105 protein-coding genes (2 of these 105 running past the window's edge) are annotated in these 113,149 nt (G+C 63.0%); 55 read left to right on the top strand and 50 right to left on the bottom strand.

What is annotated here, in order from left to right:
• The 5 genes from ftsY to BLR77_RS17215 form a co-directional block, all read left to right on the top strand.
• Positions 1-399, top strand: the final stretch of a protein-coding gene (ftsY, locus tag BLR77_RS17235) for a signal recognition particle-docking protein FtsY (RefSeq protein ID WP_074680006.1). It extends 936 nt beyond the left edge of the window; 399 of the gene's 1,335 nt are visible here — the last part of the coding sequence; the start codon falls outside the window, past its left edge; it ends in the stop codon at positions 397-399.
• Positions 396-1,064 carry a cell division ATP-binding protein FtsE gene (gene ftsE, locus BLR77_RS17230; protein WP_017675858.1) on the top strand — a complete coding sequence of 223 codons (669 nt, stop codon included), beginning with the start codon at positions 396-398 and terminating at the stop codon, positions 1,062-1,064. Before ftsY ends, ftsE begins: the two co-directional genes overlap by 4 nt.
• A complete protein-coding gene (gene ftsX, locus BLR77_RS17225; RefSeq protein WP_074680004.1) occupies positions 1,064-2,080 on the top strand; it encodes a permease-like cell division protein FtsX in 1,017 nt (338 codons plus the stop codon). Before ftsE ends, ftsX begins: the two co-directional genes overlap by 1 nt.
• A 143-nt stretch (positions 2,081-2,223) precedes the next feature.
• Positions 2,224-3,078, top strand: a complete 855-nt coding sequence (rpoH, locus tag BLR77_RS17220; RefSeq protein WP_072424901.1) for an RNA polymerase sigma factor RpoH — start codon at positions 2,224-2,226, stop codon at positions 3,076-3,078.
• A gap of 62 nt (positions 3,079-3,140) precedes the next feature.
• The gene (locus BLR77_RS17215) at positions 3,141-3,752 is read left to right on the top strand and encodes a hypothetical protein (protein ID WP_074680001.1); all 612 of its coding nucleotides are present in this window, start codon (positions 3,141-3,143) and stop codon (positions 3,750-3,752) included.
• A 1-nt stretch (position 3,753) separates the two neighbouring features.
• Here BLR77_RS17215 and mtgA read toward each other — a convergent pair whose 3' ends face one another.
• On the bottom strand, positions 3,754-4,482 hold the full coding sequence (mtgA, locus tag BLR77_RS17210) for a monofunctional biosynthetic peptidoglycan transglycosylase (protein ID WP_074679998.1): 729 nt from the start codon (positions 4,480-4,482) through the stop codon (positions 3,754-3,756).
• A gap of 302 nt (positions 4,483-4,784) precedes the next feature.
• Between mtgA and BLR77_RS17205 the strand changes: the two genes are divergently transcribed.
• The 5 genes from BLR77_RS17205 (at position 4,785) to BLR77_RS17185 (ending at position 8,731) form a co-directional block, all read left to right on the top strand.
• On the top strand, positions 4,785-5,156 hold the full coding sequence (locus BLR77_RS17205; protein WP_074679995.1) for a DUF423 domain-containing protein: 372 nt from the start codon (positions 4,785-4,787) through the stop codon (positions 5,154-5,156).
• A 102-nt stretch (positions 5,157-5,258) separates the two neighbouring features.
• Positions 5,259-5,459: a sulfur carrier protein ThiS gene (thiS, locus tag BLR77_RS17200; protein ID WP_061240208.1), complete on the top strand. Its 201-nt coding sequence runs from the start codon at positions 5,259-5,261 to the stop codon at positions 5,457-5,459.
• A gap of 18 nt (positions 5,460-5,477) precedes the next feature.
• Positions 5,478-6,272, top strand: coding sequence for a thiazole synthase (locus tag BLR77_RS17195; RefSeq protein WP_017363115.1), 795 nt, complete (start codon positions 5,478-5,480; stop codon positions 6,270-6,272).
• 68 nt (positions 6,273-6,340) lie between these two features.
• Entirely contained in the window at positions 6,341-7,057 is a 717-nt protein-coding gene (gene trmB, locus BLR77_RS17190) for a tRNA (guanosine(46)-N7)-methyltransferase TrmB (RefSeq protein WP_074679993.1), read from the top strand.
• A 330-nt stretch (positions 7,058-7,387) separates the two neighbouring features.
• On the top strand, positions 7,388-8,731 hold the full coding sequence (locus tag BLR77_RS17185) for a DUF1329 domain-containing protein (protein ID WP_074679990.1): 1,344 nt from the start codon (positions 7,388-7,390) through the stop codon (positions 8,729-8,731).
• A 7-nt stretch (positions 8,732-8,738) separates the two neighbouring features.
• On the opposite strand, the gene BLR77_RS17180 is transcribed toward BLR77_RS17185, so the two are convergent.
• The gene (locus BLR77_RS17180; RefSeq protein WP_074679988.1) at positions 8,739-9,200 is read right to left on the bottom strand and encodes an N-acetyltransferase; all 462 of its coding nucleotides are present in this window, start codon (positions 9,198-9,200) and stop codon (positions 8,739-8,741) included.
• On the opposite strand from BLR77_RS17180, the gene BLR77_RS17175 reads away from it, so the two are divergent.
• Complete coding sequence (locus BLR77_RS17175; protein ID WP_074679985.1) at positions 9,199-9,747, top strand: AAA family ATPase; 549 nt, start codon at positions 9,199-9,201, stop codon at positions 9,745-9,747. The two genes, BLR77_RS17180 and BLR77_RS17175, sit on opposite strands and share 2 nt — an antisense overlap.
• Before the next feature lie 300 nt (positions 9,748-10,047).
• Positions 10,048-11,946 carry a methyl-accepting chemotaxis protein gene (locus BLR77_RS17170; protein WP_074679982.1) on the top strand — a complete coding sequence of 633 codons (1,899 nt, stop codon included), beginning with the start codon at positions 10,048-10,050 and terminating at the stop codon, positions 11,944-11,946.
• 142 nt (positions 11,947-12,088) lie between these two features.
• On the opposite strand, the gene BLR77_RS17165 is transcribed toward BLR77_RS17170, so the two are convergent.
• From BLR77_RS17165 to BLR77_RS17090, 16 genes are all read right to left on the bottom strand, one after another.
• Positions 12,089-12,412: a DUF3392 domain-containing protein gene (locus BLR77_RS17165; protein ID WP_074679979.1), complete on the bottom strand. Its 324-nt coding sequence runs from the start codon at positions 12,410-12,412 to the stop codon at positions 12,089-12,091.
• A 241-nt stretch (positions 12,413-12,653) separates the two neighbouring features.
• A complete protein-coding gene (locus BLR77_RS17160) occupies positions 12,654-13,187 on the bottom strand; it encodes a type II secretion system protein N (RefSeq protein ID WP_074679975.1) in 534 nt (177 codons plus the stop codon).
• Positions 13,188-13,239: 52 nt separating this feature from the next.
• The gene (gene mep72 / locus BLR77_RS17155; RefSeq protein WP_074679961.1) at positions 13,240-15,030 is read right to left on the bottom strand and encodes a biofilm-associated metzincin protease Mep72; all 1,791 of its coding nucleotides are present in this window, start codon (positions 15,028-15,030) and stop codon (positions 13,240-13,242) included.
• Between the two features lie 38 nt (positions 15,031-15,068).
• Entirely contained in the window at positions 15,069-15,737 is a 669-nt protein-coding gene (bamI, locus tag BLR77_RS17150) for a biofilm-associated metzincin protease inhibitor BamI (RefSeq protein WP_074679959.1), read from the bottom strand.
• 249 nt (positions 15,738-15,986) lie between these two features.
• Entirely contained in the window at positions 15,987-18,221 is a 2,235-nt protein-coding gene (gene gspD, locus BLR77_RS17145) for a type II secretion system secretin GspD (protein WP_083366082.1), read from the bottom strand.
• 264 nt (positions 18,222-18,485) lie between these two features.
• Positions 18,486-19,640, bottom strand: a complete 1,155-nt coding sequence (hemW, locus tag BLR77_RS17140; RefSeq protein WP_074679957.1) for a radical SAM family heme chaperone HemW — start codon at positions 19,638-19,640, stop codon at positions 18,486-18,488.
• A gap of 30 nt (positions 19,641-19,670) precedes the next feature.
• Positions 19,671-20,162, bottom strand: coding sequence for a DUF3916 domain-containing protein (locus tag BLR77_RS17135; protein ID WP_238380587.1), 492 nt, complete (start codon positions 20,160-20,162; stop codon positions 19,671-19,673).
• Positions 20,163-20,218: 56 nt separating this feature from the next.
• Positions 20,219-20,824, bottom strand: coding sequence for an RdgB/HAM1 family non-canonical purine NTP pyrophosphatase (rdgB, locus tag BLR77_RS17130; protein WP_074679955.1), 606 nt, complete (start codon positions 20,822-20,824; stop codon positions 20,219-20,221).
• Entirely contained in the window at positions 20,817-21,233 is a 417-nt protein-coding gene (locus BLR77_RS17125; protein WP_074679952.1) for a DUF4426 domain-containing protein, read from the bottom strand. Before BLR77_RS17125 ends, rdgB begins: the two co-directional genes overlap by 8 nt.
• A gap of 14 nt (positions 21,234-21,247) precedes the next feature.
• Positions 21,248-21,868, bottom strand: coding sequence for a methionine biosynthesis protein MetW (gene metW / locus BLR77_RS17120; protein ID WP_026088470.1), 621 nt, complete (start codon positions 21,866-21,868; stop codon positions 21,248-21,250).
• A 2-nt stretch (positions 21,869-21,870) separates the two neighbouring features.
• Positions 21,871-23,010 carry a homoserine O-succinyltransferase MetX gene (gene metX, locus BLR77_RS17115; RefSeq protein WP_074679949.1) on the bottom strand — a complete coding sequence of 380 codons (1,140 nt, stop codon included), beginning with the start codon at positions 23,008-23,010 and terminating at the stop codon, positions 21,871-21,873.
• 85 nt (positions 23,011-23,095) lie between these two features.
• Positions 23,096-25,072, bottom strand: a complete 1,977-nt coding sequence (locus BLR77_RS17110; RefSeq protein ID WP_074679946.1) for a dynamin-like GTPase family protein — start codon at positions 25,070-25,072, stop codon at positions 23,096-23,098.
• Between the two features lie 181 nt (positions 25,073-25,253).
• Positions 25,254-25,544 carry a DUF167 domain-containing protein gene (locus tag BLR77_RS17105; protein ID WP_074679943.1) on the bottom strand — a complete coding sequence of 97 codons (291 nt, stop codon included), beginning with the start codon at positions 25,542-25,544 and terminating at the stop codon, positions 25,254-25,256.
• A gap of 145 nt (positions 25,545-25,689) precedes the next feature.
• Complete coding sequence (locus BLR77_RS17100; protein WP_074679940.1) at positions 25,690-26,283, bottom strand: YggT family protein; 594 nt, start codon at positions 26,281-26,283, stop codon at positions 25,690-25,692.
• Between the two features lie 11 nt (positions 26,284-26,294).
• On the bottom strand, positions 26,295-27,113 hold the full coding sequence (proC, locus tag BLR77_RS17095) for a pyrroline-5-carboxylate reductase (protein WP_074679937.1): 819 nt from the start codon (positions 27,111-27,113) through the stop codon (positions 26,295-26,297).
• Between the two features lie 17 nt (positions 27,114-27,130).
• Complete coding sequence (locus BLR77_RS17090) at positions 27,131-27,823, bottom strand: YggS family pyridoxal phosphate-dependent enzyme (protein ID WP_074679934.1); 693 nt, start codon at positions 27,821-27,823, stop codon at positions 27,131-27,133.
• A gap of 216 nt (positions 27,824-28,039) precedes the next feature.
• On the opposite strand from BLR77_RS17090, the gene BLR77_RS17085 reads away from it, so the two are divergent.
• Both BLR77_RS17085 and BLR77_RS17080 read left to right on the top strand, forming a co-directional pair.
• Positions 28,040-29,074 (top strand): type IV pilus twitching motility protein PilT, encoded by a 1,035-nt coding sequence (locus BLR77_RS17085; protein ID WP_045735678.1) that lies wholly within the window; start codon positions 28,040-28,042, stop codon positions 29,072-29,074.
• 88 nt (positions 29,075-29,162) lie between these two features.
• Positions 29,163-30,308, top strand: a complete 1,146-nt coding sequence (locus tag BLR77_RS17080) for a PilT/PilU family type 4a pilus ATPase (RefSeq protein ID WP_074679932.1) — start codon at positions 29,163-29,165, stop codon at positions 30,306-30,308.
• On the opposite strand, the gene BLR77_RS17075 is transcribed toward BLR77_RS17080, so the two are convergent.
• On the bottom strand, positions 30,274-31,161 hold the full coding sequence (locus BLR77_RS17075) for a TIGR03915 family putative DNA repair protein (protein WP_074679930.1): 888 nt from the start codon (positions 31,159-31,161) through the stop codon (positions 30,274-30,276). The genes BLR77_RS17080 and BLR77_RS17075 overlap by 35 nt on opposite strands.
• Positions 31,161-32,372 carry a putative DNA modification/repair radical SAM protein gene (locus BLR77_RS17070; RefSeq protein WP_074679927.1) on the bottom strand — a complete coding sequence of 404 codons (1,212 nt, stop codon included), beginning with the start codon at positions 32,370-32,372 and terminating at the stop codon, positions 31,161-31,163. The genes BLR77_RS17075 and BLR77_RS17070 overlap by 1 nt, the downstream gene beginning before the upstream one ends.
• Before the next feature lie 147 nt (positions 32,373-32,519).
• On the opposite strand from BLR77_RS17070, the gene BLR77_RS17065 reads away from it, so the two are divergent.
• A complete protein-coding gene (locus tag BLR77_RS17065; RefSeq protein ID WP_074679924.1) occupies positions 32,520-32,918 on the top strand; it encodes an NINE protein in 399 nt (132 codons plus the stop codon).
• Positions 32,919-33,030: 112 nt separating this feature from the next.
• Here the strand turns inward: BLR77_RS17065 and ntrC are convergent, their stop codons facing one another.
• The 5 genes from ntrC to glnA all read right to left on the bottom strand — a co-directional run bounded on the left by ntrC (position 33,031) and on the right by glnA (position 38,702).
• Entirely contained in the window at positions 33,031-34,464 is a 1,434-nt protein-coding gene (ntrC, locus tag BLR77_RS17060; RefSeq protein WP_074679921.1) for a nitrogen regulation protein NR(I), read from the bottom strand.
• Positions 34,461-35,549 (bottom strand): nitrogen regulation protein NR(II), encoded by a 1,089-nt coding sequence (gene glnL, locus BLR77_RS17055; protein WP_017675830.1) that lies wholly within the window; start codon positions 35,547-35,549, stop codon positions 34,461-34,463. Before glnL ends, ntrC begins: the two co-directional genes overlap by 4 nt.
• Positions 35,550-35,812: 263 nt before the next feature.
• Positions 35,813-36,430: a DUF4124 domain-containing protein gene (locus tag BLR77_RS17050; protein WP_074679918.1), complete on the bottom strand. Its 618-nt coding sequence runs from the start codon at positions 36,428-36,430 to the stop codon at positions 35,813-35,815.
• A gap of 5 nt (positions 36,431-36,435) precedes the next feature.
• The gene (locus BLR77_RS17045; RefSeq protein ID WP_074679915.1) at positions 36,436-37,014 is read right to left on the bottom strand and encodes a DUF4124 domain-containing protein; all 579 of its coding nucleotides are present in this window, start codon (positions 37,012-37,014) and stop codon (positions 36,436-36,438) included.
• Positions 37,015-37,295: 281 nt separating this feature from the next.
• Positions 37,296-38,702 (bottom strand): glutamate--ammonia ligase, encoded by a 1,407-nt coding sequence (gene glnA / locus BLR77_RS17040; RefSeq protein ID WP_072424925.1) that lies wholly within the window; start codon positions 38,700-38,702, stop codon positions 37,296-37,298.
• A gap of 329 nt (positions 38,703-39,031) precedes the next feature.
• On the opposite strand from glnA, the gene thiI reads away from it, so the two are divergent.
• The 3 genes from thiI to BLR77_RS17025 all read left to right on the top strand — a co-directional run bounded on the left by thiI (position 39,032) and on the right by BLR77_RS17025 (position 43,397).
• Positions 39,032-40,486 (top strand): tRNA uracil 4-sulfurtransferase ThiI, encoded by a 1,455-nt coding sequence (thiI, locus tag BLR77_RS17035; RefSeq protein ID WP_074679912.1) that lies wholly within the window; start codon positions 39,032-39,034, stop codon positions 40,484-40,486.
• Positions 40,487-40,636: 150 nt separating this feature from the next.
• Complete coding sequence (gene typA, locus BLR77_RS17030) at positions 40,637-42,460, top strand: translational GTPase TypA (RefSeq protein WP_074679909.1); 1,824 nt, start codon at positions 40,637-40,639, stop codon at positions 42,458-42,460.
• Positions 42,461-42,641: 181 nt separating this feature from the next.
• A complete protein-coding gene (locus BLR77_RS17025; protein WP_074679907.1) occupies positions 42,642-43,397 on the top strand; it encodes a hypothetical protein in 756 nt (251 codons plus the stop codon).
• A gap of 159 nt (positions 43,398-43,556) precedes the next feature.
• Here the strand turns inward: BLR77_RS17025 and gbcA are convergent, their stop codons facing one another.
• Entirely contained in the window at positions 43,557-44,849 is a 1,293-nt protein-coding gene (gene gbcA, locus BLR77_RS17020) for a glycine-betaine demethylase subunit GbcA (RefSeq protein ID WP_074679904.1), read from the bottom strand.
• 313 nt (positions 44,850-45,162) lie between these two features.
• On the opposite strand from gbcA, the gene gbcB reads away from it, so the two are divergent.
• Complete coding sequence (gene gbcB / locus BLR77_RS17010; protein ID WP_074679901.1) at positions 45,163-46,266, top strand: glycine-betaine demethylase subunit GbcB; 1,104 nt, start codon at positions 45,163-45,165, stop codon at positions 46,264-46,266.
• A gap of 157 nt (positions 46,267-46,423) precedes the next feature.
• Here the strand turns inward: gbcB and BLR77_RS17005 are convergent, their stop codons facing one another.
• On the bottom strand, positions 46,424-47,464 hold the full coding sequence (locus BLR77_RS17005) for a threonine aldolase family protein (protein ID WP_074679898.1): 1,041 nt from the start codon (positions 47,462-47,464) through the stop codon (positions 46,424-46,426).
• Positions 47,465-47,703: 239 nt separating this feature from the next.
• Here BLR77_RS17005 and BLR77_RS17000 point away from each other — a divergent pair, with 239 nt between their 5' ends.
• The 8 genes from BLR77_RS17000 to fdhA all read left to right on the top strand — a co-directional run bounded on the left by BLR77_RS17000 (position 47,704) and on the right by fdhA (position 57,887).
• Positions 47,704-48,003, top strand: a complete 300-nt coding sequence (locus BLR77_RS17000; RefSeq protein ID WP_074679895.1) for a hypothetical protein — start codon at positions 47,704-47,706, stop codon at positions 48,001-48,003.
• A 694-nt stretch (positions 48,004-48,697) separates the two neighbouring features.
• Positions 48,698-49,951 (top strand): serine hydroxymethyltransferase, encoded by a 1,254-nt coding sequence (gene glyA / locus BLR77_RS16995; protein WP_074679892.1) that lies wholly within the window; start codon positions 48,698-48,700, stop codon positions 49,949-49,951.
• A 60-nt stretch (positions 49,952-50,011) separates the two neighbouring features.
• A complete protein-coding gene (locus BLR77_RS16990; RefSeq protein ID WP_074679889.1) occupies positions 50,012-51,262 on the top strand; it encodes a sarcosine oxidase subunit beta family protein in 1,251 nt (416 codons plus the stop codon).
• A gap of 194 nt (positions 51,263-51,456) precedes the next feature.
• Positions 51,457-51,783, top strand: coding sequence for a sarcosine oxidase subunit delta (locus BLR77_RS16985; RefSeq protein WP_072424933.1), 327 nt, complete (start codon positions 51,457-51,459; stop codon positions 51,781-51,783).
• Positions 51,780-54,803 (top strand): sarcosine oxidase subunit alpha, encoded by a 3,024-nt coding sequence (locus tag BLR77_RS16980; protein ID WP_074679886.1) that lies wholly within the window; start codon positions 51,780-51,782, stop codon positions 54,801-54,803. Before BLR77_RS16985 ends, BLR77_RS16980 begins: the two co-directional genes overlap by 4 nt.
• A complete protein-coding gene (locus tag BLR77_RS16975; RefSeq protein WP_074679883.1) occupies positions 54,796-55,425 on the top strand; it encodes a sarcosine oxidase subunit gamma in 630 nt (209 codons plus the stop codon). Before BLR77_RS16980 ends, BLR77_RS16975 begins: the two co-directional genes overlap by 8 nt.
• A gap of 127 nt (positions 55,426-55,552) precedes the next feature.
• Positions 55,553-56,416, top strand: coding sequence for a formyltetrahydrofolate deformylase (purU, locus tag BLR77_RS16970; RefSeq protein WP_074679880.1), 864 nt, complete (start codon positions 55,553-55,555; stop codon positions 56,414-56,416).
• Positions 56,417-56,687: 271 nt separating this feature from the next.
• Positions 56,688-57,887 (top strand): formaldehyde dehydrogenase, glutathione-independent, encoded by a 1,200-nt coding sequence (gene fdhA / locus BLR77_RS16965; protein ID WP_074679877.1) that lies wholly within the window; start codon positions 56,688-56,690, stop codon positions 57,885-57,887.
• 146 nt (positions 57,888-58,033) lie between these two features.
• Here the strand turns inward: fdhA and BLR77_RS16960 are convergent, their stop codons facing one another.
• Complete coding sequence (locus BLR77_RS16960; protein WP_074679875.1) at positions 58,034-58,924, bottom strand: acyltransferase; 891 nt, start codon at positions 58,922-58,924, stop codon at positions 58,034-58,036.
• A gap of 192 nt (positions 58,925-59,116) precedes the next feature.
• Here BLR77_RS16960 and BLR77_RS16955 point away from each other — a divergent pair, with 192 nt between their 5' ends.
• The 6 genes from BLR77_RS16955 to creC all read left to right on the top strand — a co-directional run bounded on the left by BLR77_RS16955 (position 59,117) and on the right by creC (position 66,017).
• Complete coding sequence (locus BLR77_RS16955; protein WP_074679872.1) at positions 59,117-60,358, top strand: HD-GYP domain-containing protein; 1,242 nt, start codon at positions 59,117-59,119, stop codon at positions 60,356-60,358.
• 81 nt (positions 60,359-60,439) lie between these two features.
• The gene (gene rloA2 / locus BLR77_RS16950; RefSeq protein ID WP_074679869.1) at positions 60,440-60,949 is read left to right on the top strand and encodes a retropepsin-like aspartic peptidase RloA2; all 510 of its coding nucleotides are present in this window, start codon (positions 60,440-60,442) and stop codon (positions 60,947-60,949) included.
• Positions 60,950-61,111: 162 nt separating this feature from the next.
• Positions 61,112-63,142 carry a methyl-accepting chemotaxis protein gene (locus BLR77_RS16945; RefSeq protein WP_074679866.1) on the top strand — a complete coding sequence of 677 codons (2,031 nt, stop codon included), beginning with the start codon at positions 61,112-61,114 and terminating at the stop codon, positions 63,140-63,142.
• Positions 63,143-63,200: 58 nt separating this feature from the next.
• Positions 63,201-63,641, top strand: a complete 441-nt coding sequence (locus BLR77_RS16940) for a CBS domain-containing protein (protein ID WP_074679863.1) — start codon at positions 63,201-63,203, stop codon at positions 63,639-63,641.
• A 270-nt stretch (positions 63,642-63,911) separates the two neighbouring features.
• Positions 63,912-64,592: a two-component system response regulator CreB gene (creB, locus tag BLR77_RS16935; protein WP_074679860.1), complete on the top strand. Its 681-nt coding sequence runs from the start codon at positions 63,912-63,914 to the stop codon at positions 64,590-64,592.
• Between the two features lie 3 nt (positions 64,593-64,595).
• On the top strand, positions 64,596-66,017 hold the full coding sequence (creC, locus tag BLR77_RS16930; protein ID WP_074679857.1) for a two-component system sensor histidine kinase CreC: 1,422 nt from the start codon (positions 64,596-64,598) through the stop codon (positions 66,015-66,017).
• Between the two features lie 287 nt (positions 66,018-66,304).
• On the opposite strand, the gene BLR77_RS16925 is transcribed toward creC, so the two are convergent.
• The 9 genes from BLR77_RS16925 to BLR77_RS16895 form a co-directional block, all read right to left on the bottom strand.
• Positions 66,305-66,658, bottom strand: coding sequence for an Imm1 family immunity protein (locus BLR77_RS16925; RefSeq protein ID WP_074679854.1), 354 nt, complete (start codon positions 66,656-66,658; stop codon positions 66,305-66,307).
• A gap of 101 nt (positions 66,659-66,759) precedes the next feature.
• Positions 66,760-67,332 (bottom strand): hypothetical protein, encoded by a 573-nt coding sequence (locus BLR77_RS25165; protein ID WP_139203018.1) that lies wholly within the window; start codon positions 67,330-67,332, stop codon positions 66,760-66,762.
• A gap of 84 nt (positions 67,333-67,416) precedes the next feature.
• Positions 67,417-67,974, bottom strand: a complete 558-nt coding sequence (locus tag BLR77_RS25160; RefSeq protein WP_074679851.1) for a hypothetical protein — start codon at positions 67,972-67,974, stop codon at positions 67,417-67,419.
• Between the two features lie 84 nt (positions 67,975-68,058).
• Entirely contained in the window at positions 68,059-68,595 is a 537-nt protein-coding gene (locus BLR77_RS25155; protein ID WP_139203015.1) for a hypothetical protein, read from the bottom strand.
• Positions 68,596-68,691: 96 nt separating this feature from the next.
• The gene (locus BLR77_RS16915; protein ID WP_074679848.1) at positions 68,692-69,138 is read right to left on the bottom strand and encodes an SMI1/KNR4 family protein; all 447 of its coding nucleotides are present in this window, start codon (positions 69,136-69,138) and stop codon (positions 68,692-68,694) included.
• Positions 69,139-69,614: 476 nt separating this feature from the next.
• Positions 69,615-70,076, bottom strand: coding sequence for a hypothetical protein (locus tag BLR77_RS25150; RefSeq protein ID WP_139203014.1), 462 nt, complete (start codon positions 70,074-70,076; stop codon positions 69,615-69,617).
• Between the two features lie 78 nt (positions 70,077-70,154).
• On the bottom strand, positions 70,155-70,628 hold the full coding sequence (locus BLR77_RS16905; RefSeq protein ID WP_074679844.1) for a hypothetical protein: 474 nt from the start codon (positions 70,626-70,628) through the stop codon (positions 70,155-70,157).
• 304 nt (positions 70,629-70,932) lie between these two features.
• Positions 70,933-73,233, bottom strand: coding sequence for an ATP-dependent DNA helicase (locus tag BLR77_RS16900; protein ID WP_074679841.1), 2,301 nt, complete (start codon positions 73,231-73,233; stop codon positions 70,933-70,935).
• On the bottom strand, positions 73,230-74,861 hold the full coding sequence (locus BLR77_RS16895; RefSeq protein WP_074679838.1) for a VRR-NUC domain-containing protein: 1,632 nt from the start codon (positions 74,859-74,861) through the stop codon (positions 73,230-73,232). Before BLR77_RS16895 ends, BLR77_RS16900 begins: the two co-directional genes overlap by 4 nt.
• Before the next feature lie 248 nt (positions 74,862-75,109).
• Here BLR77_RS16895 and BLR77_RS25700 point away from each other — a divergent pair, with 248 nt between their 5' ends.
• The 4 genes from BLR77_RS25700 (at position 75,110) to BLR77_RS16875 (ending at position 78,296) form a co-directional block, all read left to right on the top strand.
• On the top strand, positions 75,110-75,490 hold the full coding sequence (locus BLR77_RS25700; RefSeq protein ID WP_074679835.1) for a phage infection protein: 381 nt from the start codon (positions 75,110-75,112) through the stop codon (positions 75,488-75,490).
• 179 nt (positions 75,491-75,669) lie between these two features.
• Positions 75,670-77,013: a cell envelope integrity protein CreD gene (creD, locus tag BLR77_RS16885; RefSeq protein WP_074679832.1), complete on the top strand. Its 1,344-nt coding sequence runs from the start codon at positions 75,670-75,672 to the stop codon at positions 77,011-77,013.
• Between the two features lie 47 nt (positions 77,014-77,060).
• Positions 77,061-77,363 (top strand): hypothetical protein, encoded by a 303-nt coding sequence (locus tag BLR77_RS16880; RefSeq protein WP_074679829.1) that lies wholly within the window; start codon positions 77,061-77,063, stop codon positions 77,361-77,363.
• A 144-nt stretch (positions 77,364-77,507) separates the two neighbouring features.
• Positions 77,508-78,296, top strand: a complete 789-nt coding sequence (locus BLR77_RS16875; protein ID WP_074679827.1) for a PA3715 family protein — start codon at positions 77,508-77,510, stop codon at positions 78,294-78,296.
• A 114-nt stretch (positions 78,297-78,410) separates the two neighbouring features.
• On the opposite strand, the gene BLR77_RS16870 is transcribed toward BLR77_RS16875, so the two are convergent.
• Positions 78,411-80,543, bottom strand: coding sequence for a TonB-dependent siderophore receptor (locus BLR77_RS16870; protein ID WP_074679824.1), 2,133 nt, complete (start codon positions 80,541-80,543; stop codon positions 78,411-78,413).
• Between the two features lie 247 nt (positions 80,544-80,790).
• Between BLR77_RS16870 and BLR77_RS16865 the strand changes: the two genes are divergently transcribed.
• From BLR77_RS16865 to trhP, 4 genes are all read left to right on the top strand, one after another.
• Positions 80,791-81,051, top strand: a complete 261-nt coding sequence (locus BLR77_RS16865; RefSeq protein ID WP_074679822.1) for a DUF4212 domain-containing protein — start codon at positions 80,791-80,793, stop codon at positions 81,049-81,051.
• A gap of 6 nt (positions 81,052-81,057) precedes the next feature.
• Positions 81,058-82,827, top strand: a complete 1,770-nt coding sequence (locus tag BLR77_RS16860) for a sodium:solute symporter family protein (RefSeq protein WP_074679819.1) — start codon at positions 81,058-81,060, stop codon at positions 82,825-82,827.
• Between the two features lie 92 nt (positions 82,828-82,919).
• Complete coding sequence (locus BLR77_RS16855; protein WP_074679816.1) at positions 82,920-83,426, top strand: hypothetical protein; 507 nt, start codon at positions 82,920-82,922, stop codon at positions 83,424-83,426.
• Between the two features lie 224 nt (positions 83,427-83,650).
• Entirely contained in the window at positions 83,651-84,958 is a 1,308-nt protein-coding gene (gene trhP, locus BLR77_RS16850) for a prephenate-dependent tRNA uridine(34) hydroxylase TrhP (protein WP_074679813.1), read from the top strand.
• Between the two features lie 133 nt (positions 84,959-85,091).
• Here the strand turns inward: trhP and BLR77_RS16845 are convergent, their stop codons facing one another.
• From BLR77_RS16845 to BLR77_RS16835, 3 genes are all read right to left on the bottom strand, one after another.
• Positions 85,092-85,793, bottom strand: a complete 702-nt coding sequence (locus BLR77_RS16845) for a 3'-5' exonuclease (protein WP_074679811.1) — start codon at positions 85,791-85,793, stop codon at positions 85,092-85,094.
• Positions 85,790-87,721, bottom strand: a complete 1,932-nt coding sequence (locus BLR77_RS16840; protein ID WP_074679808.1) for a putative nucleotidyltransferase substrate binding domain-containing protein — start codon at positions 87,719-87,721, stop codon at positions 85,790-85,792. Before BLR77_RS16840 ends, BLR77_RS16845 begins: the two co-directional genes overlap by 4 nt.
• 201 nt (positions 87,722-87,922) lie before the next feature.
• Positions 87,923-90,100: a malate synthase G gene (locus tag BLR77_RS16835; RefSeq protein ID WP_074679805.1), complete on the bottom strand. Its 2,178-nt coding sequence runs from the start codon at positions 90,098-90,100 to the stop codon at positions 87,923-87,925.
• 303 nt (positions 90,101-90,403) lie between these two features.
• Here BLR77_RS16835 and BLR77_RS16830 point away from each other — a divergent pair, with 303 nt between their 5' ends.
• Positions 90,404-90,853: a GNAT family N-acetyltransferase gene (locus BLR77_RS16830; RefSeq protein ID WP_074679802.1), complete on the top strand. Its 450-nt coding sequence runs from the start codon at positions 90,404-90,406 to the stop codon at positions 90,851-90,853.
• Between the two features lie 33 nt (positions 90,854-90,886).
• Complete coding sequence (locus tag BLR77_RS16825) at positions 90,887-91,405, top strand: glycine cleavage system transcriptional repressor (RefSeq protein ID WP_074679799.1); 519 nt, start codon at positions 90,887-90,889, stop codon at positions 91,403-91,405.
• A 319-nt stretch (positions 91,406-91,724) separates the two neighbouring features.
• Here the strand turns inward: BLR77_RS16825 and rarD are convergent, their stop codons facing one another.
• From rarD to BLR77_RS16800, 5 genes are all read right to left on the bottom strand, one after another.
• Positions 91,725-92,618, bottom strand: coding sequence for an EamA family transporter RarD (gene rarD, locus BLR77_RS16820; RefSeq protein ID WP_074679796.1), 894 nt, complete (start codon positions 92,616-92,618; stop codon positions 91,725-91,727).
• 389 nt (positions 92,619-93,007) lie between these two features.
• The gene (locus BLR77_RS16815; protein WP_074679794.1) at positions 93,008-93,982 is read right to left on the bottom strand and encodes a serine/threonine protein kinase; all 975 of its coding nucleotides are present in this window, start codon (positions 93,980-93,982) and stop codon (positions 93,008-93,010) included.
• Positions 93,983-94,027: 45 nt separating this feature from the next.
• On the bottom strand, positions 94,028-94,792 hold the full coding sequence (locus tag BLR77_RS16810; RefSeq protein ID WP_074679792.1) for a TOBE domain-containing protein: 765 nt from the start codon (positions 94,790-94,792) through the stop codon (positions 94,028-94,030).
• A gap of 61 nt (positions 94,793-94,853) precedes the next feature.
• Entirely contained in the window at positions 94,854-95,594 is a 741-nt protein-coding gene (locus BLR77_RS16805) for a ComF family protein (RefSeq protein WP_074679789.1), read from the bottom strand.
• A 42-nt stretch (positions 95,595-95,636) separates the two neighbouring features.
• A complete protein-coding gene (locus BLR77_RS16800) occupies positions 95,637-95,930 on the bottom strand; it encodes a hypothetical protein (RefSeq protein ID WP_074679787.1) in 294 nt (97 codons plus the stop codon).
• A 195-nt stretch (positions 95,931-96,125) separates the two neighbouring features.
• Between BLR77_RS16800 and bioB the strand changes: the two genes are divergently transcribed.
• From bioB to ppk2, 11 genes are all read left to right on the top strand, one after another.
• The gene (bioB, locus tag BLR77_RS16795; RefSeq protein WP_074679785.1) at positions 96,126-97,184 is read left to right on the top strand and encodes a biotin synthase BioB; all 1,059 of its coding nucleotides are present in this window, start codon (positions 96,126-96,128) and stop codon (positions 97,182-97,184) included.
• 84 nt (positions 97,185-97,268) lie between these two features.
• The gene (gene bioF, locus BLR77_RS16790) at positions 97,269-98,438 is read left to right on the top strand and encodes an 8-amino-7-oxononanoate synthase (protein WP_074679783.1); all 1,170 of its coding nucleotides are present in this window, start codon (positions 97,269-97,271) and stop codon (positions 98,436-98,438) included.
• Positions 98,431-99,156 carry an alpha/beta fold hydrolase gene (locus BLR77_RS16785; RefSeq protein ID WP_074679781.1) on the top strand — a complete coding sequence of 242 codons (726 nt, stop codon included), beginning with the start codon at positions 98,431-98,433 and terminating at the stop codon, positions 99,154-99,156. The genes bioF and BLR77_RS16785 overlap by 8 nt, the downstream gene beginning before the upstream one ends.
• Before the next feature lie 171 nt (positions 99,157-99,327).
• A complete protein-coding gene (gene bioC / locus BLR77_RS16780) occupies positions 99,328-100,137 on the top strand; it encodes a malonyl-ACP O-methyltransferase BioC (protein WP_074679779.1) in 810 nt (269 codons plus the stop codon).
• Positions 100,138-100,202: 65 nt separating this feature from the next.
• Complete coding sequence (gene bioD, locus BLR77_RS16775) at positions 100,203-100,889, top strand: dethiobiotin synthase (protein ID WP_074679777.1); 687 nt, start codon at positions 100,203-100,205, stop codon at positions 100,887-100,889.
• A 99-nt stretch (positions 100,890-100,988) separates the two neighbouring features.
• Complete coding sequence (locus BLR77_RS16770; protein WP_074679775.1) at positions 100,989-101,288, top strand: hypothetical protein; 300 nt, start codon at positions 100,989-100,991, stop codon at positions 101,286-101,288.
• Between the two features lie 49 nt (positions 101,289-101,337).
• Complete coding sequence (locus BLR77_RS16765) at positions 101,338-102,072, top strand: putative metalloprotease CJM1_0395 family protein (protein ID WP_074679773.1); 735 nt, start codon at positions 101,338-101,340, stop codon at positions 102,070-102,072.
• Positions 102,073-102,241: 169 nt separating this feature from the next.
• On the top strand, positions 102,242-104,047 hold the full coding sequence (locus BLR77_RS16760) for a phenylacyl-CoA dehydrogenase (RefSeq protein WP_074679771.1): 1,806 nt from the start codon (positions 102,242-102,244) through the stop codon (positions 104,045-104,047).
• 115 nt (positions 104,048-104,162) lie between these two features.
• Positions 104,163-105,482, top strand: coding sequence for a GGDEF domain-containing protein (locus tag BLR77_RS16755; RefSeq protein ID WP_394328059.1), 1,320 nt, complete (start codon positions 104,163-104,165; stop codon positions 105,480-105,482).
• Between the two features lie 165 nt (positions 105,483-105,647).
• A complete protein-coding gene (locus tag BLR77_RS16750; RefSeq protein WP_074679767.1) occupies positions 105,648-107,426 on the top strand; it encodes an acyl-CoA dehydrogenase C-terminal domain-containing protein in 1,779 nt (592 codons plus the stop codon).
• A 287-nt stretch (positions 107,427-107,713) separates the two neighbouring features.
• Entirely contained in the window at positions 107,714-108,646 is a 933-nt protein-coding gene (gene ppk2, locus BLR77_RS16745) for a polyphosphate kinase 2 (protein WP_074679765.1), read from the top strand.
• Between the two features lie 70 nt (positions 108,647-108,716).
• On the opposite strand, the gene BLR77_RS16740 is transcribed toward ppk2, so the two are convergent.
• From BLR77_RS16740 to BLR77_RS16725, 4 genes are read right to left on the bottom strand one after another with little or no spacing between them, the layout of a single operon-like run.
• A complete protein-coding gene (locus BLR77_RS16740; protein ID WP_074679763.1) occupies positions 108,717-109,655 on the bottom strand; it encodes a PstS family phosphate ABC transporter substrate-binding protein in 939 nt (312 codons plus the stop codon).
• A gap of 4 nt (positions 109,656-109,659) precedes the next feature.
• Positions 109,660-109,887, bottom strand: coding sequence for a hypothetical protein (locus BLR77_RS16735; RefSeq protein WP_074679761.1), 228 nt, complete (start codon positions 109,885-109,887; stop codon positions 109,660-109,662).
• Positions 109,888-109,905: 18 nt separating this feature from the next.
• Positions 109,906-111,066: a Na/Pi symporter gene (locus BLR77_RS16730; RefSeq protein ID WP_074679759.1), complete on the bottom strand. Its 1,161-nt coding sequence runs from the start codon at positions 111,064-111,066 to the stop codon at positions 109,906-109,908.
• 49 nt (positions 111,067-111,115) lie between these two features.
• Positions 111,116-111,736, bottom strand: coding sequence for a HutD/Ves family protein (locus BLR77_RS16725; RefSeq protein WP_074679757.1), 621 nt, complete (start codon positions 111,734-111,736; stop codon positions 111,116-111,118).
• Between the two features lie 227 nt (positions 111,737-111,963).
• Between BLR77_RS16725 and hutI the strand changes: the two genes are divergently transcribed.
• On the top strand, positions 111,964-113,149 hold the 5' portion of the coding sequence (hutI, locus tag BLR77_RS16720; RefSeq protein WP_074679755.1) for an imidazolonepropionase. Its footprint extends 32 nt past the window's final position; only the first 1,186 of its 1,218 coding nucleotides appear in the window; it begins with the start codon at positions 111,964-111,966; the stop codon falls past the right edge of the window.

Raw genomic sequence — 113,149 nt, 5'->3', positions numbered from 1 at the left:
GTGCAGGCTGCCAAGTCGCGTGGTATCGACGTGCTGATCGCCGACACCGCCGGGCGCCTGCACACCAAAGACAACCTGATGGAAGAGCTGAAGAAGGTCCGTCGCGTGATCGGCAAGCTGGACGACACTGCGCCGCACGAAGTGCTGCTGGTACTCGATGCCGGCACCGGACAGAACGCCATCAACCAGGCCAAGCAGTTCAATCAGACCGTGAACCTCACCGGCCTGGCGCTGACCAAGCTCGACGGCACCGCCAAGGGCGGCGTCATCTTCGCCCTGGCCAAGCAGTTCGGCCTGCCGATTCGCTACATCGGCGTGGGTGAGGGCATCGATGACCTGCGCCCGTTCGAGGCGCAGGCCTTCGTCCAGGCACTCTTCGAGGAGCGTGAGCGCGGATGATCCGATTCGAGCAGGTCGCCAAGCGATACCCCAATGGCCATGTCGGGCTGCACGAACTGAGTTTCCGCGTTCGCCCCGGCGAATTCCTTTTCGTCACCGGTCACTCGGGCGCCGGCAAGAGCACACTGCTGCGTCTGCTGCTGGCGATGGAGCGGCCCACCAGCGGCAAATTGCTGCTGGCCGGGCAGGACCTGTCGACCATCACCAATGCGCAGATCCCCTTCCTGCGCCGGCAGATTGGTGTGGTGTTCCAGAACCATCAGCTGCTGTTTGACCGCACCGTATATGACAACGTCGCCCTGCCGCTGCAGATTCTCGGCCTGTCCAAGCCGGAAATCGGCAAACGCGTTGGTGCCGCACTGGAGCGCGTCAGCCTCAGCGACAAGGCGGCGCAGTCGCCTGGCGACCTGTCCACCGGTCAGCAACAGCGCGTCGGTATCGCCCGCGCCATCGTTCACCGGCCGGCCCTGCTGCTGGCGGACGAGCCCACCGGTAACCTCGACCCGCGCCTGGCCGCCGAGATCATGGGGGTGTTCGAAGACATCAACCAGCTGGGTACCACGGTGCTGATCGCCAGCCACGATCTGGCGCTGATCGCGCGCATGCGCCAGCGCATGCTGACCCTGCAACGCGGTCGCCTGATCGGTGATGGGGAGGCAGCCTGATGAGCGCTTCGAAGATGCCCACGCCGCAACCGGCCGAACGTGTCGGCGCGGCGCCGCGCAACAAGGTGGTCGACGGCCCGGCTGACGAACCGGATTTTCGTACCCTGCTCAACGCCTGGCTGGAAAGCCACCGCGCCAGCCTGGTCGACAGCCTGCGCCGCCTGGCACGTCAGCCCATTGGCAGCTTCTTCACCTGCCTGGTGATGGCCGTGGCGCTGAGCCTGCCCATGGGCCTGTCGCTGCTGCTGGACAACGTCGAGAAACTCGGCGGCTCCTGGCAGCGCGCGGCGCAGATTTCCCTGTTCCTCGACATGTCCGCTGGCGAACGTGACGGCCAGGCGCTGCGCGAGCATATCGCGGCGATGGATGACGTCTCCGACGCCGAGTGGATCAGCCGCGAGCAGGCGCTGGAAGAGTTCCAGCAGTTGTCTGGCCTGGGCCAGGCGCTGAAGGAACTGCCGGAGAATCCGCTGCCGGGCGTGGTCCTGGTGACGCCGAAGGAGGTCGACAAGTCCAAGCTCGAAGCTCTGCGCCAGCGCCTGGCAGAGTTGCCGAAAGTGGAGCAGGCGCAGCTCGATCTGGTCTGGGTCGAGCGCCTGACCGCGATCCTCAAGCTGGGCGATCGTTTCGTCTTCGGCCTCAGCCTGCTGCTGATCCTGGCGCTGCTGCTGGTGATCGGTAACACCATCCGCCTGCACATCGAGAACCGCCGCGCCGAGATCGAGGTGATCAAGCTGGTGGGGGGAACCGATGGCTACGTACGCCGTCCCTTCCTTTATATGGGTGCGTTGTACGGCTTCGGTGCGGGTATCTTCGCCTGGCTGCTGCTGGCCTTCGGGCTGGATTGGCTGAACGATGCTGTAGTACGTTTGGCCGGCCTTTACGGTAGCGATTTCGCGTTGGGTGGCGTACCTTCTTCCGACGGTTTTTCGCTGCTGCTCGGCGCCGTGCTGTTGGGCTATATTGGCGCCTGGCTGGCGGTGGCGCGTCACCTGAACGAACTTGCACCCCGCTAGGGCGCTGTTCGGCGAGGCTGAACGCAAGCTGACAAGTCATTGTTTTGGTTGATATTGACTATCTGACAGGGAACTTATCCACAGGCCCTGCATCAGATAGCGCAGTGCTACACTGCACGAGTTTCGTGAATCGGAGGATTCGAATGTCCACTTCCTTGCAACCTGTTCATGCTCTGGTTCCGGGCGCCAACCTGGAAGCGTACGTGCATGCGGTCAACAGCATTCCGCTGCTGACGCCCGAGCAGGAGCGTGAACTGGCCGAAAATCTCTACTACCAGCAGGATCTCGAGGCCGCCCGCCAGATGGTGCTGGCTCACCTGCGTTTCGTGGTGCATATCGCTCGCAGCTACTCCGGTTATGGTCTGGCCCAGGCCGACCTGATCCAGGAAGGCAACGTCGGTCTGATGAAGGCGGTCAAGCGCTTCAACCCGGAAATGGGTGTGCGTCTGGTGTCCTTCGCCGTGCACTGGATTCGTGCGGAAATCCACGAGTTCATCCTGAAGAACTGGCGCATCGTCAAAGTGGCTACTACCAAGGCGCAGCGCAAACTGTTCTTCAACCTGCGCAGCCAGAAGAAGCGTCTGGCCTGGCTGAACAACGATGAAGTCACCGCCGTGGCCGCAAGCCTGGGCGTTGAGCCGCACGAAGTGCGCGAGATGGAAAGTCGCCTGACCGGCCAGGACATGGCCTTCGATCCGGCAGCCGATGCCGACGACGACAGCGCCTTCCAGTCGCCGGCGCATTACCTGGAAGACCACCGCTACGACCCGGCTCGCCAGCTCGAAGATGCCGACTGGAGCGACAGTTCCAGCAGCAACCTGCACGAAGCGCTGGAAAGCCTGGACGAGCGCAGCCGCGATATTCTCTACCAGCGCTGGCTGGCCGAGGAAAAGGCGACGCTGCATGACCTGGCCGCCAAGTACAACGTGTCGGCCGAGCGTATTCGTCAGCTCGAGAAGAATGCGATGAACAAGCTCAAGGGCTGTATTGCCGCCTGAGCCTGCCGTTACCCCGAAAAGCCGCACCCTGGTGCGGCTTTTTGCTGTCTGGAGCAATTGCCTTGAACAAGATCCCTCTCAAAGCGCAGCACCTGCTGGTGTTCGTGGCCGTGGCCGTGCTGTTTTTCGCCTGGGGCGCCTGGCTGATGCGCAGTGGTGAGGTGCATCCGCTGGCCAATCTGCAGCAATGGCGCGATACGCTGTTGCAGCCGTTGGCCGAAGACGAGCTGACGCTGCGTGAGGTACAGGCGTTGGCGCCAGGCGAGCTGTGGCTGGCGCCGCGCCTGGACGGCGCACGGCTTTTCTATCGTGCGTCGCTCGACGGGGAAGAGGGCGGCTGGTTGCTCGAGGCGGAGCTGAGGTTGAGCCTTGAGCAGCGCGACGGTCTGATGGCGGCGCAGGGCCTCCAGGCCGGTGGTACCGAGTTGGCCCTTGGTCAATCACTGGTCGATCAGATGGCTGGCTTTTCCATCGTCAGCCTCAATCTGAGAGCCCCGCAAGCGCTGGTCAGCGACCGCCTGGCTGCGAGTCTCGGGCAGCCACGCTTGACGTTGGAGCTGGCCGAAGGCCAGGCCTGGGTCTATCCACAATGGGGGCTGACTGTGCATCTGCAGGGCGACGAGGTCCAGCTTTTGCACGCCGTTCCGCGCAAGGCTTTTCGCGCTACCCGCTAGCTTACAGCCAGCGCGGCCACCAATCGGGGCGCTGCGGCTTGAGTTGATTGAGGTAGTGACTGCCACCCAGCTGCGTCATCTGCTGACGAATCCAGGCGGCGCGGCGATTGACATAGGCGTCCGGCCGGCCGGCGCTCCAGCGCAGCGGGTTGGGTAGCACCGCAGCCAGCTGGCTGGCCTGCTGACGATTTAGATAGGGCGCGCCGACGCCAAAATGGTGTTGTGCGGCGGCTTCGGCGCCAAAGATGCCATCGCCCCATTCAACGCTGTTGAGATAGACCTCGAGGATGCGCTCCTTCGACCAGAGCAGCTCGATCAGTGCGGTGAACCAGGCTTCTAGCCCCTTGCGCAGCCAGCTGCGTCCGGACCAGAGAAACAGGTTCTTGGCCACCTGCTGGCTAAGGGTGCTAGCGCCCCTCAGCGAACCGCCGCTCTGGTTGTGCGCCAGCGCCGCCTGAATCGCGCCGACATCGAACCCCCAGTGCTCGGCGAATTTCTGGTCTTCAGCGGCGATCACCGCCATCTTCAGGTGATCCGGCAGCTCGTTCCACGGACGCCACTGACGCTTCAGTTCAATGGGCTGTTCGCTGCCCCAGGATTCGATCTTGCGCTCGATCATCAGCGCCGTGCCGGGTGGCGGCACCCAGCGCAGGGCAAGCACCAGCAGCGCGCTGGCCAGGATCAGCCAGAGCAGCAGTTTCAGCAGGCGGCGGGTAAGGGCTCGGAGCATGGGGTCTCGCATCGATCGGATGTGGCGCTATTAAAACAAAAAATCACCGAGAGCGATTTTTGACGTCAGCGCTGTAGTCGGCCCGCTAGGGTTGCCGCCAGGAATGGCTGGCAACAAAAAATTGCCGGGAGCAATTTTTGACGTCGCTTTGCGACGGCCCGAAGGGTTGCCGTCATGGATGGCAGGCAACAAAAAAGCGCTGAGGAAATTCCCGCCTGATACCTGGGTGTGACAATAACGCCCCATTCGCCTTCGGCCTCAATGGTTAAACTGCGTTCAGGTCCATCTCATCAGGAGTTTCCATGGCCCGTCTCTGGCTACTGTTGTCCGCGTTCGCCGGCTTCACCGGTGTTGCCCTGGGGGCTTTCGCCGCCCACGGCCTGAAGCAAAGGCTGACTCCCGAATATCTGGCGGTTTTCCAGACCGGTACCCATTACCAGTTGATTCATGCGCTGGCATTGTTCGGCGTCGGTCTGCTGGCGCTGCAGATGCCGGGACGGCTGGTGAACCTGGCAGGTGGCGCTTTCGCCCTGGGGATCCTGCTGTTTTCCGGCAGCCTCTACCTGCTGACCCTCAGCGGTATCGGCAAGCTGGGCATCATTACTCCGTTCGGTGGTGTCGCCTTCCTGATTGGTTGGCTGTGCCTGGGTTTGGCGGCCTGGAGACTGGCCTGACCCTGGCGTCAGAAATGAGGACGAATGGCGCCTTTTAGCCTTGGTCGTGGCCAGTTAACGGGCTAGAATGCCGGCCCTCTTCCCAGTTGTGACCGAGTCGTCATGCGTATCCAGTTGAATGGTGAACCCTTCGAACTGCCGGATAATCAGAGCGTCGCCGACCTGTTGGTTCGCCTCGATCTGACCGGGCGCCGTGTGGCGGTCGAACTCAATCAGGACATCGTTCCACGCAGCCAGCACGACAGCACCCAGCTCGCCGAAGGCGATCAGGTGGAAGTGGTGCACGCCATCGGCGGCGGTTGACCTCACGAGGAGTTTTCCATGAGCCAAGTTCGCAGCGACAAGCCCTTCACCCTGGCCGGTCGTACGTTCCAGTCGCGCCTGCTGGTCGGTACCGGCAAGTACAAGGATATGGACGAAACCCGTGACGCCATCGCCGCCTCCGGCGCCGAGATCGTCACCGTGGCGGTGCGCCGTACCAACATCGGCCAGAACCCCGGTGAGCCGAACCTGCTCGACGTGATCAGCCCGGACAAATACACCATTCTGCCCAACACTGCCGGTTGCTACGATGCGGTCGAGGCCGTGCGCACCTGCCGCCTGGCCCGCGAACTGCTCGATGGGCACAACCTGGTCAAGCTGGAAGTGCTGGCTGACCAGAAAACCCTGTTCCCCAACGTCATCGAGACCATCAAGGCCGCCGAAGTGCTGGTCAAGGACGGTTTCGACGTGATGGTTTACACCAGCGACGACCCGATCATCGCCCGTCAGCTGGCCGAGATCGGCTGCATCGCGGTGATGCCGCTGGCCGGCCTGATCGGCTCCGGCCTGGGCATCTGTAACCCCTACAACCTGCGCATCATCCTCGAAGAGTCGAAGGTGCCGGTGTTGGTTGATGCCGGCGTGGGCACTGCCTCCGACGCCACCATCGCCATGGAACTGGGCTGCGAGGCCGTGCTGATGAACAGCGCCATTGCCGAAGCGCAGAATCCGGTGCTCATGGCCCGTGCCATGCAGCATGCTGTCGAGGCCGGGCGCCTGGCCTACCTGGCCGGTCGCATGCCGAAGAAACTCTATGCCAGCGCCTCGTCGCCGCTGACTGGCCTGATCAATTAAGGATGACGATTTGCTGCGTGCCGGTCCGACGGCGAGCCAAGTCGTAACGCAATCTACAAGAGCCCAGCATGACCGATACCCAACAGCCCGAACTGACCGAAGACGGTCGCCAGCGCCGTACCATCAAGAGCTTCGTGATGCGCGCCGGACGCATGACCGAAGGCCAGCAGCGTGGCATCGACAAGGGCTGGCCGCTGTTCGGCCTGGAGCTGGAAGATGGCCTGCGCGACTTCGACCAGGTGTTCGGTCGCAGCGCGCCGCGTACCTTCGAGATCGGCTTCGGCATGGGCCATTCCACTCTGGAGATGGCTGCTGCAGCACCCGGGCAGGATTTCATCGGTGTCGAGGTGCACAAGCCTGGCGTCGGTGCGTTGTTGAGCGGCGCGATGGTGCAGAACCTGAGCAATATTCGCGTGTACAGCTGCGATGCGCTGGAAGTGCTGCGCGACTGCGTGGCCGATGCCAGCCTCGATCGCGTGCTGCTGTTCTTCCCCGATCCCTGGCACAAGTCGCGTCACCACAAGCGCCGTATCGTCCAGCCGGCTTTCGCCGAGCTGGTGCGCAGCAAGCTGAAGGTCGGCGGCGTTCTGCACATGGCCACCGACTGGGAAAATTACGCCGAGCACATGCTCGAGGTGATGAATGCAGCGCCGGGCTATCGCAACCTGGCGGCCGATGGCACCTACGTGCCGCGCCCCGAGGAGCGCCCGGTGACCAAGTTTGAGCGTCGTGGCGAGCGTCTCGGCCATGGCGTGTGGGATCTGAAGTTCCAGCGTCAGGAATGATTCACCCAGCGATCCCTGTCGTCAGGGATCGCAAGCGTTCCATCAGAACCGGCAGGATGCACGATTAGATCGGGATAACCCGACAGCCAGGACGGCGCCTCACCTCAGAACCTGCTCACGATCTGCTGCGCGTCGGCGCTACTGCGTTAAAAACAAGCTCGGAATGCTCATTTACCACTCGTAAACTCCGCTTCCTCGCTTGTTTTTGCCTTGTATCGCTCTAGCTCGCGAGATCGTGAGCAGGCTCTCAGAACACAACAAAGACAAGCGCACCTACAAGGGGCGCGGACAATAGCGGCACCGCTTGCAGGGCGCCGCGAGGAGAGCATTGTGTTGAGATCGGTTTCCCTTTTTCTGCTGACTGCCCTGGCGTTTCAGGCCCAGGCCAAGGTCGATGCCAGCCAGGCCGCGCGCCTGGGTCAGGACCTGACGCCGCTTGGCGGCGAGCGTGCCGGTAATGCCAGTGGCACTATCCCGGCCTGGACGGGCGGCCAGGCTACGCCGCCGGCCAACTACCAGCCGGGCATGCATCACCCTGATCCCTTCGCTGACGACAAACTGCTGTACCGGGTCGACAGTCAGAACCTGGCGCAGTACGAACAACAGCTGCCGGTCGGCCTCAAGACCCTGCTGCAGCAAAACCCCAGCTTCTATTTGCGCGTGTTCCCGACCCGTCGCAGTGCAGCCGCGCCGCAACGCATCTACGACGCGACGCGTTTCAACGCACTGAATGCCGAGCTGATTTCCGGTGGCAATGGCGTTCAGGGGGCAGCTTCCGGCGTACCCTTCCCGCTGCCGGCGAACGGCCAGGAGGCGATCTGGAACCACGTCATGCGTTACCGTGGCGACCAGATCAGCATGGTCACCAATCAGGCGGCGGTGCTCAGCAACGGTAGTTACAACCTGCTCAAGCTCGAGCGCGACATCTACTTCGTCTACGGTCGTGACGGCGTCGCCCCGCAGGATCTGGACAACACCCTGTTCCACTACAAGTACAAGGTCGTGGCCCCGGCCAAGCTGGCTGGCTCGGCGCTGGTGGTGCAGGAAACCCTCGATCAGGTGCTGGCGATCCGCAAGGCCTGGCGCTTCAACCGTGGTGAGCGCCGCGTCCGCCGTCTGCCGATGCTTGCCTACGACACCCTGCAGCCGGACACCAACGGCATGGCCACCGCCGACCAGGTGGACTCCTACAATGGCGCGCCGGATCGCTACGAGTGGCAGTTGTTGGGCAAGCGCGAGATGCTGGTGCCCTACAACAGCTATGCCGTGCACCAGCGCGGCATTCCCTATGCCGATATCCTGCAGGCCAAGCACATCAACCCGGAGTTGCTGCGTTACGAGCTGCACCGCGTCTGGGTGGTCGAGGCGGATCTGCGTACCGGCTTCAGCCATCCCTACGGCAAACGCCGCTTCTATCTGGACGAGGACAGCTGGCAGGTCCTCGCGGTCGACCTGTATGACCGCAGCGGCAACCTGATTGGCCTGCAGGAAGCCCACCCGATCAGCTACTACGACGTGCCGATGTTCGGCTCGACCCTGGAGACCATCTACGACCTCAAGGGCGGCCGCTACTTCGCTGACGGGCTGGATAACAACGAGAAGATGTATGACTTCAACGCCAGGCTGAGCCCGCGCGACTTCACCCCGCAGGCGCTGCGCCGCGAAGGCAACTGAGCCTTCCTTACTCGCGCGACCAGCGCATCGTCAGCTCCAGCTGGCCGGTGTGCGGGTCGCGTGTCTCGTCCACCGTCACGAACCCGCCTGCCCGGTAGAAGGCCACCGCCCGGGTGTTGGCGCGGTAGACGCCGAGCTCCAGGCTGTCACGTCTGCGTTTGGCCTCGTCCAGTAGCTGACGACCCAGGCCGCGGCCTTGGGCGTGCGGGCTGACGAACAATGCTGCCAGGCGCTGCTCATGCAGTGACACGAAGCCAAGTACCTGGTCGTTCTCCTCCAGCACCAGGGTTTCGGCCTGCGGCAGATAGTGGTCGCGCATGGCCGTTAGTTGTTCGCGCCAGAACGCCTGTGGCACGAAGTCGTGGGCCTGGAGGGAGGCCTCCAGCCAGAGGTCGAGTACGGCGTCGCTGTCTGTGCGATGGTAGGGGCGAATCATGATGAAGTCCTGTTCGAGGAGAGGTAAATCCATGGAGGTTCGGTTACATATCTTCGGTGCATCCGGCTCGGGCACCACCACCCTGGCCCGTACGCTGGCCGAGCGCTACGGCTGGCTGCATCTGGACACCGACGATTTCTACTGGCTGCCCAGCGAGCCACCTTACCAGCACAAGCGCGCGCCCGAGGACCGCGTCAGGCTGATCCGCGAGCGTGCAGCGCAGGCGCCGAACTGGGTGCTCAGCGGCTCGCTGTGTAGCTGGGGCGAGGCGTTGATCCCATCGTTCAGTCATGCCCTGTTCCTGCGCCTGGACGACCAGGAGCGCATGCACCGATTGCGTCAGCGTGAATCGCAGCGCTACGGTGAGCGCATCCAGCCGGGCGGCGATATGTACGCGCAGAGCCTGGCGTTCCTCGAATGGGCGGCCGGCTACGAACAGGGTGACCTGCACACGCGCAGCCTGCGCATGCACGAAACCTGGATGGCCCGCCATCTGGGCTGCCCGGTGCTGCGGCTGGACACCACCCGGCACACGCCCGAACAGCTGGCCGAGCGCGTGATGAGCTGGCTGATGCCCTGAGCTAGGCGCCCAGTATAGCCACGGCTGGACGTTATGAGCCGCTCTAGCTCAATGCTTTTCAACATTTTGCGGATTTTCGGCTTCACGTTCTCCGTCGTGCGGTCGCTTATTACCAGCGTGTGCCCACCCTGCCTACCTAGGTTCCCGGGCAACCCCTAACTGTTTCCAGATCCCGGTGATAGCGCTCTGCGCTGAAAGGCCCTCCCAGAGGCTTCTGCTCCTGCGCTGCGTCGCTTCGTCATGGTTCTGGCTTTCAACGACAGGTGTCGGCTCGAGCCTGCCATCGATGGAGTCCTTTGCATGAACATCAAGGATTGGCCGCTGCGCCTGAAAATCACCCTGACGGCTGCGGCGCTGTTATCGCTGGTCAGCATTGCGCTGATCTGGCAGAGCGTTTCGTCCCTGGATCGGACCGTCAATGACACCCTGCAGCGAGATATCGACGGCTTCGCTCAGTCGGTATCGGTCAACCTGGGCAACTGGATGCACGACCGCATCAATGCCGTGAAGACCACGGCGGGCAGCCTGGTGGAGCAGCCGCAGATCGCCCCGCACATCCTGCTGCAGCAGACCTGGGCAACCTTCGCCTTCAACATCACCTACATCGGCACGGTCGATGGGCAGATGCTGCAGAACGACCCGACGGTGATCCTGCAGAACTACGACCCGCGTCAGCGTGGCTGGTATCAGGGCGCCGAGAAGAACAACGATGTGTTCATCAGCGACCCTTACGTCTCGCTCACCGATGGTGCCTACGTGGTGACCATCGCCTACCCGGCACGCCGCAACGGCGGGCTGATCGGTGTGGTCGGCGCCAACCTGACGCTCGATACGCTGACCGAGACCATCGGCAAGCTGAGCATCCCCGGTGACGGCTATGCGTTGTTGATCGACCAGAGCGGGCAGATGATCGCGCACCCCGACAAGGAGTGGCGCACCAAGTCGGCCTCTGACTTTTCGCCAACGCTGGGTGGCGAGCAGCTCAAGGCCCTGGTGCAGCAGCGTCGTCTCACCCAGGCTGAGGTGGCGGGCACCGACAGCCTGCTGTTTGCCGTCGAGATCCCCAATACCCGGTGGACGTTCGTGATGGTCATGGATGAGGCAGAAGTACTCGCGCCGGTGCGCAAGCAGCTCGCCGTGCAGCTGATCATCGGCACCGGCATGCTGGCTGTCGCCATTCTGGTACTGGCCCTGCTGGGCCGTGTGCTGTTTCGTGATCTGGAGCAGATCCGTCACAATCTCAACGCCATCGCCGAGGGCAATGGCGACCTGACCCAGCGCCTGCCGGTCAACTCCAATGACGAGATTGGCCAGCTATCGAGCAGTTTCAACCGCTTCATCGAGCAGTTGCACGGCATCATTTCGCGGCTGCGCGAGGTCGCCGTGGCGCTGAGTAACGAGTCCGGACAGGTGGCGCAGGATGCTGACGCGCAGAACCAGCGCGTGCAGCAGCATCAGTCCGAACTGCACCTGGTGGCCACTGCGGTGACGCAGATGGCTTCCGCCACGCAGGAAATCTCGCACAATGCCGAGACCGCCTCCGGCCAGGCCGTGGATTCGGTCAGTCTGAGCGTGGAAGGGCGCCGCCAGGTGGAGCGCAGCCAGCAGTCCATCTCCCTGCTGGCTGAAGAAGTCGAAGGTGCCGGACGCATCATCGATGAATTGCAGCGCCACTCCAACGAGATCAGCTCGATTCTCTCCACCATCGCCAGCATCGCTGACCAGACCAACCTGCTGGCCCTCAATGCGGCCATCGAGGCGGCGCGTGCCGGCGAGCACGGTCGTGGGTTTTCGGTTGTGGCCGACGAGGTGCGCGTGCTGTCCAAGCGCACCCACGAGTCGACTCGCGAGATCGAGGCGATGATCCAGGTGCTGCAGGACGCCACCCGCCAGGCGGTCGGGGTGATGGACAACGCCGCTGCCAAGGCCTCGCAGAGCGTGACCGACGCTCAGGCGGCCAGTGACCTGTTGCAGCAGATCACCGAGGCGATCGGGCAGATCAACGACATGGCCGCGCAGATCGCCTCGGCAGCGGAAGAGCAGGCCTGCGTGACCGTGGAGGTCAACCGCAACACCGAGAACATCCGCGCCATGGGCGATCAGATGTCGCAGAGCAGCCATGCAGCCTCGGCAGCAGCCTCCAACCTGCAGGCGCTTGGCCGGCAGATTGGTAGCGAAGTGTCCAAGTTCGTGCTGTAGAAACAGTGGTTAGCCTGCTCGCCGTAGGAGCGGCTTCAGCCGCGAAAGCCACTGTTCTTGGCTGAGACCACTCCTACAAGGGAAATCTCATAGTCGGGTGGCGGTCTTCTTGCCGCGAATTCAATGGCGCTTCGTGGTCGCCCTAGTTCCTGTCGGCCAGTATGCCGATCACCGCGAAGATCAGGATCAGTACCGGCGCCAGGGTGTAGTTGTTGAAGTGCGCCAGACCCTTGGCCAGCCATGGCGTGAGGAAGACGATGGCCAGGCCGTAGCCGACCGCGCAGAACACCACGAACAGCAGGGTACGCAGGACGAAATTGAGGTTACCGATGGTGCGTTGAACCCAGGCGTTGATGGCCGGGCCGAACAACACCAGCAAAGTGGCCATGATGGCCAGGGAGATATCGCCGAGGTGGCTGCGGCTCCAGCGCGAGAGGGTGACGATCAGGTCCAGTAGCAAATCCATTGGGACTCCTTGTTGACGCGGCGCAGACCCCGCTGCGCAGCATGATGGCCGTGCTGCAAGAGGATCGGGGCGCTAATGCACGGGCACTCTCAGGGCAGTGGACCGATGCAGGGTAAGCGAGGGGGGCGGCGCGCTGTCGAGCGGGACCTCCACCTATGTCGTCGCAGATTCCGGCGCAATAGCCTACCGGATTCGCATCGCTCTGTGGGTTGCTTTGCAGGTCGGCACGGCGAGGTGAGTGTCAGCGGCCTGCCAGGGCTTTCATGGACTCCGGCTGCGGGGCGATCACCTGCCCCGGCGCGTCTGTGGCGTGTAGCAGTGGTTGGCGGTTCCTGTCGGGAAAATGCAGGCTTTCCCGACGACCCTGGCGGTCGAGGGTAATGTAGTGCTGGTCGACGCTGTGCAGTTTGATTCCGGGTGCAATGCTGGCACCTACCGCAACACGCTGCGCGGTTTGTCCGTGCTGGCGGATGATGGCGCTGGAGCGCTGCTGGTTGGGGTTCCTGAACACGGCCACCAAGGTCAGTTGCAGCGACGTGACCGGGGCGGAGCCGGCATGCTCGGGCGGGAGAGCGGGAAACAGCATGGCCAGTTGTTGCCGGTCCACCACGCGGGGCGGCACTGCTGGCGGTGCGTGAGCATGCTCGGCCGGTTCCTGCAGTAGCCGCCACAGCTGCGCTGCCTGGTAGCTCAGGCTGAGGCTGCAGGCCAGGAGTGCCAGCAGGCAGAGGCCTGCTGGCAGGTGGCGCACTGCGCCGGAGTTGGCTTGTGCCATGTGCGTTCCTCGTTAACGCACCCATGGCCGCTGGGGCCATGGGTGCGCTGGCTTACAGCCGGTTTACGCTGACATTGTCGATGAACAGCGACTGGCTGCGTTGCGTGCCAAGCAGCAACAGTTCGGCACGGCGCAGGGGGCCGGTGGGCAACTGCACTTCATGCTGCAGTCTGCTCCAGCTGCCACCGCGCGTGTTGCGCTGACCGAGCGGCAGATACTGCCCACGGCCGTTGCTGTCCTCGACATAGAGGTAGGCATAGGCGACGGCACTGACCGAGGTGCTGCGACCGATGCTCAGGTCCGCCTCGATGCGATAGCGCTTGCCGGCCTCCAGGTTGCCGAGCAGGCTGACGCTGGCGCCCGAGCCTTCATATTCGCGCTGGTAGGCCTCCAAAGCCTGGCGCCCGCTGCTGGCATAGGTGCTGACGCGCACGCCGCCGTGGTAGCCGGACCAGCCTCCGATGCCGTTCTCGAAGTTCCAGCCGAACTGGGCTGGTGCTGCTGGCGGCGTGTTGCTCTGGACCTCCTGCAGCTCCACCTCATCGATCAGCAGGCTGCTGCCGCTGTCGCTCCAGACTGCTACATAGAGGTTGCGCGCATTGGTCGGTGCCCGGTAGGTGAAGGTCTTTTCCAGACGGCTGAACTCGTTGCCGCTGACGGACAGGCTGGCCGCTTGCTCCGAGCTGTAGGTCAGGCGGCCGTCGGAACCCTCTTGCAGGATCGCCAGGCGTACGTTCTCGCGGCTGTTGCGAGCCTTGAGCATGCTCTTGGCCCTGAGCTGGTACTGCACGCCTTCGCGCAGCCCGCTGACCGGGGTGGCCAGGATGTCGAAGCCGCGTGCATCCATCTGCAGCGCGTTGTCGCGACAGTTCAGGGCGACGTTGACCAGGCTCAGGTCGGACTGGCCGAACAGCGCACGCCAGCCGTCGCTGGTGGTGAACTCGCCGTTCTGTACCAGCCCCTTGAGCGCCGGCTTGCTGCACCAGGATAGGTCAGCCGGTGGCGTGCCGGGATCGGATGTCCCCGGATTGCCGGTTACAGGTACCTTGGTCGCGCGGAACGCCGAGATCTGGCTGGCCATGGCGTTCAGGGCGCGCACCGCATCGGCATGCTCATGCTGACCGCAGGCCTGGTTGGCGCATTCGCTGTCGCTCAGGCGCGGGTTGGAGAATACCGGGGCCTGGCGGCGTGCGCCGAACACCTGTGGGTAGGCCATGATGGTGCTGAACTGGCCCTGTACGCCGTAGCCGCGGCTCCACTCATGGGTACCGTTGTGGCCGTTGGTGTTGTAGTAGCCTTCCTGCATGTCCTGCTCGTAGGAGTGGCGCAGGCCCATGTTGTGGCCGGCCTCGTGAGCGAAGGTGCTGAGGCTGCAGTCGACCCCGGTCAGGCCGTAGGCCATCTCCTTGGCGCCGCTGTTGAAGCGGTCGCTGTTCTTCGGCCCGGTGCCCATCCAGGCGATGCCGCAGACGCCGTAGCCCTGCCCCTGGGTGGTGCGGTTGATCAGTTGCACCAGATCCGCGCCGTACTCCTCGCGCAGACGCTGCACGCGGGTGTCGTAGGTGAACTTGTTGAGGTTGGCCGCGGACACGTCGTAGTAGTCGGCCCAGTCGAGCAACTGCTTGTGGACCAGGCGCAGACGCAGGTTGATTCCGCTCTTGGCGTAGGCGTTGTTGGTGTACTCGATGTAGCTGGCGATGCGTGCGTCGATGTCGCGGCCGTTGGGCAGCGCCTGGGCGTCCTTGGTGTAGAGCACCATGATATCGACGGTCTCGGGGTTGGCCTGGGCGTGGTGAGCGGCCAGCGCCAGTGCCAGGGCGGATAACCATTGCACGTTCTTCATGTCTGCAATCCTTGTGCTGGGGGTAAGAGAGAGGTGCATCAGCCCTGGGCGGGCGGCGGCAGCGGGGGCAGCTCTTTATGGTCGTAATGCAGGTGATCGTTGGGATCGGCGCGCATGACCAGCTGGTTTTCGTCGGTGATCACGGTCTTGCCGGTGGCGTTGTCGACGATGATCGACAGGCTGCCGTCCACGGTGGCCAGGGTGATGTGGGTTTCCAGCTTGCCGCGCACCAGGGTCATGCTTTCCATTGCATCGCCGTCGAGCAGGGCGCCATGCCAGACGGCGCTGCCGGCGGTATTACGGGTTTCGCTGAGGCTCGCGCGCACGGGGTGCTGTCGCCCCGGCAGGGCGAGGGACACGACCTGGCCGGTATGCAGGCTCGAGAGGTGTTGCGGGTCGAGATGGGTGAGATGGCGGATGATGCCGTCTGTTTCCTCTTCCTGCAGTGATCCGGCGTCCCACAGCGTCACTTGCGCCGCTGCCGGTTCGTTGGCAATGGGTTGCGCCTGCACCGTGCTGTCAGCGGCCTGCGGCGTGACGGGCGCAGCGGGGGCTGCGATGGCGGGGGCTGCGGGAGCAGCCGGCGAGCCGGCCGGTTTCTGCTGCGCCGTGTCGCCTTTCGGCTGCGCGGTCTCCGACAGTACGAATCCCAGGGTGCCACCCACTATTGCCGTGGCGACCATGGCGGTTATCCAGCGTTTTGACATGCCATTGCTCCTTCCTCTGGTAAGGCGAAAGGGGGCAGTCTAGGTACGCGGGTGCCATAAATTCGCTATGCACTTCACAGCCAGGCGGAGCGTCGCAAGACGGGCGCGCTAACTTGGACGCCAGTCTCATCTGTAGCGTGTATTACGTCTCGTTTGTATGTGGGGCGATGCGGCTTGGCACGGCAGTGGGGAGGCACCGCCCGGTTTGCACTCAGGCGGCGCTCCGTGCGTCTGCTGTGCACTCAGCGCTTATTCACGGACTGCGGCAGCCGCGCGGCTGGGCAGTTGCTCGGGCAGGTGGGCCAGTGCCTTGAGGGCCAGCTCGCGATTCGGATAACTGCCATAAAGCAGGGCGTAGCGAGTGCCGCTTTCATGCTGCTGCAGGCGCAGCGGCTGATCCGGATGACGGCCGAGCAGGGCCTGCATGAACGCCCGGCTTTCGCCTTCGATCAGGCGAATGGTATAGCGCTCGTGGGCGCGCGGCGCCGCGACTTCGCCGCCCTGACCATTGCCCAGGCTGGCCGGATCGACCGGTCTGGGCGTCTCGATCAGGCTGCGTTGTGGTTGTGGTTGTGGTTGCGCCGGCTGGGGCTGGCGCAGATCGGTGACGGGCGTGGCCACTTCCTGGCTGAACAGATCGCGGGCCTGCGGCGGCAGGTGGTGGTAGCCGCTGGCCTGGCCGAGCAGGCGCAGGTCGCGGTACTTGCCGAGGCTCAGGTTGGCCAGGCCCACGCCGTCGCGCGCCACGCTCGGACGCAGGAAGACCATCAGGTTGCGTTTCTGCCGCGCTTCGCGGGTCGAGCGGAACAGCCGACCGACGCCCGGGATGTCGCCCAGCAGGGGAACCTTGCTCGCGCTGGCCGAGGTGTCGTCCTGAATCAGGCCGCCGAGCACGATCACCTGGCCGTCATCGGCCAGCACGGTGCTCTTGATAGAGCGCTTGTTGGTGACCAGATCCACCGCCTGGGCATTGAGGCCGGTGCTGGGAGCGATGGAGGAGATTTCCTGCTCGATCACCAGACGCAGCGTGGCGCCGTCGTTGATATGCGGCGTGACCTTGAGGGTGACGCCGATGTCCTTGCGCTCGATGGTGGTGAAGGGATTGCCCGCGCCCGACGCGTCGGTGGTGTAGGAGCCGGTCTGGAACGGCACGTTCTGCCCGACCAGAATCTCCGCCGGTTGATTGTCCAGGGTCAGCAGGGTCGGCGTGGACAGCAGGTTGCTCTTGCCGGTGGCTGACAGGGCGGTGATCAGCATGCCGAAGTTGTCATTGCCCAGGCCGAAGATCGCCCCGTTGGGCAGCGTCTTGGCCAGCTCGGCGGACTCGTCGCGGGCGATGGCGCCGAGCAGGGTGCCGATGGACAGCCCGGTGTTGCTGAAATTGACCCCACCCAGGGCGTTGTGGCGGCCGTCGATGGCCCACTGCACGCCCAGCGCGTCGTTGATGTCGCCGGACATCTCGACGATGGCGGCTTCCACCAGTACCTGCGCGCGCGGCGCATCCAGCTGGCGCACCAGATCCTCGAACAGGCTGACCATGTCGGCTTCGGCCATGATGACGATGGCGTTGAGGCTCTGGTCGGCGCGGATCATCAGTTTCAGGGGCGTCGAGCTCTGGTTGCCCTGGCTCTGGCTCAGGTTGTCGCCGAAATCGCCCAGGGTCTCGGCCAGCTGCTTGGCGTCGGCATGGCGCAGGCGTATCACCCGCGTGTTGGCCGAGCGCGAACTGGGCGTGTCGAGGCTTTGCGCCAGCTTCAGCAGGCGCAGTCGCGCTTCGCGAGGGCCGAGCAGCAGCAGGCGGTTGCTGCGCGGGTCGGCGATGACCTGGGCGCCACTGGCCTGGGCGTTCTGCAGCGAGGCGCCGAGCAGGTTCGCCAGATCGCTGACCCAGGCGTGCTTGAGCTCGTAGACGCTGAAGTTGTCCTGGCTGCGGTCGTCCAGCTGGCGAATCAGGTCGCCGATGCGTTCGATATTGACGGGCGCGTCGCTGATGATCAGGCTGTTGGACGAGGGCACCGCGGCCAGATGGCCATGGTTGGCCACCAGCGGGCGGATCATCGGCAGCAGGTCATTGGCGGCGCCGTGCTGTACCTGCAGCACGCGGGTTTCCAGGTTGCCCTGGCTGCCGGCGCTGCTTCTGGCCTCGGCGTTGGGCATGATGCTGAGCTGGTCGCCTTGCGGCATGACGGCAAAGCCGTGGGTGGTCATCACCGAGAGAAACAGCTTGTACAGCTCGGCCAGGCCCATGGGCTCCTGGGCGATCACCGTGACCTGGCCCTTGACCCGCGGGTCGATGATGAAGGTCTGGCCGCTGATGCTGGAGATCTGCTCGATGAAGTCGCGGATGTCCGCGCCCTGCATGTTGACGGTCCAGCTCTCTTCGCTCTGGCCGGGCTGCACCGCTGTGGCATGGGCCTGGCCTGCGAGCACCAGCAACAGGGCGGCGCAGCACAGCGTCCTGAGTAGTCGGGAGGGGATCGGCATGGTGGTATGTCGGTTCCATGGCAAATGCGCAGCGGCTTCCGATGGAAGGCGGAAGCGCTACGGCTGGAGGGCGGTCGGCAAGGAGGGTGGTAGGCTAATCAAAAAGACGTCGCCGTGTTGCGGGCAGATGGCAATCTGCGATGACGGTCACAGGCGTTCTTGCGAGGCTGCGGCCGGGTGCGCGTTTCGGCCGGATCATCGCCGAATACGCGTGATGTTCCAGGCAAAAGGCGGATTTTGGCCACCCTCTGCTCAGGGCATGCCTCAGGGCAGGAATTGTTGCAGCAGGTCGTTGAGAAATAGCTGGCCTTCGGCGGTGGCGCATAACCGTTCGGGCTCGGCACGCAGCAGCTTGCGCGCCTGCGCCTCGGCGCGGGCAGCGTCCAGGCTGGCCAGCGGCAGGCCGGTGCGCTGGCTGAACAGCTCGGCCGGCGCGCCTTCGGTCAGGCGCAGCACGTTCATCAGGAACTCGAAGGGCAGCTCCTCGGCAGCCAGCAGGCGTTCGCCGGCCTGGAAGGCCTTGGCCGGGTCGAGGTAGTCCTTCGGCAGGCGGGTTTTCCAGGTGCGCTGAATGCGTCCTTCGGGCGTGCTCAACTTGGCGTGTGCGCCAGCGCCGATACCGAGAAAGTCGCCGAAGGTCCAGTAGTTGAGGTTATGCCGCGCCTGCTTGCCTGGCTGAGCGTAGGCCGACACCTCGTACTGCGCGTAGCCCTCGTCTGCGAGCAGTGCCTGGCCGGCTTCCTGGATATCCCACAGCAGATCGTCCTCAGGGAGGGTCGGCGGCTTACTCCAGAACACCGTGTTCGGCTCCATGGTCAGCTGGTACCAGGACAGGTGCGTCGGCGCCTGGGCGATGGCCGTGCGCAGGTCGAACAGGGCGTCCTCGATGCTCTGCTCCGGTAGTCCGTGCATCAGGTCGAGGTTGAAGTTGTCGAAGCCGGCAGCACGGGCCATGTCGGCGGCGCGGATGGCTTCGTCGCCGTTGTGGATGCGTCCCAGCGCCTTGAGCTTGGCCTCCTGGAAACTCTGTACGCCGATGGACAGGCGATTGATGCCCAACGCGCGGTAGCCTTTGAACTTGGCCTGCTCGAAGGTGCCGGGGTTGGCTTCCAGGGTGATTTCGATGTCCGGGGCGAAGGCGATGCGTCGCTCGACACCTTCCAGCAGGCGGCCCAGGGCGCGGTCGGAGAACAGACTGGGCGTGCCGCCACCGAAGAAAATCGAGCTCAGTGGCCGGCCATGGACGTGCTGCACGTCGATATCGAGATCGGCGAGCAGGGCGTCGACGTATTCCTCTTCAGGCAGCGTCGGCCCGGCTGCATGGGAGTTGAAGTCGCAGTAAGGGCATTTGCGCACGCACCACGGGATGTGGATATAGAGCGCGAGGGGCGGGAGCAGGAAGGGAGAGGCGTCGGGCACGGTAGGGCAACGAGAGGCGATAATGGGCGGCTATCGTGGCATGACTTCGCCGAAGTACCAACGCTGGGCGATGAAGCGTCCTGTAGGTTGGTCTTCGTCGAGAGCGTTGATTTCAGTGCCCAGTTCGCCGCAGCCATTCACCAGTTGCAGCGACCAGGCTTCGGCTAGGCTTGATGGCGCCAGAAGGCGACTGCTGCCGTGCTCACTCGCAGAAGCGCGAGTATGAGCCTGGAAGTAGTCCTCATCCAGATACAGGCACACCTCGCTCGTGAAGAAGTCTGGCAGGCAGATCACTGCTGTTACTCGCCAGCTTTCTGCCTCTGGCGGTTTGGCGTGCATCAGATGCTGGCAGGCGTTGATCAATGCCTGGGCACAGCGAGCTTGAATCTGGGAATTGGTGTGCCGGCCCTCGACCAGGCTGAATAGCACTGGGATCTTCCAGTTCCAGTAGCGTTCACCCGCAGGAATCTCCTGCGGAAAATAACCCTCGAAGCTGGCTGCCCAACGATCCAGTGCCCTCAAGCGTCTCGCGATGCCGCGTGGTTTCTTGCTAAGAATCAGGCGTCTGGCCAAGGCTGCTATAGCCCCAGGCGCTGCTTGAGCAGGGCCATGGCGCGGGCGCGGTGGCTGAGGCGGTTCTTCTGCTCGGCCGGCAACTCGGCGCTGGAACAGGCGGTTTCCGGTACCCAGAACAGCGGGTCGTAGCCGAAGCCGTGCTCGCCGCGCGCCTCATGCAGGATGCTGCCATGCCACAGGCCTTCACAGAGGATCGGCAGCGGATCGTCGGCGTGGCGCACCAGGGCCAGGGCACAGACGAACTGCGCGCCGCGCTCGGCGTCCGGCACGTCTTTCAGGGCATCGAGCAGCTTGGCGTTGTTCGCCGCGTCGCCCTGGCCATCGGCATAGCGCGCGGAGTAGATACCGGGGGCTCCGCCGAGAAAATCCACCGCCAGACCGGAGTCGTCGGCCAGCGCCGGCAGGCCGGAGATACGCGCGGCGTTGCGCGCCTTGAGGATGGCGTTCTCGACGAACGACAGGCCGGTCTCTTCCGGCTCGACCTGGCTGAACTCACCGATCGAGCGCACGCGCACGGCGTCGCCGAGCATGGCCTGCAGCTCCTTGAGCTTGCCGGCATTGTGGCTGGCCAGCACCAGTTCCTTGAAGCCACTCACTGGATTAGTCATCCGGGAACATTTCCTGGTTGAAGGTGATGCGGTGCGTATTGTCGCCCTGGCGCACATCGAGGGTGAAGCTGAGAATCTCGCGGCTGGAGAAGGGGAACTGCGCCAGGTAGTAGATGGCGCCGCTTTCCGTGACCTGCCTGAAGGTCAGTGCGGTGCTCTGCCCCAGCAGGTTCTTCACCTGGCCGCTGACCTGCGCGGTGCTGGCCTTGCCGGCCTTGAGCACGGCGATGTTGACCACGCCCTGGGTCTTGCTGCGCACCAGACCCGCAGCGCTGGCGATATCCGGCTGCAGGAAGCTGGAGTTGAACACGCTGTAGTGCACGTCGAGGTCGCCAAAGCTCTGCTTGCGCTCGGCGGCGGCCGGCAAAGCCAGGCACAGGGCGATCAGGAAGGGGATGATGCGGCTCATGATGTTCTCCTCGTTCAGACCGCGACGCGGTGGGCGGAAAGGTCCGCGCCGCTGATGCGGTAGATGCCGATCTCGCCCAGCAGGTTGGGCCAGATGCGGCTTGCCAGGCCGTGGCGGTGGTCACGGTCCACTGCCAGGCGTTCTTCCACACGGGCACCCTGGGCGTGACAGAGACGCTCGAAGTCCTCGAAGGTGCAGAAGTGGATGTTCGGGGTGTTGTACCAGGTATAGGGCAGGAAGTCCGACACCGGCATGCGACCTTTCGTCGTCAGGTACCAGCGGCAGCGCCAGTGGCCGAAGTTGGGGAAGGTGATGATGCAGGTCTTGCCGACACGCAGCATCTCGGCCAGCACCTTGTCCGGGTAGTGCAGCGCCTGCAGCGACTGGGTCATGACCACCACGTCGAAGCTGTTGCTGGCGAAGTTGCCCAGGCCCAGGTCGAGGTTCTGCTCGATGACGTTGACGCCACGCTCGATGCACAGGGCGATCTTGTCCGGGTCGATTTCCAGGCCGTAGCCGGCCACCTGCTTGTTGTCGCGCAGCCAGGCGAGCAGCTCGCCGTCGCCACAGCCCAGGTCGAGCACACGGCTGCCCGGGGCGATCCATTCCTGGATGATGTCCAGATCCGCTCGCATGCTCATACCTCGATTCGCTTCATGTAGCTGTCGAACGCCTGCAGGTAACGCGGGATCGGCATGAGGAAGGCGTCATGGCCCTGCGGCGCGTCGATCTCCAGATAGCAGACGTTCTTCTTCGCCGCCGTCAGGGCGTCGACGATCTCCCGCGAGCGGGCGGGTGAGAAGCGCCAGTCGGTGGTGAAGGACATCACGCAGAAATCCGCCTTGGCCACGGCCAGGGTCTTGGCCAGGTCGCCGTCATGGGCGGCGGCCGGGTCGAAGTAGTCCAGTGCCTTGGTCATCAGCAGGTAGGTGTTGGCGTCGAAACGGCCGGAGAACTCCTCGCCCTGATAACGCAGGTAGCTTTCCACCTGGAACTCGACGCTGTGGAAGTCGTAGTTGAGCTTCTCGCTCTTCAGGCCACGGCCGAATTTCTCGCCCATGGCGTCGTCGGACAGGTAGGTGATATGGCCGACCATACGCGCCAGCATCAGGCCGCGCTTGGGGATCACCCCCTGTTCCTGGAAGTGTCCGCCGTGGAATTCCGGGTCGGTGAGAATCGCCTGGCGCGCCACTTCGTTGAAGGCGATGTTCTGCGCCGACAGCTTGGGCGCCGAAGCGATAGCCAGGCAATGGCGTACGCGCTCGGGATAGCTGATGGTCCACTGCATGGCCTGCATGCCGCCGAGACTGCCGCCGATCACCGCTGCCCATTGCTCGATACCGAGCACATCGGCCAGGCGCGCCTGGCTGTGTACCCAGTCTTCCACCGTCATCACCGGGAAGTCGGCGCCATAGGGCTTGCCGGTGGCCGGGTTGGCGCTGCTCGGGCCGGTGGAGCCATTGCAGCCGCCCAGGTTGTTGAGGCTGACGACGAAGAACTTGTTGGTGTCGATGGGCTTGCCGGGGCCGATGCAGCTGTCCCACCAGCCAGGCTTGCGATCATCCGGGCTGTGATAGCCGGCGGCGTGATGATGGCCGGACAGGGCATGGCAGATCAGCACGGCATTGCTGCGCGCGGCGTTCAGTTCGCCATAGGTTTCGACGACCAGTTCGTACTCGGCCAGGCTGCGGCCGCAAGCCAGCGCCAGGGGTTCGCTGAAACGGAACACCTGGGGGCTGACCAGACCGACGGAATCTTCGGGAAATGCAGTGGGCATTGAGGCGCCGCTAATGAATCGGAGGAGGGCGCCAGTCTAAAGAGCACCGACCCGAGCGGCAAGCGAGCTGGGCGCCCGCTCCGCTCTACAGGCTTTGCGGGCGCGCCGCTGTCGGCAGGCTGACCACCTTGCCCTGGCGCTGCACCGGTGCCGGGCGGCGCAGCACGCGCAGCATGTCGCTGGCCTGGGCCAGTTGCTGCTCCAGCTCTTCCTGGTAGCGCGCCAGTTGCAGGCTGCGTTTGCGCGTCTGCTGGGTTTCCTGAGCCAGTGCTTTGAGGCGCAGCATGTGGCTTTCCAGCATCTGCTTGTGTTCCAGGGTGTGTTGCATCAGCGGCATCAGCGCATCGGCGGCCCATTGCTCGGCATCCAGGCGCAGGCGCTGGTGCAGGCCAATCACTTCCTGGGCCAGGGTGGCGAAGAAGCGCCGGGTCAGGCTGCGTTGTTCGGTGAGCAATGTTTTCACATGCAGGCGGAACTGATCGCCCTTGTCCTGCAGCTTCTTCAGCTCGCGCAGGTAGCGCTGGATCTTGAACTGCGGCGCGTCGACACCGCCCAGTGGGTTGTCTTCGTTATGCCGGCGATAAATGGCAGCGACCATCTTGTTGGCCATGTCGGCTTCGTGTTGCAGGTTATGCAGGTCCTGCTCGACGGCGCGGAAGAAATGCAGGATGGCCTGGTTGATGCCCAGGGTGGTCCAGCTGCCGGTCAGATTGCGGCGCACCTCGCTCAGGTGTTCTTCCAGGCGTTCGGCGCGCGCGGCGTGGCGCAGCAGCTGGCCCTGGCGCTGCAGCAGGCGCTGGTTGGTCTTCAGACCGAGCAGGCGCTTGTGGTGCAGGCTGTGGTCTTCCTTGGTCTTGGCGGTCAGCTCGAACAGCAGCTGGCCGTTGTCCTGCTGATGGCTGCCGAGCAGGGCCAGCTGTTCGCTGACTTTCTCCAGGCGCAGGCTGAGCACGTGCTGACTGTTGTTGAGCAGGGCCAGGACCTGGCGCACCACGTTATCTTCGATCAGGCGTTCCTTCTGCGCGACGATGCGTTCGCATAGCAGGTTCTCCAGATCGGCCATCTGACTGCGTGCCAGCAGTTCCTCGTCCTTGCGCACCTTGGCCAGTAACGCCTGCTTGGCCGACAGTGGCAGTACGTCCTGCTTGGCGATGCCCAGCTGTTTGGCGGTGGCGCTCTGGATCTGGCCGATGGCGTTCTGTACGAAGGTCTCGCCGGCCAGGTCGTCCCACAGCACGTCGATCTTGTTCAGCACGGCGAACAGGCTGGTCTGGGTGTCTTCGTCGAGCTGACGAATGTGCTGCTGCCAGATGCTCATGTCGCTGGCGGTGACGCCGGTATCTGCGGCGAGCAGGAAGATGATCGCCTGGGCGTTGGGCAACATCGACAGGGTCAGCTCCGGCTCGCTGCCCAGGGCGTTGAGCCCGGGGGTGTCGAGAATGCGCAGGCCCTGGCGCAGCAGCGGATGGTCGAAGTTGACCATCGCATGGCGCCAGGCCGGTACCAGTACCTGACCGCGCTTGCCGGTGCCTTCGAGCATGTCCGGGTGGAAGCCGAGCTGGATCGCCTGCTCTACTGGCATGGGTTTGGTCTTGGCCACCTGGCTGAAGGCCAGGGCCATGTTGGCCGGGTCGCTGGTGTCCAGCGGGATGTTCACCCAGTGTCGGGGAATACGCTTGAACTGCGCGACGCTGGCCGAGGCCGTACGTGTCTCGATGGGCAGCAGGCGAATGTAGGGGCGTTCCGAACGTGGATCGAAGAACAGCTCGGTGGGGCACATGGTGGTGCGCCCGGCATGCGAGGGCAGCATGCGCTGGCCGTACTCGGAAAAGAACAGGCTGTTGATCAGTTCGGTCTTGCCGCGCGAGAACTCGCCGACGAACGCCAGGGTGATGTGGTCGGTGCGCAGGATCTTCAGGGCGCGTTCGAGCTTGGCCTGAACCGCTTCGGAGTTGAGCCGGTTGTGCTCCAGCCAGCTGCGATAACGCGTGATCTCGCGCATCAGCTCGCGCTTCCAGGCGACGTAAGCGTCAACCTGCTGGCTGAGACGTTCCATGCTCATCCTGGCTCTCCTCTCGGCAAGTTCATCCACTTGCTGGGGCTGCGTGACAGTTCAGTTGGCTTTGCCGCCAGGAAGCACGGCATTTGCGGGAATAACCTGCATTATGCGAGGTACGAGGCGGCCGTCAATTGGCTGCTTGCACAGTACCGCCTTATGGTCGGGTATGGCGGCTGAATGGTCATCAGGCGCACTGCAACCCGGGAATCGCTGGCAGCATACGTGGTGCGCGGATGCGCAGGCGCTTGTGTCGATTGAGTTCGCCGCTTTCCAGGCTCACCTGACTCTTGGCCACGCCAAAAGCCTTGGCCAGAAAGGCCAGCAGATGGGCATTGGCCTTGCCCTCGACCGGTGGGGCGGTAAGGCGGATCTTCAATCGATCACCATGCAGCCCGGCGAACTCGTCCTTGCTCGCCTTGGGCTGCAGGTGGCAGTCGAGGATCAGGTCCTCGCCGTCCCAGCGGTAGAAGCTCATGCCGAGAACCTGCTCAAAGTTTGCTGCGCGTCGGCTTTGCTGCGTTAAAAACAGGCTCGGAATGCTCATTTATCATTCGTAAACTCCGCTTCCTCGCCTGTTTTTGCCTTGCATAGCGCTAGCTCGCGAGCCTTTGAACAGGCTCTCAGAGGAAGGGGCTGAGCATCGGTGGCAGGCCGGTGGAAGCGGCCAGGCCGCCAATCACGAAGCGATCGATCAGATTGATGGTGATGAAGGCGAAGATCGGCGAAATATCCAGGCCGCCGAGGTTCGGCAGCAGCTTGCGGAACGGCGCCAGCAGCGGTTCGCAGATCTGATTCACCAGCTGCGCGCCCGGGTTGTAGCTGCCCGGGGCGACCCAGGAGAGGATCACGCTGATGATCAGGGCGAAGAAGAATACCTTGAGAAACAGCGAGGTCACGCCGATCAGTGACCACACCAGCAGTTGCAGGATGAAGCCGCCGACGTTGTAGCCCATCAGGGTCAGGGTCACCACCATCAGCAGCAGTTGCACCAGAATGGCCAGGACCAGCGAGGCCAGATCGAGCCCGGCGAAACCGGGGATGATCCGCCGCAGGGGCGTCACCAGCGGCTGCGTGGCCTTGACGATGAACTGGCTCAGCGGGTTGTAGAAGTCCGCGCGTACCAGTTGCAGGATGAAACGCAGCAGGACGATCAGCAGGTACAGGCTGCCGAGGGTCTGAATGATGTAGATCAGGGCTTCGATGAGTCCGGACATGTGTGCTTCCTTTATTGGCCCAGTTGTTCGGCGAGTTCGGCCGAGCGATTGGCGGCGGCATTCAGTGCCTGTTGTACCAGCGCTTCGAAGCCGCCGGCCTGGAAGGTGTTGATTGCCGCTTCGGTGGTGCCGTTCGGCGAGGTGACGCGGCGACGCAGCTCACTGGCGTCGACGTCGCTCTCGCTGGCCATGCGCGCTGCACCCAGCGCGGTCTGGATGCTCAGGCGTGCAGCAGTTTCGCGCGGCAGGCCAAGCTGCTCGCCAGCCTCGGTCATCGCCTCGATCAGCAGGAAGAAATAGGCCGGGCCGCTGCCGGATACGGCAGTGACAGCATCGATTTGCGCTTCGTTATCCAGCCACAGGGCCAGACCGACGGCGCTCAGTACCTGCTCGGCCTGGGCTTTCTGCTCGGCGCTGACGCGCGGGTTGGCGAACAGGCCGGATACACCCTGGCGCAGCAGTGCCGGCGTATTGGGCATGCAGCGTACGACGGGACGCTCGCCCAGCCAGCTTTCCAGGCTGGCGCAGCTGATGCCGGCGGCGATGGAGATGATCACTTGATTGGAGGCCAGGTGCGCGGCGAGATCCAGGCATACCGCCTTCATGATCTGCGGCTTGACTGCCAGCACGATCAGGTCGGCGCCTTTGATCGCTTCGGCATTATCCGAAAAGGTGGCGATGCCGTGTTCCCGCTGCAGGCGATTGCGTTGTTCGCTGCCGGGCTCGCTGGCGCGGATGGCGCTGGCCGGCACGCCCTGCGCACGCAGGCCGCCAATCAGGCTGGCGGCCATGTTGCCGGCGCCGACGAAGGTGATGATCGGGTTGCTCATTACGGGAGTTCCTTCATTCAGTGTGTGGGCTGGCCGTAATCGCGGGCGCCGAACAGGGCGGTGCCGATCCGTACCCAGGTGGCGCCTTCGGCGATGGCAGCCTCCAGGTCATGGCTCATGCCCATGGACAGGGTATCGAGGTCCAGCGCCAGGTCATCACGCAATTGGCGCAAGTGGGCGAAGGCGGCATGTTGCGCGGCGACATCGTCGGTGGGTTCGGGAATCGCCATCAGCCCGCGCAGGCGCAGGTTGGGCAGGGCGGCGACGGCCTTGGCCAGCTCTGCCAGCTCTTCGGGGCTGCAGCCGGATTTGCTGTCCTCAGCGCTGACGTTGACCTGCAGGCAGATATTCAGCGGCGGCAGGTGTGCGGGGCGCTGCTCGGAGAGGCGTTGGGCGATTTTCAGGCGATCCACCGAATGTACCCAGTCGAAATGCTCGGCGATTGGCCGGGTCTTGTTCGATTGAATGGGGCCGATGAAGTGCCAGATCAAGGGCAGATCGTCCAGTTCGGCCTGTTTTTCCAGCGCTTCTTGCAGGTAGTTCTCGCCAAAATCGCGAAGGCCTGCAGCGTGGGCTTCGCGAATGGCCGCTGCTGGTTTGGTCTTGCTCACCGCGAGCAGGCCGATATCCGCCAAATTGTGCTGCGAGGCTTGCGCCGCCTCACGGATGCGCGCTCCGACCTTTGCAATATTCTCTGCTATCGTGGACATTAATTGCGCTCTATAAAGCCCTACCTCTAGAGAGGGCGTCTACAAATTGCTGCGCTTGGCCATGCTGCGTCGAAGTCACCCTCAAAATGCTCATGTACAGCTCGTACACTGCGCTTTTTCGTCTGACTTCGCCTTGCCTGACCTTCGCTCGCTGCTTTGTAAACACCTCTCAGGGTTTGCGGCATTCTACCTGCTTGCTTGTAATTGGGGAGTCCCATGGATATCACTGAGCTGCTCGCCTTCAGCGCCAAGCAAGGCGCGTCGGATTTGCACCTCTCGGCGGGTCTGCCGCCGATGATCCGCGTCGACGGCGATGTACGCCGCATCAACCTGCCGCCGCTGGATCACAAGCAGGTACACGCGCTGATCTACGACATCATGAATGACAAGCAGCGTAAGGACTTCGAAGAGTTCCTCGAGACCGACTTCTCCTTCGAAGTGCCGGGCGTGGCGCGTTTCCGGGTCAACGCCTTCAATCAGAACCGTGGCGCTGGTGCGGTGTTCCGTACCATTCCGTCCAAGGTGCTGACCATGGAAGACCTGGGCATGGGCGAGGTGTTCCGCAAGATCACCGACGTGCCGCGCGGCCTGGTGCTGGTCACCGGCCCCACCGGTTCGGGCAAGTCGACCACCCTGGCGGCGATGCTCGACTACCTCAACAGCAACAAGTACCACCATATTCTCACCATCGAAGACCCTATCGAATTCGTCCACGAATCGAAGAAGTGCCTGGTCAACCAGCGTGAGGTGCACCGCGACACCCATGGCTTCTCCGAAGCCCTGCGTTCGGCCCTGCGCGAAGACCCGGACATCATTCTGGTGGGTGAGATGCGTGACCTGGAGACCATCCGCCTGGCGCTGACCGCCGCGGAAACCGGCCACCTGGTATTCGGCACCCTGCACACCACCTCCGCCGCCAAAACCATCGACCGCGTGGTCGACGTGTTCCCGGCCGAGGAGAAGTCGATGGTGCGTTCGATGCTGTCGGAATCGCTGCAGGCGGTGATCTCGCAGACCCTGCTGAAGAAGATCGGCGGCGGTCGTGTCGCGGCACACGAAATCATGATCGGCACTCCGGCCATCCGTAACCTGATCCGTGAGGACAAGGTCGCGCAGATGTATTCGTCGATCCAGACGGGGGGCGCCCTGGGCATGCAAACCCTCGATGCCTGCCTGAAGACGCTGGTGTCCAAGGGGCTGGTCAGCCGCGACAGTGCGCGCGAGAAGGCCAAGAGCCCGGAAAACTTCTAGGAACTGATGCAGGAGCGAGCAGAGCTCGCTCCTACGATTCGGCAGATGGCTGTCGAACGGCATTGCACACGAAGCTGCGAGAACGACGATGGAATTCGAAAAACTACTGCGCCTGATGGTCGAAAAAGGCGGCTCCGATCTGTTCATCACCGCTGGCGTACCGCCGTCGATGAAGGTCAATGGCAAGATCATGCCGGTGACCAAGAACGCCATGTCGCCGGAGCAGACCCGGGAAACCGTGTTGGGCGTGATGAACGAGGCGCAACGCCGCGACTTCGCCGAGAACCATGAGTGCAACTTCGCCATCAGTGCCCGTGGTATTGGTCGTTTCCGCGTCAGTGCCTTCTACCAGCGCAACCTGGTGGGCATGGTGCTGCGCCGCATCGAGACCAATATTCCCACCCTCGACGATCTCAAACTGCCGGAGATTCTCAAGAAGCTGGCGCTGACCAAGCGTGGTCTGGTGTTGTTCGTGGGTGCCACCGGTACCGGTAAATCCACCTCGCTGGCGGCGATGATCGGCTACCGCAACAAGAACAGCAGCGGCCACATCATCTCCATCGAAGACCCCATCGAGTACATCCACCAGCACCAGAACTGCATCGTCACCCAGCGTGAGGTGGGCATCGACACCGAGTCGTTCGAAGTGGCGCTGAAGAACACCCTGCGTCAGGCGCCGGACGTGATCCTGATCGGTGAGGTACGGACCCGCGAGACCATGGATCACGCCGTGGCCTTCGCCGAAACCGGTCACCTGTGCCTGGCCACCCTGCACGCCAACAACGCCAACCAGGCGCTGGACCGCATCATCAACTTCTTCCCGGCCGACCGGCAGAATCAGGTGTGGATGGATCTGTCGCTCAACCTCAAGGCCATCGTCGCCCAGCAGCTGGTGCCGACCCCTGATGGCAAGGGTCGCCGTGCGGTGATCGAGGTGCTGATCAACACCCCGTTGGCCGCCGATCTGATCCGCAAGGGCGAAGTGCACGAACTCAAGGGTTTGATGAAGCGCTCCACCGAGCAGGGCATGCAGACCTTCGACCAGGCGCTGTACAACCTCTACACCCAGGGCGAGATCACCTACGAAGATGCGCTGCTCTACGCCGACTCGGCCAACGACCTGCGACTGATGATCAAGCTCGGTTCGGAAACCGACGGCGATCACCTGACCAGCATGGCCCAGGGTCTGGCGCTGGAGGTCAGCGAGGAAGATCCGGGGCGTCGCTTCCGCTGACGCAGCCAGACGGGGGACGCGATGCGTCCCCTTCGTTTATCTGGGCGATGCGTTTGCCCTTTCTGCCTGCCAGCACCAGTGCCTGGCCGTCGCGCTGTGCGCCGGCGCGTGCTTCGCTCATCAGTTGCGGAATCAGCGGGCCTTCCGGCAGGTGCTTCCAGAATCGCGTTGGCAGATGCTGCTGCATCACCGTGCGATTGAGTCGCGCCGGGTTGAAGGTGCTGCCGTAATAGGCGCGCCACAGGGCCTGGCCGTCATCCTCGGATTGTTGCGCCCAGGCCTGCCATTGCGCCGGGCAGCGGTGCTCATGCTGCAGGCGCTGGCCATCCCAGTAAACGCCATCGCGCGACGTTGCGATCAGCCAGCTGTGCTTGCCCAGGCGCTCGGCGAAGTGGTTGCTGGCCGAGGCGAGAATGTCATGTGCCGGTTCGAACCAGGCGACGAAGTCTGGCGCGCCAGCAACCGTGCACGGCTGAAAACGTACGAAAGCATGCAGGTGATGGGCCTCGCGGCGCACCGCCTTGAGCCGGCGATGCAGTTCGCTGCCGTCGGGGTCGCCGGCCAGCACGGCGCTGCGCTCGCCCTGCACGAAGCGCCAGAGTACGCGGTAGAGCAGGCTCCAGCGCTCGTCGCCGCGGTATTGTGCGGCGCTCTCCAGCAGCTCCAGCAGTTCGGGCGATACGCGCAGACGACCGTTGGGCTCCGGCGCGCGTTCGGCGGGCTGATCGAACAGGCCAGGCGCCGCCTCTTCATCCAGCCACTGCAACTGATGCGGCGCCAGACCCTGCAGCAGGGCACGGCGCGCGGCCTGGCGCCAGGTGGCGAAGGTACCGTCGAAGCGCAGGCTGTGCATCACCACAACGCCATCTGCGCCGGGGTATCGCGCAACTGCTGGCGCAGCACCACGGACTCGTGTTCGGCCCTCGGCGGCCGGTAGTCCTGGGTGACGATGAAGGGCTTGGCCTTTTCCAGCACGCAGCGCAGACGGGTCAGATCCTCGAAGCGGATGCGTCGCTCACGCCGTAGTGCGCCCAGGCGCCGTGCACTGAGCATGCCGATGCCGGGCACGCGGGCGATCAGCGACTCGTCTGCACGGTTCAGGTCCACCGGAAACTGCTCGCGGTTGGCCAGCGCCCAGGCCAGCTTGGGGTCGATGTCCAGTGCCAGGTTGCCGGGGCCAGCCAGCAGCTCCGTGGCGCTGAAGCCATAGCCGCGCATGAGAAAATCCGCCTGGTACAGGCGATGCTCGCGCAGCAAGGGCGGCGCCTCGAAGGGCACGGTTTTCGGGCTCTGCGGAATCGGGCTGAAGGCCGAGTAGTAGACGCGGCGCAGGCGATAGTCCTGATACAGGCTCTGGGCGTTGTGCAGGATGGCGCTGTCGTCGGTGGCATCGGCGCCGACGATCATCTGCGTGCTTTGCCCAGCCGGGGCGAAGCGCGGCGCGCGGCGTTCTTCCTGGGCCTCACGCTCGCCCTGATGAATGTTGTGCATGGCCTGGTGGATGCTGCCGACGTTCTTTTCCGGTGCCAGGCGCACCAGGCTGGTTTCGGTGGGCAGTTCGATGTTGACGCTGAGGCGGTCGGCGTACAGACCGGCTTCGGCGATCAGCTCCGGTGCGGCATCGGGAATGGTCTTGAGGTGAATGTAACCACGGAACTGGTGCTCCTGGCGCAGCAGCTTGGCGACGCGGATCAACTGTTCCATGGTGTAGTCGGCCGAGCGGATGATGCCGGAGCTGAGGAACAGGCCGCTGATGCAGTTGCGCTTGTAGAAGTCCAGGGTCAGGGTGACCACTTCCTCGGGCGTGAAGCGCGCACGCGGCACGTCGCTGGAACGCCGGTTGATGCAGTACTGGCAGTCGTACAGGCAGAAGTTGGTCAGCAGGATCTTCAGCAACGCCACGCAGCGTCCGTCCGGCGTGTAGCTGTGGCAGATGCCCATGCCGTTGGTCGAGCCGATGCCGTCCTTGCCCTTGGAGCTGCGCTTGGGTGCGCCGCTGCTGGCGCAGGAGGCATCGTACTTGGCGGCGTCGGCGAGGATGGTGAGCTTTTCGATCAGTTGCATGGCAGGCGATATCTATACTGTTTTTTTATACAGTATATGGGTGTCGTACAGCTATCAAGCCATTCGTTGTGTTGCGCTGCCTCATTGCAGATGAAACCTTCACTCGGCGCGCAGCGTCATAGCTGCATCTCGCACAAGGAGTTCGCCATGCAACGACAGGATACGCACAGCAAGCTGATCGGCTATCTGCTGTGGATCTTCGGCTTTCTCGGTTCGCACCGTTTCTACTATGGCAAGCCGGTCACCGGCACCATCTGGTTTTTCACCCTCGGCCTGCTGTTCATCGGCTGGATCATCGACCTGTTCCTGATCCCGGCGATGGATCGTGAGGCGGATTTGCGTTTTACCGCTGGCGACACCGACTACAACGTCGCGTGGATCCTGCTGACCTTCCTCGGTGTGTTCGGTGTGCACCGCATGTATCAGGGCAAGTGGATCACCGGGATCATCTACCTGTTCACCGGCGGCCTGTTCCTGATCGGCGTGCTCTACGACTTCTGGACGCTCAATACGCAGATCTCGATCAAGAACGCGCAGCGCGATTGATCCGCTGGTGCGCACGGTGCACCCGAGGGTCTTCGCGTCGTAGCCCGGATGCAATCCGGGAGAGATGAAAAGGGCATCCCGCGGGATGCCCTTTTTCATAACGCTGGCGGAGTCAGTCGTCGCTGTCGTCGTCATCCCCACCGTCGACCTTCATTCCCAGTTCCTTGATCTTGCGGGTCAGGGTGTTGCGACCCCAGCCCAGCAGCAGAGCGGCGTCGCGGCGGCGGCCGGCAGTGTGCTTGAGCGCGGTCTCGATCATGATGCGTTCGAAGGCCGGCACGGCGGTATCCAGCAGGTTGGATTGGCCGCGCGCCAGGGCCTGGTCGGCCCACAGGCGTAGCGCCTGCTCCCAGTTGGTCACCGGCGCGGCGTCCTGCGGTTGGGTCAGTAGCTCCGGTGGCAGGTCGTCGACATGCACTTCGCGGCCCGACGCCATGACGGTGATCCAGCGGCAGGTGTTTTCCAGTTGGCGCACGTTGCCCGGCCAGGGCAGGTGCTTGAGGTAATCCTCGGTCTCGCTCTTGAGCAGCTTGGGTTCAACCGACAGTTCCTGCGCGGCGCGGGCGAGGAAGTGATGAGCCAGGGTCGGAATGTCCTCGCGGCGGTCGGCCAAACGCGGGATATGGATACGGATCACGTTGAGGCGATGGAACAGGTCCTCACGGAACTTGCCGGCCTGCACCAGGGTTTCCAGGTTCTGGTGGGTGGCGGCGATGATGCGCACGTCCACCTTCACCGGGGTGTGGCCGCCGACGCGGTAGAACTCGCCATCGGCCAGTACGCGCAGCAGGCGCGTCTGGGTGTCGGCCGGCATGTCGCCGATCTCGTCGAGGAACAGGGTGCCGCCATCGGCCTGTTCGAAGCGGCCGCGACGCTGGTTGGCCGCGCCGGTAAAGGCGCCTTTCTCGTGGCCGAACAGCTCGGATTCCATCAGGTCCTTGGGGATCGCCGCCATGTTCAGGGCGATGAAGGGCGCGGCCGCGCGCGGGCTGTGGCGGTGCAGGGCATGCGCCACCAGCTCCTTGCCGGTACCGGACTCGCCGTTGATCAGCACGGTGATATTGGAGTGGCTGAGGCGTCCAATGGCGCGGAACACCTCCTGCATCGCCGGCGCTTCGCCGATGATTTCCGGGGTGCGTGCCTGCGCGGCGGGCGCGGCCAGGCTCTGTTGCTCCTGGGCGTGCTGGAAGGCACGTTTGACCAGCGACACGGCCTCGTCGACGTCGAACGGCTTGGGCAGGTATTCGAAGGCGCCGCCCTGGTAGCTGGCCACCGCGCTGTCCAGGTCCGAATGCGCAGTCATGATGATCACCGGCAGGCGCGGGTACAGCTCGCGAATGCGGGCCAGCAGATCGAGGCCGCTGGCGCCGGGCATGCGGATATCGGAGATGATCACGTCCGGCTGTTGGCGGGTCAGGCGGGCGAGTACACCGTCGGCACTGTCGAAACTCTGGGTGGTCATGCCTTCCTGTTGCAGGGCCTTTTCCAGTACCCAGCGGATGGAACGATCGTCGTCGACAATCCAGACGGTTTCACTGCGGCTCATGGCGTGGGCGCTCCTTGTTCCAGCGGTAGGAAGATCGAGAATACGGTGTGGCCGGGATAGCTCTCGCACTCGATCAGGCCCTGGTGCTGACTGATGATGTTCTGGGTAATCGCCAGGCCCAGGCCGGTGCCGTCGGCACGCCCGCTGACCATGGGATAGAAGATGGTTTCCTGCAGCTCAGGTGGGATGCCCGGGCCGTTGTCGATGATCTCGACCTTGACCACCAGGCGGTGGCGCGTGTGGCCGATGGTGAATTGGCGCAGGGTGCGGGTACGCAGGCTGATGCGCCCGAGGCCCATGTCGTGCTTCTGCCCGGCGATGGCCTGCATGGCGTTGCGCACGATATTGAGCACGGCCTGGATCATCTGTTCGCGGTCGATCAGCAGGTCCGGGATGCTCGGGTCGTAGTCGCGCACCAAAGTGATGCTGCCCTGGCTTTCCGCTTCGATCAGGTTGGCGACGCGCTCCAGCACTTCGTGCACGTTGGTCATCGCCAGCGACGGCAACTTGTTCGAACCGAGCATGCGGTCGACCAGATTGCGCAGACGGTCGGCCTCTTCGATGATGACGTTGGTGTAGTCCTTGAGCTCTTCGTTGGGCAGCTCGCGTGACAGCAGTTGTGCCGCGCCGCGAATGCCACCGAGCGGATTCTTGATCTCGTGGGCCAGGCCGCGTACCAGCAGTTTGGTGGTCTCCTGCTTGGACAGCTGCGCTTCTTCCTTGGTGATGCGCAGCAGGCGGTCGCGTGGGTGGACCTCCAGCAGCAGCAGGGTCTCGCCCTTGCTGAACAGTGGCGTCACCGCGTAGTCCACGGTCAGCGTCTGGCCGGTGACCGAGGTCAGCACGGCTTCACGCTTGTTGAACGGATGTGCCTGCTCCACCGCCTGGCGCAAGGATGACAGCGCCTCGGGCGATTCGGTGAACAGGTCACTGATGAACTGACCATGGCTGCGCTGGCCGCTGACGGCCAGGAGCATTTCCGCCGCTGGGTTCATGTACTCAAGGCACAGCTGGCTGTTGAGCAGAAGAGTGGCGGTGGTCAGGTTGTCGAGTAGCAGTCGGTGCAGCGCGTCGTTGATGGTCATAGGCAGTGCGTTCCGGCGATGGGCAGGAAAATGCAAGAAGCAAACCAAGGCCCCGAAAAGACGCATTTTTTGTGGCCTGCCATCCCTGGCGGCCCCTCTTTGGGCCGTCGCAAGCGACGTCAAAAATGGCTCCCGGCAATTTTTTGTGCGATCTGCCCGGGGTTTGGTGGTGCTGCGGCGAAGCAGGGCGGGGAAAAGCGACCCAAAACAGGGAGAGCTTAGGAGGTGGTGCGTCCGATTGCACCATTAAGGTGCAATCGAATTCAGAAGAATGGAAGGATGCTGGCCTCTTCCTTGGGCTTGTCTTTCAGTGGGCATTCAGGGCGAACGCCGTACTCATCCTTCTTGCACGGATTGATCTTGCGCTTCTGTGCCAGGGTCATGCGGTGCATGTGGAAGGGTTGCGCCGGCGTGCGCTCGACGATGAGCCCGGCGGAATCGATGATCTCGGCCACCAGTTGGTGTGTGCCGCGGTCGATGTGCTGCAGGGAGAATACCGGGCTGCGGCTGATCTCGCCTTGGGGCTCGCCATCGAGCAGCAGCCGGTAGCTGTGTCCGGGCAGCAGGCCCGGCTCGCTGTTGAGGGTGACGATCATGTTGCCGGAACCGTTGTGGATCGAGGCGTCTGGCTCCGGCACGAGAATGCGCAGCACCTGATAGTGCACGGTCGGTTTGCTTGCTGCGGGTGCCGGGGCCAGGCGCTCCGTGGGTTTGGGCTGGCTTCGTTCCATGCTGTTGGACGGCGCCAGCATTACCCGTTCGGCACTGCTGCTGCGCGGCTTGTCAGTGAATACACGGTTACCTTCAGCGTCGATGTAGGTATAGACCTGAGCCGAAGCAACTTGGGTGATGAACAACAGGCAGAGTAGCAGTGTACGCATCGTGATCAGTTCGCAGGTTTCGGAGTCGGGCGTGGCGGTGGTGGTGGCGGTGAGGCGGGCTGACGGGCAGGGCTGTTGACGCTGACGCGCTGCACGGTAAAGGTTTCGGTTGCGCTCTGCTGGATGATGCGTTCGCCCGCGACGACCGCCACAGCGAGGCTGTGCTCACCTCGGTCGACATTGGTCAGCTGCAGGCTCGGCACGTTGCTGGCCTGGCCGTATGGCTCGCCATCAAGAATCAGGCGCAGACGATGGCCCGGTTGCAGGCGTGGCTGGATGCTGACCCCGACGACGAAGGTGCCGTTGTTGGCGCGCATGGCTTCATCATCCGGAATACCGGTCAGGCTCAGCAAGGAATAGGGCGCGGCGCTCTGTGCAGAGGAGTTGTCGCTGGTTTCCGCAGGAATGCTGGGCGTCTGCATGTCTACCGTATTGGTTGGCGGCAGGTTGACGCTCTCGGCTGGCGTGCCATCCGGTGGCTGGTTGGTGAAGACCGTGTTGCCGTTGGCGTCGATGTACTTATAGATCTGCGCACTGACCGGCAGGGCCAGGGCAAGCAGCAGGCAGGCGAGTAACGGGCGCATGGGGCGATCCTTCCGCGGATTATGCGCTAAGCCTTGCACTGCTGGCGGTTCCTGGCAAGCGCAGGGCGCCATGGCTGTGATGTTTGGCTACAAATCGGTTCGGCACCATGGGTGCCGATTGCGAGGGGGCGCTGTGCGCGCGGTTAGCCTTCGCTGATACCGCAGGCTGGTGCGCTTGGCGCATTCTGCGAGTGGGGGCGCTGGCGGAATGAAAAAAGCCCCGCCAGGCAGGGCCGGGCGGGGCTTTCGAGCGCGCCGCACGAGGGCGGCGCGAAACTGGTTTAGACGCTGTAGTACAGGTCGTATTCCAGCGGGTGTACGAAGGTGCGTACCTTGATTTCTTCTTCGGACTTCAGCTCGATGTAGGCATCGATGAAATCGTCGGAGAACACGCCGCCCTTGGTCAGGAACGCGCGGCCCTTGTCCAGCTCTTCCAGGGCTTCTTTCAGGCTGCCGCACACCTGCGGGATCAGCTTGCCTTCTTCCGGCGGCAGGTCGTACAGGTTCTTGTCGGCCGCATCGCCCGGGTGGATCTTGTTCTGGATGCCGTCGATACCGGCCATCAGCAGAGCAGCGAAGGCCAGGTACGGGTTGGCAGCCGGGTCCGGGAAACGCGCTTCGATGCGGCGGGCTTTCGGGCTGGCAACGTACGGGATACGGATCGAAGCGGAGCGGTTGCGAGCCGAGTAGGCCAGCATTACCGGCGCTTCGAAGCCCGGAACCAGACGCTTGTAGGAGTTGGTCGACGGGTTGGTGAAGCCGTTCAGGGCCTTACCGTGCTTGATGATGCCGCCGATGAAGTACAGAGCGGTCTCGGACAGACCGGCATAGCCTTCGCCAGCGAAGGTGTTCTTGCCGTCTTTGGAGATCGACATGTGTACGTGCATGCCCGAACCGTTGTCGCCGTACAGCGGCTTCGGCATGAAGGTAGCGGTCTTGCCGTAGGCGTCGGCTACGTTGTGCACGCAATACTTCAGGGTCTGAACTTCGTCAGCCTTGGCCACCAGGGTGTTGAACTTCACGCCGATTTCGTTCTGACCGGCAGTGGCCACTTCGTGGTGGTGAACTTCGACGACCAGGCCCATTTCTTCCATGGCGTTGCACATGGCGGTACGGATTTCGTGGTCGTGGTCGCACGGCGGAACCGGGAAGTAACCGCCTTTGACGGCCGGACGGTGGCCCTTGTTGCCACCTTCGACGTCGCCGTCGGTCATCCAGGAGCCTTGCTCGGAGTAGATTTTGAACATCGAGCCGGAGATGTCGGACTTGAACTTCACTTCGTCGAAGATGAAGAACTCCGGCTCCGGGCCGACGAATACGGTGTCACCGATGCCGGTGCCTTTGAGGAACTCTTCAGCGCGCTTGGCGATGGAGCGCGGGTCGCGGTCGTAGCCTTGCATGGTGCTCGGCTCGATGATGTCGCAGACCAGGATCAGGGTCGGCTCTTCGGTGAACGGGTCCAGAACGGCGGTATCGTCTACCGGCATCAGGATCATGTCGGAGGCTTCGATGCCTTTCCAGCCATGGATGGACGAGCCGTCGAACATCTTGCCGTGCTCGAAGAAATCTTCGTCCAGGGCGTCACGGGCCGGCATGGTCACGTGGTGCTGCTTGCCCTTGGTGTCGGTGAAGCGCAGGTCTACCCACTTCACGTCGTGTTCTTTGATCAGTTGAACAGCCTTAGACATGTTGTCCTCCAGGTGGAAAAGGCTCTTATCGATAAGCCTTGAAGATGCGGTGAAGCCCGGCGGGATAGTCCGTCAGGGCGACCTGCCTCACAAGGGAGCAAATTGCATGCCAGTGCCCTTTATTGGGCAGAAGCCGCGAAACTCAGGTGCTGCGCCGTCTGCGCGCTAATTCGTCAAGAATATTTGCACCATTTAAGGGCTGTTATTTTCAAGAAAGATCCATTTTGGTGCGCCATGTAAGGGGTGCAGTATTTTTGGTCAAAGCTTGAACAATTTCCGCTATAATCCGCGCCCCTGTTTTTTCGTCGCCTCGAGCGTGCGCTCTATTCATGAAGCTCATCGTCAAAGTTTTCCCGGAAATCACCATCAAGAGCCGCCCGGTGCGCAAGCAGTTCATCCGCCAGTTGGGGAAGAACATTCGCTCCGTGCTGCGTGATCTTGACCCCGAACTGCGGGTGACCGGTGTCTGGGACAACCTCGAGGTCGAAACCGACCTGGACGATCCGCGCCTGCTGAGCGAGATGACCGAGCGCCTGCGCAACATGCCGGGCATCGGTCTGTTCCTTGAGGTCAATGAATACCCGCTGGGTGACCTCGACGACATCACCGAGCACTGCAAGCGTCATTACGCCGAGCAGCTGCCGGGCAAGATCTTCGCAGTGCGTTGCAAGCGCGGCGGCAAGCATGAATTTTCTTCCATCGATGTCGAGCGTCACGTCGGTTCGCGCCTGCGCCGCGAATGCGATGCGGCTGGCATCGACCTGAAGAAGCCGGAAGTCGAAGTGCGCATGGAGATTCGCGACCAGCGCCTTTTCGTGGTGCACAACCGTCACGAGGGCCTCGGCGGTTACCCGCTGGGCTCGCTGGAGCAGACCCTGGTGCTGATGAGTGGTGGTTTCGACTCCACCGTGGCGGCCTACCAGATGATGCGTCGCGGCCTGGTCAGCCACTTCTGCTTCTTCAACCTCGGTGGCCGCGCCCACGAACTGGGTGTGATGGAAGTGGCGCACTATATCTGGCAGAAGTTCGGCCGCTCGCAGCGTGTGCTGTTCGTCAGCGTGCCGTTCGAGGAAGTGGTCGGCGAAATTCTCGGCAAGGTCGACAACAGCCAGATGGGCGTTATCCTCAAACGCATGATGCTGCGCGCCGCCACTCGGATTGCCGAGAACCTGCAGATCGAAGCGCTGGTTACCGGCGAGGCGATCAGCCAGGTTTCCAGTCAGACCCTGACCAACCTTGCGGTGATCGATTCGGCCACCGACATGTTGGTGATGCGCCCGCTGATCGCCAGCCACAAGCAGGACATCATCGACACCGCCACGCGTATCGGCACCGCCGAGTTCGCCAAGAACATGCCCGAGTATTGCGGCGTGATCTCGGTCAACCCGACCACCAAGGCCCGTGGCTATCGCATCGAGCACGAGGAAGCCCAGTTCGACATGGCCATCCTCGAGCGCGCGCTGGAGCGCGCCACCCAGTTGCCGATCGACCGCGTTATCGACGAATTGGGCAAGGACGTGCAGGTCGAGGAAGTACGTGAAGCGCTGGCCGGGCAGATCGTCATCGACATCCGCCACCCTGATGCCGCCGAAGACGAGCCGCTGAACGTTCCGGGCATCGAAGTGCAGGCGCTGCCGTTCTACGCGTTGAACAACAAATTCAAGGAACTGGATGAGAATCGCCAGTACCTGCTGTATTGCGACAAGGGCGTGATGAGCCGCCTGCACGCCCACCATCTGCTGAGCGAGGGACATGCCAATGTGCGCGTTTATCGTCCGGCATAGAACGCCGGGGCTTAATGGCGGAAGTATCCGCCATCGCCCTCCCGACCGTTCGCCTGCGGCGACACCCCATTCAGCTCGCTGAAACAGTTTTCTTCATATTCGTCGTCCAGGCTGGGCGACACACCGAATCCTCTGATCGAGATACACACAGTGATCGAAAATCTGCGCAACATCGCCATCATCGCCCACGTCGACCATGGCAAAACCACCCTCGTCGACGCCCTGCTGCGTCAGTCCGGCACCCTGGAGCGCAACGAGCTCAACGACGAGCGCGTGATGGACAGCAACGACCAGGAAAAAGAGCGCGGCATTACCATTCTGGCCAAGAACACCGCCATCAAGTGGAACGACTACCGCATCAACATCGTCGACACCCCCGGCCACGCCGACTTCGGTGGTGAAGTTGAGCGCGTGATGTCGATGGTCGACTCCGTACTGCTGGTGGTCGACGCCCAGGACGGCCCGATGCCGCAAACCCGCTTCGTGACCAAGAAGGCCTTTGAAGCCGGCCTGCGCCCGATCGTCGTGATCAACAAGATCGACCGTCCGGGCGCGCGTCCAGATTGGGTCATGGACCAGATCTTCGACCTGTTCGACAACCTCGGTGCCACCGATGAGCAGCTCGACTTCCAGGTCGTCTACGCCAGCGCCCTGAACGGCATTGCCGGTCTCGACCACACCGCCATGGCCGAAGATCTGACCCCGCTGTACCAGGCCATCGTCGATCACGTGCCGGCACCGAACGTCGACCTCGACGGTCCGTTCCAGATGCAGATCTCCGCGCTGGACTACAACAGCTTCCTCGGCATCATCGGCGTTGGCCGTATTGCTCGTGGCAAGGTCAAGCCGAACACCCCGGTGACTGCCATCGACGTCGACGGCAAGAAGCGTAACGGCCGTATCCTCAAGCTGATGGGCCACCACGGCCTGCACCGTGTGGACGTCGAAGAAGCCACCGCCGGTGACATCGTCTGCGTCAGCGGTATGGATCAGCTGTTCATCTCCGACACCCTCTGCGACATCAACCACGTCGAAGCGATGAAGCCGCTGACCGTCGACGAGCCGACCGTGTCGATGACCTTCCAGGTCAACGACTCGCCGTTCTGCGGCAAGGAAGGCAAATTCGTCACCAGCCGCAACATCAAGGAGCGTCTGGACAAGGAGCTGCTGTACAACGTGGCCCTGCGCGTTGAAGAAGGCGACAGCGCCGACAAGTTCAAGGTCTCCGGCCGTGGCGAGCTGCACCTCTCGGTACTGATCGAAACCATGCGTCGCGAAGGCTTCGAAATGGGCGTTGGCCGTCCGGAAGTGATCATCCGCGAAGTCAATGGCGTCAAGCAGGAGCCGTTCGAGAACGTCACCATCGACATCCCTGAAGAATCCCAGGGCAAGGTCATGGAAGAAATGGGCCTGCGTAAGGGCGACCTGACCAACATGTCGCCGGACGGCAAAGGTCGCGTGCGTCTGGAGTACAACATCCCGGCGCGTGGCCTGATCGGCTTCCGCAACCAGTTCCTGACCCTGACCAACGGCGCGGGCATCCTGACCTCGATCTTCGATCGTTACGACACCGTGAAGGCCGGTACCATGTCCGGCCGTCAGAACGGCGTACTGGTTTCGATCGATACCGGCAAGGCGCTGACCTACTCCCTGGAAACCCTGCAGGCGCGCGGCAAGCTGTTCGTCGAGCACGGCCAGGAAATCTACAACGGTCAGATCGTCGGCCTGAACAGCCGCGACAACGACCTCGGCGTCAACCCCACCAAGGGCAAGAAGCTCGACAACATGCGTGCTTCGGGCAAAGACGAAACCATCGCCCTGGTGCCGCCGGTTCGCTTCACCCTGGAGCAGGCGCTGGAGTTCATCCAGGATGACGAGCTGTGCGAAGTGACGCCGAAGTCGATTCGTCTGCGCAAGAAGATCCTCGACGAAGGCGAGCGCACCCGCGCTGCCAAGAAAGCCAACAAGGCCTGACGCTCAGCGACTGGTCTTGAGCTGTAAATGAAAAGCCCCGCCAGAGCGATCTGGCGGGGCTTTTTGTTACGAGGATGGTTTTGGGGCGTCTGTTAAGTCGCGAGTTGATATCATTCGACGCGAGTACCCTGTGTTTTTAGGCGTAATGCCTCGCGAAGTGTTGGTAGGGAGGTGTATGCCAATGAATGGCCTGACAGTTTTGATTCTAGCCGCTGAGAGCGGTATCAAGCAGGAGCGCTGGACTTCACAGTCAGCTCCCAAACAGTTGATTTCAGTACGGGGTGAGACCCTTCTGGGGCGTACGCTGCGCCTGCTCGAGGAGCGAGGCGTGAGCCAGCCTTGGCTGCTGACAGCAAGCGAAACGCTGGCACGATATCCGGTTCTGAGCTGGTGCCCGCTGCAGCGAGACACCAAAGCGCACAGTCTATTATCGGCGGACGCGCTTGCCGGGGGGGGAGGCTTGCTGGTGCTTTACAGCGATGTTTACTACTCCGAGGCTGCTATAGCCAAGATTCTTGCGTGTGAGAACACGCACTTCTACGGGCGTGATGGCCGAAGTGCCTACACCTTCAAAGACTACGGTGAGCTATTCGCTGTGCGTATTGCTGCCGATGATCGAGAGCGTGCGCGTTTGGCTTTGGCCGACGTTATCGCGTTCTATCAACGCACGGGGAATCAGAGTTTTTGGGCGTTTTACAGATTGATGGCTGGGTTGCCGCTGGATGACAACAAGGCCATTGAGCGTCGCATCTTCGTTGACGTTCATGATGAAACGGACGACATCGACTTTGCTGAGGAAGTCCCGCTACTACTCGCGGCCATCGATAAGCCGTTACGTTGGCGGGTACGGCATCTGTTGCGTCGATTGAGTCTGGCTAACAAAAGACGTCGTGAGCGAGCACGTATCTCAGCTGCGAAGGCGGCATCTTCAGCCTAGAGATCAATTCAGCTGAGAGCTGGCAACGAACTCGAAGATCAGGTCTGGATCGCAGAAAACCCCCTGCATCCGGCAGGGGGCAGGCTCAGTCGTATCGCGGCCTGCAGGCCAGCAGCCCATAGGCTGCCAGCCCGATCACCACCAGCAGGCTGAGCGTCATCACTCGCCCGCCACCTGGCGCAGCGATTGCGCCGGGGTGTCGCCCAGGTTGTTGAGCATGCGCTCGCTGTACCAGTCGAGGAAGTTGATCACACCGAACTCGTAGGTCTTGGAGTACGGGCCGGGCTGGTAGGCGGTGGAGTTGATGCCGCGCTGGTTTTCTTCGGCCAGGCGGCGGTCCTGGTCGTTGGTGGCGTCCCACACCTGGCGCAAGCGGGCGACGTCGTAGTCGACGCCTTCGACCGCGTCTTTATGCACCAGCCATTTGGTGGTGACCATGGTTTCCTGCGCGCTGATCGGCCACACGGTGAAGACGATCATGTGGTCGCCCATGCAGTGGTTCCACGAATGCGGCAGGTGCAGGATGCGCATGGAGCCCAGATCCGGGTCGGTGATGCGGCCCATCAGTTTCTTGCAGCCCTGTTTGCCATCCATGGTCATGGATACGGTGCCCTTGAGCAGGGGCATGCGCACGATGCGGTTGCGCAGACCGAAGCTGGCGTGGGCGTAGGGGATCTTGTCCTTGTCCCAGCGGGTGGTGCATTCGGCCACCTGATCCTTGAACGCCTGGCTGGCGCGTGGGTCGGTGACGTCATCCCATTCCAGCAGGGTGTTGAGCAGTTCCGGGTGCGAGCCATTGCAGTGGTAGCACTCGCGGTTGTTCTCTAGTACCAGCTTCCAGTTGGCCTTTTCCATCAGGGTGGTCTGCACGGCCACCTTGGCGTTCTCCATGTCGTAGGGTTCCATGTAATGCGCCAGGGTGGCGAGGAACTCGTCGATGGCTGGCGGGTTTTCCGCCAGGGAGATGAAGATGTAGCCGCCAGCGGTCTTGCACTGCACCGGTTTCAGGCTGTAGTCCTTGAGGTCGAAGTCAGCGCCCATTTCGGTGCCGGCGAACAGCAGGCGGCCATCCAGCTCGTAGGTCCACTGGTGGTATGGGCACACGAGCTTGGCGACCTTGCCCTTGTCCGATACGCACAGACGCGAGCCACGGTGACGGCAGACGTTGTGGAAGGCATGGATCTGTCCTTCAGCGCCGCGGATGACCAGGATCGGGTTGTCGCCGATCTGCAGGGTCAGGAAGTTGCCCTTGGCCGGGATTTCGCAGGTCATACCGGCGATTAGCCATTCCTTGTGGAAGATCTCCTGCATGTCGACCTGGAACAGGCGTTCGTCGCTGTAGAACGGCTGCGGCAGGGAGAAACTGTGGTCGCGCTCGTTCAGCATCTGTGCGGTGGCCTTGCGGACGGGCTCCAGCGGGTCGCCCAGGCTCAGGTTTTGGGTGCAGTCCATGGTGGCTCCTCATTGGCGGGCGCTTTGCGCCTGCCGGAAATAGTGGCTGATACGGTGTGTGCCGCAAGGTCTCGATCAATCGCTGCTGCCTGCGATGGGCGTGCATGCTGGTGAGGCGGAGTGTGGAGCCGGCAACAGGTAAAACCTTATCCATGGGCGACATGGCCGGATTTGTTTCCGACGCGCCAGGCCCCGTGCTATCGGCCAGGTCGCGATAAGCATGCGGATGTCGCTGGCAGATAAATGACGGCCGGCGGCCTTTCGCACAATCCGCCGCATATGGGCCGATATCCGGTCGCGTGGAGAGCCGTTCATGAGCACCAACGCCTTCCTCAATCCAGTTACGACGCAGACCTGGACCAACGGCCGCCATCTGGTGCGTTGCGTCAAGGTGATCCAGGAAACCTGGGACGTACGCACCTTCTGTTTCATGGCTGATCAGCCAGTGCTGTTCTTCTTCAAGCCGGGGCAGTTCGTCACCCTCGAACTGGAGATCGACGGCCAGCCGATCATGCGTTCCTACACCATCTCCAGCTCGCCTTCGGTGCCTTACAGTTTCTCCATCACCATCAAGCGGGTGCCGGGCGGCAAGGTGTCGAATTGGCTGCACGACAACCTCAAGGAAGGCGACGAAGTGCCGGTGCATGGGCCGGTGGGCCTGTTCAACGCTATCGATTTTCCCACCGAAAGGGTGCTGTTTCTTTCCGGCGGTGTCGGCATCACCCCGGTGATGTCGATGGCGCGCTGGTTCTACGACACCAACGCCAATGTCGACATGGTCTTCGTGCACAGCGCCCGTTCGCCGAAGGACATCATCTATCAGCGCGAGCTGGAGCACATGGCGGCGCGCATCAACAACTTCAGCCTGCACGTTATCTGCGAGAAGCACGGCCTGGGCGAATCCTGGGCCGGTTATCGCGGTTATCTGAACAAGCCGATGCTGGAACTGATCGCCCCGGATTACCTCGAGCGCGAGATCTTCTGCTGCGGTCCGACGCCCTACATGAGTGCCATCAAGCACCTGCTGCAAGGCAACGGCTACGATATGAGCCGTTATCACGAAGAAGCCTTCGGCCCGACACCGCCGGAGATTCGCGCCGAGGTCAAGGAGTTGGCGGCCGAAGCCGCCGACGCGCCGGATGTGCCACTTGCGGATCTGCACCAGGTGGAGTTCGTCAGCACCGGCAAGAGCATCCGCGTTGCTCCCGGCGAGACCGTTCACGCCGCCGCCGCCAAGCTCGGCCTGCACATTCCCAAGGCCTGTGGCATGGGCATTTGCGGCACCTGCAAGGTGATGAAGACGGCAGGCGAAGTGGAGATGGAGCACAACGGCGGCATCACCGACGAGGATGTGGCCGAGGGCTACATCCTGTCGTGTTGCAGCGTGCCGAAAGGGGATGTGGCGATCGACTATTGATCGTCACGTTGGCTCGCAGGGCGCTGTTGCGCGTAGCGCACCCTGCGGGGCTGTAGTCCAGATGAAATCCGGGGCTATTGGTCCATTTTCCCGGATTGCATCTGGGCTACTACGGTCGCGGCTGAAGCCCCTCCCGCAGGGGCCGTCATGGCGTCGCTCAGGCGCTCATCACTTCACGGATATCGGCGGCCAGCTGGCGCACGCGGGCTTCGTCGGTATCCCAGCTGCACATGAAGCGCGCGCCACCGGCGCCGATGAAGGTGTAGAAACGCCAGCCGCGGGCGGTGAGAGCGGCGATGGCCGGCTCCGACAGTTGCAGGAACACGCCGTTGGCTTCCACGGGGAACATCAGGCTGACGCCGGGTACATCTGTCACCAGTTCGGCGAGCAACTGCGCGCAGCGGTTGGCATGGTTGGCGTATTTCAGCCAGGCATCGTCCTGCAGGATGCCGACCCAGGGGGCCGACAGGTAGCGCATCTTCGAGGCCAACTGGCCGGCCTGCTTGCAGCGGTAGTCGAAGTCTTCGGCCAGATCCTTGTTGAAGAAGACAATGGCTTCACCCACCGCCATGCCGTTCTTGGTGCCACCGAAGCACAACACATCGACGCCAGCCTTCCAGGTCAGCTCCGCCGGGCTGCAGCCAAGGAAGGCGCAGGCATTGGAGAAGCGCGCGCCGTCCATGTGCAGGTTGAGATTCAGCTCCTTGCAGATCTGGCTGATGGCGCGGACTTCTTCCGGGCGGTACACGGTGCCGACTTCGGTGGCCTGGGTGAGGGTGACCACGCGCGGCTTCGGGTAGTGGATGTCCTGGCGCTTGAGGGCGATCTCGCGGATCGCTTGCGGCGTCAGCTTGCCGTTGTCGGTGTTGGCCAGCAGCAGCTTGGAGCCGTTGGAGAAGAACTCCGGCGCGCCGCATTCGTCGGTCTCGACGTGAGCGGTTTCCGAGCAGATCACGCTGTGATAGCTCTGGCACAACGAAGCCAGGGCCAGGGAGTTGGCGGCGGTGCCGTTGAAGGCAAAGAACACTTCGCAGTCGGTCTCGAACAGGCGGCGGAAGTGGTCGGCGGCGCGCGCGGTCCATTCGTCATCGCCATAGGCGCGCTGGTGGCCCTGGTTGGCCTCGGCCATGGCGGCCCAGGCTTCGGGACAGATGCCGGAGTAGTTGTCGCTGGCGAATTGCTGGGCATTGTCGGGCATTGGCGCGTTCCTTCTGAAAAAACCTGCCGGCGGGTCTGCCGACAAAGCGCTCACTTTACCCTGAGGATGTCTGTCAGGCGTCCGTCGCGGCGACGAGTTGTTGCGCTGAAGCGTACTGCTGAGTCGGTTCGTGGCCCACCGTTCGGCTCGGAGATGGAACTTGAGGCTTGCTGCAGGGTTCACACCTACCAGAGGGCGGCAGTCGATCCGCCCTCCGCAATCAAGAGAAGGAGTTTCCTATGACTTATCGTCACCTGCTCGCCCTTGCCCTGCCGCTGGCCGTGGCGCTGCCCGTTTCCGCCGCCGAGTGGTCGGATAACGCCAAGACCGAGTTCGTTCAGCAGTGCATCGCTGGCGCACCGGCAGGCTACGAGGAGCCACAGCTGCGAGCTTATTGCGACTGCGCTGCGACCAAGGTCAGTCAGGAATTCAGCGAAGCTGAATTGCAGGCCATTAGCCGCCAATCTCCACCCGACCCTGCCATGCAGCAGCGCCTGGTGAATGCGTCCAGCAGCTGCAGTGGCAAGCTCAAGCCATGATGCTTTGTTGAGCAAATAGCGCGCGCTGGCGCCGGAGCCCCGCAGGCTCTGGCCTGGCGCTGAGTGTCCACAGGCAGTGCACAGCGGCGCCCACAGTATTTGTGCACAAGCCTGATCTATCTCCTTGATCCTGTTCGTTTTTTATCCGCTTTCCGGCAGGCCGCGGCAGCGCTGGCCGCGAGCGCTGGTCGAACAGCCTATGCACAGTTTCATCCACATCTTCTGTGCATATCCCCAGTCGTTCCCCCTCTCTCGCCTCTGTCGCTGGTGGATAAGCCAGCCCATCTGCCTGGGCGTACGGATAGCGAACAGCGCTCCAGAACTCAGCGCGTACAGGGCCTGCAGGCATCTGCTGACAGCTTTTCCACAGGCTAGTCCACGCTTTCTGTGCATGCTCTGCGTTGTTAACTGCTTGATATCGATCAGGAAATGACCTTTGCCCGGAAACCCTTGCGGGTGCTGAGGCTACGCGTGCTATGCACGGTTTATCCACAGCTTGATCCCCGTTATCTGTGCGCAAAACAACGAACTGATCCCGACGCGCCTGATTGCGACAAGGGCATGTCGCAAACGAATGCTCTCGCGGCGTTGGCAGGCATTTGAGGGGGCAGGGGCGGCCCTACCATCGCTGCACAGGGCCTTGCCGGCCCGCCCGTCCACGACCGCCGCCCACAGGCGCCGCAGGAGAGTCGAGATGTTCAGCAAGCAGGATCAGATTCAGGGTTACGACGACGAGTTGCTCGCGGCGATCGATCAGGAAGAACGCCGTCAGGAAGAGCACATCGAGCTGATCGCCTCGGAAAACTACTGCAGCCAGCGTGTGATGGAAGCGCAGGGCAGCGGCCTGACCAACAAGTACGCCGAAGGTTATCCGGGCAAGCGCTATTACGGTGGCTGCGAGTACGTCGACAAGGTCGAGCAGCTCGCCATCGACCGCGCCAAGGCGCTGTTCGGCGCCGACTACGCCAACGTCCAGCCGCACTCCGGTTCCTCGGCCAACAGCGCCGTCTACCTGGCGTTGCTCAACGCTGGCGACACCATCCTTGGCATGAGCCTGGCCCACGGCGGCCACCTGACCCACGGCGCCAAGGTGTCGTCCTCGGGCAAGCTATACAACGCCGTGCAATACGGCCTGGATACCGCCACCGGGTTGATCGATTACGACGAGGTCGAGCGCCTGGCCGTCGAGCACAAGCCGAAGATCATCGTCGCTGGCTTCTCCGCCTACTCCAAGACCCTGGATTTCCCGCGTTTTCGCGCCATCGCCGACAAGGTCGGGGCGCTGCTGTTCGTCGACATGGCCCACGTTGCCGGTCTGGTCGCCGCCGGTCTGTACCCGAACCCGATTCCCTTCGCCGACGTGGTCACCACCACCACGCACAAGACCCTGCGCGGTCCGCGTGGCGGCCTGATCCTGGCGCGCAAGAACGAAGAGATCGAGAAGAAACTCAACTCTGCGGTGTTCCCGGGCGCCCAGGGGGGGCCGCTGATGCACGTCATCGCGGCCAAGGCGGTGTGCTTCAAGGAAGCCATGGAGCCCGAGTTCAAGGCCTACCAGCAGCAGGTCATCGACAACGCCCAGGCCATGGCGCGGGTGTTCATCGAGCGCGGCTACGAGGTGGTCTCCGGCGGCACCGACAACCACCTGTTCCTGCTCAGCCTGATCAAACAGGGCCTGACCGGCAAGGAGGCCGACGCCGCCCTCGGCCGTGCCGGCATCACCGTGAACAAGAACGCCGTGCCCAACGATCCGCAATCGCCCTTCGTCACCTCGGGCATCCGCATCGGTACGCCGGCGGTCACCACCCGTGGCTTCAAGGTCGCCCAGTGCGAGGCGCTGGCCGGTTGGATCTGCGACATCCTCGATCACCTCGGCGATGCTGACGTCGAGGCGCAGGTGGCCAAACTGGTGGCCGGGCTGTGCGCGGATTACCCGGTTTATCGCTAAAGCCTTCTGCGCTGGCTCCTACAGGTCAGGCGTTCGAGAACAGATTCAAGGAGCATCTTCATGCAACGTTATTCCGGCTTCGGCCTGTTCAAGCACTCGTTCAGCCACCATGAGAACTGGCAGCGCATGTGGCGCAACCCGACGCCGAAGCCGGTGTACGACGTGGTCATCGTCGGCGGTGGCGGCCACGGCCTGGCCACGGCCTATTACCTGGCCAAGGAATTCGGCGTGAAGAACGTCGCCGTGGTCGAGAAGGGCTGGCTCGGTGGCGGCAACACCGCGCGCAACACCACCATCGTGCGTTCCAACTACCTGTGGGACGAGTCCGCGCAGCTCTACGAGCACGCCATGAAGCTGTGGGAAGGTCTGTCGCAGGACATCAACTACAACGTCATGTTCTCCCAGCGTGGCGTCTACAACCTCTGCCACACCCTGCAGGACATGCGCGACGCCGAGCGCCGTGTCAGCGCCAACCGCCTCAACGGCGTGGATGGCGAGTTGCTGGATGCCAAGCAGGTGGCCGAGGAAATTCCCTACCTCGACTGCAGCAAGAACACCCGTTACCCGGTGATGGGCTCCACCGTGCAGCGTCGCGGTGGTGTCGCCCGTCACGATGCCGTGGCCTGGGGCTACGCGCGTGCCGCCGATGCCCTGGGCGTCGACCTGATCCAGAACACCGAGGTGATCGGTTTCCGCAAGCAGAACGGTGCGGTGGTCGGTGTCGAGACCAACAAGGGCTTCATTGGTGCCAAGCGCGTCGGTGTGGTCACTGCCGGTAATTCCGGGCATATGGCGGGGCTCGCCGGCTTCCGCCTGCCGCTGGAATCGCACCCGCTGCAGGCGCTGGTATCCGAGCCGATCAAGCCAATCATCGACAGCGTGATCATGTCCAACGCCGTGCACGGCTACATCAGTCAGTCGGACAAGGGCGACCTGGTCATCGGTGCCGGCATCGACGGTTACAACGGCTACGGCCAGCGCGGCTCCTACGGCACCATCGAACACACCCTGCAGGCCATCGTCGAGATGTTCCCGGTGCTCTCGCGGGTGCGCATGAATCGCCAGTGGGGCGGCATCGTCGATACCAGCCCCGACGCCTGCCCGATCATTTCCAAGACCCCGGTGGACAACCTGTTCTTCAACTGCGGTTGGGGTACTGGTGGCTTCAAGGCCACGCCGGGTTCGGGTCACGTGTTCGCCGCCAGCCTGGCCAAGGGTGAAATGCACCCACTGGCCAAGCCGTTCTCCATCGACCGTTTTCACACCGGCGCACTGATCGACGAGCACGGCGCCGCTGCCGTGGCTCACTAAAAGCGCGCGTAGCGCAAAGCTGATGACCCTCTCCCGCTTGCGGGAGAGGGTGCCCGAAGGGCGGGAGAGGGTGCTGAGTTCGGCACTGCAGCTCCCAGTAACTGACTCGGGGGATGGCGTGCATAGAGCAGCCCTCTCCCCCAGCCCCTCTCCCGCAAGCGGGAGAGGGGAGTAAAGCAAGCGGAGGCTCCACCATGCTGCACATCTTCTGCCCCTACTGTGGCGAACTGCGCTCCGAAGAGGAATTCCACGCCAAGGGCCAGGCGCATATCGCGCGCCCGCTCGATCCCGATGCCTGCACGGATGCAGAGTGGGGCGAGTACATGTTCTTCCGCGACAACCCGCGCGGCATCCACCACGAGCTGTGGGTGCACGCGGCCGGTTGCCGCAAGTATTTCAACGTCACCCGCCACACCGTGACCTACGAGATCCTCGAGACCTACAAGGTCGGCGAGAAGCCTTCGGTCACCGCAGCCGGGGCCACCGACAAGCAAGCCGTGGCAGAAGGAGTAACGGCATGAGCCAGGTCAATCGTCTTGCCAAGGGCGGTCGCATCGACCGCAGCCAGGCTCTGAGCTTCACCTTCAACGGCCAGACCTACCAGGGCTACGCCGGCGACAGCCTGGCCGCCGCGCTGTTGGCCAATGGCGTGGACATCGTCGGGCGCAGCTTCAAGTATTCGCGTCCGCGCGGCATCGTCGCAGCCGGTAGCGAAGAGCCCAATGCCGTGCTGCAGATCGGTTCCACCGAGGCGGCGCAGATCCCCAACGTGCGCGCCACCCAGCAGGCGTTGTACAACGGTCTGGTGGCCAGCAGCACCAACGGCTGGCCGAGCGTCAATACCGACCTGATGGGCATTCTCGGCAAGGTCGGTGGCGGCATGATGCCGCCCGGGTTCTACTACAAGACCTTCATGTATCCGCAGAACCTGTGGATGACTTACGAGAAGTACATTCGCAAGGCTGCCGGTCTGGGCCGCTCGCCCACCGAGGTCGATCCGGACATCTACGACCAGCTCAACCAGCACTGCGACGTGCTCATCGTCGGCGCCGGCCCTGCCGGTCTGGCTGCCGCGCTGGCGGCTGGCCGTAGCGGTGCGCGGGTGATCCTCGCCGATGAACAGGAAGAGTTCGGCGGCAGCCTGCTCGACACCCGCGAGACCCTCGACGGCAAGCCCGCCGCCGAATGGGTCGCGCAAGCCGTAGCCGAGCTACAGAGCCTGCCGGAAGTGACCCTGCTGTCGCGGGCCACGGTCAACGGCTATCACGACCACAACTTCCTCACCATCCACCAGCGCCTGACCGATCACCTCGGTGAAACGGCGCCCATGGGCCAGGCCCGTCAGCGCATGCACCGCGTTCGTGCCAAGCGCGTGGTGCTGGCCAGTGGTGCCCATGAGCGGCCGCTGGTGTACGCCAACAACGATGTGCCCGGCAACATGCTGGCTGGCGCCGTGTCGACCTACGTACGCCGTTATGGTGTGGCGCCTGGGCAGGAACTGGTGTTGTCGACCAACAACGATTACGCCTACCGCGTGGTGCTCGACTGGCTCGATGCCGGGCGCAAGGTGGTGGCTGTCGCCGATGCACGCAGCAACCCGCGCGGCAGCTGGGTCGAGGAAGCGCGTGCGCGTGGTGTGCGCATCCTCACTGGCAGCGCAGTGGTCGAGGCACGCGGCAGCAAGCGCGTGACCGGTGCCCGTATCTGCGCCATCGACGCCAAGGCGCACAAGGTCACCAGCCCCGGCGAAGTGCTCGACTGCGACCTGATCGTCAGCTCCGGCGGCTACAGCCCGGTGGTGCACCTGGCGTCGCACCTGGGCGGTCGTCCCGAGTGGCGTGAAGACATCCTCGGTTTCGTGCCGGGGCCGGGCAACGGCATTCAGCAGCGCATCGACGCCGGTGCGGTGAACGGGGTGTTCGCCCTCGGTGACGTGCTTGCCAACGGCTTCGAAGCGGGCGCCAAGGCGGCTGCCGATACCGGTTACAAGGCCCTCAGCGGCAGCCTGCCGCAGGCCGAGGTGCGTCAGGAAGAGGCGATGCTGGCGCTGTTCCAGGTGCCGCATGACAAGTCCACCGCGCGCGCGCCCAAGCAGTTCGTCGACCTGCAGAACGACGTCACCGCCGCCGGCATCGAGCTGGCAACGCGCGAAGGCTTCGAGTCGGTCGAGCACGTCAAACGCTACACTGCACTGGGCTTCGGCACCGACCAGGGCAAGCTGGGCAACATCAACGGCCTGGCCATCGCCGCGTGCTCCATGGGCATCAGCATCGTGCAGATGGGCACCACCATGTTCCGCCCGAACTACACCCCGGTGACCTTCGGTGCCGTGGCCGGTCGCCACTGCGGCGAGCTGTTCGATGCCAAGCGCTACACCGCGATGCAGGCCTGGCACGTGAAGAGCGGCGCCGAGTTCGAGGACGTCGGCCAGTGGAAGCGCCCCTGGTACTTCCCGAAAAATGGCGAGGATCTGCACGCCGCCGTGGCCCGTGAATGCCTGGCCGTGCGCAACAGTGTGGGCATCCTCGATGCCTCCACGCTGGGCAAGATCGACATTCAGGGACCAGATGCGCGCGAGTTCCTCAACCGCGTCTACACCAACGCCTGGACCAAGCTGGACGTGGGCAAGGCGCGCTACGGCCTGATGTGCAAGGAAGACGGCATGGTCTTCGACGACGGCGTCACTGCCTGCCTGGCCGACAACCATTTCGTCATGACCACCACCACCGGTGGCGCGGCGCGGGTGATGGAATGGCTGGAAATCTATCACCAGACCGAATGGCCGGAGCTGAAGGTCTACTTCACCTCGGTCACCGACCACTGGGCGACCATGACCCTGTCCGGCCCCAACAGCCGCAAGCTGCTGGCCAAGGTCACCGACATCGACCTGGACAAGGATGCCTTCCCGTTCATGAGCTGGAAGGAAGGCCTGGTTGGCGGCGTGCCGGCGCGGGTGTTCCGCATCTCCTTCACCGGTGAGCTGAGCTATGAAGTGAACGTGCAGGCCAACTACGCCTTGGGCGTCTGGGAGCAGATCATCGAGGCGGGCAAGGAATTCGACCTGACCCCCTACGGCACCGAGACCATGCACGTGCTGCGCGCCGAGAAGGGCTTCGTCATCGTCGGTCAGGACACCGACGCCTCGGTGACCCCGGACGATCTGAACATGGGCTGGTGCGTCGGCCGCACCAAACCTTTCTCCTGGATCGGCAAGCGCGGCATGAACCGTGACGACTGCCTGCGCGAAGACCGCAAGCAGCTGGTCGGGCTGAAACCGGTCGATCCGAATCAGGTGCTGCCGGAAGGTGCGCAACTGGTGTTCGACCCGAAACAGTCGATCCCGATGCAGATGGTCGGCCACGTCACGTCCAGCTACATGAGCGCGGCCATGGGTTACAGCTTCGCCATGGCGGTGGTCAAGGGCGGCCTCAAGCGCATGGGCGAGCGCGTGTTCGCGCCGCTGGCCGATGGCAGCGTGATCGAAGCCGAAATCTGCAGCTCCGTGTTCTATGACCCGAAAGGGGATCGCCAGAATGTCTAACGTCAATGTCTACCCCCAACGTCCCGCCGACATCGCCGGGCAATCGCCACTGCACCATGCCGGACTGCACGAGCTGGTCGGCAAGGGGCGCAAGAATGCGGGCATCACCCTGCGTGAGAAGAAGCTGCTTGGGCATCTGGTGATCCGTGGTGACGCCAAGGACACCGCCTTCTGCGGTGGCGTGCACAAGGCTTTGGGCCTGGAGCTGCCGGTGGCGCTGACTCTGGTCGCCGACGGCGACACCTCGCTGCAGTGGCTGGGCCCGGACGAGTGGCTGCTGATCGTGCCCGGCGGCACCGAGTTCGAGGTCGAGCGCCGCTTACGTGAGGCGTTGGCTGACCAGCATATCTCGGTGGTCAACGTCAGCGGCGGGCAGACCCTGCTGGAATTGTCCGGGCCGAAGGTGCGCGAGCTGCTGATGAAGTCCAGCAGCTATGACGTGCACCCGAGCAATTTCCCGGTGGGCAAGGCGGTGGGCAGCGTATTCGCCAAGTCGCAACTGGTGATTCGCCACACCGGCGAAGACACCTGGGAGCTGGTGATCCGCCGCAGCTTCGCCGACTACTTCTGGCTGTGGCTGCAGGATGCCAGCGCCGAGTATGGGTTGGCGGTCGAGGCCTGATATCGAACGGCTCCCTCTGGGGAGAGGGGAAGGGCAGACCGCGTTGGCTCGGATAGCCCTCTCCCCCGGCCCTCTCCCATGAATGGGAGAGGGGTGAACAGCAACGGAGTTTGTCTCGGAGTTTGTTATGAGCCGCACCCCCGACACCTGGATTCTCACCGCCCATTGCCCGAGCGTACTCGGCACCGTGGATGCGGTGACGCGCTTTCTCTTCGAGCAGCGCTGCTACGTCACTGAGCACCACAGCTTCGATGATCGCCTGTCGTCGCGCTTCTTCATCCGCGTCGAGTTTCGCCAGCCTGAGGGTTTCGACGAAGCCGCCTTCCGCGCCGGTGTGGCCGAGCGTCTGGCGCCCTTCGGCATGCAGGTAGAGCTGACTCCGCCAGGCTACCGCGCCAAGGTGGTGCTGATGGTGTCCAAGGCCGACCACTGCCTCAACGATCTGCTCTATCGCCAGCGCATCGGTCAGTTGGCCATGGACGTAGTGGCGGTGGTTTCCAACCATCCCGACCTGGAACCGCTGGCGCGCTGGCATGACATTCCCTATCACCATTTTCCGCTCGACCCGGCCGACAAGCCGGCGCAGGAGCGCAAGGTAATGAAGGTGATCGAGGACACCGGCGCGGAGCTGGTGGTGCTCGCCCGCTACATGCAGGTGCTGTCGCCCGAGCTGTGTCGCAAGCTGGACGGCTGGGCAATCAACATCCACCACTCGCTGCTGCCGGGCTTCAAGGGCGCCAAGCCGTATCACCAGGCCTACCAGAAGGGCGTCAAGCTGGTCGGCGCCACGGCGCATTACATCAACAACGACCTCGATGAGGGGCCGATCATCGCCCAGGGCGTGGAGGCGGTAGATCACGCCCACTACCCCGAAGACCTGATCGCCAAGGGCCGCGACATCGAGTGCCTGACCCTGGCCCGCGCGGTCGGTTACCACATCGACCGCCGCGTGTTCCTCAACGCCAACCGAACGGTGGTGCTCAACGCCTGAACGCATCGCCAACCCGAATATTTGGTGGGCTAAAGCCCACCCTACGGTAACTACGGTAACGGTGTCATTTGTAGGGTGGGCTTTAGCCCACCAGTCGCAACGAAGAACGTTATTGATGGGCCACAGCGGATCGCCGCTCGGCCCACTCTACGGAACCCGCCCTGCCAGGCTCTACCGGCGGTTTCCGGCAACAGACGCAACAAGCTCCAGTGCAAGGCCGCGCGGCCAGTCGGTCGCGTCTTGTGTCCCCAACAAGAAAGGAGAGTTACGCATGTCTGGTAATCGTGGTGTGGTTTATCTCGGTACGGGCAAGGTCGAAGTGCAGAAGATCGACTACCCGAAAATGCAGGACCCGCGCGGCAAGAAGATCGAGCACGGGGTCATCCTCAAAGTCGTTTCCACCAATATCTGCGGCTCTGACCAGCACATGGTGCGTGGCCGTACCACCGCTCAGGTTGGCCTGGTGCTGGGCCACGAGATCACCGGCGAGGTGATCGAGAAGGGCCGCGACGTCGAGCGTTTGCAGATCGGCGACCTAGTTTCCGTGCCGTTCAACGTCGCCTGCGGCCGTTGCCGCTCCTGCAAGGAGCAGCACACCGGCGTGTGCCTGACCGTCAACCCGGCGCGTGCCGGCGGCGCCTACGGCTACGTCGACATGGGCGACTGGACCGGTGGCCAGGCCGAGTACGTGCTGGTGCCTTACGCCGACTTCAACCTGCTCAAGCTGCCGGATCGCGACAAGGCCATGGAGAAGATCCGCGACCTGACCTGCCTGTCCGATATCCTGCCCACCGGCTACCACGGCGCGGTCACCGCCGGTGTTGGGCCGGGCAGTACGGTGTATATCGCCGGTGCCGGCCCCGTCGGTTTGGCCGCTGCTGCCTCGGCACGCCTGCTGGGTGCTGCGGTGGTGATCGTCGGTGATGTCAACCCAACGCGCCTGGCCCATGCCAAGGCACAGGGGTTCGAAATAGCCGACCTGTCCAAGGACACCCCATTGCACGAACAGATCGCCGATCTGCTGGGCGAGCCGGAAGTGGATTGCGCGGTCGATGCCGTGGGTTTCGAGGCGCGTGGCCACGGCCATGCCGGTGCCCAGCAGGAGGCGCCGGCCACGGTGCTCAACTCGCTGATGGGGGTCGTGCGCGTAGCCGGCAAGATTGGCATTCCCGGCCTCTACGTGACCGAGGATCCGGGCGCGGTGGATGCCGCGGCGAAGATCGGTAGCCTGAGCATTCGCTTCGGCCTCGGCTGGGCCAAGTCGCACAGCTTCCACACCGGCCAGACGCCGGTTATGAAGTACAACCGCGCGCTGATGCAGGCGATCATGTGGGATCGCATCAACATCGCCGAAGTGGTCGGTGTACAGGTGATCAGCCTGGACGATGCGCCGCGTGGCTACGGCGAGTTCGATGCTGGCGTGCCGAAGAAATTCGTCATCGACCCGCACAAGAGCTTCAGTGCGGCGTGATGCCGAGTTGTGTGGCCCGGTGCTGTTGCGGGCCACGAATTGCGTTGGCGGCGCGCTGCGCGCACCGCAGGTAGGTTAACGCCAGGCGCATTGGTCTGCGCCTTCTTCTTCGGGAGCCTTCGGGCTCCCTTTATTCTGCCCCGGTGTCAGTCGGCCTCACTGCGCAGCTGTTCGATGCGCTTGTCCTTGGCCAGCCACAGGTCCGATACCCAGTCCTGCATCTGCAGGCGGAAATCCGGATCGTTCTCGTAGTCGCCCTGGTACAGCGCCGGATCGAGTTCGAGGGTCTGGATATCCATGATCACCTTCGGCACCCGGCCGCTGAGCAAGGCCCAGAAGCCAGGAACCTGCTTGCCGGGATAGACCAGCGTCACGTCCAGTACGGCATCGATCTGCTCGCCGAGGGCGGCGAGGACGAACGCCACGCCGCCGGCCTTGGGCTTGAGCAGGTAGCGGTAGGGCGACTGCTGCTGGGCCTGCTTGGCCGGGGTGAAGCGGGTGCCTTCCAGGTAATTGACCACGGTGACCGGCAGGCGCTTGAACTTCTCGCAGGCGGCCTTGGTGATCTCCAGGTCCTTGCCCTTCATATGTGGGTTCTTCTGCAGAAAGGCCTTGGAGTAGCGCTTCATGAAGGGGTAATCGAGCGCCCAGAAGGCCAGGCCGAGAAAGGGCACCCAGATCAGTTGCTGCTTGAGGAAGAACTTGAAGTAGGGCGTCCTGCGGTTGAATGCCTGCACCAGCGCCGGAATGTCGACCCAGGACTGGTGATTGCTGATTACCAGATAGGAGCGATCGCTGCGCAGCTCGGCATTGCCGCGAATGTCCCAGTGCGTTGGGGTGAGCAGGGCGAAGATGCGTTTGCAGTTCTCCGCCCAGAATTCGGCCACCCACATCACCCCGCGCGAACAGGCGTCGCGGGCGTTTTGACCGGGCAAGACGAGTTTGGCGAGGGCGATCAGCAGCAGCGGGCCGATCAGCAGCAGGGTGTTGCTCAGCAGCAGGACTATATTGAGTAGGCCGGTCAGCAGGGGACGCATATCAACTCCTTGGCGGGCGCGAAGGGGTCATCATAAGCACCTGAAGAATTTGTCTCAAAATTGCGACTGATGGCCTATGGCCATTTCGTGCGAAAGCCTTGATGCTGATCAGTGTGGAATGCAAGGGGATTGTCCGACAATGCTGGGGTGTTGTGTGCGGACTTTCCCGCCAACCTGCTCGGGATTATTTCGATGTTGAAACGCATTGCGGTAGCCGATCTGCGCATCGGCATGTACGTCCAGGAGTTTTGCGGATCATGGATGGATCATCCGTTCTGGAAGTCGAAATTTCTCCTCAACTCGCCGCAGGATCTGCAGCGTATTCAGACCAGCAGCATCGGTGAGCTGTGGATCGATGTCAGCAAGGGCCTGGATGTCGAGGCCGGTGCCCGTGCCAGCAGCGAGGCCGAAGCCCAGCAGGAGGTGGAGGCAAGGCTGATGGCTGCGGCAGAGCGTCGGCGCAGTCCGCCGGTGGTCGCCATGGATGTCGAGCTGGATCGGGCCGCCAAGATTTGCGCCCGCTCCAAGCAGGCGATTATCAGCATGTTCAGCGATGCACGCATGGGCAAGGCGCTGGATTTCGGTCAGGTCGAGTCGCTGGTGGAGGACATCTCCGACTCGATACTGCGCCACCCTAGCGCTCTGATCAGTCTGGCGCGGCTCAAGCATGCCGACGAATACACCTATATGCATTCGGTGGCAGTCTGCGCGTTGATGATCGCTCTGGCCCGGCAGCTTGGCCTGGGAGACGGCGCGGTACGCGAGGCCGGCGTGGCCGGACTGCTGCATGACGTGGGCAAGATGGCAATCGATCAACAGGTGCTGAACAAGCCCGGCAAGCTCAGCGATGCGGAGTTCTCCGCGGTGCGCCGCCATCCCGAAGCCGGCGGCGAGATCCTCCTGGCCGGCAAGCAGGTCAGTGCACTGGTGCTGGATGTCTGCCTGCATCACCACGAAAAGATCGATGGCAGCGGCTACCCGCACGGCCTGCAGGGCGAGCAGATCAGCCTGTTCGCCAGGATGGGCGCGGTCTGCGACGTCTACGACGCCATCACCTCCAATCGCCCCTACAAGCCGGGCTGGGACCCGGCCGAGTCGATCCGCAAGATGGCCGAGTGGAAGGGGCACTTCGATGAGGGCGTGTTCCAGGCCTTCGTCAAGACGGTCGGCATCTATCCGGTTGGCGCGCTGGTGCGTCTGGAAAGTGGTCGTCTGGCGGTGGTGCTGGAGCAGAATGCCAAGTCGCTGCTAGTGCCCAAGGTCAAGGCGTTCTTCCTGGTCAAATCGAAAGTGCAGATTCCGCCAGTGGTGATCGATCTGAGCAAACCGACCGCTCAGGATCGCATCGTCGGGCGCGAGTCGGCGGCAGCCTGGGGCTTCGAGAACCTGGACGAACTCTGGAGCGGCATGCCTCAGCAGCGAGTCCGCCAGTAATGCTTTGTTATTCTTGATGGGGAACACGGCAGGGCTGGGGCAGTCGGATAACGGGACTTTCCCTGCACAGGAGTGCCGACCTTGAAATACGCCCTGTTTCTGCTGGCCGCAGCAGTCAGCCTGCCGACCATGGCCAACCAGCAACCCGATCTTTACGGCCGCTACGAACTGATCAAGCTTCCCGCTCTCGGCCAGACCCTCAAGGCCAAGATGGACACCGGCGCCATGACCGCCTCGCTGTCGGCCAAGGATATCGAGCCGTTCAAACGCGGTGGTGAAGACTGGGTACGTTTTCGCCTGGCTGTCGAGGGCGCCGAAGACACCGTTTACGAGCATCCCCTGGTGCGCATCGCCGAGATCAAGAAGCGCGCTGAAGAGAGCGACGCCGCTGCTCAGGAAGTCGCCTACTCGCAACGTCCGGTAATCGAGATGCCGATCTGTCTGGGCGAAGAAGAGCGCACCATCGAGGTCAACCTGACCGACCGCAGCACCTTCAGCTATCCGCTGCTGATCGGTGCCAGCGCCATGCGCGATCTTGGTGCGGCGGTGGATCCGGCCGAGCGCTACACCCGCGATCGTCCCCAATGCTGAGTTAATTGTCGCATTTCGGAAAAGGCTGATAGTCATTGGCCATTACACTCGTCGAGAGTGCCCTGTAACGACTTCCTTGCCCCAAGGGGCGTCGGGCCTGCTTTTTGCTATATGCAATTCTTTGCCAGGCCTGTAGGCCCTTTAGGTCGTTGAGGTGTCGCTATGACGGGAGTACTCAAGCCGGGTGTACGGCTGCTGCAGCGTTTCAGTTTTGCCCACAAGTTTCAGCTGGTGTTTCTGTTGTTCGCGCTTCCGCTCGGTTACGCGCTGTGGGTCATCAGCAGTGACTACCTGTCGCGCCTGCAGTCCGTCGACTTCGAGGTGGAAGGCGCGCAAGCGCTGGAGCGCATGGCGCAGGTGCAGCATGAGCTGATCGCCCAGCGCACCCTGCTGGCGCGCTGGAAAGGCACCGAGAATGCCGCGCAAGGCCTGCTGCAGCAGCGCGAGGCCAAGCTCGACGAGGCCTTGCAACAGGCCGCCGAGCCACTGCAGAGCGACCTGATCAGCGATCAGGCGCGCCAGCATTTCCAGGCCCTGCAGGGCGAACGTGATGGTCTGCGAGCTGCAGGGCTGACCAAGGTTGCACTGCCCGACGCGCTGGAGCGCTACCAGAAGGCGCTGTTGTCGCTGATCGCCCTGCGCGAGCAGGTGGCGACCGACAGCACCCTGATTCTCGATCCGCGCCTCGACACCTACCTGATGATGGAGCAGATCACCTACATCATGCCGCGCCTGCTCGAGCAGCTCGGCACCTTCGCTGCTCAGGGCCATGGCGCCGTGGTCTCGCAACATTTCACCCTGCAGAGCCGGGTGTTGATCCGTGACCTGCGCCGCAGCCTCGATGAGCAGCGCGCACAGCTGATCAAGGCACAAACCACCCTGTCACGCGAAGCACCGCAGGCCATGCGCCAACTGAGTGCGCCCTTCGATGCCTCGCTCAAGGCGTTCGACGATTTCCTCGTGCAGATCGACCGCGACATGTTCGAAGCCAGCCCCATGGCGCTCACGCCCGAGCAGTTCGTGCAGCGTGTCGAAACGCTGGAGACCCAGCTGCAGGGCCTGCAGCAAGCGCTCTATCAGCAGTTCACCGCCAGCCTTGGTTACTACCGGCAGCAGGCGCTGCACGCGATGATCGAAGTGATCGGCGCCTTCATCGCGCTGACCCTGCTGGCGATGTACGTGTTGATATGCCTGAACGCCTCGATCCGCATCAGCACCAGCAACATCATCGAGGCCGCACGCGGTTTGCGTGACGGCGACCTGCGCGTGCGCATGGAGGTCAATGGTCGTGACGACCTGGCCGCCATCGCCCAGGCGCTGAACACTGCGGTCGAGCAGATGCGCGACTCGCTGCAAGGGGTCAACCGCGAAAGTCGGCAGTTGGAGAGCACGGTGCAACTGCTCGGTGGCCAGGCGCGCGATGCCCTGGACGCTGTCGAGCAGCAGCAGGCGCAGATGAGCCAGATCGCCACCGCGGCGACACAGATGGCCGCCACCGCACAGAGCGTGGCGCAAAGCTGCGAGCAGGCGGCGATGGAGGCGCAGCAGACCCGCGAGGTGGCGCTCGGCAGCAACCAGCGCAGCGAGCGTACCAGCGCCAGCATGCGCCATCTCAGCAGCCGTCTCGGCGACAGCGCTGCGGCGTTGCAGCAACTGCGTGATCAGACCCAGCAGATCAACCGCGTGGTCGAGGTAATCAAGGGCATTGCCGAGCAGACCAACCTGCTGGCACTCAACGCGGCCATCGAGGCGGCGCGCGCGGGTGAGGCCGGCCGCGGTTTCGCCGTGGTCGCCGATGAAGTGCGTTCGCTGTCCAAGCGCACCCAGGACTCGACCCAGGAAATCGCCCAGACCGTGGACAACCTGCAGCGCGTGGTCGGCCAGTCGGTCACCCTGATGGAAGAGGCCTGCAGCCAGGCCGATGGCGATATCGGCAGCGTGCTGGCCATGGGCGACGAACTGCAGAACATCGTCGACTCGGTGCAGCGCGTCAGCGACCGCCTGGCGCAGATCGCCACCGCCGCCGAGCAGCAGGCGGCCACCGCCGATGAAGTCAGTGGCAATATCCAGCAGGTCGATCAGGCCGCCGGACAACTGCTCGATGGCGCCCAGGCCGTGAGCCGCGCCGCCGAGCAACTGCGCAGAGGCAGCGAAGGGCTGGCGCAGAATACTGGACGATTCAGCCTCGAGTGAGGCTGACCGCAGCGGCCAACTCTGCTAAAAACGGATAACAACAAAAGGAGCCGCCAGCATGAAAACCGCCGCAGAAGTTCTTCGCAGTAAAGCCCATGCCTACGTTTACAGCGTCGATCGTGAGGATTCGCTGCTCGACGGTTTGCGTGTGCTGGCCGAAAAGGGTGTCGGGGCGCTGGTGGTGCTTTCCGGCGGGCGCCTGGTCGGCATCGTCAGCGAGCGTGACTACGTGCGCAAGGTGGCGCTGGCCGAGCGCTCGCTGCTCAACACCAAGATCAGTGAAATCATGACCAGCAACGTGATCAGCGTCGGCCCGCGTGACAGCGTGCAGTACTGCATGGAGCTGATGACCGAGCGTCGCCTGCGTCACCTGCCGGTGCTGGCCGAAGGCGAACTGATCGGCCTGCTGTCCATCGGTGACCTGGTCAAGGAAACCATCGCCGAACAGGCCGACCTTATCCGTCAGTTGGAGCAATACATCCGCGGCGAGATTCCCTGAACGGGTAGCCCGGATGCAATCCGCGAAGTCGTGCCGTTCATTCCCCGGACTCCATCCGGGCTCCGGGCGAGCGGCTAACCTTGTGAGAGGCGCTTTCGACTCTGGCATCCTGCTTCGTTCTACCTCCTGCATCCATGCAGTCGCAGCGGCGATTGTCGCGTAGGGCGGGTGTGACCCACCAACCCCGCCCGCCCTACGCTATCGCCCGCTTGACGCCCGCCCCAGCCCCCGGCAGTCTGCCGCCGTCGCCCCACAGGTGCAGGACGCCCGATGCCGCAGATACTCATAGTCGAAGACGAAGCCGCGATTGCCGATACGCTGGTCTATGCCCTGCAAGCCGAAGGTTTCGTCACGCACTGGTCGAGCCTGGGCGGCGAGGCCCTGACACTGCTGGAAAACGGCACCTTCGACCTGGTCATTCTCGATGTCGGCCTGCCCGATATCAGCGGCTTCGAAGTGTGCAAGCGCCTGCGGCGTTTTTCCGAGGTGCCAGTGATCTTCCTCACCGCGCGCAGCGAGGAAATCGACCGCGTGGTGGGCCTGGAGATCGGCGCCGACGACTACGTGGTCAAGCCTTTCAGCCCGCGCGAGGTGGCGGCCCGGGTCAAGGCCATCCTCAAGCGCGTGGCGCCACGTGAGATGCCGTCAGCCAGCGCGCCGGGCATCTTTCAGATCGACGATGCCGCCTTTCGCATTCACTACCACGGCCAGGCCCTGAGCCTGACCCGCCACGAATTTCGCCTGCTGCGCACGCTGCTCGGCCAACCGCGCCGGGTCTACTCGCGCGAGCAGTTGCTCGATGCACTCGGTGTCGCCAGCGAGGCCGGCTACGAGCGCAACATCGACAGCCATATCAAGAGCCTGCGCGCCAAGCTGCGGGCCATCGCCCCAAGCGAAGAGCCGATCCAGACCCATCGGGGCCTGGGCTACAGTTTCGAACCGGAGGCCTGAGTCATGCCACTTGGCGTGCGCATCTTCCTCGTCTACTTCCTCTTCGTCGGCCTGGCCGGCTGGTTCGTGCTGAGCACGGTGATGGACGAGATTCGCCCCGGCGTACGCCAGAGCACCGAGGAAACCCTGGTCGACACCGCCAACCTGCTCGCCGAGATTCTGCGCGATGAGGTCAAGGCCGGCACCCTCGGCCAGGGCCGTCTGCACGAGGCGCTAGAAGCTTATGGCCGGCGTAAGCCGCAGGCCAGCATCTGGGGGCTGACCAAGGCCGAGGTCAACCACCGCATCTACGTCACCGACGACAAGGGCATCGTTCTGCTCGACTCCACCGGCCTGGCGGTCGGCCAGGACTATTCGCGCTGGAACGATGTACTGCTGACCCTGCGCGGCCAGTACGGCGCCCGCTCGACCCGCGAGGACCCGGAAGACCCCGACTCCTCGGTGATGTACGTCGCCGCACCCATCAGAGATGGCCAGCAGATCATCGGTGTGGTGTCGGTGGCCAAACCCAACCGCACCCTGCAGCCCTATATCGAACGCTCACAAACGCGCCTTGGCTGGCTCGGTGCCGGGTTGATCGCCCTCGGCCTGTTGATCGGCGCGGCGCTGTCCTGGTGGCTCAGCGCTGCGCTGGGCAAGCTGACCCGCTATGCCCAGGCGGTCAGCGAGGGCCAGCGCGCCGAGGCACCCAATGTGCGCGGCGGTGAATTGCGGCAATTGGCCGTGGCAGTTGAACGCATGCGCACCGAGCTCGAGGGAAAAGCCTACGTCGAGCGTTACGTGCACACCCTGACCCACGAGCTGAAAAGCCCGCTGGCGGCCATCCGTGGCGCCGCCGAACTGCTCGACGGCGACATGCCGGCCGAGCAGCGCCAGCGTTTCGTGGCCAATATCCAGCAGGAAAGCGCGCGCCTGCAGAACCTCATCGAACGCCTGCTGCACCTGGCTCAGGTGGAGCAACGTCAGGGCCTGGAAGAGCGCGTGGCCGTGCCGCTGGCGGCGCTGGTAGACGAACTGCTGCAAGCGCAGCAGGCACGCATCACCGCCGCCAATCTGCAGATCGAACAGGCACTGCCTACTGGCATCGAGCTGCGCGGCGAGCGCTTCCTGCTACGTCAGGCACTGGCCAATCTGCTGGACAATGCCCTCGACTTCACCCCGCCCGGCGGGCTTATCCGTATCGCCGCCGAACGTCAGGGCGAGCGCATCGTGCTGCGTCTGTTCAACCAGGGCGAGGCCATTCCCGACTACGCGCTGGCTCGGCTGACCGAGCGCTTCTACTCCCTGCCGCGCCCCAACGGCGGCCGCAAGAGCACCGGGCTGGGCCTGAACTTCGTACAGGAAGTGGTCGACTTGCATGGTGGCGAGTTGCAGATCGGTAATGTCGAAGGGGGCGTGGAAGTACGCCTGACGTTACCCGTCTAGATTGCGCTGCGCATACCTGTAGGAGCGGCTTCAGCCGCGAAGCGCATCGAGCTGGGCAGGATGGGTAGAGCACCGCGAAACCATCATATGTAAGCTCCCGGGTTTCACTGTGCTCTACCCAGGCATGTTGGACAAGCTTCGCGTTGTCCACCCTACGCCACTATGTCTTCCTTAGCACTCAGAACAGGCCGGATATACGAAGGTAACCGCGCTGACGACAGGTGCAGAAGAGAAGCTTTGCTCACTGCTTGTGGGGAGAGTCCGCATACACTTGTTAGGCTACACAGCTATAGCTGATTGTTAGTTTTTTTGTATTCCAATTCAACGCCATCTTCTGAATCATTGTGCCAATGAATAAACGTGGGTGGCGTTTGCTGCGTTTGGAAAAAATGCAGTGCGTGCTCAATCACATCAACAGGGTAGGCCCAAGATGCGGGGTACTCGTCGTGCTGGCCATTATCAAGCCTATATTCAATAGTTGATTCTGCCGTCCCTTCGTACTTAATGTTACGTGAGCTAAAGCCCGCGTCCCCGTTATACCTTAGGTACATCAACCATCCCCGCTCACCATTGATAAGTGCGCACATGGACTGGCCATCTTGGATTTCGATCCACACTTCCCGGGACGGTGATTTTTCCATTATGAATGCCTAACGTTTGGTTAAGGGGCGGGCTTTAGCCCGTCCCAGTGAGCGCAGCGAACGATTTGAGCCAGTGGTTAGGCTGTATGGATTACACATTTTTATTTAAACTTTAATGAGTTAAAAAAAATTTCAGCAACGTCGCGCCTGAAAGCGGGAATGCTGGTTTCTTTGCCAAAGCTTGAAAATGATAGCGATACTATTTCAGATGCTGTGTTCGGGACTGGGCATTCAATCATTCTTTGATTCATAAAGGTGGGTGGGACATTATTTCTTTCTTTACGTGGGTATTTTGTTATCCACTCTATTGAGATGCAGTCGGTGTCAAGGTGACTTATTCTTTTGTAACTATATCTTATTAATAGTTCACTTTTGGCTTCGTTGTATGAAAATCTAGATAGGCGTTTTCCAGCGTTTTCTAAAATATATTCGACTCTATCTTTTGCGGGGTCTATTGTGATTGCGCGCGCTGTTAGAAATGAAGCGTAGAATGGAGGTTCAGGTAACTGATTGCTGAATTGCACGCTATTTTCTTTTAGTTCATATAAATCCCAGCCTAAAACGTTTGGAGCTGTAACGCTAGCATAGCTGGAAATGTCAAAAGATTGACTTGCCTGCGCTGATAATACAGATGTTGCTGCTAATGAAAGTAGTATGACTCTTAGATATTTCATGTTTCCTCGATATGCCTAACGTTTGGTTTAGGGGGCGGGCTTTAGCCCGCCCCAGTGAGCGAAGCGAGCGGTTTGAACCAATTGTTATAACTCCGACTCGCGGGACCATATATCAAGATCGCTGCCGCAAGCAGCTGCTATGTAGTTACCACACCACGAAAAACCATATGCTCTTAAATAGCCTGTGTAAATTATTTTGCAGTCAGATTGATGCCCGGGTATGAGAGCGCTTTTGAACGGTTTACATAGAATTAGATGGCTTTCAGGCCATTCTGGAGAAACAACCTCTAGCCCTTCTCCCGCTCTGTTTGTGAGCGGCAAGCCTCCACCATTAATGCCACAAAGCGATACGACTTCATCTTCGATCACTCCAATTCCTTGGCAGTGAAGTCCGAGCTCGCTTAATCCCGCATACTCGTCGTAGTCGCGTTCAATTTTTTCGCCTGTTTTACAGTAAATAACGCTGCGGCCTGAGCTAGATACGACTAACAGGTATGCTCCTTTCTCAGAGAAACCAACCGAAAGAAGCCCTCCGACAGCTATCGAGGCGACATGACTCCATCCTTCCGGTTGCTTATCAACTGATATCTGACCAATCAGTTCTATCAGACGCTGTCTATTATCTGCTAGGTATGAACTCATTTACCTGCTCGGGTTATAACGATTAAGCTAAGGGTCGGGCTTTAGCCCGTCCTAGCGAACGAAGTGAGCGCATTGTTAGACGCCTTAACGATCTGATTTACATTCTGCTGCTGCGTAAAATCGGAGGTCATTCTCTGGGCCCTCCTCAAGGAAGCGAATTACTTTATTTATGGGTAAAGTCATTGCTCCGGTTTTTGAGGATAAAATGAATTGTGTTCCGAAGGTATAGGGGATTACGGTTCGCAGGCTTTCATTCTGTGTAGCCATGTAATCTTCATATTGTTTCCAGGAGTATGGCTCTTTAGTGCAGCGTTTAATGACTTCACCTACGTATGCGCCAGACCAAATTATAGAGTCTGCTACTCCCTCGGTTTGAGAATCTATATTTATTGCGCGCAGTTCAAATAGCCAAGCACTTACCGCATCTAGGCTTGCTAATGAGTAGTCTAATTTTTCTCTATCTAATTTAGTAGGCAGGAGAACATCAATGTCCCCGGAGATTTCTCCTGAAAAATAATTTGCAGCTTCTGAGATCTGTTCGTCAAGTTCTTGATTGCTTGCCATTGCATAACAAGATGTGAGAATAGTGATCAGAGTAAGGATTTGTTTTAGTAGGGGCATGCAAATATTCCAGATAAAGGCGTCTAACGCCAGTGGTAATGGGCGCCAACGGAGCGCAGCGTAGTTGGCGTCCCGTTGATCACCTTGTTAAGCCCGTCACTCACCAATGCAGAGTCCTTCTAGGAACGCCGCAAGCGATGGCGATAGGTTTGTCATATTGAATTCCCAAGGTTCGCCATCGTAGTTTGCTTCTTCGTGATCCCAATGAAACACCGCGCCCTCTGTAGGTTTCTTCAGGGAAAGACAGAAAACATCACCGCCCGGACTTTCACCGATTGGCAAATATCCTTTCGGAATCATCCCTTCATGTTCACCAATCTGGCGAACCAAATCGTTGTAGTACATTTCCCCACGAATTGCATAGAAATGGCCAATAAAATCAAAATGTTCGCCGTTGTGGCGAACACCATCTAACATAGGCCGACCACCATTATATTTTAGGAGGAATGATTTATATTCTTCCGGAAGTGGACGGCCGACTTTTGCTTCAACCTCTGCCAGGTCATCAGGACTTAAGGGGCTGTAAGAATCTACGAATTCCATTAGTTGACCCTTTGAGGCTAACGTTTGGTTAAGGGGGGCTTTAGCCCGTCCCAGTGAGCGAAGCGAGCGATTCGAACCACTTGTTAGGCGTTCTGCTACTCATCTGGTGTTCTCCAGCTCTTGAGGCAGTGCATGCACTGTTTGGCACGCCACGTTCGGAGTTGGCCATTGCAGAATGGGCAGTAAGCGATTTTCAGTTGACACTTAGAGTACATGCGATGATCCGCGTACTCCGCGAGAACGCCTCGATCGACTCCCTCAATTTCAATAATTTTCTCCAGCGTACTTTCCTTGCTCGAATTTTTTAATTCACTCAGTCGTGAGAATGTTTCAACCGCAGGACAATATGCAGTAATAAGTTCTCCACATCGATCACATGTCCTTCTGCCGTGCTCTCGCTGCATTTGGTTGCCTAGCGCCCGCATTTGCGGTTGGTTTGGAGCGCAGCGGAAAACCAGTCCGGCAACATGCGTTTGTTAAGTTTTTGCCCATTGATTTTCATAAACGCCAACTCCGAGTCGAAGGCAGTCACTGAGTTCTTTCGGCTCTACGCCACAATAAATGGACTGAACAATCATCGTATGATTTTCTTCGCCGGAGAATGCCAACTCATATCCGTGGCCGTTCCAGACGTCACCTATTTGCCTAGCTTGTGCGATGGTTTTGCCGACAAATCGCTCAAAGGGTTGATGCTTGCAGATAATGTAGTCATCTTGATTTGTAATTTCGGGCAAATCAGGGCATTCATGAATGCCAAGATATTCGCCACCAACTTCTCCCTGCAACGCAAACACTCCATTCGAAGTGCCAAGGTAAACTACGTTAAATTCTGGATCTACCACATTGATCAAGATGTTATGCAAGGTGGCTCCTTCCAGCTTTGGAAGAAGCTTACTAGATTCTTTTGTATATCCTTCGTAATCTTCGTGCATAGTCATGTTTTAAACTTAACGTTTGGTTAAGGGGTCGGCTTTAGCCGGTCCCGAGTGAGCGAAGCGAGCGGCTTGAACCACTAGTTAGGCTGCACCTTCAATATAGTTGGTGAGTCCGGCGATCAGGCATTCAAGCTCGGAAGGAAAGTACTGCACTACTGCTTCGTGAGTGGGGGCGCCAAGGGAGACCCATAGCTCACCAAGCTCGGTTTGTTCTTTTAATGTGTAGTTCTCGTATAGCTCATAGTGGTACCGGGCTCGCTCGAAAACGAACTGCCACCACTGAAGCTTCTCTTCAAGATTTGTTAAGTCGGCATGCCCTGGCATCGTTGCTGACGCTACGTCAAATACATGTTTCTTCACACGCCCAGGGAGACCCAGCCATAGTTTCCTGTAGTTATGTGAATTCTTCGGCTCTTGGCCTGAGAGGAGAAGGGCGCACTTCAATAAAATCTCAAATCCGAGGACACGAATAATTGCCTGTGAGTCAGAGCGAGCTTCAAGCGAGCGCGCAAGGACTTCTGCATCATGTAGTCGATCCTGAGCTTCACGAAACATGCGAGTAACTCGGTCGTTCATGTGTGGCCTAACTATAAATAGACACCAAATGGTGCATAACCTGCGGGCTGTTTTGGTGGATAACCTTCCTGGTCATTTTCGAAATCCTTCTCTATCTCGCGGCCTGCAGCGAGGCGGTGGGGTGTTTTGCAGTTTATACACCATGTCCGATAACTACTGGCAAGTCGTATTCAGGCGCTTCTTCCCGGCGCTTCCTATTCTTCTGGGTATCGCTGCGCTTGACCCAGGCTAAGCTCTCGGGCCGCAATGATCGCGGCTGAAGCGGAATGCCGCCCAGCCGCTCCTACAGGTCGGGTTGCGGCTCGGGTGTGAGGACTTGCAGTGGCAGGCGCAGCAGTTCGACCTGCCACCAGGTCGGCAGCAGGCGGCGGACTTCCGGGCGGGCGAAGCGGTCGTCGATCAGGTAGAGCACGCCTTCGTCCTCGGGCGTGCGGATCACCCGGCCAGCGGCCTGCACCACCTTCTGCAGGCCGGGGTAGAGGTAGGTGTAGTCGTAGCCGTTGCCGAACAGGGCGTCCATGCGTTGGCGGATTTCTTCGTTGATCGGGTTGAGCTGGGCCAGGCCGAGGGTGGCGACGAAGGCGCCGATCAGGCGTTCGCCGGGCAGGTCCACGCCTTCGCCGAAGACGCCGCCGAGCACGGCGAAGCCAATACCGCGTCCGCCGACCTGGAAGCGTTCGATAAAGCCCTGGCGCGCCGCTTCGTCCATTTGCCGTGACTGCGTCCACAGCGGGATCTGCGGGTGATCGTGGCGCAGCTGCTGCAGCACCTGTTCCAGATACTGATAGCTGCTGAAGAAGGCCAGGTAGTTGCCCGGGCGTTCGGCGTACTGGCGCGCCATCAGCTGGCAGATCGGCGCCAGCGAGGCATCGCGGTGCTGGTAGCGGGTCGACAGGTTGCGTACCACTTGTACGTGCAGTTGTTCGGCGCTGAACGGCGAGGCGACGTCCAGGCACTGGGTCTCTTCCGGCAGACCGAGCAGGTCGAGGTAGTAGTGGCTGGGGCTGAGGGTGGCGGAGAACAGCGTGGCGCTGTGGGCGTCCTCGAAGCGCGGGCCGAGGAAGGGCGCCGGGAGGATATTGCGGATGCACAGGGTCGAGTAGCTGCGCCCGTTGCCAGCCTCGACGCGGCTGATATCGAACAGCGAGTGCGGGCCGAAGCTTTCCGCCAGGCGACAGAACAGCATGGCGTCCAGGTAGAAGCTGAGCAGTTCGCCGCCATTGCCTTCGGGCTGGTCGGTGAGCAGGTCGGTGATGGCGCTGACTGCCTTGCCCAGGGCTGCGAGCAGCAGGTCCGGCGCCAGCGGGTAGACCTGATAGGGCACCTGCTGCTCGCGATGCAGTTGATCCCAGTGGCGGTCGACTCGTTCCAGCACGCTTTTCAGGCGCTTCGGCGCGTCGCGGCACATGGCTTTGAAGCGCGCCTGATCCAGCTCGGCGCTGTACATGCCGCGCCCGCGCTCCACCAGGTTGTGTGCTTCGTCCACCAGCAGGCAGGCGCGCCACTGGTTGATCTGGGTGAGGCTGTGCAACAGGGCGCCGAGGTCGAAGTAGTAGTTGTAGTCGCACACCACCACGTCGCTCCAGCGGCACAGCTCCTGGCTCAGGTAGTAGGGGCACACGCCATGGGCGATGGCGATGTTGCGCACGGCTTGCTGATCCAGCCAGCGCTCCTTGAGTGCCGCGCTGCGCGCTGTCGGCAGGCGGTCGTAGAAGCCTTTGGCCAGCGGGCAGGAGTCGCCATGGCAGGCCTTGCTCGGGTGTTCGCAGGCCTTGTCGCGGGCCACATGTTCCAGCACGCGCAGTGGCGTGTCCGGCTGGCGCAGGCGTTGCAACGCATCCAGCGCCAGGCGCCGCCCCGGTGTCTTGGCGCTGAGGAAGAACAGGCGGTCGAGCTGCTGGCCGGGCATGGCCTTGAGCTGCGGGAACAGGGTGCCGAGGGTCTTGCCGATGCCGGTGGTGGCCTGCGCCAGCAGGTAGTGGCCGTCACGCGCGGCGCGGTACACGGCCTCGGCCAGTTGCCGCTGGCCATGGCGGAATTCGCCGTAGGGGAAGGTCAGGTTTTCCAGCGCCTGGTTGCGTGCCTGCTGGTGCGCCTGTTCCTGCCGCGCCCAGTCGATGTAGCGACGGCAGTGCAGGGCGAAGAACTCGCCCAGCGACGCGGCGCTGTGGCGCTCGCGAAACACTGTCTCCTGCTGGGTCATGACGTTGAAGTAGACCACCGCCAGATCCAGTTCCTCGAAGCCCAGCTCCTGGCACAGCAACCAGCCGTAGACCTTGACCTGCGCCCAGTGCAGCAGGCGGTGGTTGGCCGGGATGCGCGAGACGTCGCCACGGTGAGTCTTGATCTCTTCCAGCAGGCGAAACTCGGGGTCGAAACCATCGGCGCGGCCGCTGACCGTCAGCCCCTCGAACTCGCCGATCAATGGCAGCTCGGACACGTAATCCGGGCCGCGTCTGGCAACCACCGTGGCGTGACCGGCTATGCCCTCCTGCGCGGTGGGCGAGGGGGTGAAGCGCAGATCGAGGTCACCCTCCTTGGCGGTGAACTCGCACAGCTCGCGCACGGCGATGCGCAGGCTCACTCGGCCCACTCCACGTAGCAGACGCTGACCGGCATGCCGTGCTCGGCGCAGAACGCCAGCCAGCGTTTCTGGTTGTCTTGCAGGCGGTCACCGGGGCCTTTCACCTCGATCATCCGGTAGCGGCCTTCAGCGGGCCAGAACTGGATCAGGTCGGGCATGCCGGCGCGGTTCTCGCGAATATCGGCGAGCAGGCGACGGAACCAGGCGGCCAGGTGGGCTGGCGGCAGGCAGGCCAGCGCCTGTTCCAGGCATTCGTTGTCGAGTAGATCCCAGAACACGAAGGGTGATTGGATGCCGAACTTCTCGGCGTGGGTGCGGCGCATGGCCTCGACGTAACTGCCGTCGTCCAGGCGCGCCAGGCAGGCGGCGAACAGCTCGCTGCGTCGGGCGTGGAAGTCAGCGCGGTGCAGATCCACCGGGCCGGTGTGGAAGGGGTGGAAGAAGGCACCGGGCAGCGGGGCGAAGATAGCCTCCCAGCAGAGCAGGCCGAACAGCCCGCAGATCAGCGTGTTCTCCACGTAATGCACGGGCGCACCGGGTTCGGCTAGATGCATGGCTACGGCCAGCTCGACGCTGGCGGCGCGTGGCAGGCGCAGGTCGAGGCGATCCTCGATCAGTTTCGCCGCCTTGGCCGCTGGCGCCAGGCCGAGGCGTTTGTGCAGGCGCGTGCGCGCCCGTTCGGCCAGTTGCGCCTCTTCGGCATTGTGCGGCGCGTTGAGCACCTGCTCGGCCAGGACCAGCGCTTCGGCATCCTGACCCAGGCGCTCCAGCACGCGGATCTGCCGCTGCCGCGAGCCGACCGCGCGGCTGTCGCGGTACAGCGTCAGCGCCGATTCCAGCTCGCCGGCACGTTCCAGATGCTGCGCCAGTTGCAGCAGCAGGCGCTGGTGGCGCTCGCGGATATGCGCGCTGTCGCTGGCAAAATCGCCGAGCTGCTGCAGCACCTCGGTTACCGCCATGCCGGCCTCGAAGGCGTCGCGGCAGGCGCGCAGATGCAGGTAGTCGTCCACGTCCTGGCGGTTGCGAAAACCGCGTGAGCCCGGGGTGATCGGCACCTGCTCGTAGCGGAATATCCCCAGGTCGGCTAGCACGAACTCAGACCAGTCCTGCGCCAGGTTGCCGAAGAACATCAATCGCAGGCGGTCGCACAGCGGCCCGATGGCCAGGCTCAGCAGGCGTTCGTCCAGGTGCGGGCACCAGTCGGCCAGGCTGCGCGGTTCGAGATGCAGTTGGCGCAGGTGCTCGAGCAGCTCGCTCTTCTTCAAATTGCCGGCCGGTAGATCGCTGGCGAAATGCGCGGCCAGTTCGTCCTTGAGCAGCAGTGCGCCCAGTTCGTCGAAGCACAGGGCCGCGCAGTCGATCAGCCAGCCCAGTTCCAGCAATGGTGCGGCAGCGCTGGGGATTTCGCCGATCTCGGCGTAACGCAACTTGCTGACGCGAAAGTGCACGCCCTTGCGCATCACCAGGCGCACCAGCAGCGCCTGGGAGGGCAGTGGCAACTGGGAAAAATCCAGGACGAAGGCGCGCTCGACGTCATCCATCAGGTCACGGTGATGGGTATCGAGCCAGTCGAGGGCCTTGCGGAAGTTGGCCAGGTAATAGAGTTCGGGGGCGTCGAGGCTAAGCATGCTGCGAAGTTTTACTGGTTTTTTATACAGATGCCAGTGCCGTTCACCCGCTGCGATGCCGAGTAGACGGAAGGCGAGGGCGGCGCTGTGTGATCGGCGGTGGCGACTATCTGTCTGATCGATAAGTGCTTTTTCAGGTATCGATGGCGGTGATTGTCACTATCCCGAGATGTGCCTTTTGCCGTTCTGGGGCGTGCGTAACATGACAACCGTAGCCAGTTACTCACCCCCTCTTAAGGAGAACGAACATGAAAAAGCAGATCCTCGCCAGCCTCGTTATCGCCGCCCTGTCCGCCAGTGCTTTCGCCCTGCCGCAGATTACCGTCCAGCAGTCTGCCGCCCCTGTAGTCGCTGAAGATGGCGCAGACCGCGTTGGCCTGAACCGTGTAGCCGCAGATGGCGCAGACCGAGTTGGCCTGAACCGTGTAGCCGCAGATGGCGCAGACCGAGTTGGCCTGAACCGTGTAGCCGAAGGTGGCGCTGACCGCGTCGGCCTGAACCGCGTAGCCGCAGATGGCGCAGACCGCGTCGGCCTGAACCGTGTAGCCGCAGATGGCGCTGACCGCGTCGGCCTGAACCGTGTAGCCGAAGATGGTGCTGACCGCGTGGGTGCCAGCCGTATCAGCTGATCCGGTCATCCATCACGCGGGAGCAGTCTCATGCCGCATTGCAGTTAGAAAGGGCGCCCTGAATCGGCGCCCTTTCTCTTTCATCCATTCTCCACACAATCTCCACGCTCACCCCATACGCCTCCCACCGCCCTTGCCCAGACTCTGCCGTACCTTCACTCGCTACGGAGAGCCGTACCATGAGCCGTTCCCTGGGCTTCAAGCTGGGCGCCATTGCCCTGCTGATTCTGCTGTTGATGATTCCCCTGCTGATGATCGATGGCCTGGTCGACGAGCGCCAAGGCCTGCGCTATCAGGTGCTGCAGGATATCGCGCGCAGCTCCAGCTACCGTCAGCAGATCACCGGACCGATTCTGGTGCTGCCTTACGTCAAGACCACCCATGAGTGGAAGACCAACGAGAAGACCGGCGAGCGTTATAGCGAGGAGCGTCAGCGTCGTGGCCGTCTGTACTTCCTGCCGGAGCGCTTCGTGCTCGAAGGATCGGTCGGTACCGAGCTGCGTGCCCGTGGCATCTACGAGGCGCGGCTTTACCGCAGCGACAGCCAGGTCAGCGGCCAATTCCGTCTGCCGGCGCGCCTGGGGCTGGGCGACGACCTGGGCTTCTACCGCTTCGAGAAACCCTTTCTCTCGGTCGGCATCAGCGATATTCGGGGCATCAGCAACGATCTGCAGCTGCGCTTCAATGGCCAGACCCTGAGCTTCGCGCCGGGCAGTGCTGACGATAAGTTCGGCGCCGGCGTGCATGCACCGATCCCGGCTCTGGATGCTCAGGGCGGGCAGACACTGGAATTCGCCTTCGACCTCAAGCTGCAGGGCACCGAGCAGCTCTCGATAGTGCCGGTCGGGCGTGATAGCCGGGTCAACTTGACCTCCGACTGGCCGCACCCGAGCTTCGTCGGTGAATACCTGCCGAGCCGCCGGGAGATCAGTACCAAGGGCTTCAGCGCCGAGTGGCAGACCAGCTTCTTCGCCACCAACCTGGAAGAGGCACTACGCGACTGTGTGGGCGCTGACCGTTGCCAGGGCCTGTTCGGCCGCAACTTCGGTGTGAGTTTCGTCGACCCGGTGGATCAGTACCTGAAGACCGACCGCGCGATCAAATATGCGCTGCTGTTCATCGCCCTGACCTTCGCCACCTTCTTCCTCTTCGAGGTGCTCAAGCGCCTGGCCGTGCACCCGGTGCAATACGCTCTGGTCGGCCTGTCGCTGGCGCTGTTCTATCTGCTGCTCTTGTCGCTCTCCGAGCATCTGGATTTCGCCCTGGCCTATGGCCTGTCCGCCAGCGCCTGCGTCGGTCTGATCGGTTTCTACGTCAGTTTCGTGCTGCACAGCTGGCGGCGCGGGTTGGGCTTCGGTGCCTTGCTGGCAGCGCTGTACGCCATGCTCTACGGCCTGCTCAACGCTGAGGACTACGCCCTGCTGATGGGCTCGCTGCTGGTGTTCGGCGTGCTCGGCAGCGTGATGGTGCTGACCCGCAAACTGGACTGGTACGGCGTCGGCCGCAGCGCTGCGCAAGCCTGAATCTGATCGGCGCGGCGCAGGCCGCGCCCTGTCTTTGGAGAAATCCCATGCGTCTTCTCATGCAGTTTTCCGCCTGCCTTGGCCTCGGACTGGTAGTGGCGGTGATGATCCTGATCGGCCTGATGTTCTGCGGCTGGTTCGACCTGATCGACGGTTTGCTGCTGACCGGCAAACCGCTGGCAAGCCTGAGCCTGATGCTGCTGCCGGAGGGCTTCTGGACTGCCCTGACCGGCATCCAGGATGCGGCGCAAAACAGCACGTTGAGCTCCTTTCTGTCGCTGTGCGCGGCGCTGGGTCAGGTCGGCCTGCTGCTGGCGCTGGGCTTCATGCGCCTGTGGTATTGGTCATGAGTGGGCATATCGGCCTACGTGAAGAGGCGCGTGCCGGGCATCTGTTGGCGCTGCGTATCGCCTGGCTGTTTCGCGATGTTCGTCATGGGCAGTGGGCGGACAGCGGCGTAGACTCGCGGCTCGTCGGACGGGAGTGCTTCAAGGATGAACAAGAGACTGATCATCGCCCTAGGTGGTTTGCTGCTGGCGAGCCTGGCGCGTGCCGATGATTGCCGACAGCAGATGCCGACCTGGATCGAGATGGCCCATCCGGGCCATACGGCCGGCCAGGCGCTGAAGGACGAGCGTGGGCACTACCGGGTGGATGCCGAGCAAAGTGTCTGCAAGGTTTGGCCGGCGCGGCCTGGGCTGACCTTGATCGCGATGCCGCTGGTGCGTGCGGAGCACGACAGTCATGGTGAGGCGGATCTTGAAGTGCTGGTGCTGGATAACGACAGACAAGCCTTCGTGGCGCGCCTGGTGGAGCCTAACCAGCTGGATTGGGATGCGATCTATGTGGACAGGCTGGCCCTGGACACCGCGCTTTATCGTCTGCGTGGGGATGATCTGGCCTTTGCTGTTCGAGTCAGCCGCCGCAACGGTTCGCGCATGAATCCCTTCACGGAAACCGAGCTCACACTTTACGAGTTGCAAGAGGAAGGGTTGCGCTCATTGATGGGGGCGCTGGTGGTGGAGAGCTTTGGCGGTGAACGAGACGACGATTGCACTGCCTCATTCGGCGAGGCCAAGGGCGTGCTCATCGTCACTGACAAGGTGGGGCGCGATGGCTATCGCGACCTGATTTTCAAGCGAACTCATACTGGCAGGCGCATGGTGGCGGTCGATGGCGAATGCCAGACGATCGAGGACGATCCCCGCTCCAATCAGTTTCGTATTGAGCACGACGAAGAACGCTATCTGCTGCCAATCGAGCTGGTCTCCGACCCGCACTGAGGAGCTGTGCGTAGCCCGGATGCAATCCGGGAACGGCATGACAGGCCATCCCCGGATCGCATCCGGGCTACGAGGGGACAAGCCAGGTGAACCGCGTTCAGCTGGCGCTCGGCTTTATAGGCTGACCGAAATCCCCGCCTGCAGCGTGCGCGGTTCGCCCGGATAGCTCCAGACGTTCCAGGCGCGCTCTTCATAGTGCTTGTCGAACACGTTGTTCAGGTTGAGGTTCAGGCGCACGTTCTCGGTCAGCGGGTAGTAGGCCAACAGGTCGACCAGGCCATAGCCGTCCATGTCGAAGGTATTGTTGCTGGTCTGGCCCTGACGCTCGCTGACGTATTTCAGGCCAATGCCCAGGCCCAGACCGGCCAGAGCACCGCTGTCGAACTCATAGGTGTCGAGCAGGTTGAAGCTGTGGCGTGGTACGTTGGCCAGGCGCGAGCCCACTGGCATGGTGGTGCTGGTGCTTTCGGTGACTTCGGCGTCGACATAGGCATAGCCGCCAATCACCCGCCATTGCGGGGTGATGTTGCCGGCCACATTGATATCGAAACCGCGACTGCGCACTTCACCGGCGGCGATGCTGCGGGTGCTGTCCAGCGGGTCGCTGGTCAGCACGTTTTCCTTGACGATATGGAACAGCGCCGCCGTCAGGCTCAGGTCATGGTCGGCCATGTCGTACTTGATACCGACTTCGTGAGCCACGCCTTTTTCCGGATCGAAGGCGTTGCCGAAGCGATCAGCACCACGGTTGGGCTTGAACGAGCGCGAGGTGTTGGCGAATACCGCCAGCTCGTCGGTGAGGTCGTAGATCAGGCCAAAGCGCGGGGTGACGGCGTTGTGCGCCTGATCCCAGTTGCCGCCAGCGTTGAGCTTGTCCACGTAGCTCTGCTCGAAGCGCTCGATGCGCGCACCTACCTGCGCCTTGAGGCGCTCGGTCAGGGCGATCTGGTCCTGCAGGTAGAAGGCGTAGGACTCCAGCGTTTCGGCATCGTGGGTGGTGGTGCGGGTCAGTGCCGGCAGCGGCTGGCCATGCACCGGGTTGTACAGGTCGATGGGATAAGCGCCGCCGCCGTCCGAGCGGATGATCAGCGAGTTGTAGTTGAACTTGTCGTACTCCACGCCCACCAGCAGGGTATGGGCGAAGCCGCCAAGGTCGAAGTTGCCTTCGGCATTGGCCTGCGCGTTGACGTCGTTCCAGTTCAGCCAGCGCTCGTTGTAGTTGCGCCCGATGGTGCTGGCGCCTGCAGGCAAGCCGGTGTAGGCGTTGCTGTTGTTCTCCACGGCGCCGCCGTAGATCTTGCCATCGAGGTACTGCACGCCGCCGCGCAGGGTCCAGCTGTCATTGAGCAGATGCTCGATGCGCAGTTGCGTGCTGGCGTTCTCGTTGGTCAGCTTGCCGGCGGCTTCTTCGCCGAGGAAGCGGTCGCGCGGCAGCTTGCCCTGCTGGTTGGAGTAGCGGGTAACGCCGCGGTCGAGCGGGTGGCGGTTGTGCAGGTAGTCGCCTTCGAGGGTGACGGCGGTGTCTTCGTTGAGCTGCCAGCGCAGCACCGGGGCGACGTTGTAGCGCTCGCTCTCGACATCATCGCGGAAGCTGTCGCCGCCCTCGGCCACCAGGTTCAGGCGGTAGGTGAAAGCGGCCTGCTGATCCAGCGCGCCGGTGGTGTCCAACGTGCCGCGACGCAGCCCCTCGCTGTTGACCTGGCTGCCGAGCACGGTGCGGCGCTCGGCCTGCGGCTGCTTGCTGACGATGTTGAAGGTGCCGCCCGGATCGCTGCGGCCGTAGAGCATGGCCGCCGGGCCGCGCAGCACTTCGATGCGCTCGATGGTGCTGGCGTCGGGCATGTTCGGGTAGCCACGGTTGACGGCGAAACCGTTGCGGTAGAACTCCTGGCTGGTGAAGCCGCGAATCAGAAATTCGGTCAGGCCCTGGCCGCCGAAGTTGTTGCCGCGCTCCACGCCGCCGGCGTAGTCCAGCGCATCTTCCAGGCGCACTGCGCCGATGTCCTGTACCACTTGCGCCGGCACCACGCTGATCGACTGCGGGATCTCGTGGATCGGCGTGTCGGTGCGGGTCGCACTGGCCGAGCGGCTCGCCCGGTAGCCATCCATCGGGCCGTCGGCCCGCTCGCTTGGGGCGGTGATCTGCATTTCTTCCAGTGCCAGCGGCGTGTCGTTGTCCGTGCTGGCGAAGGCGTTGTGACAGGCGAGGGCGGGCAGGGCGAGTAGCGGTACGACCAGGCGTCGCATGGTGTGAATCCTTGGGGCGGAGAGTAGGTGAGGGCCCGGGATTCTAGTGTTTTAGAGAATCATTATCAAATGCATGTTTGTCGCAGGTTGCGCCTTGGAAGAAGCCATTTTTCTTCTACAGTTTTCAGCGTTTCCGATGAATGTCCGAAACGTCGCGATGCGGCTAATACCAATGTCTATCTGTCGGTCGGTGCTGGCCTGCTGCTAGCTTGAAGCTGCATCAGAATAACAATAACCGGAGGCGTCTATGACTTCTGAACAAGCAAATGCCGCGGCCTACTGGAAGGCCAACGTGCGGCTCATCACCTGGAGCCTGATCGTCTGGGCGCTGGTCTCTTACGGGTTCGCCATGATTCTCCGGCCAATGCTGGCGGGAATCTCGGTAGGCGGCACTGACCTGGGATTCTGGTTCGCGCAGCAGGGTTCGATCATCACGTTTATCGGCATCATTTTTCACTATGCGTGGAGACTGAACCGCCTCGATAAAGAATATGGCGTCGAGGAGTAAGTGGTCATGAGCCAATTTGCAATCAACCTGCTTTTCGTCGGGGCTTCGTTCGCGCTCTACATCGGTATCGCGATCTGGGCCCGCGCCGGCTCGACCAAGGAATTCTACGTCGCCGGTGGCGGCGTGAACCCCATCACCAATGGCATGGCGACCGCCGCTGACTGGATGTCCGCCGCCTCCTTCATTTCCATGGCTGGCCTGATCGCCGCTGGTGGCTATGCCAACTCCACCTACCTGATGGGTTGGACTGGTGGCTACGTGCTGCTGGCGATGCTGCTTGCGCCCTACCTGCGCAAGTTCGGCAAGTTCACCGTGCCGGACTTTATCGGTGACCGCTTCTACAGTCGCGGTGCGCGCCTGACAGCGGTGATCTGCCTGGTGATCATGTCGGTGACCTACGTGATCGGGCAGATGACCGGTGCTGGTGTGGCGTTCTCGCGCTTCCTCGAAGTCAGCTCTTCGGCGGGCATCTGGATCGCCGCCGCCATCGTCTTCGTATATGCCGTATTCGGCGGCATGAAGGGCATCACCTATACCCAGGTGGCGCAGTACGTGGTGCTGATCATCGCCTACACCATCCCGGCGGTGTTCATTTCCCTGCAACTGACCGGCAACCCGATTCCGCCGCTGGGCCTGTTCAGCAATCACGTCGATTCCGGCGTACCGCTGCTGCAGAAACTCGACGAAGTGGTACGTGAGCTGGGCTTCACCGACTACACCGCCGATGTCAGCAACAAGCTGAACATGGTGCTGTTCACTCTGTCGCTGATGATCGGTACCGCCGGTCTGCCGCACGTGATCATCCGCTTCTTCACCGTGCCGAAGGTTTCCGACGCACGCTGGTCGGCTGGCTGGACCCTGGTGTTCATCGCCCTGCTGTACCTCACCGCTCCGGCCGTAGCCTCCATGGCGCGCCTGAACCTGATGACCACCATCTATCCGAGCGGCCCGACCGCCGAGGCCCTGGCCTACGACGAACGTCCGGAGTGGGTGAAGAATTGGGAACAGACCGGCCTGATCAAGTGGGAAGACAAGAACGGCGACGGTCGCATCCAGCTGTACAACGATGCCGCACCGGCCTTCACCGCTACCGCTCAGGAGCGTGGCTGGAACGGTAACGAGTTGACCGTGAACAACGACATCCTGGTTCTGGCCAACCCGGAAATCGCCAACCTGCCGGGCTGGGTCGTGGGTCTGATCGCAGCCGGTGGTATTGCTGCGGCGCTGTCCACTGCGGCTGGTCTGCTGCTGGCGATCTCTTCGGCCATCAGTCATGACCTGATCAAGAACCTGATCAATCCGAAGATCAGCGAGAAAGGCGAGATGTTGGCGGCGCGGATATCGATGGCGGGTGCCATCGTCCTGGCCACCTGGTTGGGGCTCAATCCACCAGGGTTCGCCGCGCAGGTGGTGGCATTGGCCTTCGGTATAGCGGCGGCCACGCTGTTCCCGGCGCTGATGATGGGGATCTTCTCCAAGCGGGTGAACGACAAGGGCGCCATCGCCGGCATGCTGACCGGTCTGGTGGTGACTCTGGTGTACATCTTCACCTACCTGGGCTGGTTCTTCATTCCGGGCACCAACATGCTGCCGAACACCCCGGACAACTGGCTGTTTGGTATCTCGCCGCTGTCCTTCGGTGCCGTCGGTGCGCTGATCAACTTCGGCGTGGCCTACGCCGTGGCCATGGTGACCACTGCGCCGCCGCAGGAGATCCAGGACCTGGTGGAAAGCGTACGTACCCCCAAAGGTGCTGGTGCCGCTCTGGACCACTGAGCATAATCACCGCCTGATGCCACAGTGGTTGTGGCTCAGGGACTCTGCAGACGGGCCTCCATCGGAGGCCCGTCTTATTTCAGGAAATGCCTATGCTCTGGACAATAATCGCCATCGTCGTTGCGGGCCTGGGGGCTGCTGGTATCGCCCTGCTGCTGCGCAAGCTGACGCGTAACAAACTGCCGAAATGGATCGTTCCGCTGTTCGGTGGGCTGGGGATGCTGGGTTACCAGGTCTTCTACGAATACTCCTGGTTCGAGCACCAGCTGCAGCGACAGCCGCCGGAGTCGGTGGTGGTGGCCAGCGAATCCGGTCAGGTGTTCTGGCGCCCCTGGAGCCTGTTCGTGCCGATGACCACGGCATTCACCGTGCTCGATACACGCAGCCTGGTGAAGCAGACCGTCGAGGGCAGCGTGATCGCCGAGTTCATGCTCTACCGTTTCGAGAAGCAGCATATCGACCATGTCGCGCACCAGGAACACCTGCTCAATTGCGACACCGCCGAGTTGTTGCCGCTCGATGCGCAGAAGCAACCACAGCTGGCTCAGATCAAGCGCATCAGCAAGGACGATCCGCTCTATCGCCAGGTGTGCCGCTAGCCCCTTGTCTTTGCGCTGAGTGCTGCGGCAGCGGTGCGTGCGGCGCACCCTGCGCAAGATTCGGCGTGAAAGGCGCCCGTAGGGTTCGCGGGGCCGCCTAGGCCGCGCGCACCACCTACGCTGCGCTCACCCAGGCGCTTTTCCACGCCCGATAGACCCAGATCAATATCCACGCCTGTCACCTGCATAGAATCGCCAGCCCCTGATTTTTCGAGCTTGCGGTCATGCCCCGTTTTCCCGAACTGCTGTCTCCAGCCGGCACCCTGAAGAACATGCGCTACGCCTTCGCCTACGGCGCCGATGCGGTGTACGCCGGGCAGCCGCGCTACAGCCTGCGCGTACGCAACAACGAATTCGACCACGACAACCTGGCCCTCGGCATCAATGAGGCGCATGCGCAGGGCAAGCAGTTCTATGTGGTGGTCAACATCGCCCCGCATAACGCCAAGCTGAAGACCTTCCTCAAGGACCTGGCGCCGGTGATCGAGATGGCGCCCGATGCGCTGATCATGTCCGACCCAGGCCTGATCATGCTGGTACGTCAGCACTTTCCGCAGATGCCGATTCACCTCTCGGTGCAGGCCAACGCGGTGAACTGGGCCAGTGTCGAGTTCTGGCGCCAGCAGGGGCTGACGCGGGTGATCCTGTCGCGCGAGCTGTCGCTGGAGGAGATCGAGGAAATCCGCAGCCAGGTGCCGGGCATGGAGCTGGAGGTGTTCGTCCACGGCGCGCTGTGCATGGCCTATTCCGGACGCTGCTTGCTGTCGGGCTACATCAATCGCCGCGATCCCAACCAGGGCACCTGCACCAACGCCTGCCGCTGGCAGTACCAGGCGACGCCGGCCGGTGAGAACGAGCTGGGCGAGATCGTGCGCATGGTCGACCCGACCCTCGGCCAGGGCGCACCGACGACCCAGGCCTTCGTGCTCGAAGAGGCCGGGCGGCCGGGTGAGGAAATGGCCGCCTTCGAAGACGAGCACGGCACCTACATCATGAACTCCAAGGACCTGCGCGCGGTGCAGCACGTCGAGCGTCTGGTGCGCATGGGCGTGCATTCGCTGAAGATCGAGGGGCGTACCAAGAGTCACTTCTACGTGGCGCGTACCGCGCAGGTCTATCGCCGCGCCATCGACGATGCGCTGGCCGGCAAACCGTTCGACCCGAGCCTGCTGGGCAGCCTTGAGTCATTGGCGCATCGGGGTTACACCGAGGGCTTTCTGCGCCGCCATGTGCATGACGAGTACCAGAACTACGCGCGCGGCAGCTCGGTGTCGGAGCGTCAGCAGTTCGTCGGCGAGCTGACCGGCGAGCGCCGTGGCGAACTGGTCGAGGTACGGGTGAAGAACCGTTTCGCCGTGGGCGATGGGCTGGAGCTGATGACCCCGCAAGGCAACCTGCGCTTCACCCTGGAGCAACTGCAGAACGCACAGGGCCAGGCACAGTCGGTGGCGCCGGGAGATGGCCACGTCCTGTACCTGCCACTGCCGGCAGATGTGCAATTGGAGTACGGGCTGCTGATGCGGGATCTGTAGGGCGGCCAAGGTGGATCGCTGGCAAGCCGGCTCCTACAGGTGTTGTTGCTGGGGCAGGGATCGCTTCGTAGGAGCCCGCTTGCCGGCGATGCGCAGAGCGCTGACTGGTTCCGAGGTGTCGTGGTCCGCTGTGCTACATGGCCTGCTGGCGCCGCCGCCGGCTGGCCAGCTGGCGCTCCAGTTCGCAGAGGCTGTCGATGCCCTGGCGACGGGCCTTGCTGAACAGCATCAGGGCCAGTTCGGCGGTGACCAGGGCGTCGGCGCTGGCGTTGTGGCGCTGGTGCACCTGCAGGCCGAATTCGGCAACCCATTCATCGAGCCCGCCCTGACGAATGCGCGATTGCGGGCACAGCAGCGGGGCGATTTCGGCGACATCGAAGAAGCTGTGCTGCAGGCGGTAGCCCAGGCTCTGGCGCAGCGCGCGGGCCAGCATGCGCTGGTCGAACTCGGCATGAAACGCCAGCAGCGGGCTGCTGCCGACGAACTCCATGAAATCCAGCAGCGCCTCGGCCGGCTCCACGCCGCGCGCCACTTCGCTGGGGGCGATGCCGTGGATCAGGGTGCTGGCGCTGGCCTGGTGATCGGGTCGGTGCAGCGTGCATTCGAATTGCTCGGCGAAGTCGATGGCGCCGTTGTCGATCACCACTGCGCCAATGGCCAGCACCTGGTCGCGGCGCATGTTCAGGCCGGTGGTTTCCAGATCGAGCACGACGAAGCGCTGCTGGTGCAGCGGACGTTCGTCGAACGCTGCCGGCGCGCTCAAGGCCTCGCGGCGTTGCAGCTGCTGCTGGGTCAGGGCCGGGCCACGGCCGGTGAACCAGGTGAACTTGCTCATAGCTGATACCTCATGGCCAGGCTGCTCTGCAGGCGCTGCGCCTGGCGGAACGACTCGCGCAGAATGCGTCGGTCCAGGTGATTGAGGTGGTCGGGATCGACGCGATTGGAGTAAGGCAGCTCGTCGCGCGCCTGCAACTGATGCTGCTGCATGCGCGTTTGCTGAATGAAGTGGTAGGCCTCCTCGTAGGCGGCGCCGTCCAGGGCGTCGATCACGCCCTTGGTGACCAACGCCCGCAGGCGTTCCAGGGTGCCAACCGCGCTGATGCCGTTGGCCAGCGCCAGCAGTCGGGCGCCGTCGACGAAGGGCGTCAGGCCCTGCACCTTGAGGTCCAGGGTATCCTTGTCGGCGCCGGAGCGCGCCACCACGAAATCGCGGAAGCGCCCAACCGGCGGTCGCTGGCGCAGGGCGTTCTCGGCCAGCATCTTCTGGAACAGGCTGTTGCTGGCAACGCGGCCGAGCAACGCCTCACGCAGTTGCTCGCAGCCTTCGTCCGGGCCCCAGATGGTACGCAGGTCGAAATAGATCGACGAGCCCAGCAGGTTCTCCGGTGTGGCTTCGAGGACGAAGCCGGCGAAGCGCCGCGACCACTCCTGGCGCGACAGGCACAGCTCGGGGTTGCCGGCCATGATGTTGCCCTTGCACAGGGTGAAGCCGCACTGCGCCAGGCGCTGGTTGATCTCGCGTGCGATCGGCAGCAGGCGCTCACGGATGACCGCGGCCTCGCTGGTACTCTCGGCCTCGAAGAGGATGCCGTTGTCCTGGTCGGTGTGCAGGGTCTGCTCGCGACGGCCTTCGCTGCCGAAGCACAGCCAGGTGAAGGGAATGCCCGGATCGCCCATTTCCTCGAGGGTCAGCTCGATCACCCGGCATACCGTGTGGTCGTTGAGCAGGGTGACGATATGGGTGATCTGCGTCGAGCTGGCGCCGTGGGCGAGCATGCGGTCGACCAGCAGGCGGATGTCGCTGCGCAGCCCGGCCAGGGTCTCGACCTTGCCGGCGTGACGGATGGTGCGTGCCAGATGCACCAGGTCGACACGTTGCAGGCTGAACAGGTCGCGCTCGGAAATCACTCCGCACAGCTTCTCGTGCTCCACCAGGCAGACGTGGGCGATATGCCGCTCGGTCATGGCGATGGCGGCATCGAAGGCGCTGGCATCCGGTGCCAGGTGGAAGGGATTGCGCGTCATCAGGTTGTCGATGGGCTGGGCCAGGTCGATACCGTCGGCCACCACCCGGCGCAGATCGCGCAGGGTGAAGATACCCAGCGGTTTGTCGGCTGGGTCGAGCACCACGATGCTGCCCACATGCTGCTCGTGCATCATCCGCACGGCGTCACGCAGCGGCGTGTCCGGCGCGCAGCCGATGGGTTGGCGCATGGCCAGTTCGCCCAGGCGGGTATCCAGCGAATATTGCGCGCCGAGGGTTTCCACCGCGCGCAGCTGCACCTGCTGGTTGACCTGATCGAGCAGGCTGCTGACCCCGCGCAGGGCGAAGTCGCGCAGCGGGTTGGAGACGGCGAAGAGTTTGACGAAGGCGAGCTTGGACAGCAGCAGACAGAAGGTGTCCTCGGCGGCCAGATGCTCGGTGCGCGTGGCGCGCTCGCCGATCAGCGCGGCCAGCGGGAAGCACTCGCCGGCGGTGATCTCGAAGGTGGTTTCCGTGCCACGCCGGGCGCTGTGCGGGCGCTCGCCATGCACGCGCCCCTGTTTGACGATATAGAAGTGCTCGACCGGGCCATCGCTGGGCTTGATGATCGAGTCGCCCTCGGCATAGAAGCGCAGCTGGCAGTGCTCGACCAGAAACGCCAGGTGGGCGGTGTCCATCTGGTTGAAAGGCGGAAACTTCTGCAGGAACTCCATGGTGCCATGGATGTTCTGCAGCACCGCTGTCTTGCCCGCATCGGCCATCGCGTCGGCCTTGCTCATGGGCTTGCGCCTCGCAGTTTCGGGATGTTGTCAGTGTGGCCCTGGCCGGGCCTGTTGCCCATTGCACCTAAGTAGGGGGAGGGCAGGCGTAGCCCGGATGCAATCCGGGGCCGGCATCGCCGGATTGCATCCGGGCTACAGGGCTGAAAACTATAACCCACGAAAAAGCCGCCCGAAGGCGGCTCGTTCTGCCGTGGTGAATCAGAGGCCGTTCTTGGCCTTGAATTCGCGACGACGGCGGTGCAGTACCGGCTCGGTGTAGCCGTTGGGCTGCTTGGTGCCTTCGACGACCAGCTCCAGCGCGGCCTGGAAGGCGACGTTGTTGTCGAAGTCCGGGGCCATCGGGCGATACAGCGGATCGGCTGCGTTCTGACGATCGACCACCGGCGCCATGCGCTTGAGGCTCTCGACCACCTGCGCTTCGGTAACGATGCCGTGGCGCAGCCAGTTGGCCAGCAGTTGGCTGGAGATACGCAGGGTGGCGCGGTCTTCCATCAGGCCGACGTCGTTGATGTCCGGCACCTTGGAGCAGCCGACGCCCTGGTCGATCCAGCGCACCACGTAGCCGAGGATGCCTTGCGAGTTATTGTCCAGCTCGTTGCGGATTTCCTCTGCGCTCCAGTTGGTGTCCTTGGCCAGTGGAATGGTCAGGATGTCGTCAACCGAAGCCGGGGCGCGCTTGGCCAGTTCGGCCTGACGGGCGAACACGTCGACCTTGTGGTAGTGCAGGGCGTGCAGGGTGGCGGCGGTCGGCGACGGGACCCAGGCGGTGTTGGCGCCGGACAGCGGATGCGCGACTTTCTGCTCGAGCATGGCAGCCATCAGGTCCGGCATGGCCCACATACCCTTGCCGATCTGCGCACGGCCTTGCAGGCCGGTGGCCAGGCCAACGTCGACGTTGTTGTTCTCGTAGGCGCCGATCCAGGCTTCGCTCTTCATCGCGGCCTTGCGCACCACGGCGCCGGCTTCCATGGAGGTGTGGATCTCGTCACCGGTGCGGTCGAGGAAGCCGGTGTTGATGAACACCACACGCTCGCTGGCAGCCTTGATGCAGGCCTTGAGGTTGACGGTGGTGCGGCGCTCTTCGTCCATGATGCCGACTTTCAGGGTGTTGCGGGCCAGGCCCAGCACATCCTCGACACGGGCGAAGATTTCGCTGGTGAAGGCGACCTCTTCCGGGCCGTGCATCTTCGGTTTGACGATATACACGCTGCCGGTACGGGTGTTCTTGCGGCTGGTGTTGCCGATCAGGTTGTGCACCGCGATCAGGCTGGTGAACAGCGCGTCCTGGATGCCTTCCGGAATCTCGTTGCCTTCGGCGTCGAGGATGGCCGGGTTGGTCATCAGGTGGCCGACGTTACGCACGAACAGCAGCGAACGGCCATGCAGGGTCAGCTCGGAGCCGTCCGGTTTGGTGTAGACGCGATCCGGGTTCATGGTGCGGGTGAAGGTCTGGCCGCCCTTGGATACTTCCTCGGACAGGTCGCCTTTCATCAGGCCCAGCCAGTTCTTGTAGACCACCACCTTGTCATCGGCATCGACGGCGGCCACGGAGTCTTCGCAGTCCATGATGGTGGTCAGTGCGGCTTCCATCAGCACGTCTTTGACGCCGGCGGCGTCGGTGCTGCCGATCGGGCTGGAGGCATCGATCTGGATCTCGAAGTGCAGGCCGTTGTGCTTGAGCAGCACGGCGATCGGCGCGCTGGCCTCGCCCTGGAAACCGACCAGTTGCGCGTCGTCACGCAGGCCGCTGTTGCTGCCACCCTTGAGGGCGACGACCAGCTTGCCGTCGACGATGGCGTAACCGGTGGAGTCGACGTGCGAGCCGGCAGCCAGCGGTGCGGCCTCGTCGAGGAAAGCGCGGGCAAAGGCGATGACCTTGTCGCCACGGACCTTGTTGTAGCCCTTGCCTTTCTCGGCGCCACCTTCTTCGCTGATCACGTCGGTGCCGTACAGGGCGTCGTACAGCGAGCCCCAGCGGGCATTGGAGGCGTTCAGGGCGAAGCGCGCGTTCATCACCGGCACGACCAGCTGCGGGCCGGCCAGGCGGGCGATCTCTTCGTCGACATTGGTGGTGGTGGCCTGGAAGTCTTCCGGCTCCGGCAGCAGATAGCCGATTTCCTGGAGGAAGGCCTTGTAGGCAGCCGCGTCATGGGTCTGACCCTTGCGCGACTGGTGCCAGGCATCGATCTGCGCCTGCAGCTCGTCGCGCTTGGTCAGCAGGGCACAGTTCTTTGGCGCCAGGTCCTTGATGACCGCAGCGGCACCGGCCCAGAACTGGTCGGCAGCGATGCCGGTACCGGGAATGGCTTCGTTGTTCACGAAGTCGTACAGGGCTTTGGCGACCTGCAGGCCGCCGACTTGAACGCGTTCAGTCATCACTTGCCTCACTCTCTCTGAGCTCTACTCAATAGCCGCTTCGGAGACGGGTTTTCCGTCTTGTAGTCCAAAGCGCGGCATACTACATCAAGATCCTGGGGAAATGCAGCGGGGTAGCGTCAGTCTGCGACCAAAAGACTATTTTTGGTCACGCTCAATACGCTATGTGTTCAAAAAAGTTCGCTATTGTTCCATAAAATACGCAAAAACGTACACGATTAATTGGACCGGCTACTGACAACAGCGCCAATATGGCCTACGCCTCCTCGCCTATACTGCCTTTCGAGCATTCTGGAGCCTGCCATGACGGTATCTGCTGCTGTTACTGCCGACCTTGCCGATCTCACCCGTCTGTTTGCTGGCTATCTGCGCTTCTATCAAGTGCCGCGCGACGAGGCGGAGATTGCCGCCTTCCTGGGCCAGCGCCTGCATTGCCGGGATTCGCAGTTGTTCATCGCCCGCAGCGAACAGGGCGTCGCGCAGGGTTTCGTCCAGCTCTATCCCTTTCATTCTTCGTTGGCGCTGGAACCGGCCTGGTTGCTCAGCGATCTGTATGTCGATGAAAGCGCGCGCCGCTCAGGCGTTGGCGAGGCGCTGATGAATGCCGCTCGCGCGCATGCCGAGGCGACTGGCGCCTGCGGTCTGCAACTGGAGACGGCGAAGACCAACCTGGCTGGCCAGAGCCTTTACCAGCGGCTGGGCTACGTCCGTGACGAGCAGTTCTTCACCTACTGGTTGTCGCTACGCGGCTGACCTTTCCAATCCTGTGAACGAGTGAGGTAGTACATGGATCATCTGGTACTGACGGTGATTGCCGAGGACCAACCGGGTCTGGTCGAGCGTCTGGCCGGCTGCGTGGCGAATCATGGGGGCAACTGGCTGGAGAGCCGTATGGCGCGCATGGCCGGGCAGTTCGCCGGGATCGTGCGGGTGGATGTGCCGGCCGAGGCCCACGGCGGCCTGATCAAGGAGCTCGAGGCCCTCAGTGCACAGGGCATTCGCGTGCAATTGGCGGCCAGTGGCAGCGAGCCCGGCGGACGCTTCACCTCGATTCGCCTGGAGCTTGTGGGTAACGACCGGCCCGGTATCGTCCGTGACATTACCCGTGTACTGGCCGAGCAGGGCGTCAACCTGGAGAGCCTGCTGACCGAGGTGGCGCCCGCGCCGATGAGCGGTGAGCTGCTGTTCACCGCCGAAGCGCTGCTGGCCGTGCCGGACACGCTGGCGCTGGAGCAATTGCAGGCACGCCTGGAAACCCTGGCCGATGACCTGATGGTGGAGCTGAATCTGCGCGCCGAGGACTGATATCCACGCATTGCGTGGATCAGCCTGTGGATAAACTGGGGAGCCCCGGCGCACTGCCTAGTGCCCCGGGGCTTTTCATTGGCTGGCTAAAAATTCTTCAGTATCAATGGCTTGTGCACAAATGCCGGGGATGGATCTGTGGATAACCCGGGGGTGACGGGTGCAGCCTCAGGGCTGCCGCGGCCTGGGAATGGTTGAGCGTTTTCTGCTCAGTGCCCTCTTCACGCCGGTGCGCATGGCCTGGGCGGCCCCGCGACACCCTACGAGGTCCGCAGATACGCCGGCGCTCGGTCCAATGGTGTGCTTTGCGCACCCGCTCTTACGCACTGCGCCGCTTGCGCAGGTTCAGCCAGATATCCAGGCTGTATACAAAAAGCCCGGCCCAGATGCAGGCGAACGCCAGCAGGGTGCTCGGCGAGAAGTGTTCATCGAACAGCAGAATGGCCTGCAGCAGCACCAGAGTCGGGGCCAGGTATTGCAGGAAGCCCAGCGTGGTGTAGGGCAGATGCCGCGCCGCTGCGTTGAAGCACACCAGTGGCACCAGGGTGATCGGCCCGGCGGCTGCCAGCCAGAGTGCTTCGCTGCTGGTCCAGAAGCTCGCCTGGCTGCTCATCGCTGCCGGATGCAGAACCAGCCAGGCCAGCGCCACCGGGACCAGCAGCCAGGTTTCCACCACCAGGCCGGGTAGTGCCGCCACGGGCGCCTGCTTGCGAATCAGGCCGTAGAAACCGAAGGTCAGGGCCAGCACCAGCGACACCCAGGGCAGGCTGCCGACCTGCCAGAGCTGCTGCAGCACGCCCAGCGCGGCCAGAGCGACGGCCAGCCACTGCAGGCGGCGCAGGCGCTCGCCGAGAATCAGCAGGCCGAGCAATACGTTGATCAATGGGTTGATGTAGTAGCCCAGGCTGGCCTCGATCATGCGGTCGTTGTTCACCGCCCAGACGTACACCAGCCAGTTGGTCGCGATCAGCAGGCCGCAGCCGGCCAGCACCGCCAGGCGCTTGGGGTTGTCGCGCAGCTCACGCCACCAGCCGGGGTGCTTCCAGACGAGCAGCAGCAGGCCGCCGAACAGCGCCGACCAGAGCACGCGGTGCACGATGATTTCCATCGCTGGCACGCTTTGCAGCGCTTTGAAATAGAGTGGGAACAGGCCCCAGATGATGTAGGCGGTCAGGCCCAGAACGTACCCGCGTTGCGGGTTGGCGGTAGCCATCGAGAATCCTTGGTTAGGCAGCTAACGGTTGCTGCGAAATTCTAATCCTCTGGCTCCTGTCTTGTCCGATCGTTCAGCATTTTCTGTATACCGGAGCGCCGGCAAAGTCGTAAGGCAAACTTTACGCAGTGCGCGCAACTGTATCGGTATGCGGTCTGGAGCGGTCGGCGGGTAGCCCGAATGCAACCCGGGGGCTTTGGAATCGGACCGAAAGCATCGCGGCTGAAGCGGAATGCCGCCCAGCCGTTCCCACAGGTGTTCATCTGCCCGTAGGAGCGGCTTCAGCCGCGAAAGCTTCAGTTATTCGATGGCCTCAATGATCGCGCGCAATTGCGTAGCCCGGATGCAATCCGGGCATCGCGTCCCCGGGGCTTCATCCCGGCTGCGCTTCAGAACAGTCGCAGCGGCTCTTCATTCAGTGCGGCCATCTGTTCGCGCAGGGCGAGAATCTGGTCGCCCCAGTAGCGTTCTCCAGCGAACCAGGGGAAGGCCAGGGGGAATGCCGGGTCGTCCCAGCGGCGTGCGATCCAGGCGCTGTGATGCATCAGACGCAAGGCGCGCAGGCCCTCGATCAGTGGCAGCTCGCGGGCGGCGAAGTCGTGGAATTCCTGGTAACCGTCGACCAGTTCGGCCAACTGGCCGAGGCGTTCCTGGCGCTCGCCGGCCAGCATCATCCACAGGTCCTGCACGGCAGGGCCCATGCGGCAGTCGTCGAGGTCGACGACATGGAAGGCGTCGTCGCGGTGCAACAGGTTGCCGGGGTGGCAGTCGCCGTGCAGGCGAATCGGTGCATAGCGCACGCGGGAGAACAGCTCATCCAGGCGTGTGAGCAGGTCGCGTGCTACCGACTCGTAGGCCGGCAGCAGGCTGCGCGGCACGAAGCCACCGTCGAGCAGGGACGCGAGGGCGGCGTGGCCGAAGTTGTCCACCGCCAGGGTTTCCCGGTGCACGAAAGGACGGCTGGCGCCGATGGCGTGCATGCGCCCGAGCAACTGGCCGAGGCGATACAGTTGCTCGAGGTTGCCCGGCTCCGGCGCCCGACCGCCACGGCGCGGGAACAGCGCGAAACGGAAGCCGCCATGTTCGAACAGCGTCTCGCCATCACGGGCCAAGGGTGCGACTATCGGCACTTCATGTTCGGCCAGCTCCAGGCTGAAGGCATGCTCTTCGCGGATCGCCGCATCGCTCCAGCGATCCGGTCGGTAGAACTTGGCGATCAGCGGCGTTTCATCCTCGATGCCCACCTGATAGACGCGGTTCTCGTAGCTGTTGAGTGCCAATACGCGGGCGTCGCTGAGATAGCCGAGGCTCTCAACGGCATCGAGCACCAGATCCGGGGTGAGGGTGGAAAAGGGATGGCTCATGGGCGGCTCCGCGAGAGTGGGCGCACAGTGTACCGGGTTACGCCCTCACAGCTGGGTGCCGAGTAGCACCTGACTGGCGGCGAACTGCGCACGAACCGGGTCGCCGACGACGAGACCCAGCGTCGCCAGGCGATCAGGCTCGATCGAGGCACACAGGGTCTGGCCGTTGGCCAGGCTCACGCGCACTTCACTGGGGCCGTCGTTGGCCGGCAGGATCTGCTCGACCCGCCCCTCCAGTGCATTGCACTCGGCGTCTGCCGCCTGGCTCGGCAGCTGCAATTCCAGCCAGCCGGCCTTGATCAGCGCGACCACGCTGCTGCCTTCGCTCAGTTGCAGGTTTTCCGTGCTGTCATGGGTGATCAGCGCCTGCAGGCGACTGCCGCCTGGCAGTTCGATATCGATCAGGTCGTTGTGGCCGTGCGCATGAATCGCGCGCACGCGACCGGTCAGCTGGTTGCGAGCGCTGGTGCGCAGCATCAGGCGGCCGAGCAGCTCCAGGTCGGCGTCGTCACCGGCGGCCTGCAGCAGTTGCGCCTGTAGCGCCTGCAGGCGTTGTTGCAGGGCCAGCAGGCGCTCGCCCGCTGGTGTCAGGTGTGCACCACCGCCACCTTTGCCGCCGACGTTGCGGCTGACCAGGGGCTGCTCTGACAGGTTGTTCAACTCATCGATGGCATCCCAGGCCGCCTTGTAGCTCAGCCCGGCGGCCTTGGCGGCGCGGGTGATGGAGCCTTGTTCGGCGATCTGCTCGAGCAGGGCCAGACGCTTCGGCCGGCGGCTGAGCAATTGGGCAATGGGATCAAGCTGCGACATGGTTCAGCCGTGGCCAGGGAGGTTGCCGGGCACGGTGCGTGACTGCGCCAGGCGCGTCAAGTCAGCCATCGCCCGGCCGCGGCGTGCGTGCCAGGCAATACACGTCGACGCGCAGGGCGCCGGCGCGACGCAGCAGGTTGGCGAGCACGCCGGCAGTTGCGCCCGTGGTGAGCACGTCGTCGACCAGCGCCAGGTGAGCGCCGGCAACCTTGGCTTGCAGTTCCAGGCTGAAGGCCTGACGCAGATTGCGCTTGCGCGTCGCGGCATCCAGCCCCTGCTGTGGGGGCGTATCGACGCGACGCTGCAGCCAGTCATGCTGCACCCTCAGGTTCAGGCGGACGCCCAGCCAGTCGGCGAGCATCTGCGCCTGATTGAAGCCGCGTCGTCGCTGACGCTTGCGGGCCAGCGGCACCGGCAGCAGCGCCTGTGGTCGCGGCAGGCCTTCGTCATAGGCGTGGCTGAGATGTTCAGCCAGCAGTTCGGCGAGCATACGACCGTGCGGCCATTGCGCCTGGTGCTTGAAGCGGGTGATCAGGTTGTCGACCGGAAAGGCATAGCGCCAGGGCGCTTCGACGCGGCTGAAACTCGGTGGCTTGTTCTGGCAGGCGCCGCAGATCATGCCGTGTGCCGGCAATGGCACCGCACAGATCTGACAATGCGCCCCGAGCCACGGCAGCTCGGCTTCGCAGGCGGTGCAGATGCTGTGCGTGGGGTGATCCGTGGCTTCGTCGCAGAGCTGGCAATGACGGCGCGGACGCAGCCAGGCGAGGCGTTGCAGAGAGATGAAGTCGAACGGCGGCATGGCGGCTCATCCATGAGCGAAAGCCTTCAGGCTAGCCGTCCGTCAGCGAATCAGCCAGCCCATGACTACCAATCCGAGAAACAGCCAGATCACACCGCCAATGATCGAGCGCCGCAGCAGTGCGCGCACGCCATTGAACAGAAACAGCAGGCCGATGATCAGCAGAATGATGCTGAAAATTGACACGTCCATGCCGATGGCCCTGGCCAGGCCATGGAGAAAGTCGTCAATGGCATCGGCCATGGCACCCAGCACGCCGGAAAGCATATCGACGATGAAGCGGATGGCACGACCCAGCGCTTCGCCGAGTCCTTCGAAAAAACCTTCTACCTGCATGCAGAACTTCCTGTGGGAGGGGTAAGCATTTGGCCTTGTGCCATGTCATAAGTTCTGTTGATCGTTAAGTGATCAGATGTAAACCTGTGTCTTTATCGTGGTTGACAGCATCCAATCGCCACTTATGATGGCCAAAGCCTGAATGCCCCCGTGGGCCTGACAACAGATGCCACCAAGCGTCGAAGGACTTCTCAGATGAGCGCAACTGCTGCAATCACCACCCGCCACGACTGGAACCTCGCCGAGGTTCGCGCGCTGTTCGAGCAGCCGTTCAATGATCTGTTGTTCCAGGCGCAGACCGTCCACCGCCAGCACTTCGATGCCAACCGCGTGCAGGTTTCGACCCTGCTGTCGATCAAGACCGGCGCCTGTCCGGAAGACTGCAAGTACTGCCCGCAGTCCGGCCACTACAACACCGGTCTGGACAAGGAAAAGCTGATGGAGGTGCAGAAGGTGCTGGAGGCGGCCGCCGAGGCCAAGGCCATCGGCTCCACGCGCTTCTGCATGGGCGCAGCGTGGAAACACCCTTCCGCCAAGGACATGCCCTACGTGCTGGAAATGGTCAAGGGCGTGAAGAAGCTCGGCCTGGAAACCTGCATGACCCTCGGTCGCCTCGACCAGGAGCAGACTCAGGCGCTGGCTGAAGCCGGGCTGGACTACTACAACCACAACCTCGATACCTCGCCGGAGTTCTACGGCAGCATCATCACCACCCGCACCTACGGCGAGCGTCTGCAGACCCTGGCCTACGTGCGTGAGGCGGGGATGAAGATCTGCTCCGGCGGCATCCTCGGCATGGGCGAGTCGGTAGACGACCGCGCAGGGCTGCTGATCCAGCTGGCCAACTTGCCGGAGCATCCTGAAAGCGTGCCGATCAACATGCTGGTCAAGGTCAAGGGCACGCCGCTGGCCGAGGAGAAGGACGTCGATCCGTTCGACTTCATCCGCACCCTGGCTGTGGCGCGCATCATGATGCCCAAATCCCACGTGCGCCTGTCCGCTGGGCGCGAAGCGATGAACGAGCAGATGCAGGCCCTGGCCTTCATGGCCGGTGCCAACTCGATCTTCTATGGCGAGAAGCTGCTGACCACCGCCAACCCGCAGGCGGACAAGGACATGGCGCTGTTCAAGCGCCTCGGCATCAAGCCGGAAGAGCGCGAAGAACATGCCGATGAGGTGCACCAGGCGGCCATCGAGCAGGCGCTGGTCGAGCAGCGTGACTCCAAGCTGTTCTACAACGCCGCTTCGGCCTAAACCGCTGTTTATGTAGGAGCCAGCTTGCTGGCGATTGCGACTGCCTGCTAATCGCCGGCAAGCCGGCTCCTACAAGGTATGCATATGCCTTTTGATTTATCCGCCCGCCTGGCCGAGCGTCAGGCCGCCGATCTGTTTCGCCACCGCCCGCTGTTGCAGACCCCGCAGGGGCCGCAAGTGCGCGCGGACGATCAGGAGCTGCTGGCCTTCTGTTCCAATGACTATCTCGGCCTGGCCAACCACCCCGAGGTGATTCGCGCCATGCAGCAGGGCGCGGAAAAATGGGGCGTCGGTGGCGGCGCTTCGCATCTGGTGATCGGCCACAGCACGCCGCACCATGAACTGGAAGAAGCATTGGCCGAGTTCACCGGCAGGCCGCGCGCGCTGCTGTTCTCCACCGGTTACATGGCCAACCTGGCGGTCGTCACCGCCTTGCTCGGGCAGGGCGACAGCGTACTGCAGGATCGTCTCAATCACGCCTCGCTGCTTGACGCCGGCCTGCTCTGCGGCGCGCGGTTTTCCCGTTATCTGCACAACGATGCGGTGAGCCTGGCCAAGCGTTTGCGCAAGGCTGCTGGCAACTGTCTGGTGGTCACCGATGGTGTGTTCAGCATGGACGGCGACCTGGCCGATCTGCCTGCCTTGTGCGCCGAGGCGCGCGCCACGCAGGCCTGGGTGATGGTCGATGATGCCCACGGCTTCGGCCCGTTGGGCGCGACCGGTGGCGGCATTGTCGAGCATTTCGGTCTGGGCCTGGATGACGTGCAGGTGCTGGTCGGCACCCTCGGCAAGGCTTTTGGCACCGCCGGCGCCTTCGTCGCTGGCAGCGAGGAGCTGATCGAGACCCTGATCCAGTTCGCCCGCCCCTACATCTACACCACCAGCCAGCCGCCAGCGGTGGCCTGCGCCACGCTGAAAAGCCTGGAATTGCTGCGCAGCGAAAGCTGGCGGCGGGAGCATCTGCAGCGACTGATCGCGCGCTTTCGTCAGGGCGCCGCCGAGATCGGCCTGAGCCTGATGGACAGCCCGACGCCGATCCAGCCGATCCTGGTGGGTGACAGCGCTCGCGCGTTGAAACTCTCGGCTCTGCTCAAGGATCGCGGATTACTGGTCGGCGCTATCCGCCCGCCGACCGTGCCGGCCGGCAGCGCCCGCTTGCGCGTGACCCTTTCCGCTGCACACAGCGATGCGCAACTCGAGCTGTTGCTTGAAGCGCTGGCCGAGTGCTGGCCGCAGGTGCAGGCCGATGCGTGAGACGCTGATTCTGTTGCCGGGCTGGGGCCTGGACGGCGTCGTACTGCAACCGTTGGCCGACGCGCTGGCCGGCGAACTGCAGGTGCAGATCGCCGAACTGCCGGCACTGACCTCGGCCAGCGTGCCGGATTGGCTCGACGAACTGGATGCGCGCCTGCCGCATGATTGCTGGCTCGTCGGCTGGTCGCTCGGCGGCATGCTCGCCGCAGCCCTGGCCGCGCGCCGCGGCGAGCGTTGTCGTGGGCTGATCGGCCTGGCCAGCAACGCACGCTTCGTTTCCAGCCACGCCTGGCCGCAGGCGATGCCGGCTGACACCTATGCGACCTTCTATGAGGGGTGCGCGCACAACGCCGGTGCCACGCTCAAGCGTTTTGCCATGCTCTGCGCCCAGGGCAGCGGCGATGCCCGAGGCCTGGCGCGCCTGCTGCAGACCAATCTGTTGACCAACGAGCCCTCGCTGCTGGCCGGACTGCAGGTGCTGGCGACGCTGGATAACCGTACCGCGCTCGCCGCCTTCACCGGGCCGCAGCTGCACCTGCTGGCTGAGCAGGACGCCCTGGTGCCGGCTGCCGTCGCCGATGACCTGCTGGCGCTGCTACCAGCCGGCGAGGTGGATGTGCTGGAGGGCTGCGGCCACGCCTTCGTTCTGGAACAGCCGCAGGCCCTGGCGGCGCTGCTGCTCGAGTTTATCCGCGAGGCCAACGATGGCGACTCGTAGGCGGCTGGCTTGCTGCCGCGCACTGCCGCAATCCTTTGCTGCGCACGGCGCACCCTACGTGGAGGCGTTGCACACTCGCTTCCCCGGTATGTCGAGCGCCTGTAGGGTGCACCGCGCGCACCAGCTGCAGATATCCCAGGGTGCGCAGGGCACATCCTGCGGGGGCGGCCTATGAGCGAGTACGCCCAGCCCGGCGGCCTGCCGGACAAGCACCAGGTGGCGGCCTCCTTCTCCCGCGCGGCGGAAAGTTACGATGCGGTGGCCGAGTTGCAACGCAATGTTGGCACGCAGTTGCTGGCGCGCTTGCCGGCTTCGCTGCAGCCGCAGCGCTGGCTGGATCTTGGCTGCGGCACGGGCTATTTCACCCGCGCCCTGGCCGAGCGTTATGCACCGGGCGAAGGGCTGGCGGTGGATATCGCCGAAGGCATGCTGCGCCACGCCAGACCTCAGGGCGGTGCTGCACATTTCATCGCTGGCGATGCCGAAGCCCTGCCGCTGCAAAGCGACAGCGTCGACCTGTTGTTCTCCAGCCTGGCGCTGCAATGGTGTGCTGATTTCCCGCGAGTGCTGAGCGAGGCGCAGCGGGTGTTACGCCCCGGTGGTGTGCTGGCGTTCTCCAGTCTGTGCGTCGGCACCCTGCAGGAACTGCGTGACAGCTGGCTGGCGGTCGACGGCTTGGTCCACGTCAATCGCTTTCGCCGCTTCGAGGATTACCAGCAGATATGCGCGGTCAGCGGATTAAAGCCGCTGACGCTACAGCGTCAGGCCGAGGTGCTGCATTTCCCGGATCTGCGCAGCCTGACCACCTCGCTCAAGGACCTCGGCGCGCACAACCTCAATCCGGGGCGACCGGGCGGATTGACCGGGCGCTCACGCATTCGTGCGCTGATCGAGGCCTACGAGTGTTTTCGTCAGCCTCAGGGGCTGCCGGCGACCTATCAGGTGCTGTACGGCGTGCTGCAGAAACCTTCACAGGCGTGACCCCGCCCGCCAATAAGCCCCCAGAGAAGCTTCGCGAGCAGGGCTCGCTCCTACGGGAAGATCAGATGACTCAAGCCTACTTTGTCACTGGAACGGACACCGAAATCGGCAAGACCACCATCGCCGCCGGGCTGTTACACGCCGCGCGCCTGCAGGGCTTGAGCACTGCAGCGGCCAAGCCGGTCGCTTCCGGTTGCATGCGAACCGCCGACGGCTTGCGCAACGACGACGCGCTGGCCTTGCTCGCCCAGTGTTCGTTGCCGCTGCGCTATGAAGAGGTCAACCCGCTGGCGTTCGAACCGGCCATTGCGCCGCATCTGGCGGCTCGTGAGGTGGGCATCAAACTGGATGTTGCCAGCCTGCTGCCGCCGGTACAGGCGATCCTGGCCAAGGGCGCGGACTTCTCGCTGGTGGAGGGCGCAGGCGGTTGGCGTGTGCCGCTGGCCGGCGAGGAAAACCTGTCGGACCTGGCCCTGGCGCTGGGCATCCCGGTGATTCTGGTGGTGGGTGTGCGCCTGGGGTGTATCAATCATGCGCAGCTCAGTGCCGAAGCCATCGAGCGGGACGGGCTCAGGCTGGCCGGCTGGGTGGCCAATATCGTCGAGCCCAAGACCTCGCGCCTGGAAGACAATCTCGCCACCCTCGGCGAGCGCCTTCCAGCGCCGTGTCTGGGGCGTGTGCCGCACCTGGGCAAAGCGACGGCCGCGGCGGTGGCGGAACACCTCAATCTCGAGTTGTTGGCAGACTGGTAATAAACAGTAAAGTGACCATAGCCTTTTGCCTGTACGTTTTTTAGCCGTTTTCTGCTTCAATACCTGTCATCAGGTTCTACATCCCTCAGGGGGCTGCCGATGGAAATCTCCGCCAATGCATTCAATTCGGGTTTGAACGGTATTCAGGCCGGGCAACGCCGTGTCGAACAGGCAGCCGCTGATATTGCCAGCAACACCATCAACCCCTCGCAGCAGGCTACGCAGACCCCGCCGCAGAATCAGGTCAACCCGAGCACGCAGGTTGCCGAGCGTAACCGTCCCGACCTGACCGAAAGCCTTGTGGCGCTGCGCGTCGGTGAGAACGAAGTCCGTGCCAATGCACGTGTCGTCGACACGGCTGACGAGGTGCTGGGCACTCTGATCGATACCCGTGCCTAAGTAGTACCCCAGCTGCGAGCGCAGCCGGTAGCAGGGCAGGAGGGCGTTCATGCAGATCGGCAACAGCCTGCCAGCATTTATTCCCGCACCTTCCGTCAGTCCGGCCAGGCCGCTATCGTCCGATGTTTCCCCGGATATTGCCCGTGCCGATCAGGCGCCTGTCGCCGCGCCGCAAGAGCAGCAGGCCGACTCCGCTGCCTCCGGGCGCGAGGAGGCGGATCGCGACGCCAACTCATCGACGCCTGCAGGCGAGCCCGAGCCAAGCCCTCGGGAGCAGCGCCAGCAGCAGCTGGAAATCGCCGATCTCGTGCAGCGTGACCGCGAGGTGCGCACCCACGAGCAGGCGCACGCGGCCGTTGGTGGGCAATACGCCGGTGCGCCCACCTACAGCTTCAAGCGCGGCCCGGATGGGCAGCGTTACGCCGTTTCCGGTGAAGTCAGCATCGATACCGCTCCCGTCCCCAATGATCCCGAAGCGACGCTGCGCAAGATGGAAATCGTCCTGCGTGCAGCACTCGCGCCCATCGAACCTTCCCCACAGGACCTGCGTGTAGCTGCTCTGGCCCAGGCGCAGGCGGCGCAGGCGCGCGTCGAACTGGCCGAGCAGCGGCGCGAAGAAGCCACCAACGCCGTCGAGCAGCGCAGTGCGCGTGACGAAGCCAGGCAAGCTGATGAGCCTGCCGAGCCGTCGCAGCAGGCTTTGCCGCCAGCGCCTAATCTTGATCTGTATCGGCGTCTGGGTGAGTTGCCAGCGCCGGAGCCTCGCATCGATCTGGTCGCGTAGCCGGCCGATTGGCAGCGCTTGACAAGGGGGTGGCGTAAACGTATGTTTCAAACGCCTGTTTGATTGCTTCGGCCGCAGCCTCGTGGCCAGGCAGCCGGGAGTGATCCCGAGAGCGACCGCCAAGACGGTCACCCCAACTACTAGGAATCCACCGCAGAGGTTTACCGTTATGCCTGACTACAAGGCCCCCTTGCGTGACATTCGTTTCGTTCGTGACGAGCTGCTGGGCTATGAAGCGCACTACCAGAGCCTGCCTGGCTGCCAGGACGCCACTCCGGACATGGTCGACGCCATCCTCGAAGAAGGCGCCAAGTTCTGCGAGCAGGTGCTGTCGCCGCTGAACCGTGTGGGTGACACCGAGGGCTGCACCTGGAGCGAATCCGGCGTGAAAACCCCGACCGGCTTCAAAGAGGCTTATCAGCAGTTCGTCGAAGGCGGCTGGCCGAGCCTGGCCCATGACGTCGAGCATGGCGGCCAGGGCCTGCCTGAGTCGCTCGGCCTGGCTGTCAGCGAGATGGTCGGTTCGGCCAACTGGTCCTGGGGCATGTACCCGGGCCTGAGCCATGGCGCGATGAACACCATCGGTGCTCACGGTACCGACGAGCAGAAGCACACCTACCTGACCAAACTGGTTTCCGGTGAATGGACCGGCACCATGTGCCTGACCGAGCCGCATTGCGGCACCGACCTGGGCATGCTGCGCACCAAGGCCGAACCGCAGGCCGATGGCAGCTACAAGGTCTCCGGCACCAAGATCTTCATTTCCGCTGGTGAGCACGACATGGCCGACAACATCGTCCATATCGTTCTGGCCCGCCTGCCCGATGCACCGGCCGGTACCAAAGGTATCTCGCTGTTCATCGTGCCGAAGTTCCTGCCCAACGCCGAAGGTGGCGTAGGCGAGCGCAACGCGGTTTCCTGCGGTTCCATCGAGCACAAGATGGGCATCCACGGTAACGCCACCTGCGTGATGAATTTCGATGGCGCCACCGGCTACCTGATTGGCCCGGCCAACAAAGGCCTGAACTGCATGTTCACCTTCATGAACACCGCTCGTCTGGGTACCGCGCTGCAAGGCCTTGCCCATGCCGAAGTCGGCTTCCAGGGTGGCATCAAGTACGCTCGCGAGCGTCTGCAGATGCGTTCGCTGACTGGCCCGAAAGCGCCGGAAAAAGCCGCTGACCCGATCATCGTGCATCCGGACGTGCGTCGCATGCTGCTGACCATGAAGGCGTTCGCCGAAGGCAACCGCGCCATGGTCTACTTCACCGCCAAGCAGGTGGACATCGTTCAGCACAGCCAGGACGAAGAAGAGAAGAAAGCCGCCGACGAACTGCTGGCTTTCCTGACGCCGATCGCCAAGGCCTTCATGACCGAAGTGGGCTTCGAAGCCGCTTCCCACGGCATGCAGATCTACGGTGGCCACGGCTTCATCAGCGAGTGGGGCATGGAGCAGAACCTGCGCGACTGCCGCATCTCGATGATGTACGAAGGCACCACCGGCGTTCAGGCGCTCGACCTGCTGGGCCGCAAGGTGCTGATGACTCAGGGCGGCGCTCTGAAGAACTTCACCAAGATCGTGCACAAGTTCTGCCAGGCCAACGAAGGCAACGACTCCGTCAAGGAATTCGTCGAGCCTCTGGCCAAGCTGAACAAGGAGTGGGGCGACATCACCATGAAGATCGGCATGGCCGCGATGAAAGATCGCGAGGAAGTCGGTGCCGCTTCCGTGGACTACCTGATGTACTCCGGCTATGCCTGCCTGGCCTACTTCTGGGCCGACATGGCGCGTCTGGCTGCCGAGAAGCTGGCTGCCGGTACTGGCGACGAGGCTTTCTACAAGGCCAAGCTGCAGACCGCTCGCTTCTACTTCGCGCGCATCCTGCCGCGCACCCGCACGCATGTCGAAGCCATGCTGTCGGGCGCCAGCAACCTGATGGAGATGGAAGAAGAGCACTTCGCGCTCGGCTTCTGAGTCCGGTTCGGTTGAATAACAACGCCGCCCCTCGGGGCGGCGTTGTCGTTTTTGCGCCGGGTACTGAAGGGAATGTCGCATCCTGTCGCTGTTTTCAACAGGCGAAGCAGGCAGAATGCCTTCATCTCTCGCCCAGGATGTCAGCGTGATCCGTCCGGCCAATCTGCGCCTCAGTCACTTCTTCTCGTCGCTGCCCTTGCTAGCCGGTGCGATCGTGGCTGCTCTGCTGCCAGTGCTGAGCGAGTTCTTCATCTCCCTGTTCAATGTATTGCCGACGCTGCTGTTGCTGCTTGGCGGTGCGTTCTGTCTGGTCTATGGCCGCCAGCGCGAAGTGTTTCTGCTGCTGGTGCTGTATGTCGGCTACTTCCTGCTGGATATCCAGGTCGATCACTTCCGTGACAATGGCCAGATACGCGACGATGCGGCTCTGGTCTTCCATCTGATCTGCCTGTTGCTGCCGCTGCTCTACGCCCTTTACGGCTGCTGGGAGGAGCGCTCGCACCTGGCGCAGGACATGCTCGCTCGCGCCCTGGTCCTGCTGGCGGTCAGCGCGGTGGCCTTCGGCTTGGCGCGCCGTTATCCACAGGGTATCGCCGACTGGCTGGCACAGATTCACTGGCCGTCGCTGCATGGCACCTGGATGAACCTGGCGCAGCTGGTCTATCTGGCGTTCCTTTTGGCCTTCATCGCTCTGTCGGTGCAGTACCTGCGCAAGCCCAGGCCGCTGCACGCGGCGCAATGGGTGGGTTTGTGCGGCCTGCTGTGGATGTTGCCGCAGGTGTTCATCCTGGCCAACGCGTTGCAGGTGATGATCAGCATGGTGATGCTCATGCTGGTGGCTGCCGTGGCGCACGAGGCCTACCAGATGGCCTTCCGTGACGAACTCACCGGGTTGCCTGGGCGACGGGCGCTCAACGAGCGCCTGCAGCGCCTGGGGCGCGATTATGTGATCGCCATGGTCGATGTCGACCACTTCAAGAAATTCAACGATACCCACGGCCATGATGTGGGGGATCAGGTGCTGCGTCTGGTCGCTGGTCAGCTGCGCAAGGTGGGCGGTGGCGGCAAGGCCTACCGTTATGGCGGTGAGGAGTTCACCTTGCTGTTTCCCGGCAAGAGCGTGGAGCAATGCATGCCGCACATCGAGGCGGTGCGTATGGCCATCGAGCAGTACCGCATGCAACTGCGCGACCCGCAGAGCCGTCCGCGCGATGATCGGCAGGGCAAGCAGCGCCGGGCCGGCAAGGCCGCCAGCGAAGTGTCGGTGACCGTGAGCATGGGTGTCGCCGAGCGTCAGGCCGAGCAGCGCAGCCCACAGGAAGTGATCAAGGAGGCGGACAAGGCGCTGTACAGCGCCAAGGCCGCCGGGCGCAATTGCATCCGTAGCGCCGGCCAGCGGCGAGGGGCCGTGAAGCTGGCCGCCGGGCGCGAATAGCTGTGCTGGCAGACGAGCGGTCGGCAGGGGTTTCCCTTGCCCTTCGTCAATCAGACAGTTAGTGACCTTGCGTGAATTATTGGTCACAACAAGACCCTATGTGTCTATAAAGTTGTTCAAGTAAACTCGGCCCTCCCACGTAAGTCCGTTTTTCGAGGATGTGTCATGGCCGATTACAAAGCCCCCCTGCGCGACATGCGCTTCGTGCTCAATGAAGTATTCGAAGTCTCCAAGCTCTGGGCCGAGCTGCCGGCCCTGGCCGAGGTGGTCGATGCCGATACCGCCAGCGCCATCCTGGAAGAGGCCGGCAAGGTCACCGCAGGTAGCATCGCGCCGCTGAACCGCAGCGGTGACGAAGAAGGCTGCTCCTGGGACAACGGCGCGGTGAAAACCCCGGCCGGCTTCCCCGAGGCCTACCAGACCTACGCCGAGGGTGGCTGGGTCGGCGTAGGCGGTTCGCCGGAGTTCGGCGGTATGGGCATGCCCAAGGTGATCGGCGCCCAGGTCGAGGAAATGGTCAACTCGGCCAACCTGTCCTTCGGCCTGTACCCGATGCTGACCGCTGGCGCCTGCCTGTCGATCCTCAACCACGCCAGCGAAGAGCTCAAGGCGCAGTACCTGCCGAACATGTACGCCGGCGTCTGGGCCGGCTCCATGTGTCTGACCGAACCGCATGCCGGCACCGATCTGGGCATCATCCGTACCAAGGCCGAGCCCCAGGCCGATGGCAGTTACAAGATCAGCGGCACCAAGATCTTCATCACCGGTGGCGAGCACGACCTGACCGAGAACATCATCCACCTGGTGCTGGCCAAGCTGCCCGACGCGCCGGCTGGCCCGAAAGGTATCTCGCTGTTCATCGTGCCCAAGGTCATGGTCAATGCCGACGGCTCGCTGGGCGAGAACAATGCTCTGGGCTGCGGCTCCATCGAGCACAAGATGGGCATCAAGGCTTCGGCCACCTGCGTGATGAACTTCGACGGCGCCATCGGCTATCTGGTTGGCGAAGTGAACAAGGGCCTCAATGCCATGTTCACCATGATGAACTACGAGCGCCTGGGCGTTGGCATCCAGGGCCTGGCCCTGGGCGAGCGCAGCTATCAGAGCGCCATCGAGTACGCCCGCGAGCGTATCCAGAGCCGCGCACCGACCGGTCCGGTCGCCAAGGACAAGGCTGCCGACCCGATCATCGTGCACCCGGACGTGCGTCGCATGCTGCTGACCATGAAAGCACTGAACGAGGGCGGCCGCGCCTTCTCCAGCTACGTCGCCATGCAGCTGGACACTGCCAAGTACAGCGAGGACAAGGCAACCGCCAAGCGCGCCGACGAACTGGTGGCGCTGCTGACCCCGGTGGCCAAGGCCTTCCTCACCGACATGGCGCTGGAGACCACCGTGCACGGCCAGCAGATCTTCGGCGGTCACGGCTTCATCCGCGAGTGGGGCCAGGAGCAACTGGTGCGCGACTGCCGCATCACCCAGATCTACGAAGGCACCAACGGCATCCAGTCGCTGGACCTGATGGGGCGCAAGATCGTCGGCAGCGGCGGCAGCTTCTACAAGCACCTGGCCGACGAGATCAAAGTCTTCGTCGCTTCGGCCGATGCCAATCTCGATGAGTTCACCAAGCCGCTGGCAGCCGCCGTGCAGAACCTGGATGAGTTGACCGCCTGGGTACTGGACCGCGCCAAGGGCAACCCCAACGAAATCGGTGCGGCCTCGGTGGAATACCTGCACGTGTTCGGCTACACCGCCTACGCCTACATGTGGGCGCTGATGGCACGTGCCGCGCTGGGCAAGGAAGGGCAGGACGAGTTCTACGCCAGCAAGCTGGGCACCGCGCGCTTCTACTTCGCCCGCCTGCTGCCGCGCATCCACTCGCTGAGCGCATCGGTCAAGGCGGGCAGCGAGTCGCTGTATCTGCTCGATGCCGCGCAGTTCTAAGCGCCTCCGGCACCACCCGAAAGCCCCGGCCTTGTGCCGGGGTTTTTGCGTTCTGGACCTCTGGTGCGCGCGGCGCACCCTACTGGGCGCGCTTGTCGCGACGCTTTGTAGCCCGGATGCAATCCGGGAGAGTCGCCGTGATCGCCCCCGGATTGCATCCGGGCTACGGTACTGCTCCGCGCCGTGAGCCCCCGGTGCGTGGCGGGTTTGGCCGGTCACGCCCCTGTCATTGCAGCTCGCTAGCCTGTGGCGACCCAGTCGGGCAATCACGCCAGCGAGGAGCCGCCATGACCGATCAGATGCACAGTTCGTTACAGGCCTATGAGCAGTTGCTGCAGGCCGAGTTCCAGGACAGCCTTGACGAGGAACTGGAGATGGAGCTGGACGATGCGCGCATGGATGGCCTGATCGCCCGCGCCGAAGGCGGCGTACCGCTACAACCGGGCGATCTGCCGCGGCGCACCTACTTCTCCGAACTGCTGCGCCTGCAGGGCGAGCTGGTCAAGCTGCAGGATTGGGTGGTGCACAACCAGCTCAAGGTGGTGGTGCTGTTCGAAGGGCGCGACGCCGCCGGCAAGGGGGGCGTGATCAAGCGCGTCACTCAGCGTCTCAATCCGCGCATCTGCCGGGTCGCGGCGCTGCCCGCGCCGAACGACCGCGAACGTACCCAGTGGTACTTCCAGCGCTACGTGTCGCACCTGCCCGCCGCCGGTGAAATGGTGCTGTTCGACCGCAGTTGGTACAACCGCGCGGGCGTCGAGAAGGTCATGGGCTTTTGCAGCGATGCCGAGTACGAGGAGTTCTTCCGCTCGGTACCGGAGTTCGAGCGCATGCTGGTGCGCTCCGGCATCCTGCTGATCAAGTACTGGTTCTCCATCACCGACAACGAGCAGAACCGCCGCTTCCTGGCGCGTATCCACGACCCGCTCAAGCAGTGGAAGCTGAGCCCCATGGACCTGGAGTCGCGGCGGCGCTGGGAGGCCTATACCCAGACCAAGGAAGTGATGCTCGAGCGTACCCATATCGCCGAAGCGCCCTGGTGGGTGGTGGAGGCCGACGACAAGAAGCGCGCGCGGCTCAACTGCATCGCCCATCTGCTCAGCCAGATTCCCTACGATCAGGTGCCGCGAGCGCAGGTGCAACTGCCGGCACGGGTGTACAACCCGGACTATCTGCGCATGCCGGTGCCGGACAGCATGCTGGTGCCGTCGCGGTACTAGCGTGCGGCTCGTTGTCCAGGTCGCGGCGGGGCTGCCTGGACAGGGGCGTGGCGCCCCCTGCGGATCAGCCTCAGGGCGCCTTGCTCAGGGCTTCCAGGCTGCTGCGGTAGCTGTCGCGGGCCAGCGGCATATAGCCGGTGAAGTGAATCCAGCCGGGCAGGCCGTCCAGGTAGTGACGCAGGAAGCTGTCCAGCAAAGGCTTGTCCGCCAGGCTGCGCTGGCTGACGTAGAGAAACAGCGGGCGTGTCAGCGGCTGGTACTGGTTCTGCGCGACCGTCTCCAGGGTGGGGAAGACCGCGCCGTTGCCGGCGTCGACGGCGACCAGCTTCAGTTCGTCCCAGTGCCGGTGGTAGGCGCCGATGCCGAAGAAACCAATGGCATTCGGCTCTGCGGCGATGGCCTTGGCGAGAAATTCCTCGTCTTCGCTGGCCTGATAGTCCTGTCGGCTGCTGTGCGTGGCGCCGACGATGGCCTGGGTGAATACGTCGTAGGTGCCGGAGTCCTGGCCGCGGCCGAACAGCACGATGGGCGTGTCCGGCCAGTCCTCGCGCAGGTCGCGCCAGCTGTTGAGTTTCTTCTCCGCGGCCGGCGACCAGAGTTTCTTCAGCTCTTCGACGCTGATGGCATCGACCCAGGTGTTGGCCGGGTTGACCACCACGGCGATGGCGTCCATGGCCAGCGGCAGGACGCGAAAGTCGACACCGTTGGCCTGGCACTGGGCCAACTCCTCGGCATTGATTTCCCGCGAGGCGTTGCTGATGTCGGTCTCACCGGCGCAGAAGCGGCGAAACCCAGCCGCAGTGCCGGAGAAATTCACCTCGATACGCTCGCTCGCCGCACCGCGTTCGAAGCGTCGCGCCGCCTCTCGGGTCAGCGGGAATACCGTGCTGGAGCCGTCGATGTGCAGCTCGGCGGTGGCCGCGGTCGTCGTCGGCTCCCCGCAGGCGGAGAGCAGGCTGGCGGCGAGGCCGGTGAGCAGGGTCTTGCCGAGAGAGCGTTGAGTCGTCATGGGATCACGCCTTGGGCTTGCGCCATTCCTGTTTGAGCGAATTCCAGAACAGCTGCAGGCTGCTGAGTTTGGTGTCGACGGCGTCGATATAGTCGTCGAGGTGCTCGATCTGTTCGTGCTGGGCCTGTTCCTGCACCGCCATCCCGGCCAGTTGCGTCTCGAGCTCGTTGAGGGTCTCGCGCAGTTCGTGGATGCGCTGCTGGGTTTGCTGACGACTCGGTTGATGTTTCATGGCGACTCCTTGGCGTGCTCAGAGCTGGGTGATGCCGATCAGCAGCAGGGGCAGGGCGAAGAACAGGCCGGCGATGTAGGCGACCACGTAGAGTTTGCTGCGCTGCGCCAGCGTGGCCAGGCCTTCGGCGATCATTGGCGGCACGCCACGCAGGAAGGGCAGGGCGTAGATGATGAGAATGCCCAGCAGGTTGAACAGCAGGTGCACCAGGGCGATCTGCATGGCCACCTCCGCCGTCGGTCCGGTGATCGCGGTGGCCGCCAGCAGCGCCGTGACGCAGGTGCCGATATTGGTGCCAAGGGTGAAGGGGTAAACCTGCTTGAGGCTGAACACGCCAGTGCCGGCCAGCGGCACGATCAGCGCCGTGGTGGTCGAGGAAGACTGCACCAGCACGGTGATCACGCTGCCCGAGGCGATGCCCGAGATAGGACCACGGCCGACGCTGGCGTGCATGATGTCCTTGGCGCGGCCGACCATCACCTTGCGCAGCACCTTGCCGATGGCCGTGACCACGAACAGGATCATCGCCACGCCGATCAGGATCAGCGCGACGCCACCCCACACCGCGCCGGGCAACCAGCCGACGCTGGCGTTGAGCAGGTCGGAGGCTGGCGACAGCAGGGTCTTCATGAAATTGACGCTCTTCATGTCGACGCTGGCATCGCTGACCAGCATACCGGCGAGCGATTCGGAGAGTCGCTGCAGCGGCCGGAACAGCAGCTCCAGCGGCAGCATGATGGCCACCGCGGTGATGTTGAAGGCATCGTGTACCGTGGCTGCCGAGAAGGCGCGGCGGAATTCCTCGCCACTGCGGATATGGCCAAGGCTGACGATGGTGCTGGTCAGCGAGGTGCCGATATTGGCGCCCATGATCAGGGGAATGGCGATGGGAATTGGCAGGCCGCCGGCGACCATGCCGACGATGATCGAGGTCACCGTGCTGGAGCTCTGGATCAGCGCGGTGGCCACCAGGCCGATCATCAAGCCGACCAACGGGTTGGTGGCGAAGGCGAACAGCTCACGGGCGTTGTTGCCGGTGGCGGCCTTGAAGCCGTCGCCGATGGCGCCGACGCCGGCCAGCAGCAAGTAGATCAGCGCCACCACCAACAGCCAGGACAGCCACTGGCGCGTTGCCGGCAGCGAGGGTTCGACGGTCAAAGCATCGGCATTGGTGGTCATCAGCCATTCTCCCTTGGGGCAGCAATGGCTCGATGCTGGCGACGCGCGGTTAAGGTTTGATGACCGCCCGGCTACCGCTGGTCTCGCGCTGCAAGCTGGCCAGGTAGAGCAGGGCAGGTTGCTGTGCATGCAGCTCAAGCAGGCCAGGCAGATTGTCCAGCAGCAACCCTTGGCCGCTTTCCAGCAAACGCTTTTCCCCACTCGGCAGCCGGCATTCGATGCCAGTGCCGGCCTGACACCAGAGCAGCATCAGTTCTGTGTCGTTCTTCACCTCCTGCTGCCCGTGCAGCCGAAGGGACTTAATGCGATGGCGCCAGGCGCCGCGCCGAGTCATCAGGTTGAGGTCGCAGACCGGGCCGTCCACCAGCTCCGCGGTTATCGCCTCCTCGCCGGGAAACGCCGCCACCGCGCCGCTGGCGTGCAGCTCCTCGACCCGTCCGTCGCCGCGCCGCAGGCGCAAGCCCGCGCCAGTGAGCAACGCCAGGCTGCGGTCGACGTCGGCAAAGCTCGAGAACGATCCCGCCGCGCCGACCCGCGCGCTGCTGATGCGCCATTGGAAATCCTCCAGCCCGGCTCCCGGCGGTGCGATGGCCAGTTCCAGGGTTTCGCCGCTGCCGTTCTTCCAGGGCATGACGCGGGCTGTGGCCAGATCGAGCAGGGAGCAGGGCATGGTTTCTCCTAATGTATATACATGATCGGCAGGCGACGAATGGCAGTCGTCGACAGCGCTGGCGTGCGGTCTCTATGTCCCGACTGAAACGGCTCTATCTCAAGCGCTTTGCTCGGTAGAGCGGCCTCGGTTGCCTTCGGGTGACCAATGGGTCAGGCGAGCCGGCATGTCTTGACGGCCGGTTGGCTCACTCATATTGTATATACAAAACAAGCAGGGAGAATCCCATGCCGATACAATCAACTTCGAAACAGCTGTGGCGCGACGTGCAGGTCTTCGATGGCCTGGTGCAGCTGGACGAGGCGATGACCGTGCTGATCGAGGGCGGGCGCATTGCAGGCCTCTGGCCGTCGCGCACCTTTGACGAAGCGCACGCCCAGGGCGCCGTCGAGGCTGGCTGTGGCGGGGTGCTGACCCCCGGGCTGGTCGACTGCCATACCCATCTGGTTTACGCCGGCAACCGCGCCGGTGAGTTCGAGCAGCGCCTGGAAGGGGCGAGCTACGAAGAGATCGCCCGCGCCGGCGGCGGCATCCTCAGCAGCGTGCGCGCCACCCGCGTGGCCAGCGAGGACGAACTGATCGCCGCCAGCCTGCCACGCCTCGATGCGCTGCTGGCCGATGGCGTGACCACCGTAGAGATCAAGTCCGGTTACGGCCTGACCGTCGAAAGCGAGTTGAAGATGCTACGCGTGGCCCGTCGTCTCGGTGAGCTGCGCCCGGTGCGGGTGATCACCACGCTGCTCGGCGCCCATGCCTTGCCGCCGGAATATGCCGGCCGCGCCGACGACTACGTGACCCTGGTCTGCGACGAGATGATTCCGGCCGCCGCAGCCGAAGGCCTGGCCGATGCGGTGGACGTGTTCTGCGAGGGCATCGGCTTTTCCCCGGCGCAGTGCGAGCGTATCTACCAGGCGGCCAAGGCCCATGGTCTGGCGATCAAGGCGCATGCCGAGCAGTTGTCCAACCTCGGCGGCAGCGCCCTGGCTGCGCGTTACGGCGCGTTGTCCGCCGACCATATCGAATACCTCGACGAGGCTGGCGTGCGCGCCATGGCCGAGGCCGGCACCGTTGCCGTGCTGCTGCCCGGAGCCTTTCATGTGTTGCGCGAAACCCAGCTGCCGCCCATCGAACTGCTGCGCCAGCACAACGTGCCGATGGCCGTGGCCAGCGACGCCAACCCCGGCACCTCGCCGATCTGCATGCCCACGCTGATGGCCAACCTGGCCTGCACGCTGTTTCGTCTCACCCCGCGCGAAGCCCTGGCCGGCATGACCGCCCATGGCGCCCGCGCGCTCGGCCAGCCCGAGCTGGGGCGCATCGTCGTCGGCGCCCCGGCGGACCTGTGCCTATGGGATATCCAGCAACCGGCCGAGCTGGCCTACGCGGTGCAGGCCGGGCGCCTGCGTCAGCGCA

This window comes from Ectopseudomonas alcaliphila (assembly GCF_900101755.1).
In the GTDB taxonomy this organism is placed as follows: Bacteria; Pseudomonadota; Gammaproteobacteria; order Pseudomonadales; family Pseudomonadaceae; genus Aquipseudomonas; species Aquipseudomonas alcaliphila.
Note: the sequence above shows the minus strand (reverse complement) of the source record. Positions and strands in the feature narration are given on the sequence as shown.

What these genes read in the sequence shown, in the direction of transcription:
- BLR77_RS16815 (WP_074679794.1), bottom strand. Translation starts at nt 93,982, where the DNA reads ATGAGCCATCCCTTTTCCACCCTCACCCCGGATCTGGTGCTCGATGCC.
- mtgA (WP_074679998.1), bottom strand. Translation starts at nt 4,482, where the DNA reads ATGCTCCGAGCCCTTACCCGCCGCCTGCTGAAACTGCTGCTCTGGCTG.
- ntrC (WP_074679921.1), bottom strand. Translation starts at nt 34,464, where the DNA reads ATGAGCCGCAGTGAAACCGTCTGGATTGTCGACGACGATCGTTCCATC.
- bioB (WP_074679785.1), top strand. Translation starts at nt 96,126, where the DNA reads ATGAGCGCAACTGCTGCAATCACCACCCGCCACGACTGGAACCTCGCC.
- ftsX (WP_074680004.1), top strand. Translation starts at nt 1,064, where the DNA reads ATGAGCGCTTCGAAGATGCCCACGCCGCAACCGGCCGAACGTGTCGGC.
- proC (WP_074679937.1), bottom strand. Translation starts at nt 27,113, where the DNA reads ATGAGCAACCCGATCATCACCTTCGTCGGCGCCGGCAACATGGCCGCC.
- BLR77_RS16725 (WP_074679757.1), bottom strand. Translation starts at nt 111,736, where the DNA reads ATGCCCTGCTCCCTGCTCGATCTGGCCACAGCCCGCGTCATGCCCTGG.
- thiS (WP_061240208.1), top strand. Translation starts at nt 5,259, where the DNA reads ATGCGTATCCAGTTGAATGGTGAACCCTTCGAACTGCCGGATAATCAG.
- BLR77_RS17160 (WP_074679975.1), bottom strand. Translation starts at nt 13,187, where the DNA reads ATGGCACAAGCCAACTCCGGCGCAGTGCGCCACCTGCCAGCAGGCCTC.
- mep72 (WP_074679961.1), bottom strand. Translation starts at nt 15,030, where the DNA reads ATGAAGAACGTGCAATGGTTATCCGCCCTGGCACTGGCGCTGGCCGCT.
- BLR77_RS17125 (WP_074679952.1), bottom strand. Translation starts at nt 21,233, where the DNA reads ATGAGCCGCATCATCCCCTTCCTGATCGCCCTGTGCCTGGCTTTGCCG.
- BLR77_RS16800 (WP_074679787.1), bottom strand. Translation starts at nt 95,930, where the DNA reads ATGCAGGTAGAAGGTTTTTTCGAAGGACTCGGCGAAGCGCTGGGTCGT.
- fdhA (WP_074679877.1), top strand. Translation starts at nt 56,688, where the DNA reads ATGTCTGGTAATCGTGGTGTGGTTTATCTCGGTACGGGCAAGGTCGAA.
- BLR77_RS17065 (WP_074679924.1), top strand. Translation starts at nt 32,520, where the DNA reads ATGCAACGACAGGATACGCACAGCAAGCTGATCGGCTATCTGCTGTGG.
- BLR77_RS16915 (WP_074679848.1), bottom strand. Translation starts at nt 69,138, where the DNA reads ATGGAATTCGTAGATTCTTACAGCCCCTTAAGTCCTGATGACCTGGCA.
- BLR77_RS16940 (WP_074679863.1), top strand. Translation starts at nt 63,201, where the DNA reads ATGAAAACCGCCGCAGAAGTTCTTCGCAGTAAAGCCCATGCCTACGTT.
- BLR77_RS16945 (WP_074679866.1), top strand. Translation starts at nt 61,112, where the DNA reads ATGACGGGAGTACTCAAGCCGGGTGTACGGCTGCTGCAGCGTTTCAGT.
- creB (WP_074679860.1), top strand. Translation starts at nt 63,912, where the DNA reads ATGCCGCAGATACTCATAGTCGAAGACGAAGCCGCGATTGCCGATACG.
- BLR77_RS17195 (WP_017363115.1), top strand. Translation starts at nt 5,478, where the DNA reads ATGAGCCAAGTTCGCAGCGACAAGCCCTTCACCCTGGCCGGTCGTACG.
- BLR77_RS17205 (WP_074679995.1), top strand. Translation starts at nt 4,785, where the DNA reads ATGGCCCGTCTCTGGCTACTGTTGTCCGCGTTCGCCGGCTTCACCGGT.
- BLR77_RS16860 (WP_074679819.1), top strand. Translation starts at nt 81,058, where the DNA reads ATGAGCCAATTTGCAATCAACCTGCTTTTCGTCGGGGCTTCGTTCGCG.
- BLR77_RS16835 (WP_074679805.1), bottom strand. Translation starts at nt 90,100, where the DNA reads ATGACTGAACGCGTTCAAGTCGGCGGCCTGCAGGTCGCCAAAGCCCTG.
- bioC (WP_074679779.1), top strand. Translation starts at nt 99,328, where the DNA reads ATGAGCGAGTACGCCCAGCCCGGCGGCCTGCCGGACAAGCACCAGGTG.
- BLR77_RS16905 (WP_074679844.1), bottom strand. Translation starts at nt 70,628, where the DNA reads ATGTTTCGTGAAGCTCAGGATCGACTACATGATGCAGAAGTCCTTGCG.
- BLR77_RS16980 (WP_074679886.1), top strand. Translation starts at nt 51,780, where the DNA reads ATGAGCCAGGTCAATCGTCTTGCCAAGGGCGGTCGCATCGACCGCAGC.
- BLR77_RS17000 (WP_074679895.1), top strand. Translation starts at nt 47,704, where the DNA reads ATGACTTATCGTCACCTGCTCGCCCTTGCCCTGCCGCTGGCCGTGGCG.
- BLR77_RS17180 (WP_074679988.1), bottom strand. Translation starts at nt 9,200, where the DNA reads ATGGATTTACCTCTCCTCGAACAGGACTTCATCATGATTCGCCCCTAC.
- creD (WP_074679832.1), top strand. Translation starts at nt 75,670, where the DNA reads ATGAGCCGTTCCCTGGGCTTCAAGCTGGGCGCCATTGCCCTGCTGATT.
- BLR77_RS16810 (WP_074679792.1), bottom strand. Translation starts at nt 94,792, where the DNA reads ATGTCGCAGCTTGATCCCATTGCCCAATTGCTCAGCCGCCGGCCGAAG.
- bioD (WP_074679777.1), top strand. Translation starts at nt 100,203, where the DNA reads ATGACTCAAGCCTACTTTGTCACTGGAACGGACACCGAAATCGGCAAG.
- BLR77_RS25700 (WP_074679835.1), top strand. Translation starts at nt 75,110, where the DNA reads ATGAAAAAGCAGATCCTCGCCAGCCTCGTTATCGCCGCCCTGTCCGCC.
- glnL (WP_017675830.1), bottom strand. Translation starts at nt 35,549, where the DNA reads ATGACCATCAACGACGCGCTGCACCGACTGCTACTCGACAACCTGACC.
- BLR77_RS16805 (WP_074679789.1), bottom strand. Translation starts at nt 95,594, where the DNA reads ATGCCGCCGTTCGACTTCATCTCTCTGCAACGCCTCGCCTGGCTGCGT.
- rarD (WP_074679796.1), bottom strand. Translation starts at nt 92,618, where the DNA reads ATGGCTACCGCCAACCCGCAACGCGGGTACGTTCTGGGCCTGACCGCC.
- BLR77_RS17105 (WP_074679943.1), bottom strand. Translation starts at nt 25,544, where the DNA reads ATGAGCTTCTACCGCTGGGACGGCGAGGACCTGATCCTCGACTGCCAC.
- metW (WP_026088470.1), bottom strand. Translation starts at nt 21,868, where the DNA reads ATGCGAGCGGATCTGGACATCATCCAGGAATGGATCGCCCCGGGCAGC.
- BLR77_RS16750 (WP_074679767.1), top strand. Translation starts at nt 105,648, where the DNA reads ATGGCCGATTACAAAGCCCCCCTGCGCGACATGCGCTTCGTGCTCAAT.
- trmB (WP_074679993.1), top strand. Translation starts at nt 6,341, where the DNA reads ATGACCGATACCCAACAGCCCGAACTGACCGAAGACGGTCGCCAGCGC.
- BLR77_RS25165 (WP_139203018.1), bottom strand. Translation starts at nt 67,332, where the DNA reads ATGAAATATCTAAGAGTCATACTACTTTCATTAGCAGCAACATCTGTA.
- BLR77_RS16875 (WP_074679827.1), top strand. Translation starts at nt 77,508, where the DNA reads ATGAACAAGAGACTGATCATCGCCCTAGGTGGTTTGCTGCTGGCGAGC.
- BLR77_RS16990 (WP_074679889.1), top strand. Translation starts at nt 50,012, where the DNA reads ATGCAACGTTATTCCGGCTTCGGCCTGTTCAAGCACTCGTTCAGCCAC.
- BLR77_RS17090 (WP_074679934.1), bottom strand. Translation starts at nt 27,823, where the DNA reads ATGTCCACGATAGCAGAGAATATTGCAAAGGTCGGAGCGCGCATCCGT.
- BLR77_RS25160 (WP_074679851.1), bottom strand. Translation starts at nt 67,974, where the DNA reads ATGAGTTCATACCTAGCAGATAATAGACAGCGTCTGATAGAACTGATT.
- BLR77_RS25155 (WP_139203015.1), bottom strand. Translation starts at nt 68,595, where the DNA reads ATGCCCCTACTAAAACAAATCCTTACTCTGATCACTATTCTCACATCT.
- BLR77_RS17025 (WP_074679907.1), top strand. Translation starts at nt 42,642, where the DNA reads ATGAATGGCCTGACAGTTTTGATTCTAGCCGCTGAGAGCGGTATCAAG.
- bamI (WP_074679959.1), bottom strand. Translation starts at nt 15,737, where the DNA reads ATGTCAAAACGCTGGATAACCGCCATGGTCGCCACGGCAATAGTGGGT.
- BLR77_RS17165 (WP_074679979.1), bottom strand. Translation starts at nt 12,412, where the DNA reads ATGGATTTGCTACTGGACCTGATCGTCACCCTCTCGCGCTGGAGCCGC.
- BLR77_RS16855 (WP_074679816.1), top strand. Translation starts at nt 82,920, where the DNA reads ATGCTCTGGACAATAATCGCCATCGTCGTTGCGGGCCTGGGGGCTGCT.
- BLR77_RS16865 (WP_074679822.1), top strand. Translation starts at nt 80,791, where the DNA reads ATGACTTCTGAACAAGCAAATGCCGCGGCCTACTGGAAGGCCAACGTG.
- BLR77_RS17175 (WP_074679985.1), top strand. Translation starts at nt 9,199, where the DNA reads ATGGAGGTTCGGTTACATATCTTCGGTGCATCCGGCTCGGGCACCACC.
- BLR77_RS17085 (WP_045735678.1), top strand. Translation starts at nt 28,040, where the DNA reads ATGGATATCACTGAGCTGCTCGCCTTCAGCGCCAAGCAAGGCGCGTCG.
- BLR77_RS16740 (WP_074679763.1), bottom strand. Translation starts at nt 109,655, where the DNA reads ATGACGACTCAACGCTCTCTCGGCAAGACCCTGCTCACCGGCCTCGCC.
- gspD (WP_083366082.1), bottom strand. Translation starts at nt 18,221, where the DNA reads ATGCCGATCCCCTCCCGACTACTCAGGACGCTGTGCTGCGCCGCCCTG.
- BLR77_RS16960 (WP_074679875.1), bottom strand. Translation starts at nt 58,924, where the DNA reads ATGCGTCCCCTGCTGACCGGCCTACTCAATATAGTCCTGCTGCTGAGC.
- BLR77_RS16845 (WP_074679811.1), bottom strand. Translation starts at nt 85,793, where the DNA reads ATGAGCAAGTTCACCTGGTTCACCGGCCGTGGCCCGGCCCTGACCCAG.
- BLR77_RS25150 (WP_139203014.1), bottom strand. Translation starts at nt 70,076, where the DNA reads ATGACTATGCACGAAGATTACGAAGGATATACAAAAGAATCTAGTAAG.
- ppk2 (WP_074679765.1), top strand. Translation starts at nt 107,714, where the DNA reads ATGACCGATCAGATGCACAGTTCGTTACAGGCCTATGAGCAGTTGCTG.
- creC (WP_074679857.1), top strand. Translation starts at nt 64,596, where the DNA reads ATGCCACTTGGCGTGCGCATCTTCCTCGTCTACTTCCTCTTCGTCGGC.
- BLR77_RS16840 (WP_074679808.1), bottom strand. Translation starts at nt 87,721, where the DNA reads ATGAGCAAGGCCGACGCGATGGCCGATGCGGGCAAGACAGCGGTGCTG.
- BLR77_RS17110 (WP_074679946.1), bottom strand. Translation starts at nt 25,072, where the DNA reads ATGAGCATGGAACGTCTCAGCCAGCAGGTTGACGCTTACGTCGCCTGG.
- BLR77_RS17050 (WP_074679918.1), bottom strand. Translation starts at nt 36,430, where the DNA reads ATGCGTACACTGCTACTCTGCCTGTTGTTCATCACCCAAGTTGCTTCG.
- BLR77_RS17005 (WP_074679898.1), bottom strand. Translation starts at nt 47,464, where the DNA reads ATGCCCGACAATGCCCAGCAATTCGCCAGCGACAACTACTCCGGCATC.
- BLR77_RS16895 (WP_074679838.1), bottom strand. Translation starts at nt 74,861, where the DNA reads ATGCTTAGCCTCGACGCCCCCGAACTCTATTACCTGGCCAACTTCCGC.
- BLR77_RS17045 (WP_074679915.1), bottom strand. Translation starts at nt 37,014, where the DNA reads ATGCGCCCGTTACTCGCCTGCCTGCTGCTTGCCCTGGCCCTGCCGGTC.
- BLR77_RS16955 (WP_074679872.1), top strand. Translation starts at nt 59,117, where the DNA reads ATGTTGAAACGCATTGCGGTAGCCGATCTGCGCATCGGCATGTACGTC.
- BLR77_RS17170 (WP_074679982.1), top strand. Translation starts at nt 10,048, where the DNA reads ATGAACATCAAGGATTGGCCGCTGCGCCTGAAAATCACCCTGACGGCT.
- BLR77_RS16730 (WP_074679759.1), bottom strand. Translation starts at nt 111,066, where the DNA reads ATGACCACCAATGCCGATGCTTTGACCGTCGAACCCTCGCTGCCGGCA.
- glnA (WP_072424925.1), bottom strand. Translation starts at nt 38,702, where the DNA reads ATGTCTAAGGCTGTTCAACTGATCAAAGAACACGACGTGAAGTGGGTA.
- gbcA (WP_074679904.1), bottom strand. Translation starts at nt 44,849, where the DNA reads ATGGACTGCACCCAAAACCTGAGCCTGGGCGACCCGCTGGAGCCCGTC.
- metX (WP_074679949.1), bottom strand. Translation starts at nt 23,010, where the DNA reads ATGCCCACTGCATTTCCCGAAGATTCCGTCGGTCTGGTCAGCCCCCAG.
- BLR77_RS16760 (WP_074679771.1), top strand. Translation starts at nt 102,242, where the DNA reads ATGCCTGACTACAAGGCCCCCTTGCGTGACATTCGTTTCGTTCGTGAC.
- gbcB (WP_074679901.1), top strand. Translation starts at nt 45,163, where the DNA reads ATGAGCACCAACGCCTTCCTCAATCCAGTTACGACGCAGACCTGGACC.
- BLR77_RS16870 (WP_074679824.1), bottom strand. Translation starts at nt 80,543, where the DNA reads ATGCGACGCCTGGTCGTACCGCTACTCGCCCTGCCCGCCCTCGCCTGT.
- trhP (WP_074679813.1), top strand. Translation starts at nt 83,651, where the DNA reads ATGCCCCGTTTTCCCGAACTGCTGTCTCCAGCCGGCACCCTGAAGAAC.
- BLR77_RS16755 (WP_394328059.1), top strand. Translation starts at nt 104,163, where the DNA reads ATGCCTTCATCTCTCGCCCAGGATGTCAGCGTGATCCGTCCGGCCAAT.
- BLR77_RS17080 (WP_074679932.1), top strand. Translation starts at nt 29,163, where the DNA reads ATGGAATTCGAAAAACTACTGCGCCTGATGGTCGAAAAAGGCGGCTCC.
- BLR77_RS16975 (WP_074679883.1), top strand. Translation starts at nt 54,796, where the DNA reads ATGTCTAACGTCAATGTCTACCCCCAACGTCCCGCCGACATCGCCGGG.
- BLR77_RS16770 (WP_074679775.1), top strand. Translation starts at nt 100,989, where the DNA reads ATGGAAATCTCCGCCAATGCATTCAATTCGGGTTTGAACGGTATTCAG.
- BLR77_RS16985 (WP_072424933.1), top strand. Translation starts at nt 51,457, where the DNA reads ATGCTGCACATCTTCTGCCCCTACTGTGGCGAACTGCGCTCCGAAGAG.
- rdgB (WP_074679955.1), bottom strand. Translation starts at nt 20,824, where the DNA reads ATGACTAATCCAGTGAGTGGCTTCAAGGAACTGGTGCTGGCCAGCCAC.
- BLR77_RS16785 (WP_074679781.1), top strand. Translation starts at nt 98,431, where the DNA reads ATGCGTGAGACGCTGATTCTGTTGCCGGGCTGGGGCCTGGACGGCGTC.
- BLR77_RS16830 (WP_074679802.1), top strand. Translation starts at nt 90,404, where the DNA reads ATGACGGTATCTGCTGCTGTTACTGCCGACCTTGCCGATCTCACCCGT.
- BLR77_RS16925 (WP_074679854.1), bottom strand. Translation starts at nt 66,658, where the DNA reads ATGGAAAAATCACCGTCCCGGGAAGTGTGGATCGAAATCCAAGATGGC.
- rpoH (WP_072424901.1), top strand. Translation starts at nt 2,224, where the DNA reads ATGTCCACTTCCTTGCAACCTGTTCATGCTCTGGTTCCGGGCGCCAAC.
- BLR77_RS17075 (WP_074679930.1), bottom strand. Translation starts at nt 31,161, where the DNA reads ATGCACAGCCTGCGCTTCGACGGTACCTTCGCCACCTGGCGCCAGGCC.
- ftsE (WP_017675858.1), top strand. Translation starts at nt 396, where the DNA reads ATGATCCGATTCGAGCAGGTCGCCAAGCGATACCCCAATGGCCATGTC.
- purU (WP_074679880.1), top strand. Translation starts at nt 55,553, where the DNA reads ATGAGCCGCACCCCCGACACCTGGATTCTCACCGCCCATTGCCCGAGC.
- glyA (WP_074679892.1), top strand. Translation starts at nt 48,698, where the DNA reads ATGTTCAGCAAGCAGGATCAGATTCAGGGTTACGACGACGAGTTGCTC.
- BLR77_RS17100 (WP_074679940.1), bottom strand. Translation starts at nt 26,283, where the DNA reads ATGTCCGGACTCATCGAAGCCCTGATCTACATCATTCAGACCCTCGGC.
- thiI (WP_074679912.1), top strand. Translation starts at nt 39,032, where the DNA reads ATGAAGCTCATCGTCAAAGTTTTCCCGGAAATCACCATCAAGAGCCGC.
- BLR77_RS16735 (WP_074679761.1), bottom strand. Translation starts at nt 109,887, where the DNA reads ATGAAACATCAACCGAGTCGTCAGCAAACCCAGCAGCGCATCCACGAA.
- BLR77_RS16765 (WP_074679773.1), top strand. Translation starts at nt 101,338, where the DNA reads ATGCAGATCGGCAACAGCCTGCCAGCATTTATTCCCGCACCTTCCGTC.
- bioF (WP_074679783.1), top strand. Translation starts at nt 97,269, where the DNA reads ATGCCTTTTGATTTATCCGCCCGCCTGGCCGAGCGTCAGGCCGCCGAT.
- BLR77_RS16880 (WP_074679829.1), top strand. Translation starts at nt 77,061, where the DNA reads ATGCGTCTTCTCATGCAGTTTTCCGCCTGCCTTGGCCTCGGACTGGTA.
- BLR77_RS16825 (WP_074679799.1), top strand. Translation starts at nt 90,887, where the DNA reads ATGGATCATCTGGTACTGACGGTGATTGCCGAGGACCAACCGGGTCTG.
- BLR77_RS17070 (WP_074679927.1), bottom strand. Translation starts at nt 32,372, where the DNA reads ATGCAACTGATCGAAAAGCTCACCATCCTCGCCGACGCCGCCAAGTAC.